Here is a 112448-nt window from a genome sequence, read left to right as displayed (position 1 = left end):
GCGCTGCAGCCGGCGCCTGCCGCCGCACCCGTGCCCTCGCAACTGGGGCAACGCCCGGTCGCGCCGAGCATCCCCACGCATGGGCCGGCACAGACGCCGGTCGCGCCTGCCGGCAGCCAGGTGGCGCCGACCAAGCCGATGGTCTACGACCGCAATGGCCGCTTGCTGCAGGGCATGCAGCCGGCCGGCGCCAACCGGGTGCTGGATACCAAGACCGGCCGCTACTACGACGCTGTACCGGCAGGCGATGGCATGCGCGTGGTGCGCTGACAGCAGCGCTCGCGCTGCGCACACACCGCCCATAGCGACCGTCTTGCCACCCAGTCCCCGCGCTTTTGAAATTGTCTGCTACGCAGCAGGCGATATGCAGCCCGCACACCCGCGTACCTGCACACCCGCCCATTCCCGATTCCCGAATCCCGAATCCCCACTCAATCGGCGATCGGCAAGGCCAGCGTCTCCTTGACCTCTTCCATCACGATGTAGCTCTTGGATTCGCGCACATGCGGCATGGTCAGCAGGGTGCTGCCGAGCAACTTGCGGTAGGACGCCATCTCGCTGATGCGCGCCTTGAGCAGGTAGTCGAAATCGCCGGAGACCAGATGGCATTCCAGCACGTTGGGCAGCTTCAACGCGGCGCGGCGGAATTCTTCGAAGATGTCGCCGGACTTGTAGGCCAGGCTGATCTCCACGAACACCAGCAGGCTGGCCTTGAGGTAGTGCGGGTCCAGTCGCGCGTAGTAGCCGGTGATGGCGCCGTCGCGCTCCAGCCGGCGCACGCGCTCGGTGCAGGGCGTGGTCGACAGGCCTACCCGTTCGCCCAGTTCGGTGAACGAAATCCGCCCCTCCTGCTGCAGGATGCGCAGGATCTTGCGGTCGATCTTGTCCAGCTCGCGGGCGCGGGTGCTCATGGGGTTTGTGTCGGCAGGGTTTGGCAGGAAGTTTCACTGCAAAGCTGTGCCGATTCCAGAAATGGCACTGCCTGGCTCGCAATATACTGCGTCTAACTATCCCCCTCCGCGCATGGTTGTGGGGGAATGCCCTTTTCAGGAGAACGACATGCGTGTGCTCATTCTCGGTAGCGGCGTCATCGGCGTGACCAGTGCGTGGTACCTGGCGCAGGCCGGTTGCGAGGTGACCGTGGTCGATCGCCAGCCGGCGGCGGCGCTGGAGACCAGCTACGCCAACGCCGGCCAGCTGTCGTTCGGCTACACCTCCCCCTGGGCCGCGCCCGGCGTGCCCGGCAAGGCGGTCAAGTGGCTGTTCGAGCAGCACGCGCCGCTGTCGATCCGCCCCACCCGCGACCTGCGCCAGCTGGCGTGGCTGAGCCAGATGCTGCGCAACTGCACCGCCGAGCGCTATGCGGTGAACAAGGCGCGCATGGTGCGCATGTCCGACTACAGCCGCGATTGCCTCAACGCCTTGCGCGCCGAGACCGGCATCGAATTCGAAGGCCGCCAGCTTGGCACCACGCAGTTGTTCCGCACCCAGCAGCAGCTCGATGCCGCCGCGCAGGATATCGAGGTGCTGGCCCAGTACGGCGTGCCGTACGAGCTGCTGAGCCCGGCGCAGATTGCGCAGTTCGAACCCGGCCTGGCCGGCGGTGGCGCACAGATGGCCGGCGCGCTGCGCCTGCCCGAAGACCAGACTGGCGACTGCCGCCTGTTTACCCAGCGGCTGGCCGAACTGGCCGTGCAGGCGGGTGTCACGTTCCGCTACGGGCAGCAGATCGAGCGGCTGGAGCATGCCGGCGGCCAGGTCAGCGGCGTGCAGATCGATGGCCGCATGGAAACTGCCGACCGCTACGTGCTGGCGCTGGGCAGCTATTCGGCCGATTTGCTGCTCTCGCTCGGCCTGCATCTGCCGGTGTACCCGCTCAAGGGCTATTCGTTGACCATCCCGATCGTCGATGCGCAGCGCGCGCCGACCTCCACCGTGCTGGACGAGAGCTACAAGATCGCGCTGACCCGCTTCGACGACCGTATTCGCGTCGGCGGCATGGCCGAGGTGGCCGGCTTCGATCTGTCGCTGAATCCGCGTCGTCGCGCCACCCTGGAAATGGTCGTCAACGACCTGTTCCCCGGCGGCGGCGATCTGGCCCAGGCCGAGTTCTGGACCGGCCTGCGCCCGGCCACCCCGGATGGCACCCCGGTGGTGGGCGCCACCCCGTACGCCAACCTGTTCCTCAATACCGGGCATGGCACGTTGGGCTGGACCATGGCCTGCGGTTCGGGGCGCTACCTGGCCGACCTCATGCAGGGCCGCACGCCCGAGATCGATACCGAAGGCCTGGATGTGTTCCGCTACCTGTCGCCGCGCAGCGCGCGCCCGCAGCGGGAGGCCGCGTAGTGCGTCCTGCGCAAGCGTCGATCGATCTGGAGGCATTGCGCCACAACTACCGCCTGGCCAAGCGCCTGGGCGGCAGCAAGGCGCTGGCGGTAGTCAAGGCCGACGCGTACGGGCACGGTGCAGTACGCTGCGCGCAGGCACTGGAGCCGGAAGCCGATGGCTTCGCAGTGGCCTGCATCGAAGAAGCGCTGGAACTGCGCCAGGCCGGCATCCGCGCGCCGATCCTGTTGCTGGAAGGGTTTTTCGAACACGACGAGCTGCGCCTGATCGCCGAGCACGATCTGTGGACGGTGGCGGCCACGCCGCAGCAGGTGCGCGCGCTGGCCGAGTTCCAGAGCCCGCGGCCGTTGCGCGTGTGGTTGAAGATGGACAGCGGCATGCATCGGCTGGGCCTGTCGCCGGAGGACTTCCGCGCCGCCTGGCTGCGCCTGCGCGGACTGCCGCAGATCGCCTCGCTGGTGCTGATGACCCACCTGGCACGTGCCGACGAGCTGGACTGCAGCCGCACCGACGAGCAGGCGGTGGCCTTCGCGCTCACCGCTGGCGGCATGCGTGCGGAAACCAGCATTCGCAATTCGCCCGGCCTGCTCGGCTGGCCAGCGCTGCGCAACGACTGGTCGCGTCCCGGGTTGATGCTGTATGGCGCCAATCCCTTTCCGCAGCACACCGAGCACACCGCGCAACTGCGTCCGGTCATGACGCTGCGCTCGCGCATCATTTCGGTCCGCGATCTGCCGGCCGGCGAGCCGGTGGGCTACGGCGCCCGCTTCGTTGCGCAGCGGCCGACGCGCGTGGGCGTGGTGGCGATGGGCTATGCCGACGGCTACCCGCAGTTCGCGCCCAACGGCACCCCGGTCTTGGTGGACGGGCAGATCTGCCCGCTGATCGGTCGCGTTTCGATGGACATGCTCACCGTGGACCTCACCGACCACCCGCAGGCCGACATCGGCACGCCTGTGCAGCTATGGGGCGATGTGCCGCAGGTCAGCGCGCTGGCGGCGCAATGCAACGTCAGCGCGTATCAGTTGCTGTGCGGGCTCAAGCGGGTGCCGCGGATCTATGTGGGTGAGGCGGCAGTGGGCAAGATTTCAGCATAGCGGCATCCCTTCTCCCATCGCGGGAAGGTGGCGCGTAGTGCCGAATGAGGGGCGAGCGAAGCTGCGTGCAGTTTGAATGCCACGTGTGCTGCGCCCCCGTACCCTCATCCCAATCCCTCTCCCACAGGGAGAGGGGCTTTAGCGGCGGCTCACACCTTCGCGCCATACCCTCACCCAACCGCTCCCTCGACCGGAGAGGATTTTCAGCGGTAACTCACAACCCGGCGGTACTGCGATCGCCGCGGAACTGCTTGCGCACCCAGTCGTCGATCATCGCCTTCTCGAAGCGCAGCGGGTCGCTGTCGGTCAGGCGCGGTCCGCTCATCAGGAAGGCCGAATCCACCAGCTTGCGTTCGCCCTGGTCGATCACGCGGCCATCGGCGCCGGTGAGCGTGTAGGTGAAGCTCAGGCGCGGCGGGTAGATGTCCTTGACCACGCGCACGTCCTGCAGGCGCGGTCCGTGCCAGGGCTCGTACTGGCCGGCGCGGCGGATATCGGTGATGGTCACGCTCAGGTGCTGGCCATCGGGCAACTGGCGCGCTGCGCTCTGCTGGAAGTGGGTTGCCAGCTGGGTCACCCAATCGCCGCGCTGCGCCTCCCAGCGGTTGCCGCTGAAGCGCATCTCGGAGAACTGCGCAGGGTCGGTCCAGCGCACGTCCACCTTGCCATCGCTGCTGAGCGCGCGCGGTGCATCGGGGTCGGTGACGTTGCGCACCCCCGCCTGCACACCCGTCGCGGCAAGCAAGCCAGCCAGCAGCAGGCTGGCGACGGAGAGATTGGAAAGTTTCATCGAAAGCCTCCAAGCGGAAGGTACGTTGTGTACCGGCTGTTCCCGCAGTGTGGGGGTGCCTCGCAGCGCCCGCAACGCGCTGCACGCCTGGACTCGCGACCACGTTGCCGCGCGGTTAATCCGGCTGCCAAACGCCATGACGGTGGGTTCACTGCGCCTGCGCCCGCGCTTCACGGCACAGCCAGGAAGATCGCCAGCATGGACACCCACTCTTACCGCACAAAATCAGCGTCTTCGGCGCCGGCACACATGCCGTCGGACGTGCGACTGCAATTCATCGACTGGGCCAAGCAGCACGGTCACAACCCCGCTTCCGGTGCGGCCGCCTTCGTGGCACTGCAGAGCGAGGTCGACCTGGACCTGGCCACGCGCGCGCTGCAGCTGGAGCCGAATGACGACCCGCGCGCGGCGCTGCGCGAGCATCTGGCCGCGTTGGCGCGCCAGGTGGATGTGGCCGTGCAGTTCCCCCCGGTCTACACCTACACCGCGGCCAATGGCCTGGAGTACCGCTACTCGCTGATGCTGGTCATTGCCGAAGATTGCGTGGAGTGGACCGGCCGGGTCTGGCACGACCTGGACTACCAGGGAATGCTCACCGGCCGTGGACAGGGTCCGCGTGCCAACTACACCCAACTGGCGCGCATGGCGCTGGAACATGAGCTTGATCAGGAGCGTCCCCGTTATGTCCAGGCATGAACTCGAGTTGCAATTGCCGGTCGGCGCGGAGATTGCCAGCGGGGAAGATGGCTTCACCCAGCGCTGCCGCGAGGAATGCGCGAAATTGGGAGTGGCGCGGGTGCGCCTGTTGCTGCTGGACTCCGATTACGCACGGTCCACCGCCTGGCGCGAGGAAGCGCAACGCTGGATGGACGCACAGCTCCGTCGCGAGGGCGAATGGGTGTTCCGCGGCGTGATCGCCGGCATCGTGGTGCTGGCAGCCTGCATCGGATTCGCTGCCACCACCTTGTGGTGAACCGGGGGCTGCGCAACGAAAGCGTGAACTTGCCCGGCCGGGCGTGCACCCGCTGACGACATCGGGCATGGTTTCATCTGCCCGTCATCCGCTCCGGCAGCATCCGTGGTTTCCGATTTGAGCACTCCTCCTTCCAACCCAACGCTTGCTGCCGCCCTGCCGGCCGCCATCGCCGAGCCGTTTCTGGACCCGGCGATGTATCACGAGATTTTCCACAACATCGATGCTGGCTTTTGCGTCATCGACATGGTGTTCGACGGCGAGCAGGCGGTGGACTATGTGATCCGCACCACCAATGGCGCCTTCGAGCGCTACACCGGTTTGTCCAACGCGCTCAACGTCTCCGTCCGCGGCATGCTCCCGGAGCACGAGCAGGAATGGTTCGACCGCTACGGCCATGTTGCGCGCACCGGCAATCGTATCCACTTCGAAATGCAGGCCAAGGCGCTCAAGCGCTGGTATTCGGTGGATGCGTTCCGGGTCGGGCAGCCGGAGCAGGCGCGGGTGGCGGTCCTGTTCATGGACATCACAGAGCGCAAACGCGTCGAGCGCGAACTGGCCGAGAGCGAGGCGCGCTTCAGTGCCCTGGCCGACGGCTTGCCGATGCCGGTCTGGGTGCTGGACGCGCAGGGCGTCGTGCGCTTCGTCAACAGTGCGTACGGCGAATTTTTTGGCCTGGATATTTCCAGCGGGACGGTGTCGGCGTGGATCGAACTGCTGCACCCGGACGATTTGCCGACCTTCCAGTTCGAGCTGGCGGCATCGCTGCAGGAACAGCGTGGCCTGCGCGCGCTGGTGCGTGCGCGCCGCCATGATGGGCAGTGGCGCTGGATCGAAATGACCGCCACGCCGCGCTATTCGGCCGATGGCCGTTTCATCGGGCTTGCCGGCAGCAGCCCGGACGTGACCGAGCAGCGCGAGATCGAGCTGGCGCGCGAACAATTGCTGGAATCCGAGCGCAGCGCGCGCAACGAGGCCGAAAGCATGGCGCGGCTGAAGGACGAGTTCCTGGCCACGCTGTCGCACGAACTGCGTACCCCGCTGACCACCATCCTGGGCTGGAGCGAGTTGCTGTTGCAGCGGGTCGAAGAAGGCCAGCCGTTTTACAAGGGCCTGTCGGTGATCGCCAGCAGCGCACGTGCGCAGAAGCGGCTGATTTCCGACATGCTCGATCTCAGCAGCATGTTGCTGGGCAAGGTGCAGCTGGAAGTCGAATCGCTGGATCTGGTCGAGCAGGTGCGCGAAGCCTTGAACACCCAGGAACTGGCTGCCGAAGGCAAGGATCAGGTACTGGAGCTGCACGTGCCGCCCACGCCCTGCCTGGTGCTTGGCGATGCCACGCGCCTGCAGCAGGTGTTGTGGAACCTGCTGTCCAACGCGATCAAGTTCACCCCGGCACATGGCCGTATCGACGTCAAAATCGAGCGCGACGACGGGCATCTGGTGGTATCGGTCTGCGACTCCGGCGATGGCATCGCAGCCGAATTCCTGCCGCATCTGTTCGGCCGGTTCCGCCAGGCCGACGGCACCACCACGCGCCAGCATGGCGGCCTGGGCCTGGGCCTGGCCATCGTGCAACAGCTGGTGGAAATGCACGGCGGCCAGGTTGGTGCCACCAGTGGCGGCCGTGGCCAGGGCGCGACCTTCACCGTGCGGCTGCCGGAACACATTCCCGACCAGGCCAAGCGCCCACGCCGCGAATTGCGGCGGCGTCTGTTGTCCGAACAGATCGTCGAAGCGCGCGCGCTCAACGGCCTGCGCCTGCTGGCGGTCGAAGACCAACCGGACATGCTCGATTATCTGCGGCGTCTGCTGGAAGAGCAGGGCGCCGAAGTGGTCACTGCCGGCAGCGCCACCGATGCGCTGGCATTGATCGATCATCGTGGCCACGCACGCTTCGATCTGATGCTGACCGATATCGGCATGCCGGGCATGGACGGTTACGGCTTGATCCGCACGGTCCGCGAAAACCTCGGGCTGGACGCCACCGCATTGCCGGCGGTGGCGGTCACCGCCCTGGCCCGCGAAGACGACCGCAAGCGCGCGCTGGAGTCCGGGTTCCAGGAACATCTGGCCAAGCCATACAGTGTGGCGCAACTGGTCACGGCCGTGCGTGCCGCGCGCCAGGCGCTGGAGTAACCGGCGCGCGGTGGCACCGCCGCGCATCGGGTCACCGCAAGCTGTTGAGGCGATGCGTTGGCGACGCAGCGGCGTGTGTGTGGTTAGCTACCCGGCGTCTTTCCATGAGCCGCTGATCTGCCCAAGACGCCCGATCCTCCTGCAACCAACACGATGGTGTGGTGGATGAGCCGTTCACCACGGGCGCAGCATGGTCGCAGTAGAAGACCGATGTGTACGCATACGTGGCGACACTGCCGCGCCGATGCCGATAACCGGTACGCGGCGCGCTTTCTGCCTCTTTCACGCATGCTGGCCTAGCGTGGTGCGCTCAGCTCATGGAGATTGCGCAATGCCCAAGTACGCCCCGCACGTCTATTCCGAACAGGTCCAGATCGCCACACTCGAACATTGGGTGTCCCTGCTCGATGGTCAGGAGCGTGTGCGGATCGAGCTCGACGACGGCAGCATGATCAGCGGCATGGTTGCCGTGCGCCCAAGCCTGCAAACCTATCTGGACGAACACGACAACGAAGGATTGAACGGTCAGCTGCGGCTGGACCAGCTGGATGCATCGCAGGAGCCGCAGTGGATCTGGATGGACCGGATCGTGGCGGTGCACCCGTTGTTGCTGGGCGCCGATCCGCAAGTCATGCCGTGACGGCGGCGTGTTGACGGTGTGTTTACTTCTCACGCTCGCGTTGGCGGCATGATCGCTGGCTGACGCAACCGTCCAGGAGTTGGCCGCAATGAATGCATCCCGATTGAAGTTCGCCCGCTGGCCGCTGTCGTTGACGGCGCTGGCCGTTCTCGCCGCGTGCGGCGATACGGCAACGTTGGCGATCGAACAGGGGACCGGGCCGGACCCGCAATTGCCCGAGCCGGTGAAGCGCCTGATTCCCACCGTCAAGGTGGCGCCGGTCAAACGCTGGGCAGCCAATGCCAAGCCCATCGCGGCCGACGATCTGCAGGTTGCCGCGTTTGCGCGCGATCTGGATCACCCGCGCTGGATCTACGTGCTGCCCAACGGCGATGTGCTGGTGGCCGAGACCGCCGAGCCGCCCAAGCCCGAGGATGCCGAAGCGGGCGGCGGACTGCGCAAGAAAGTGCAGGGCGCGATGATGAAAAAGGCCGGCGCGGCGGTGGCGAGCGCCAACCGCATCACCTTGTTGCGCGATGCCGATGGCGACGGCGTGGCAGAGGTGCGCACGCAATTCGTCAGCGGCCTGTTTTCGCCGTTCGGCATGGCGCTGATCGGCGACCGCTTCTATGTCGCCAATGCCGATGCGCTGGTGAGTTTTCCGTACAAGCCCGGCGACACGCATCTCACCGCCAAGCCGACCTTTGTGGCCAATCTGCCCGGTGGAATCAACCATCATTGGACCAAGTCGCTGCTGGCCAGCCCGGACGGCAGCAAGCTCTATGTCGGCGTCGGTTCCAACAGCAACGTGGCCGAAAATGGCATGGAAGCCGAGCTCAATCGTGCGGCGATCCTGGAGATCGACCCGGCCACCGGCAGCAGCCGCGTCTTCGCCGGCGGCTTGCGCAATCCGGTGGGCACCGCGTGGGAGCCGCAGAGCAAATCGCTGTGGGTGGTGGTCAACGAGCGCGACGAAATCGGCAGCGACCTGGTACCGGACTACCTCACCTCGGTGCGCGACGGCGGTTTCTACGGCTGGCCGTACAGCTACTACGGCCAGCATGTGGACGAGCGGGTCAAACCGCAGAACGCCGAACTGGTGGCCAAGGCGATCAAGCCCGACTACGCGCTCGGCCCGCACACCGCATCACTTGGCCTGAGCTTTGCCAGCGGCAGCTTGCTGCCCGAGCGTTTCCGCCAGGGCGCCTTCATCGGCCAGCACGGCTCGTGGAATCGCGACCCGCCCAGCGGCTACAAGGTGCTGTTTGTCCCGTTCGCCGACGGCAAGCCCAACGGCCCGCCGATCACGGTGCTGGACGGATTCCTGGATGCCGAAGGCAATGCACAGGGCCGCCCGGTGGGCGTGGCGCCGGACAGTCGCGGCGCACTGTTGGTGGCCGATGATGTGGGCAATGTGATCTGGCGGGTGACGCCGAAGGCGCGTTGAACCCGCATGCCGACCGCTTGCGCAGGACAGCAGGCAATCCCAGTTGCGATGGGAGACACACCTCTCCCACGCATTCTCCTGGGTGTCTTGTGGAGGTGCCCCGGAAGTAGCTGACGGTGATGTGCGCAGCCTGCGTTCACCGTGCTGAAAACCGCGCAACTGCCCTGTATTGCAGGGCTGCAATTCGAAACACGCAGCGTCCGAAGTGCACCATCGGCGTATTGTTGGAAAGTACGGCTGCCTCCCAGGCGAAGCAGGCGAACCTAGAAGCGAGCGTGTGCAGAATTTTGTGTAACCGTGGTTTGGGTTACCGCTGAGGAAGTCGCCCCTCGAACTGGATCGTAAAGCGGTTCAGCGCAGCCTTCCAGTCGCGGATCGGCAGCGTCCATTTCTTGGTGATGTTGCGCAGAGCCAGGTAGAACAGTTTCATCAAGGCTTCGTCGCTGGGGAACGCGCCGCGGTTCTTGGTCAGCTTGCGCAGGCTCATGTTGACCGACTCGATGGCGTTGGTCGTATAGATCACCTTGCGGATCTCCGGTGGGTAGTCGAAGAACGGGATCAGTCGTGACCAATTGCGCCGCCATGACTGGCTGATGGGCGGGTACTGGGCGTCCCACTTGGCCTCGAACTCGGTCAGTGCCTGCTCGGCCTCCTCGACGGTGGCGCAGGCGTAAATGCGCTTGAGATCGGCGGCAACCTCGGCGCGGCGTTTCCACGAGACGTAGTTCAGGCTGTGCCGCACCATGTGCACGATGCACAGCTGCACGGTGGTCTGCGGGAACACCGCCTCGATCGCCTCGGGAAACCCCTTCAGGCCATCGACGCAGGCAATGAAGATGTCCTGCACCCCGCGGTTGCGTAGCTCCGTCACGACTTGCAGCCAAAACTTGGCACCCTCGGCCTGCGCCAGCCATAGGCCCAGCACTTCCTTCTCGCCGCCCATGGTGATGCCGATGGCCAGGTACACCGCCTTGACCCGCACCGCGCCCTCGCGCACTTTGACGTGGATGCAGTCCAGATAGACGATCGGATAGACCGGATCCAGTGGCCGCGCCTGCCACGCCTTGACCTCCTCGACGACCGCATCGGTGACTGAGGAAATCAGACTCGGCGACACCTCGGTGCCGTACATCTCCTCCAGGTGCGACTGGATCTCGCGCACGGTCATGCCGCGCGCGTACAACGACAAGATCTTGTCATCGAAGCCGGCCCAGCGGGTCTGGTGCGGTAATCCCCCCGCCCATTAGCAGACGCCAGAAGTGGAATTTTCTCGTATCCTTTCTCGAGGAGGTTCCATGAAGAAGTCCCGCTTTACCGACAGCCAGATCATCGCCGTGCTCAAGCAGGCCCAGGCCGGTGCGCCCGTGCCGGAGCTGTGCCGCGAGCACGGCATCAGCTCGGCCACGTTCTACAAGTGGCGCAGCAAGTTCGGCGGCATGGACGTGTCCATGGTCGCGCGCATGAAGGAGCTGGAGGAGGAGAACCGCCGGCTCAAGAAGATGTACGCCGAGGCGCAGCTCAGTACCGACCTGCTGAAGGAAGCGCTCGCAAAAAAATGGTGAGGCCATCTCAGCGACGCGAGATGGCCCAATCGGCAGTCACGAGCGGGCGTACGAACATCCGCCACGCCTGCCAGGCCTTCGCGGGAGCGTGTGCAGAATTTTGTGTAACCGTGGTTTGGGTTACCGCTGAGGAAGTCGCCCCTCGAACTGGATCGTAAAGCGGTTCAGCGCAGCCTTCCAGTCGCGGATCGGCAGCGTCCATTTCTTGGTGATGTTGCGCAGAGCCAGGTAGAACAGTTTCATCAAGGCTTCGTCGCTGGGGAACGCGCCGCGGTTCTTGGTCAGCTTGCGCAGGCTCATGTTGACCGACTCGATGGCGTTGGTCGTATAGATCACCTTGCGGATCTCCGGTGGGTAGTCGAAGAACGGGATCAGTCGTGACCAATTGCGCCGCCATGACTGGCTGATGGGCGGGTACTGGGCGTCCCACTTGGCCTCGAACTCGGTCAGTGCCTGCTCGGCCTCCTCGACGGTGGCGCAGGCGTAAATGCGCTTGAGATCGGCGGCAACCTCGGCGCGGCGTTTCCACGAGACGTAGTTCAGGCTGTGCCGCACCATGTGCACGATGCACAGCTGCACGGTGGTCTGCGGGAACACCGCCTCGATCGCCTCGGGAAACCCCTTCAGGCCATCGACGCAGGCAATGAAGATGTCCTGCACCCCGCGGTTGCGTAGCTCCGTCACGACTTGCAGCCAAAACTTGGCACCCTCGGCCTGCGCCAGCCATAGGCCCAGCACTTCCTTCTCGCCGCCCATGGTGATGCCGATGGCCAGGTACACCGCCTTGACCCGCACCGCGCCCTCGCGCACTTTGACGTGGATGCAGTCCAGATAGACGATCGGATAGACCGGATCCAGTGGCCGCGCCTGCCACGCCTTGACCTCCTCGACGACCGCATCGGTGACTGAGGAAATCAGACTCGGCGACACCTCGGTGCCGTACATCTCCTCCAGGTGCGACTGGATCTCGCGCACGGTCATGCCGCGCGCGTACAACGACAAGATCTTGTCATCGAAGCCGGCCCAGCGGGTCTGGTGCTTGGGGATCAGCTGTGGCGCGAAGCTGCCGTGGCGATCACGCGGAATCTCGATCGGCAGCTCGCCGAACTCGCCCTTGAGCGTCTTGCGGCTGCGTCCGTTGCGCGTGTTGCCGGCCGCGTTGGCGACCGGCTCATGCTTGTCATGACCGAGGTGTTCGGTCATCTCCGCGTCCAGCGCCCGCTCCACCAACCGCTTGGTCAGCTGCTTGAGCAGGCCGTTCTCGCCGATCAGATCCTCGGGTTTGGTGTAGTTGACCAACAGGCTGCTAAGCAGCTCGTCGGGTACCTCATGTGTGCGTGGGCTCATGGTGTCTCCGGGTTAGGTGGCAGTCTCCTGCCTGTGGCCCGGTTACACAAAATCTAGGACACGCCCCTTCGCGGTGAGCCAGACCTGCTTCCGCTACCAGGCCAAGGCCAGCGAGCAGAACGCCCGGATCGCCGACTGGCTGGTCCGCCTGACGACCGCCCATCGCGACTGGGGCTTTGGCCTGTGCTACCTGTACCTGCGCAACGTGAAGGGCTTTGGCTGGAATCACAAGCGGGTCTACCGGATCTACCGCGAGCTGGAGTTGAACCTGCGGATCAAGCCGAGGAAGCGGCTGGTGCGTGAGCGGCCCGAGCCTCTGGCGGTGCCGGAGGCTATCAACCAGGTCTGGTCGATGGACTTCATGCACGACCAGTTGGCCGACGGCCGCAGCTTCCGGCTGTTCAATGTGCTCGACGACTTCAATCGCGAGGGGCTGGGGATCGAGGTGGATCTGTCGCTGCCGTCAGCCCGTGTGATCCGATCGCTGGAGCAGATCATCGAGTGGCGCGGCAAGCCCGCCGTGATCCGCTGCGACAACGGCCCTGAATACATCAGTGGCGCGTTGCTGTCCTGGGCGCAGCGGCATGGTATCCGGGTCGAGCACATCCAGCCGGGCAAGCCACAGCAGAACGCCTACGTTGAACGCTACAACCGCACCATCCGCTACGCCTGGCTCGCCCAAACCCTGTTCGACACCATCGACCAGGTGCAGGACAAAGCCACCCGCTGGCTATGGACGTACAACCACGAGCGTCCGAATATGGCGCTCGGCGGCATCACGCCTGCCATGAAGTTGGCGATGGCCGCTTAGCTCCACTTCTGGCGACCGCTAAAAGTGGGGGGATTACCGTGCTTGGGGATCAGCTGTGGCGCGAAGCTGCCGTGGCGATCACGCGGAATCTCGATCGGCAGCTCGCCGAACTCGCCCTTGAGCGTCTTGCGGCTGCGTCCGTTGCGCGTGTTGCCGGCCGCGTTGGCGACCGGCTCATGCTTGTCATGACCGAGGTGTTCGGTCATCTCCGCGTCCAGCGCCCGCTCCACCAACCGCTTGGTCAGCTGCTTGAGCAGGCCGTTCTCGCCGATCAGATCCTCGGGTTTGGTGTAGTTGACCAACAGGCTGCTAAGCAGCTCGTCGGGTACCTCATGTGTGCGTGGGCTCATGGTGTCTCCGGGTTAGGTGGCAGTCTCCTGCCTGTGGCCCGGTTACACAAAATCTAGGACACGCCCCTAGAAGCAGGCGAACCTATATGATTTGGTCGGGCTGACTGCGTCCGATGGACGCAAGGCCGGTCAAGAGTCTGGCCAAACCACATGCAGCGTGTCGTACGTGCAGCGTGTCTGCAGGATCTATACGCGCTCTGGATCGAGGGCGCCTGACGCATGCTCCATCGCGTGCGGCAGAGCAGGTTCCAGGCGCCCGCATCGAGTACCTCGCCCTTAAGGATGGTCTGATCAATGCGGCCAGAGGATGCGTCGACCCGCATCGGTAGCGCTGACTACGCTCACACCTTCGGTTTTTCGCTGTTTCCAGCGCATTCTCGGGGCGTTCTCCCCATTACAGGCACAACTTCCCAACGGCAGGCATCAACTGCTTCCGCTTCAGCCACAGGTTCGACAGCGCAAAGAGCGTCAGCACCTGCGCGGTGTTTTTGACCAGGCCGCGATAGCGCACCTTGGCATAGCCAAACTGGCGCTTGATCACCCGAAACGGATGTTCCACCTTCGCACGCAGGCTGGCCTTGGTGTGCTCCCAGCGCTTGGCCAACTTCAGTTCGCGCTTGTTCTTGATCTGCTTCAGCTTCGAGGGCTTCTCCGCGATCAGGTAGCGTAGCTTGCGCTTGCCCTTGATCTCATCGCGCTTCTCAAGCCCGGTGTAGCCGCTGTCCCCACACACCGTGTCTTCCTTGCCATGCAGCAGCTTGTGCGCTTGCGTGATGTCCGCCACGTTGGCTGCCGTGCATTCCACGTGGTGCACTAGGCCGGATTCATCATCCACTCCAATGTGCGCCTTCATCCCGAAGAAGTATTGGTTGCCCTTCTTGGTCTGGCGCATCTCCGGATCGCGCTCACCGTCCTTGTTCTTGGTCGAACTGGGCGCAGAGATAATCGTGGCATCCACAATCGTCCCGCCGCGCAGGCTCTGACCCTTGCGCGACAGATGCGCGTTCACCCGATTGAACAGCTTGCGCGCCAAATCGTGCTGCTCCAGCAGATGGCGAAAGTTGAGAATCGTCGTCTCGTCCGGCACCTCATCCAGCCCGCCGATCTTGGCGAAACGGCGCATCGACACCGTGTCGTACAAGGCTTCTTCCGCCGATGGATCGCTCAATGCATACCACTGCTGCAAAAAGTGGATGCGCAGCATCGTCTCCAGCCGATACGGCTGTCGTCCCGGTTGCCCCGACTTCGGATAGTGCGGCTCGATCAGCCCCAGCAGCTCCTTCCACGGCACGACCTGCTCCATCTCGGCCAAAAACACCTCACGCCGCGTCCGCTTGCGCTTGCCGTCGTACTCCGCGTCGCCGAAGGTCAGCTGCATCGAAATCGTCTACTCGGGTCGATGATCGATTGTGGCAGATCAGGACGGATTGTTCAGAGTTTCCTTAACGGGGTGCCTCCGGCGAGGCACTGAAGCGCCGCGCATAGCCGCGCTCTTCGGTAATGCGAGTAATATCCTCATCGGCCATTTCCGGGGCGCCATACACTGCGTAGGCCACCGTGCCATCGCCACGTTCGCCAATCTGGTGCAGGCGGTAGCGGGGTCTGCCGGCGCCAGTGTTTTCGGGGTAGTGCATCGGTGGCGGGGTGTCGTCCAGATCCATTTCGCTGTTGTCGACAACTCCTCCTACGAACAAGGCTCGCATCGCGTCTCTCCGCTGTGGGCTTGGATCCCAGCCTAGGCGGGCGAATGTTGCGTGCGCATCAATAACCTGTGTAGACGCGGCGACCAGCGGGCGGTACAACCGCGGCGCTCCCTTGAAATGGCCGGCCCGCAAGACGGTCTATTGCCAAGTACTGCGCAAAGTTGACTGAAAGCGCTGACTCTGGCGCGATGCTCGGCCTCGCAGGAACTTCTGCAAATATCCCAAGCTCCTCTTCCCAAACAAGCGAGAGGAGCTGGCCGACAATTATGCGGAGGAGAAGAAATCAGAAAGGCTGACGCGGGTTGTCGTTGTCGCCTTTACTTGTCGGGGCACTGAATTGATAGCCTGTCAGTTGCCATGATCCACCTGACTGACCAGCCCATTCGTAATCCCATTGTTCAAATGCCCCGCCAGGAAATTCGTTACGGATTGTAATCTTCTCGCCAGGGACGCCGCTGGTGGGTAAAGGAACCGGTGGACCATCCGGCCCGGACTGAATACTAATCAATCCGGTCGAGACTATGCTGCGAGAGACACTCAGGCTACTCGTCGGCAACAGCGGCGGATACTTTGGTGAGTGCTGCTTGATCCAAGCGACGATGGATTGCGATTCGTTAGATCCGGCGCGATATAAACTTTTCTGCGTTGTTACCAGCGAGCTGGATGGCGCCGTCGCCGTACGATAATTCTGACCATATGCGGACGTCGCCAAAAATAGTGTTACGGAAAACAGTCCGAAATATTTCCTATATCTCATATCCAGTATTCCTATTGATGATCGGCAGGCCTTCCTGCGAGCTCAAGCGTGGGCCTTTGCTCTGACGCTGTCAACGCACTCATTAAAGAAGCCATCAAGCGTCGGTAAGCCATTCCAAGTCAGCCTGTGGATGAGATTGAGTCACGTGATCGCTATCGCATTATCGCTTCGCGCTCAACACCGTATTTTGTTACTTATCAGTCAAGTTGAATTATATGGATGCCACGCAAGCCTCCTCTTCTGCTTCGGACAGTCAGTATGCAACCGCAGCGGGCGGCACACCGCCGCCGCTCCCTTACAATGGCCGCCCATTTCTGCTCCGACGACCAATGGCTGGCCTGCACGACGCCCCGCTTCAAGCGCTGTTTCTGCCCTTTGCTCAGGGCGCGCTGCCATGGCCGGAAGGACCGGTCTTGTTCCTGCGCGCGCGCGACGGTTTCCCGCTGCGCGAGCGGGCAACCACCCAGACGCTGACCTGCGAGCAGAGCTTCCGTCCGTTTGCCGAAGCGCTGGAGCGCAACGGGTGGACGGTGCGCGAAGAAAGCGAGATCGAGGCCGACAGCACGCGCTATGCCCTGGTGCTGGTGCTGCCCCCGCGGCAGCGCGAAGAGGCACGTGCGCTGTTCGCACGTGCGGTGGCGCTGACTGCACCCGGTGGCCGCGTGGTCGCCTGCCAGTCCAACAACGAAGGCGCACGCTCGGGGGAAGCGGATCTGCGCCAGCTCACCGGGCTGGCCGGTAGCCTGACCAAGTACCACTGCCGCACCTATTGGAGCGCGCCGCTGCCGGCTGGCACCGATGCCGCGCTGCAGGCCCGCTGGGCCGCGTTGGATGCGCCACGCAAGATTCTGGACGGCCGCTTCGTCAGCCGTCCCGGCGTCTTTGCCTGGGATCGCATCGACCCCGCTTCTGCGTTGCTGGTCGAGCATCTGCCCACCACGCTGGCCGGCCATGGCGCCGATCTGGGCGCGGGTTTCGGGTATCTGTCGGCCGAAGTGCTGGCGCGTTGTCCCAAGGTCACCGCGCTGGATCTGTACGAAGCCGAGGCGCGCGCGTTGACACTGGCGCGGCGCAATCTGCAGGACATCGCGCATCCGGCGCAGCTGCACTACCACTGGCGCGATATCACGGCCGGGCTGGTGGGGCAATACGATTTCATCGTCAGCAACCCGCCGTTCCATACGCCGTCGCGTGCCGACCGCCCGGACATCGGGCAGCGCTTCATTGCAGTGGCCGCGCAGGCGCTGCGCCCGGGCGGGCAAGTGCTGCTGGTCGCCAACCGGCATCTACCCTACGAACAGGTGCTCAACGACAGTTTCGGGCAGGTGCGCGTGGCTGCCGAACGCGATGGATTCAAGCTGATCGCGGCGACCCGCGGCCGCGGGGCGCGCCCATGAAGCTGGTCAAACACATCGCCAATCTCGGCTACGGCAGCCGCAAGCAAGTCACCCAGCTGTTCCGGCAGGGCGCGATCACCGATGCGCAAGGCGAGGTGCTGTATGCCGACGACCAGGTGGAGCACGACGCCATCCGCATCGATGGCGAACCGCTCGATCCGCCGGCGGGCTTGAGCCTGTTGCTGCATAAACCCGGCGGCTACACCTGCTCGACCAAGGACACCGGCCGGCTGATCTACGAATTGCTGCCGCCACGTTTCCGCCTGCGTGCGCCGGTGTTGGCGCCGGTGGGGCGGCTGGACCGCGAGACCAGCGGCCTGTTGTTGATGACCGACGACGGCGCGCTGCTGCATCGGATCATTTCGCCCAAATCCGCGCTGGACAAGGTGTACGACATCACCCTGGCCGAGGACCTGCGTGGCGAGGAGGCCGCGCTGTTCGCCAGCGGCAGCCTGCTGCTGGAGGGCGAAACCAAGCCGCTGCTGCCGGCCGAACTGGAGGTGCTTGGCCCACGCCAGGCGCGGCTGACCCTGCACGAAGGTCGCTATCACCAGGTGCGGCGCATGTTCGCTGCTGCCGGCAACCATGTGGTCGCGCTGCACCGCAGCCGCATCGGTGGCCTGTCGCTGGAGGGTTTGCCGTCGGGGCAATGGCGTGCGCTGGAAGTCAGCGATCTTGAGGTGTTGTTCGGCCGTGGCGGCCCGGCATGACGCACGCTGCAGCGTTGCCGTTTCGCCCGCAGGCGGTGATCTTCGACATGGATGGCTTGATGCTCGACAGCGAGCGCGCCATCACCGCCTGCCTGGCGCAGGCCGCCGACGACCAGGGTCTGCAGATCGAACCGGTCTTCTGGTTACGCATGGTGGGCACCGGCGATGCGGCCTGCCGCCGGTTGCTCGGCGAGCGGATCGGCGAGGCCGCGGCCGACACCATGCTGGCGCATGCGCAACGGCTGTATGCCGCTGCGGTCGAGTGCGGCATCCCGCATCGGCCCGGCATCATTGCGCTGTTGGACTATCTGGCAGCCCAGCGCATGCCGCGTGCGGTGGCCACCTCCACCCAGCGCCCGCTGGCGCTGCGCAAGCTGGAAGCGGCCGATCTGTTGTGGCGCTTCGATGCGGTCTGCACGGCCAGCGATGTGGTCCATCCGAAACCTGCGCCGGATATCTATCTGCTGGCGGCGCGCACCCTGGCGGTGGACCCCGCGCAGTGCCTGGTGCTGGAAGACTCGCCCACCGGCGTGCGTGCAGCATTGGCGGCGGGCATGACACCGATCCAGATTCCGGACCTGCTCGAACCCGATGCCAGCGTGCGCGCGCTCGGCCACCGCATCCTGCCTTCGCTAGGCGATGCGCAACGCTTGCTGGAAGCCCGCTTGTCGCAGTGATGGGGTCGGGTGGATGCGTCCCGGGTCCAGCGCACGCGCCAGTCGAGCTGTGAGTGCGCAGGTGTTGTAGGCCGGCTCGCTGCGCGGCTCTTAAGAGTGGCTAACAAAACGTAGCGAGCGGTCGTCAGGTGGGCGTGGACGGCGCACAGGAACCGAGTGGCACAGGAGCCGAGTGTATGAGTTGTACATGCCGATTCCGGGCACCGGCCGCGGCCGCCTGGCCGCTGCGTAGTAGTTTTTCATCGCTGCTCTTAGGCGTATTGCATCTTGCGCGACATGCCCCCGTCGACGATGAAATCCTGCCCGGTGACGAAACCGGAGAGCTGCGGCGCGAGCAGATAGACCGCCAGCTGCGCGATGTCTTCGGGCGTGCCCACGCGCCCGGCCGGATGCTGCGCATGGTCCCGACGCGACAATTTCGGGGCCCGCCGGCGCTGCGGCGCGCGCCACGCCTCGGTGCTGATCCACCCCGGGCTGATGCTGTTGACGCGCACATGCGGCCCCTCGCTCAGCGCCAGCGCGTGGGTAAAAGCCACCAGGCCGCCCTTGGCTGCGGCGTACGCTTCGCTGTGCGGCTCCGATTGCAAGGCGCGGGTGGAGGCGATGTTGACGATCGCGCCGCCTTCTGGCGCCTGCCTGAGCGCGGGCAGCGCCTGCTTGCTGCACAGGAAGGCGCCGTGCAGGCTGGACAGCCGGCTGTTCCACGTGTCCCAGTCCAGTTGCGGCAGTGCTGCGATATGCGGATCGGGCACGCCGGCATTGTTGACCAGGCCATCGATGCGCCCGAAGCGCTTGAGCGCCGCCTCGACCAGGCGCGTGGCCTGCGCTTGGCGCGCGGCATCGCAGCGGACGAAAGCGCTGCGGCGAGGCAGCGCCCATTCCTGCAGGCAGGCCTTGCCGGCATCGGCATCCAGATCGCCAATCACCACGCTGCCGCCCGCGCCCAGCACCGCCTGCGCAATGCCGCGGCCGATGCCTTGCGCGCCACCGGTGATCACCACCACGCGGTCCTGCAGCGGCGACGGGTTCCATGCGGAAATTGCGGGGATCAAGGCCATGGCATGCGGCACGTGGGTGAGAGTGGCGGCACTGTAGCGTGCGGGCTGTCGTCGTCGCAGCAAAAGGGCGCGCATGTGAGCACTCAGCGCATGTGCCGACGCACGCGCTCGATGTCATCCACCTTGAACGTGACGGATGCGGGTTGATCTGAGCAGGTGCACGGGCAATAGGCGTTGCGCAAGGTCCCGGTGCCGCCAGTGCTGCCGTGCGGGCCCTCGATCACACGATCACATGATTGCCCGATGCCACGCGTGTGCAGGGCGGCCGGCGGCGTGCGTCACTCGACTAGGTCGACGCCGAGCACGTGATCCGCACGCAGCTGAAGAGCTTCTATGGCGTTTTGTGCCGACGCGCTAGGAGCGCAGATGAGCGAGAGCCGCGCTCGCCTTGCCGTCCCGCGCGCTTGGGGCAGCACTCAGTGCTCTGCACCGTTGAGCACACGCGCGAAGCCATCGCTGCCCAGGCGTTCGAGCGTCTGGATATTGCGTTCGACGATCACATCCGGATCCGGGAACGCTGCCACTGCACGCTCCACGCTGTCTTCGCGCAACAGGTGCAAGGTGGGGAAGGGCGAGCGGTTGGTAAAGTTGGCCACATCGTCCGGCGCCGCGCCTGCGAACTGGTAATCCGGATGGAAGCTGGCCACCTGCAACACGCCTTGCAGGTCCAGCGCCTCCACCGCCGCATCGGCGTTGTCGAGAAAGTCGTTGTAGTCCAGGAAATCGGTGAGCACGTCCGGGTGCACGATCAGCGTGGTGTCGATCTGTTCGGCCGGTGTATCGCGCAGCAGCACCAGTTCCTCGGCCAGCTGTTCCAGCAAGGCTTCGGGCGTGCTGGCATCGCTGAGCACCAGCCGCACCTGCTCCTTGACGTACACCGCCTTGGCGAACGGGCACAGGTTCAATCCGATCACCGCACGTTCGATCCACTTGCGGGTGTCGGCGATCGGATCGGATGGCGTGGGCGTGGTGGTCATCGTGGCGGCAGCAAGATGGCGCGCCAGTGTATGCGATCGCCAAGTAGCGAGCCGCGCGCCAGGTGGCGGGCAGTAGCGGGCGCTAGCGGGCAACATCACGACGCTGCCAGCAAGGCGGCAGGGTTTTTCGACCCTGCGCGCGCACCCGCTTGCGCTCACCCATCCCGGCCGTGCGGCGCAGCACGGAGTTGCGCCTGCAAGAACGCGATGGACGCCTGCGCGACGGCGTCGGCCATCGGCGTCTTGTGCGGCGACCCGATCGCATGCGCGCCGGTGTCGAATGCCAGCGCCTGCCTGTGTGCCGGCGCAGTGCCCAGCGCTGCGAACATCTGCAGCATCGCCGGCACCGAGGCGATGCCGTCTTCGCGGCCATCGGCAGCGCGGTAGTAGCCTAGAAACACCGGGCAGCGCACGCGCGGCCACGGCGGGTCGGCGGCGATGCGCTCGAACAGGCCACGCAAGGCGCGAAATCCGTCCGGATGGATCGTCTCCGACCAGAACGCGCGCGCGGCAGGCGTGCCCGTGCGCGGGTCGATCAACGGCGCCTGCGCGGCGCAGATCTGCTCAAGCAGTGCCGGGTCGGCAGGCCGGATGCCCGGCGACCAGGCAACCACAGCGGCCACCGCGTCCGGGTACTGCGCGGCCAGCCACAAACCCAGCGTGGCGCCCATCGACGAGCCGACAATCGCAACCCGCTCGCCCAGGCGTTGCGCCTGGGCCAGTGCCTCCAGCGCCGAGGCCTGCAATACCGCCGGGCTGAGCCCCTGCATTGCATCGGCGGCGGCGAGCCCGTGCCCGGGCCAGCGATGCACATAGCCGTTGGCCGCCAGCGCATCGGCCATCTGTTCGGGTAGCGCGCCTGCTTCGCCCGGGCTGGCGCTGAAGCCGTGCAGGTACAGCACCACCAGCGGCGTGCCGGCGTGTGCGCCCTGCTGCCAATAGATGCGTGCGGCGTTGCCCGGCTTGAGCTCAGGGGCGTGCATGGCTGGCGTGCTGGGTGAGCAATGCCAGCAATTCGTGCGCATTGATCGGCTTGGGCAGATAGCCGGCCACGCCCGCCGCGCTGGCGTCGCGCATCGAATCGGTCCGCGTGTCGGTGGTCAGCACGATGATCGGCGGCAGCGCCGACATCGCATCGCGCGCTTCGCGCAGCGCATCCCAGCCGGAGGTACCGGGCATGTGCAGATCCAGGAACACCAGGTCCGGCGCTGCCTCGCGGATACGCTGCACCGCATCGGTGCCATCGACCTGGAAACTCACCCGATGCCCGGCGCGGGTCAGCAGGTTGCCGATCACCAGGCGATTGGTATCCATGTCTTCAAAGACCAGGCAATGCAGGGAGGGCACGTTCTGCGCGTGCTGGGCCAACGCATCGCGCAGCGCGAGCGTATTGCTGCCGGCCGCGGCGCCGGGCAGTTCGAAAATCCAGCGGAAGATGCTGCCGCCAGCGGGGTTGTCGCTCACGGTCAGGCTGCCGCCCATCGCATCGGAAACCGACAGCGCGATGTACAGCCCCAGGCCCACGCCGCCTTCGACGCGACTGAAGCCGGTACTGAGCTGGGTGAACGGAGTGAAGATGTAGGCCTTCTGATCGTCCGGTACGCCAATACCGGTGTCGGTGACGGTCACCGCGATGCTCCAGCGCTCCTGCACCTGGGTCGCATCGATCAGCAGATCCACCGTGCCGCCGGCCGGGGTGAACTTGATCGCGTTGATCACCAAATTGCTGATCACCTGCTCGATGCGGCCTTCGTCGCCCATCACATGCGGTGCCTGCGGGCTATCGACACGCACATCGAGCGTGACGCCCTTGCTGGACGCCGCAGTGGCGCAGACCGCTTTCACCGTGGCGACCACGTCCAGCAGGTTCAACGGCTTGCGATGCAGCTGCAGGCGTCCGCCATCGATGCTGGCCACATCCAGCACCTCGTTGACACGATGGCGCAGCGCGGTCGCATTGACGGTCACCGATTGCAGCAACTCGCGTTGCTGCGCCGGCATTTGCTCGGTTTCGATCAACTGGGCGCAGTTGATCACCGCATTGAGCGGCGTACGTAATTCGTGACTCATGGTGCTGATGAAACGGCTTTGCGCATCGCGCGAGGCCAGCGCCTGCAGCGCCACTTCCTGCATCGCAAGCACGATCCGCGCCACCAGCAACGGCAGCACGATGATCAGCGCCACGGCATAGACGAAATACGCCGGGCGCGACAGCCAATAGCCCGACGGTGCGGTCAATAGCATCAGCACGAAGGTGCTGAGCAACACCGGAAATATCGCGCGTTGCCCATAACGCGCCACCGCAGCGATGGTGATGAACGGCAGAAATGCGTTCAACGACATCAACAGGATGAAGGCCAGGTAGGTCTGGATGCCGATGAACAGCAGGTTCATCGCAAAGCCCATCGCATCGAGCCATTCGCTGGGCGCAATGACACGGCGGCGTACCAGCAGCATCCACACCACCGACAGCACCCACAGGCCGACCGCGGTGGGAAAGACATGGTGCGCGTCGGCCACCAGCACCGGTTGCGGCCCGTACAGCCAGCCCAGGCACCAGGCGGTGACGATGCTCTGCACGATCACGCGGCCGACGCAGGCGCGATATTCCAGGAACGACTCGAACAGCCGCACCAGTCTGTCGTTACGCAATTGCCTGGCGGCCAGGATCAGGCCGGGCGCTGCGCGATTGGGAGTGCTACGCATGAGGGTCCGCATCGTCGGAAGGGAGGGTACGCCGGTACTGCTTGACCAGCAGGCCAGCCGCGTTCGCCACCGCAGTGAAGCGCTGCGCCAGCGTTTCGCCCAGCGCGCCGTGGCTTGCGGCGTCGCGCAACTGGTCGCAGGCCTTGAGCAACTGCTGCGAGCCGGTCAGCGAAATGGTGTTTTTCAACGAGTGGATCTGTTGCAGCGCCTGCGCCTGCGGTGTGCCGGCATCGTCGAGCGTACAGGTGGCGATGGCATGTTCGATCTCCACCAGGAACGCATCGGCGAACGCCGCTGCCGCTACCGGGTCCAGGCCGGCCATGGTGTGCAGCGTCGAGCCGGCCTCGATGCGTGGTTGCGCATGGGCGGCGGCGTGCCTGGCCTGTTCGCCCGCGGCGTTCGCCGGCCCGTGCATGCGCAGGCGTTGCAACACGCTGGCGAACAGGTCGCGCATGCTCGCAGGCTAGGCCAGTGCGGCCAGGTAACGGGCGCAACCGCCCGGCGTGCGCCGCGCAGGCCGCAGGCGCCAGTCCGGCTCACCCGGCGGCACTGCACGCACCGGCAGTGCCGTCCCGATCGTTGCGATCACCCAGCCGCACTCAATCGCGGAAGTTGTCGAACTGCAACGGCAGTTCGAAGTCGGCCTTTTTCAGCAGCGCGATCGCGTCCTGCAGATCGTCGCGCTTCTTCCCGGTGACGCGCAGCTTGTCGCCATTGATCTGCGCTTCGACCTTGAGCTTGGCTTCCTTCAACCTGGCCACCAGCTGCTTGGCCTGCTTCTGCTCGATGCCTTGCTTGACGGTCACTTTCTGCCGCGCGCCGGCCAGATTGGTTTCCACATCGCCAAATTCCAGGCAGCGGATGTCGATGCCGCGCGCCAGCAGCCGAGCGCGCAGGATGTCGGTCATCTGCTTGATCTGGAAATCGCTGGGCGCGGACTGGTTGATCACCTTGCCGTCTTCCAGCTCGAACCTGGCCACGACACCTTTGAAGTCGAAACGTGTGTCCAGTTCGCGGTTGGCCTGATCCACCGCATTGGTCAGTTCGTGCTTGTCTACTTCGGACACAACGTCGAAGGAAGGCATGCAAAGCTCCTGCAATTGAAAAACAGCCGCCATTCTAGGCCATCGTGCCGCGCCGGCCGTCATGCGGGCCTTGGCGGGCGTGCCAGTGCCGCGGCGATAATGCGCGCATGCCCACCACCCGCTCCCCGCTTCCCGCCATCGCCTGGATGGTGGCCGCCGTGGCCTGTTTCTCGCTGATGGATGCGGGAATGAAGCTGCTCTCGGCGCATTACCCGCCGCTGCAGGTCACCCTGTTGCGCGGGGCCGCCTCGTTGCCGTTCGTGCTGGTGTGGGTGTTCGCCACTGCCGGGCCGCGCGCGATCGTGCCGGTACGCTGGGGCCTGCATCTGCTGCGCGGGGTGCTGGGCATGGCGATGATCGGCTGCTTCGTCTTTGGCATCAAACGGATGCCCTTGTCCACCGCCTACACGTTGTATTTCGTGGCGCCGCTGCTGGTGGCCGCGCTGTCGGTGCCGCTGCTGGGCGAGCATGTCGGCCCGCGCCGCTGGACCGCCATTGGCATTGGCCTGGTCGGGGTGATCGTGGTGCTGCGCCCGGGCGTGGACGGGCTGATCTCGCTGCACGGGCTGATGGTGTTGCTGGCCGCCACTGCCTATGCCGTCGCGGCGGTCACCGTGAGCCTGCTGACCCGCACCGACACCCCGCAGGCAATGGTGGTGTGGTTCTTGCTGTTCATGGCCATCGGCGCCGGGTTGCTGGCGATCCCCGACTGGGTGCCGCTACAGGCCGGGCACGCCGGGCTGATCGCCGGCATGGGCCTGGCCGGCGCGCTGGGCCAGGTTGCGCTGACCCAGGCCTTCATGCGCGGCGAGGCCTCGATGATCGCCCCGCTGGAATACACCGGCCTGGTCTGGGTGATCGGCTGGGACTGGCTGCTGTGGCAGACCCTGCCCGACAACTGGACCTGGACCGGCGCCGGCATCATCATCGCCAGCGGGCTGTATTTGTTGCGCCGGGAGCGGATACGGCAGGCTGACCGTCCGCCGTCGCTGGATAGGCCGTGATTGGGGATTCGGGATTGGGGATTCGTCAAAGCAGGGCGCGCGCTGACGAATTCCGGGTCTACCATTTGCTAGCGACGGGAGACCAGACGCTCGGGATTCGCAAAAGAGAGGGCATCCGCCCTTGCGAATCCCCAATCCCGACTCCCGACTCCCAGCCGTTAGAACCGAATGGAATGACGGCCCCAAACATTGACTGGTAGGCTTCACGACCCCCCAATCGGCCACGCGCGGTGATCCAGTTTCAGCGCCTGCACAAGTCCTATTCCGTCGACGGTCGCCAGATCGTGGCGCTGCATCCGCTCGATCTGCGGATCGGCCCCGGCGAAGTATTCGGCATCATCGGCAATTCCGGCGCGGGGAAATCCACCCTGATCCGGCTGATCAACCGGCTGGAAGAGCCCAGCGGCGGCCGCCTGCTGATCGGCGAGGAGGACGTCACCGCGCTGGACAGCCAGGGCCTGCGCGCCTTGCGTCGCCGCATCGGCATGATTTTCCAGCACTTCAACCTACTGTCCTCGCGCACCGTGGCCGGCAATGTCGCCTTCCCGCTGGAACTGGCCGGCACACCGCGTGCCGAGATCGATGCGCGCGTGGCCGAACTGCTGGCCCGGGTCGGGCTGCAGGAGCACGCCAACAAGTATCCGGCGCAACTCTCGGGCGGGCAGAAGCAGCGGGTGGGCATTGCGCGTGCGCTGGCCACCCGGCCGCAGATCCTGCTGTGCGACGAGGCCACCAGCGCGCTGGACCCGCAGACCACCGCCTCGGTGCTGCAGCTGCTGGCGCAGATCAACCGCGAGCTGGGCCTGACCATCGTGCTGATCACCCATGAGATGGATGTGATCCGCCGTGTCTGCGACCGCGTCGCGGTGCTGGACGCCGGCAAGCTGGTGGAAACCGGCCCGGTCACCGAGGTGTTCCTGCATCCCAAACACGTCACTACCCGGCGCTTCGTGTCCGAAGCCGAGCATGTGGACGAAGCGGAGCTGCATCGCGATTTCGCCGCAGTCGGCGGGCGCATCGTGCGGCTGACCTTCCTGGGCAACGGCACCTACGAACCTGTCCTGGGCCGTATCGCCCGCGAAACCGGGGTGGACTACAACATCCTGTCCGGGCGGGTGGATCGCATCAAGGACACGCCCTACGGCCAGCTCATCGTCGCCCTGACCGGCGGCGACCAGAACGCAGCACGCGCCGGTTTCGTCGCCGCCGGCGTGCAGGTTGAGGATCTGCGCGTATGACCCCGATCGTTGCCGCCGCCGGCGGTTTCTTCCGCAATCTTGATGCCGCCAAGTGGGGCGATATCGGCCAGGCCACCCTCGACACCTTGCTGATGCTGGCCGGCGCGTTGCCACTGACATTGCTGATCGGGCTGCCGCTGGGCGTTGCGCTGTTCCTGTGCGGGGCGCCGCAGTTGCGCCGCCGCCCGGTGCTGTACGGCGCGCTCGCGGCGCTGATCAACCTGTTGCGCTCGGTGCCCTTCATCATTTTGATGATCGCAATGATCCCGCTCACGCTGATGCTGATGGGCACCTCGCTCGGCGTGCGCGGCGCAATCCTGCCGCTGGTGGTTGGCGCCGCGCCGTTCTACGCACGCCTGGTGGAAACCGCGCTGCGCGAGGTCGACCGCGGCATCATCGAGGCCAGCCAGGCAATGGGCGCCACCACCCGACAGCTGGTGCTGCGGGTGCTGTTGCCCGAAGCGCGCCCCGGCCTGATCGCCGGCGCCACCGTGACCACCATCGCGCTGATCGGCTTCACCGCGATGGGCGGTGCGATCGGTTCCGGCGGCCTGGGCGATGTGGCCTACCGCGAGGGCTACCTGCGCTCGCACTCGGACGTGGCACTGATCACGGTCATCGCCTTGCTGGTGCTGGTGCAGGTGCTGCAGATGCTGGGCGACCGCCTGGTGGCGCATTACAGCCGGCGCTGAGTCGGTGCGCGGCCGTTGGGCGGGTCGGGCGCCCGACAGCCGCATCGCGCCGCCCGCATCGCGCCGCGCCGATGCATCGCCGTCGCACGCAGGCTCTGCTAGGTTGAGTGCCTGCGGCAGGTCCGCATTCCTCCTCCCACGGATTTCTCCATGAGCACATTCGCGTTTCGTTCCTTCCTGGCAGCCGCCACACTGGCGTTGGCCTCCTGTGGCGGCGGCACTGGCAGCAGCGGCGGCGACACCCTGACCGTGGCCGCCACGGCGGTGCCGCATGCCGAAATCCTGGAGGTGGTCGAACCGCTGCTGGCCAAGCAGGGCGTCAAGCTCGATGTGCGGGTGTTCAACGACTACGTGCAGCCCAACGACCAGGTGGTGCAGAAGCAGATCGACGTCAACTACTTCCAGACCGAGCCCTATCTGGATGCGTACAACCGCGACCGCAAGAGCCAGCTGGTCACCGTCGTCGGCGTGCATATCGAGCCGTTCGGTGCCTATTCGCGCCGCTTCAAGGCGCTGTCCGAACTGCCCACCGGTGCCGACGTGGTGATCCCCAACGACCCGAGCAACAACAGCCGCGCGTTGATCCTGCTCGACAAGGCCGGGGTGATCAAACTCAAGGACCCGAGCAACGCGCTGTCCAGCCAGCGCGACATCGTCGAGAACCCCAAGCACCTCAAATTCCGTGAACTCGATTCGGCCATGCTGCCGCGCGTACTGGACCAGGTCGATCTGGCGCTGATCAACACCAACTACGCGCTCGACGCCGGGCTCAATCCCACCCGCGATGCGCTGGCGATCGAAAGCAAGGAGTCGCCGTACGTCAACTTCCTGGTGGCCCGCGCCGACAACAAGGACGATGCGCGCGTGCAGAAACTGGCCAAAGCACTGACCAGCCCGGAAGTGAAAGCCTTCATCGAGCAGAAGTACAAGGGCGCGGTGCTGCCGGCGTTTTGAGCGCAGGCGGCGCCTTGGCATCGAGGCGTCCTCACCACGACTTGTAGTAGAAGATGCCATTGGCCGTCATGACCAGGTTGATGGCATTTTCCTCGCCATTGCGATCGCTCATACTGGGGTGAAGCTTGGCGCCCACGATATTGAAGGAGGGCTGCAGCGCCAGCAGATCTCTCTCTATTTCGAAGCTGCCCAGCTCGTCTTGGTTGGAGATCATGCCCCCTACCAGGAATATTTCGGGTTCTTGCACGCCTTCTTCCTGCATATCGTCCCGGATTTCGGAAAGCGCATCCTGTATTCCGGAATAATGCAGCAGGCCCAGGATGTCGTGGCCGCGAGGATTCTTTCCTTTCGCACAAATGCAGACGCATGAAGACAAGCCGTGCGTGCCGATCGAATCAAATCCATCGTGCGCGAGATTGATGAGGGCACATTCGTCCATCTCCACATCCATTGTCCGGCTGGCTTGGATATCGCCTGCGGACCGGACTGCGCAGACATGGGGTGTTTGGAACAGCGTGGCGTATTGTCGTTCCAGATCGTGAAATGGCTGGATCTGCTCCCGCGTAAAGCCGTCCGGGATGGCGAATGCGTCGCTGCGACATGGGCGTGCATGGCTGCCGGCCCGTGCGCCATCGCAATCGCCCGCGGTGTCGGCAACACGCTTTCTGGGTCGTTGGCGTGACAACCCCTGGCAGTCGGGATGGGGCGCAGGCCATGCCGTAATCCCGTCGGCTGGATCGGCCGAAGGCGGCGGCTCCGCAGTGTAGGCGGTGCTGGTGGATGTGTCGGGTCTGATGGAAGCCGGCTTCATGGAATCAGGACCGTCGGCGATACACGTATCGATCCTCGCATCGTCCCTGCATGAAGGCGCGCCCGCTGCCGAACCGATGGGTCTGGAAAACGAAGTGTTCTGCATCGAAGAAAACCGATCCGCAGGACCTTTTTTCGAGCATGGGATTTTGATCGTTTGGAGGCGCGCGCCGGTACCGAGGTCAACAGTCCCACCCATCCAGTTTCAGCTCGCCAGGCGGGGGTTCCGTCCTTGCTAAACGGCGTGCAGATCGCCGCTCTGCGTTAACGTGGCAACGATGTCTGTATGGTCGTTGCAGATTTTCGGCAGGATGCGCTCGATCCTTTCAGCGCTTCTCGAGCTGCCACGCCCCCCAGTCGAGCGCGTGCGCTGCGCCGCAGATGGGAATCGATGGGCCGAACACGCGCCGCTGCACCTCCGCGTAGTAGCGTCATCGGCCATCTTTCTCTGGCACTCACTCAATGCCTTTGCTGCTCGCCATCCCGCTGGCCGTCATCATTGCCCTGGCGGTGTTCGTGGTGGTGTTCCCGTTGTCGCTGCTGCAGCGGTTTCGCATGGGGACTTCACGTCGTCAGGCGCGTGGCTGGCTGCTGATGATCAACCTGGTGTCGGCGGGTATCTCCAGCGTGCTGTTTGCGATCTTCAGCTTGATCGCCGCGGCGTTCTGGCCCGGCGCGATCAGCCACGCCGCATTCGGCTGGGCCTGCGGGTTGGCGCTCGGGGCGTTGGCGCTGCGCCTGACCCGCTTCGAACGCACCACGCAAGGGCTGTTTTACCGGCCCAACCTGTGGCTGGTGTTGACCTTGACCGCGTTGGTCGTGGTGCGGGTGATCGCCGGGTTGGTGCAGGGCTGGCGTAGCGCCTGGCAGGGTGTCGCCTGGCCAACCGAAGGGTGGCTCAGTCATGCCAGCCTGCTCGGCGCTGCCGGCGTCTTGCTCGGTTACGCGCTCGCCTATGCCACCTTGCTGTGGTGGCGCTGGCGCAGCGCCCGTCTGCGCGGCAGCGTGTATTGGCGGTGAGTGCGTTTGAGAGTGCACCAGGTGATCGTGTTCGACGCATGCAAACCGCTGCATCGACGCATGCAGGTGCATGGAGTCACAGATGCATGAGACGCGCTGAAGCAAAGCCGGTACACCTGGGCACGTCACTATGCGCATGCGCACGTGGAGGGCTGGCACAGCACCTCAGAGTTCGGTCTTAACGGATCGCACTTTCCGCATCTGGCACTACGCACAAAAAACGGGCCTTTCGGCCCGTTTTTGTTCAACCAAAGCCCTGACGGACAGCGGTGTGTTTAGAAGCGCGCACCGATGCCGAAGCCAACGGTCCACGGATCCAGTTCCAGCTCGCTGCCGGTGCCCTGGCCACCCACGCGCAGTTCCGGACGCGAACGCATGTAGCGGGCGTCGGCACGTGCGAACCAGGTGGAGTTGATGTTCATGTCCACACCAACGGTGCCGATGACGCCCTTGGCGGTGCTCAGGCCCACGTGATCGCCGGTGGTCGACGCTGCGTCGATCTTCTCGTTGCTGAAGTTCGACTCGTAGTAGCCCACGCCCACGAACGGACGGAACACGTTGTCGGCTTCGCCGAAGTGGTACTGACCGCTGATGGCGATCGGCTGCTGCTCGACGGTACCGACCTTGCCCACGCCATCGGCGTTGACACGGTGATTGAACTTGTCGGCTGCACCCCACAGTTCGACGGCCCAGTTGTCGTTGATGTAGTAGCTGGCGCTCAGCGTCGGTGCCGGGCCGCCATCGACGTCAAGGCCCGGAGCCGGGTTGTTCTTGGGGTTCAGCAGCGCCACGCCACCGACCACGGCCCAATGCTTGCCGGAGGCGGTATCGCCGCCGGTGGACAGCGTGCTGGAAGAAGTCGAGGAGGTGTCGCCGGTATAGGTGGTGTCCTGCGCGAACGCGGACGGTGCAATCGCAAGTGCAGATACAGCAGCCAGGCTCAGGATGGAAATGGAACGCATGAGGGTCTCCTCGTCTTGTTGTTAGGCCCGTGGAGTGGGCCGCGCCAAAACTATTCCTAAAAATCTGAATCCACGCCCACCTAGGGCCCGCTAAAATTTCGTTTGTTCAGGAATTGCCCCAAGAAGGCCGCCGTTACGTCATGCAGTCTGAAAAAGACATTCACGCAGATGCGATTGCCGTGACGGAAAAACACGTCAGCCGAGGCTTGCCAGCGCACATTCGCAGCGATTGCAGGGTGTTGCTGCTTGGTTCGATGCCCGGTGTCGCATCACTGGAAGCCGCGCGTTACTACGCGCATCCACGCAATCGTTTCTGGCCGCTGATGCATGCCCTGTTGGGCATTGATACGGCCGCAAGCTATGCACTGCGCTTGCAAGCATTGCTCGACCATCGCGTGGGCCTGTGGGATGTCATCGGCCAATGCGAGCGGCGCGGCAGTCTGGATACGTCCATTGTGGCGGCGAGCATCGTGGTCAATCCGCTGCCCGCGTTGCTGGCTACGCTGCCGCAGCTGCGCATGGTGGCCTGCAATGGCACTGCGGCAGCACAGGCCTGGCGCCGGCACGTCCAGCCGCTGCTATCGGCGCAGCTGTGCGCGCTGCCAGTCGTCGCGTTGCCATCCACCAGCCCGGCCAATGCCGCCTGGTCGCTGCCGCGGCTGGCGGCAGCCTGGCAACCCCTGTGCGATGCGGTGCGCTAGCCGAGGTAAGACGGGGGGTCGGTATGGAATGCGAGCCTCTCGGCGGACCACGCCGCTGTCGCGGTGCCGCGCACTGATGGTTGATGCATGCTGCCCGCCTGCTGTCGACACCTGCGCTGCGCGCGTGGCGGCCAGTGGCCAGAAGTCATGCCAGCCTCCGGCACAGGCCTGTGTGCCAGAGGTACGGGCATGCTGCAGCCAGCCCACAACGGAGTGGCCAGATGGCAATCAAACACGCAATCACGATGGCAGCAACTGCGCTGTTCGGGCTGTTGAGCGGCGCAGGGGTGGCCGCCGCCAAGGACCAGGACCTGCACTGCGAGGTCAACAGCGATTACGACCTCACGCTCAACGCACGCAGCCTGATTCTGATCCGCGAATCAGGCACGCCGCAGCGGCTGGTGATGCGCCAGGGCGCTCTGTTCGTCGACGACCGCTGGGTGGCATTGAGCGCAGACGATCGCGCCCGCCTGATCCAGTTCGAGCGCCAGACCCGCGATGTGGTTCCACTGGCGCAGGCAGTCGGGCGCGAAGCGGCCGATATCGCAATCACCGCATTGGGTGAGGTGGCCGCCGGCTTCAGTCGCAGCCCGGACGCCACGCGCGCGCAGCTGGCAAACGTGCGCGAGAAGATCGATGTGCGCTTGAAGCAGAGTTTCAGCAAAAGCCAGCTGACCCCGATCGATATCGACGACGACATCGGCGCGCTGGTCGCCGAGCTGCTGCCGCAGCTGATCGGCGATGTGGTGGCCGGTGCGGTGCAGTCCGCAATCACCGGAAATGACGTGCAGCTGCGTTCGCTCGATTGCATGGAGGCGCGCGGCGAGCGCCTGGTCGAGCCACAGGCGCGTGCATTGCGGCCGCGCGCGCAGCAGTTGTGCCAGCGCCTGGAAGCGCTCGATGGGCTGGACAATGCGCTGGCGTATCGTTTGCCGTCGGGCGAGCCACTGCAACTGTTGCGGGTCGATCGACGCGCAGCAAAATGATCGGCGTGCACATGCATGCGGACGCTGCATCCTGCCTGGCGCGCGATTTTTTGCACGGCAATGGTTGGCGCTGCGGCCCGCAGCCGGCCACAATAGGGGTTTCCCCATTCTGTTGCCGGAGTTCCCCGTATGGCCGAAATCAAGGAAGCACTTGTCCCCGATATCGGTGACTACAGCGACGTCCCGGTAATCGAGGTGCTGGTGTCCGTCGGCGATACGGTCAGCAAGGACCAGAGCCTGGTCACGCTGGAATCGGACAAGGCCACCATGGAAGTGCCTTCGTCGGTGGCTGGTGTGGTCAAGGAGATCAAGGTCAAGGTCGGCGATTCGCTCTCGCAGGGCGCGCTGGTGGCGTTGATCGAAGTGGCTGATGCCGGCGCCGATGCCGCCAAGCCCGCCGCTGCCGCCGCGCCCGCCGCACCGGCCAAGGCTGCGCCCGCCGCCGCCCCGGCACCGGCTGCCAAGGCCGAATCTGCTGCGCCTGCGGCCTCCTCGGACGGCGGCGGCCTGATCGAAGCGCGTGTGCCCGATATCGGCGATTACACCGACATCCCGGTGATCGAAGTGCTGGTGGCCGTGGGCGATACCGTCGCCAAGGATCAGAGCCTGGTCACGCTGGAATCGGACAAGGCCACGATGGAAGTCCCGTCCTCGGCCGCCGGCGTGGTCAAGGAACTCAAGGTCAAGGTCGGCGACACGCTCTCGCAGGGCAATGTGGTGGCGATCATTGCAGCCGCCGACGGCGGCGCCGGTGCGGCGCAGTCGCCGGCCAAGCCCACCACCGACACCGCCGAAACCGCGGGCAAGGTCGAGCCGGTTGCCGTCCCGGCCGAGCCGGACAAGCTGGCCCAGCGCGAAATCGCGCAGGTGCAGGGTGCGCGTTCCGGTGCAGGTGCGCAGGCAGCGCAGGGTGGACAGCCCTCGGCCGGCAACCCGAGCAGCCCGCCGGTGACCTTCGATGCGGACAGCGTGCTGCCGTCCAAGGTGCCGTATGCCAGCCCGGTGGTGCGCGTGTTCGCACGCGAACTGGGCGTGGACCTGAACCAGCTCAAGGGCAGCGAAAAGGGCGGCCGCATCACCCGTGAAGACGTGCAGCGCTTCGTCAAGGCCGCACTCAGCGGTGGCGTACCCGCCGCAGCCGGCGCGGCGCCGGCCGGTGGCGGCAACGGTCTGAACCTGCTGGCCTGGCCGAAGGTGGACTTCAGCAAGTTCGGCGAGACCGAGACCCAGCCGCTGTCGCGCATCAAGAAGATTTCCGGTGCCAACCTGGCGCGCAACTGGGCCATGATTCCGCACGTCACCCAGTTCGAGTCGGCCGACATCACCGACCTGGAAGCCCTGCGTGTGGCGCTCAACAAGGAGAACGAGAAGGCCGGCATCAAGCTGACCATGCTCGCGTTCCTGATCAAGGCCAGCGCCGCGGCACTGAAGAAGTTCCCTGAGTTCAACGCCTCGCTGGATGCGGCCGGCGAAAACCTCACCCTGAAGAAGTACTTCCACATCGGGTTTGCGGCCGATACGCCCAACGGCCTGGTCGTGCCGGTGATCCGCGATGTCGACAAGAAGGGCGTGCTGCAGATCGCGCAGGAAAGCGGCGAGCTGGCCAAGAAGGCCCGCGACGGCAAGCTGGGTCCGGCCGATATGAGCGGCGGTTGTTTCTCGATCAGCTCGCTCGGCGGTATCGGCGGCACCGCGTTCACGCCGATCATCAATGCGCCGGAAGTGGCGATCCTGGGCGTGTCCAAATCGGCGATGCAGCCGGTCTGGAACGGCAAGGACTTCGCGCCCAAGCTGATGCTGCCGTTGTCGCTGAGCTACGACCACCGCGTCATCGACGGCGCCTTGGCGGCCCGTTTCACCACCTACCTCAGCCAGGTGCTGGCCGACATGCGTCGCGTCCTGCTGTGAGGGCCGCGCTGCTGACCATCGCCGCGCTCGGCCTGCTGCCATGGACAAACGTGGCCGCACGCGAATGCGAGAGCACGCTCGGCCGCGGCTGGCCGCCGGCCGTGGGCAACTACGGCACTGCGGTCACCACGTTGCTGGATGGCGGCACCAAGCCGGCCTTGTCGTTGCTGACCCTGCCCACGCGGGGCGTGGAGAGCGCGGTGTCGCTGGTGCCGGGCAAGGAGGGCGCCGACTGGACCCTGCGGCATAGCCGCGCCGACGAGCGCGTCTACAGCTGGGTCAGCCAGACCGACCGCGGCAGCGTGCAGTTCCGCACCGAGCAGACCCCGGAAACGGTCGAGATCCCGATACCGGCGCCGCTTGCCAAGCGCCTGGTCAGCAACTGGACCAATACGCTGACCCAGCTCGCGCCGAACGGACGCACCGCGCCGGTGAGCGAAGGCGAAGTGCTCTCGTTCCAGGTCGATGGCGTGCGCTACAGCGGCGCTCGCCCCAGCTGTGGTGCCGGCGAGTTGCTGCTGAAACAGGCCGCGCTGCTGATCGAAGCCAGCGAAGGCAAGGAAAAGAAGCGCGACAAGCGCTGGACCCAAATCGAATCGTCGCTGGATGAACTCCAGCAGACGCTTGCCGGCACGGCCGGTTGAGCTACAGGAGAAGCAAATGGCGGTCATTGAAATCAAGGTTCCCGACATCGGCGATTACAGCGATGTCCCCGTCATCGAAGTGCTGGTCGCCGTTGGCGACAGCGTGGCCAAGGACCAGGGCCTGGTCACGCTGGAATCGGACAAGGCCACGCTGGAAGTGCCGTCCTCGGCCGCCGGTGTGGTCAAGGAACTCAAGGTCAAGGTCGGCGACCCCCTCTCCGAAGGCGCGCTCGTACTGCTGCTCGAAACCGAAGGCGAGGCCGCTGCGCCAGCCAAGGCCGAGACCAAAGCCGCCCCGGCCGCTGCAGCGCCTACCGCCGCCCCGGGCAGCAAGCCGCCAGTGACGCCGTCGCACCGCGCCCCGGCCGAACCGGCGCCGTCCAAGCCGGCACTGGCCAGCGGCAAGCCGGCCGACATCGAATGCAAGATGGTGGTGCTCGGCGCCGGCCCCGGCGGCTACACGGCAGCGTTCCGCGCGGCCGATCTGGGCCTGGACACGGTGCTGATCGAGCGCTACGCCAGCCTGGGCGGTGTCTGCCTCAACGTCGGCTGCATCCCGTCCAAGGCGCTGCTGCATGCCGCCGCGGTGATCGATGAAGTGGCCCATGCCGGCGACTTCGGCGTGGACTTCGGTCAGCCCAGGATCACCCTGGACAAGCTGCGCGAGTACAAGGAAAAAGTGGTCGGCAAGCTTACCGGCGGCCTGGCCAGCATGGCCAAGCAGCGCAAGGTGCGCACCGTGACCGGCGTGGCCAGCTTCGTCTCGCCCAACGAGCTGGAAATCGTCGGCGACGACGGCAAGCCCCAGCTGCTGCGCTTCGAGCACTGCATCATCGCCGCCGGCTCGCAGGCGGTGAAGCTGCCCAACTTCCCGTGGGACGACAAGCGCGTGATGGACTCCACCGACGCGCTGGAGCTGCACGACATTCCCAAGACCCTGCTGGTGGTCGGCGGCGGCATCATCGGCCTGGAAATGGCCACCGTGTACAGCGCGCTCGGCAGCAAGGTCACCGTGGTCGAGTTCATGGACCAGCTGATGCCGGGCGCCGACAAGGACCTGGTCAAGCCGCTGGCCGACCGCCTGAAAAAGCAGGGCGTCGAGGTTCATCTCAAGACCAAGGCCACCGACGTCAAGGCCGACAAGAGCGGCATCACGGTGTCCTTCGAGGCGGCTGTCGAAGGCGAAAAGCCCGGTCTGCAGGCCACCGCGTACGACCGCGTGCTGGTCGCCGTGGGCCGCAGCCCCAACGGCAAGAAGATCGGCGCGGACAAGGCCGGCGTCACCATCACCGAGCGCGGCTTCATTCCGGTCGACCGGCAGATGCGCACCAACGTGCCGCACATCTTCGCCATCGGCGACATCGTCGGTAACCCGATGCTGGCCCACAAGGCCACCCACGAAGGCAAGCTGGCCGCCGAAGTGGCTGCCGGCGAGAAGAAGGAATGGGTGGCGCGGGTGATCCCGTCGGTGGCCTACACCAACCCGGAAATCGCCTGGGTCGGCGTCACCGAAACCGAAGCCAAGGCCAAGGGCCTGAAGGTTGGCGTTGCCAAGTTCCCGTGGGCCGCCAGCGGCCGCGCGATCGGCATCGGCCGTACCGAAGGCTTCACCAAGCTGATCTTCGACGAAGAGACCCATCGCGTGATCGGTGGTGCCATCGTCGGCGTGCATGCTGGCGACCTGCTGGCCGAGATCGGCCTGGCGATCGAGATGGGTGCCGAGGCCGAAGACATCGGCCACACCATCCACGCGCATCCGACCCTGAGCGAGTCGGTCGGCATGGCCGCCGAGGTCTACGACGGCACCATCACCGATCTGTACATCCCCAAGAAGAAGTGATGCCGCTCCGCACGACCGTGCTACATGTGGCACGGTCGCCGCGGTAGTGACGCGACGCATGGAGGTCGCCGTGGGGCAGGGCAATCTGTGTCCCGAACTGCAGGCGCTGCTGCAGCGCGAACTGGCCAGCGGCAACCGCATCGCCGAGCCGCCGCAGCGGACCGACTGGCCACATCCGGGCTCGGTGTTCGTCTCGTTGAAGCGCGACTTGCGCAGCGACGTGGCGTCGCTGCCGGCAACGGTGCAGCATGCCATCTGCACCGATCCGCACTACGGTTGGCATGACGAGTGCTACTGCACCACGCACCAGCATCTGTTGGTGGCCGGTGCGACCAAGCCGCCGTGAGCGTGTGCACCCAGCTGCCAGGTGGCTGCTGCCGGGTCGGTTACCTGCCACGCACCGGTTAAACGACAGAACCCCGCATCGCTGCGGGGTTCTGCATGAAGCTGCTTTTCGGATCCCGGCTCCCGGGGCCGGAAAGAATCAGAACGCGAGCGTCACGCCTGCCACCGGGCCCTTGAACTCCTGCTTCAGGCCGACCAGGCCGTCGCTGCCCTCGCGGTCCACGTCCAGCTTGAACCAGTCGTAGCCGGCGAAAATGCCGAAGTTCTTGGTGAAGCGGTATTCGGCAATGGCGTTGGCGCGGCTCAGGTCGCCGTCGTAGTCGCCGAAGTCGCCCCAACTGGTGTTGAGGTACTGGCCCTGCACGTTGAACAGCCAATGTTCGCTGGGACGCGCGGTGAAGCGGATGCCGACGACCGGCGCAACGCCGTCTTCGCTTTCATCCAGGACATCGCCACTGAACAACGTACCCAGATCGGCGTAGGCATTGGCCTCGACCTTGGCGTACTCGGCGCCGATCTGCAGGCCCAGGCTGAATTCCGGAGAATCGATCACCGAGTAGTCGTAGACGAAAGTGGCGACCTGGTACTTCAGCTCGCCTTTGATGAAGCTGCCGGACGGCACGGTCACGCCACCGGCGCTCAGGTCCTGGCTCAGGGTCTCGCGACGATCTTTGTCGTACTTGAAGTAGTCGAAGATCAGGCGCTGGCGGGTGCTGATGCGGAACACGCCATCCACGCGCGGCTCCCATTCCTTGCCGCCCAGCTTGAAGTCTTCGTTGACCGAGGCATTGTTGCCGGCCAGCAGCGTGTTGCCGCGGATGGTGTTGTCGTTGTCGACATTCATCGCGCCGAGGCGGAGCTGGAAGCGATCATCGGTGTCTTCGGCGTGTGCGGGCGCGACATAGGCGACGGCCAGGACGCACGGGATCGCCAGTGCGAGGAGGTGTTTCATGGAAGCTCCGAATTCTTGGAATGGTCAGGCGGTTCGGCCTGTGCAGCGCATAGTCGATAAGCGCGCGTCTTTCAAAAGTGAAGGGGCCGTCCAATCAGCGTGAAGGCGGCCGTAGCAATCGGACAAAACGGTCCGCTTCGCCAGTCCTTTGGTCGAGTCACGGAGCGCGTGCAACGTCACTGCCACCGTCGTCCAGTGCCAGTAAGACCAAGCGTTCGATTGGACCGCCGATGGGAAGGTCGCAGGGTGCGACAAAATGCTTACAAAAGCAGGAGCCCCGGTCTCCCAGGGCTCCTAGACGCGGCCTGCGGCGGTACCTTTCGACGAGGATGTGCAGGCCTCGCAAGTTATGACCGCCGGTTTGTGGCAAAGTTCCCACCCGCTGCGGTGGCCGCCGTGTGGTGCATCGCAGCAAGCGATGACCTCTGCCGGTTGTCTCGCAATTTGTCCCATTGCTATACTTTCGCGGCTCGACGAGGCGCAACTGCGCTTCCCACTCATTCACACGTAAGGTAACCGTAGTGCTGAACTCCGTTGACGCGGGTCGGCGGTTGATGCTGCGCGCTGCGGTATATCCGCTTGCCGCCGTAGCTATAACCAGTCTGGGGTTGCTGTTGGTCGGTCCCCGTTACGCTGCCGGTCTGGCATTGACCGGATTTGCGACGGTGCTGGGCGGTTGGGTTGCGGCACGTACCGCGCTAGGCGGCGGTATCCAGGCAGCGGGCATCGCCATGGTGCGGCTGATCCTGGCGATGGTGCTGAAGTGGGTGTTGGTTTTCGTGGCGCTGGCGCTGGGCTTCGGCCTGTGGCGGCTGCCTCCTCTGGCTTTGCTGGCGGGTATCGCCATCGGGCTGATTTTTCAGGTTCTGGCTCTGGCCAGGCGTTGATTCGAACTTAAAAGGGCTCCGGACACATGGCGGGCGAGGCAGCAACACCTACCTCCTATATCCAGCATCACTTGCAGAACCTGATCGTTCCGGTTCGTGATGGTGGCGGCACGTTTTGGACCATCCACCTCGACACCCTGATCATGGCGGTGTTGATGGGTCTGGTCATGGTCCTGGCGTTCTGGACGGCGACCCGCAATGCCACAGCCGGCGTCCCGGGCAAGTGGCAGGCATTCGTTGAGATCTGCCTGGAGTTCGTCGATCGCCAGGCCAAGGACACCTACCACGGCAGCAGCAAGCTGGTGACCCCGATCGCGATCACCATCTTCTTCTGGATCCTGTTGATGAACCTCATCAAGATGATCCCGGCCGATTTCATCGCCATCCCGCTGGGCTGGGCCGGCGTGCACGCCTGGAAGCCGGTGCCGACCGCCGACGTCAACGCCACCTTGGGCATGTCGATCAGCGTGTTCTTCCTGATGATCGTGTTCTCGCTGCGCTCCAAGGGCGTGGGCGGCATGACCAAGGAATTCCTGACGGCGCCGTTCGGCAAGTGGATGATGCCGTTCAACCTGCTCTTGAACATCGTCGAATGGCTGAGCAAGCCGATTTCGTTGGCGATGCGACTGTTCGGCAACATGTTCGGCGGCGAGATCGTCTTCCTGCTGATCTGGGTGCTGGGCGGTGCAGGCATCGCCGGCATGGTCGCTGGCGGCGCATTCGGCCTGGGCTGGATGCTGTTCCACCTGCTGGTGATTCCGCTGCAGGCCTTCATTTTCATGATGCTGTCGATCGTGTATCTGAGCCTGGCTGAAGACAGTCACTGAGTTTGCGTCACCCTTCATCTGCTTTATCCCGCTTCATCCATCACCCTTAGAAACTTTCGTTCGGAGATCACCATGTACCTCGCCGTCCTGACCAACCTCGCTCAAGTCCAGAGCTCCACCGTCCTCGCCGTCGGCATCATGATCGGCCTGGCCGCGCTGGGTGCCGGCCTCGGTCTGGCCATCATGGCTGGCAAGTTCCTGGAATCGGCTGCGCGCCAGCCGGAACTGATCCCGGTGCTGCAGGTGCGTATGTTCATCACCGCCGGCCTGATCGACGCCGCGTTCATCATCAGCGTCGCTGTCGGCCTGCTGTTCGCCTTCGCCAATCCGCTGGCCCAGGTGTTCATCGAGCGTCTGTCGCAGGCTGCCGGCTGATCCAGCGGTAGCAGGATGTGGATGCAGCCCTTGGCGGTTGCATCCGCGGATGAAGGTCGGAAAGCGCCGCCGTGCGGTGGCGCTTTCACCCCTAAACAGCGATTGAGCGACCCATGGATATCACCCTTACCATCTTTGCCCAGGCGCTGGCCTTCGCCGGTCTGATCTGGATCGTCGCGACCAAAATCTGGCCGCCGCTGCTGCAGGCGATCGAAGAGCGTCAGCAAAAGATCGCTGAAGGTCTGGCTGCGGCCGACCGTAGTCAGAAGGATCTGGCGCAGGCGCAGGAAAAGGTCAACGAAGCACTGAAGGACGCACGCACCAAGGCCAACGAGATCATCGATCAGGCCCATGCGCGCGCCAACCAGATCATCGAAGCGGCCAAGCTGGAGGCAATTGCCGAAGCCAACCGTCAGAAGGATCTGGCGCAGGCCGAAATCGACGCATCCGCCACGCGTGCCCGCGAGGAGCTGCGCAAGCAGGTCTCGGTACTGGCCGTCAGCGGTGCAGAAAAGCTGCTCAAGCGCGAAATCGATGCCAACGCCCACAAGGCGCTGCTCGACGAGCTGGCGGCGGAGATTTAAGCGATGAGTCAGGCCCTCACCCTTGCCCGTCCCTACGGCCGTGCCGCGTTTGCAATCGCGCGTGAGGGCGGCAACTTCGCGCCCTGGTCCGATGCGCTGGCGTTTTCGGCGCAGGTGGCCGGCGACCCGCGCGTGGCCGCATTGCTGCTCAACCCGGCCCTGGGCCAGGAACAGGCAGTGACGCTGCTGGCCCCGCCGCAGGCGGGCGAGGACTACCTGCGTTTCCTCGGCGTGCTTGCCGATGCGCAGCGGCTGTCGCTGCTGCCGGAAGTGGCAGGCTTGTACGAACAACTGCGTGCCCAGGCCGAACATGTCGTCAAGGCGACGGTGACCTCGGCCGCGGCAATGAGCCAGACCGAACTCGACACGATCGCAGCTGCGCTGAAGAAGCGCTTCGGCCGCGACGTGGACATCACCACCGCAGTCGATGCGTCGCTGATCGGCGGCGCGGTGATCGACACCGGCGACGTGGTCATCGACGGCTCGCTGAAAGGCAAGCTTGCGCGTCTGCAAAGCTCGCTCGCCCACTGAATTCACATAAACGCACGGCCCTTGCGGCCGGCACCTAGGACTGAACGATGGCAACCACGCTCAACCCCTCCGAAATCAGCGACCTGATCAAGACCCGCATCGAGGCGGTCAAGCTGTCCGCAGAGTCGCGCAACGAAGGCTCCGTGACCAGCGTGTCCGACGGCATCGTGCGCATCTTCGGCCTGGCCGACGTGATGCAGGGCGAAATGATCGAACTGCCGAACAACACCTTCGCGCTGGCACTGAACCTGGAGCGCGATTCGGTCGGCGCCGTGGTGTTGGGCGATTACGAGAGCCTGCGCGAAGGCGACGTGGCCAAGACCACCGGCCGCATCCTGGAAGTGCCGGTCGGCCCGGAACTGCTGGGTCGCGTGGTCAACGCACTGGGCGAGCCGATCGACGGCAAGGGCCCGCTGGGTGCGACCCAGACCGCGCCGGTGGAGCGCGTTGCGCCCGGCGTGATCTGGCGTAAGTCGGTCGACCAGCCGGTGCAGACCGGCTACAAGTCGGTCGATGCGATGATCCCGATCGGCCGTGGCCAGCGTGAGCTGGTCATCGGCGACCGTCAGACCGGCAAGACCGCGCTGGCGATCGACGCGGTGATCAACCAGAAGGGCACCGGCATCAAGTGCGTGTACGTGGCGATCGGCCAGAAGGCCTCGACCGTTGCCAACATCGTGCGCAAGCTGGAAGAAAACGGCGCGCTGGCGCACACCGTGGTGGTGGCTGCGACCGCGTCCGAATCGGCGGCGATGCAGTACATCAGCCCCTACGCCGGCTGCACGATGGGCGAGTACTTCATGGACCGCGGCGAAGACGCGCTGATCGTGTACGACGATCTGTCCAAGCAGGCCGTGGCCTACCGCCAGATCTCGCTGCTGCTCAAGCGCCCGCCGGGCCGCGAAGCCTACCCGGGCGACGTGTTCTACCTGCACTCCCGCCTGCTGGAGCGCGCCGCGCGCGTGTCCGAGGAGTACGTGGAGAAGTTCACCAATGGTGCGGTGACCGGCAAGACCGGTTCGCTGACCGCGCTGCCGATCATCGAAACGCAGGCCGGCGACGTGTCTGCGTTCGTGCCGACCAACGTGATCTCGATCACCGACGGCCAGATCTTCCTGGAAACCGACCTGTTCAACGCCGGTATCCGTCCTGCCGTGAACGCCGGTATCTCGGTGTCGCGCGTCGGTGGCGCCGCCCAGACCAAGATCATCAAGAAGCTGTCCGGCGGCATCCGTATCTCGCTGGCCCAGTACCGCGAGCTGGCGGCGTTTGCGCAGTTCGCCTCGGACCTGGACGAAGCCACCCGCAAGCAGCTCGAGCGCGGTCAGCGCGTCACCGAGCTGATGAAGCAGAAGCAGTACGCGCCGATGTCCATCGCCAACCAGGCGCTGTCGATCTACGCCGTCAACGAGGGCTACCTGGACGACGTGCCGGTCAACAAGCTGCTGGCGTTCGAAGAAGGCCTGCACGCGCACTTCGCCAACACCCAGGGCGAGCTGGTCTCCAAGATCAACAGCACCGGCGGTTGGGACAACGACATCGAAGCCAGCTTCAAGAAGGGCATCGAAGAGTTCAAGACCACGGGCACCTGGTAAAGGCGCCGGGATTTGGGATTGGGCATTCGGGATTTGCAGAAGCGGTGGTTCGGGGCGTTGGCTGATGCCCAGCCCCGCTTCTGTTTCCCAGACGTTAGGCATCCGGGGTTCTCGGAAGCGGTGAGGTAGGGAGGCTTTGCCAATCCCGAATCCCGATTCCCGAATCCCACTAAGCGAGCGAAGCGAGCGAGTATGGCAGGCGGACGCGAAATCAAAACCAAGATCAAGAGCGTGCAGAACACCCGCAAGGTGACGCGCGCGCTCGAAATGGTCTCGGCCTCCAAGATCCGCAAGGCGCAAGAGCGCATGAAGACCTCGCGTCCGTATGCGCAGGCGATGAAGCAGGTGATCGGGCATCTGGCGCAGGCCAGCACCGATTTCCAGCATCCGTTCCTGATCGAGCGCGAGCAGGTCAAGCGGGTCGGCTACATCGTGATCTCGTCCGACCGCGGCCTGGCCGGCGGTCTGAACAACAACCTGTTCCGCAAGATGCTGGCGGAGGTGCGTCCCTTGCAGGACACCGGTGCCGAGATCGACGTGGTGACCATCGGTCAGAAAGCCTCGGCGTTTTTCCGGCGCATCAAGGTCAACATGGTCGGCAGCGTGACCCACCTGGGCGACAGCCCGCAGGTGGAGCAGCTGATCGGTGTGATCAAGGTGATGATCGATGCCTTTATCGAAGGCAAGGTGGACCGCGTGTACCTGGTCTACAACCGCTTCGTGAACACCATGACGCAGAAGGCCAGCTTCGATCAGCTGCTGCCGCTGCCCGCCGCCGAGCACAAGGTGGCGCACCACGATTGGGATTACCTGTACGAACCCGATGCCGCCACCGTGCTGGAGCACGTGATGACGCGTTACATCGAGTCGCTGGTGTACCAGGCGGTGCTGGAAAACGTGGCCTCCGAACACGCCGCGCGCATGGTGGCGATGAAGGCCGCCAGCGACAACGCCAACAAGATGATCGGCACCTTGCAATTGGTCTACAACAAGGCACGCCAGGCGGCGATCACCCAGGAAATTTCGGAAATCGTCAGCGGCGCAGCGGCCGTGTAAGTACCGCCGGGATTGGGGATTCGGGATTGGTTGGAGCGCAGCGGACTGCGCCCTTGCAAATCCCCAATCACGAATCCCAAATCACAAAATTCCACGAGATGGCATCGGCCACTCGGACAGAACAAAGCTAACCGGAGCAGCAAAATGAGTCAGGGCAAGATCGTTCAGATCATCGGCGCGGTCGTCGACGTCGAATTCCCGCGCAATGAAGTGCCGAAGGTGTATCACGCGCTGAAGGTCGACGGCACCGACATCACCCTGGAAGTGCAGCAGCAGCTCGGCGACGGCGTCGTGCGCACGATTGCGCTCGGCTCCACCGATGGCCTGAAGCGCAACCTGGTCGCCACCAACACCGAACGCGCCATTTCGGTGCCGGTCGGTGCCGGTACGCTGGGTCGCATCATGGACGTGCTGGGCCGCCCGATCGACGAAGCCGGCGACGTGCAGGCCTCGGACCATTGGGAAATCCATCGCGGCGCACCGTCGTATGAAGACCAGTCCTCCAGCACCGAATTGCTGGAAACCGGCATCAAGGTCATCGACCTGATGTGCCCGTTCGCCAAGGGCGGCAAGGTCGGCCTGTTCGGCGGCGCCGGCGTGGGCAAGACCGTCAACATGATGGAACTGATCAACAACATCGCCAAGGCGCACTCGGGTCTGTCCGTGTTCGCCGGCGTGGGCGAGCGTACCCGCGAGGGCAACGACTTCTACCACGAGATGAAGGACTCCAACGTCCTGGACAAGGTCGCGATGGTGTACGGCCAGATGAACGAGCCGCCGGGCAACCGTCTGCGCGTGGCGCTGACCGGCCTGACCATGGCCGAGTACTTCCGCGACGAGAAGGACGCCAGCGGCAAGGGCAAGGACGTGCTGCTGTTCGTGGACAACATCTACCGCTACACGCTGGCCGGTACCGAAGTGTCCGCGCTGCTCGGCCGTATGCCGTCGGCGGTGGGTTACCAGCCGACCCTGGCCGAGGAAATGGGCGTGCTGCAGGAGCGCATCACCTCGACCAAGAGCGGTTCGATCACCTCGATCCAGGCCGTGTACGTGCCTGCGGACGACCTGACCGACCCGTCGCCGGCGACCACCTTCGCCCACCTGGACTCGACCGTCACGCTGAGCCGTAACATCGCCTCGCTGGGTATCTACCCGGCCGTGGATCCGCTGGACTCCACCAGCCGCCAGATGGATCCGCTGGTGATCGGCCACGAGCATTACGACACCGCGCAGCGCGTCCAGCAGACCTTGCAGAAGTACAAGGAACTGAAGGACATCATCGCCATCCTGGGCATGGACGAGCTGAGCGAAGAAGACAAGCAGTCGGTGTCGCGCGCGCGCAAGATCGAGCGCTTCTTCAGCCAGCCCTTCCACGTGGCCGAAGTGTTCACCGGCTCGCCGGGCAAGTACGTCTCGCTGAAGGACACCATCCGCGGCTTCAAAGCGATCTGCGACGGCGAATACGACCACCTGCCGGAGCAGGCGTTCTACATGGTCGGCAGCATCGAAGAAGCCGTCGAGAAAGCCAACAAGATGAGCGCCAAGGCCTGATGCGATTCCAGCCGCTACGCGGCTGGAATCGGGAATCGGGAATCGGGAATCGGGAATCGTAAAGGCGGGTCATCGGTGGATTGGAATTGAACGGAATCGGAAAAGCGCGCAGCCAGCTGCTCTTCCCATTCCCAATTCCCGACTCCCGATTCCCCGCCTCACTACAGTGAGGCACCATGAGCACTATCCGTTGCGACATCGTCAGCGCCGAGAAGGAAATCTTCCACGGTGAGGCGACGCTGGTCGTGGCCACCGGCGAGTTGGGCGAGCTGGGCATTGCGCCCAAGCACGCGCCGCTGATCACCCGCTTGAAGCCGGGCAAGGTGGTGGTGACCACCGCCAATGGCGAACAGCTGGATTTCGCCATTTCCGGCGGCATCCTGGAAGTGCAGCCGCAGGTGGTGACCATCCTGGTCGACACCGCAGTGCGTGCGCAGGACATCGACGAAGCGGCCGTGCGCAAGGTCAAGGAAGAGGCCGAGCGGCTGCTGGCCAACCGTGGCAACACGGTGGACGTGGCCGAGGCGCAGCGTCAGCTGGCCGAGGCGACAGTGCAGTTGCAGGCGCTGGAGCGCTTGCGTCGCAACCTCAAGCACTAAGCGGTGGTCTACCCGCCTCCAGGGTGGGCGCGCACGTCAGGCAGCTGCGCCTTCGTCTGCAGCTCAGAAGTTCGAAACGCCGACCGTCGTGTCGGCGTTTTCGTTTTTGGAGCCCCGCGTGCGGCTGCGTGAATCCGCCGCAGCGCGCGGCAGGCACACTGCGTTGCTTGGCGCACCGCTGCACCGCAGCGGTGCATGGCAACGTTATTCCGGCACGTTGAGGAAGATGGCATGACCCGTTCGATCGATGGCATTCGCGCTTACATGGTGAGCGGCCTGTTGGCCGCCGGACTGCTGGGATGCGCATTGCCGGCGCGCAGCCAGCCGCCGCTGGATCCGTTGATGGACCGGATCGTGCAGCGCAATGCCATTGGCGACGCGGTAGCGCTAAGCAAGTGGGACAGCGGCAAGCCGGTGCTCGATCAGGCGCGCGAGGCGGCGGTGCTGCAAAGCGTGCGCGATCAGGCGCCCGCGCATGGGCTGGATGCCGACGATGCGGCACGCTTCTTTGGCGCGCAAATCGAGGCCAACAAGTCGGTGCAGTATGCGCTGTTGAACCGTTGGCACGAGCGCGGACGCGCGCCGAACACCGCACGTCCGGATCTCGCGGCGCTGCGCACTCGCCTGGATCAACTGCAGGGCGAACTGCTCGATGCGCTGGCCGATGTGGCGTCGGCACGCAGCGCGCCCGACTGCCCGGCCAGCACCGCGCGCGCTGCGGCGCATTACGCAGAGCAGTGGCAGCTAGATGCGCTGCATCGCGCGGCACTGGTGCGTGGCCTGGGCGATTTCTGCCACTGATCCACAACGCTCACGTGTCTGCGAGACCAACGCGCTGTCATGCGGTAAGAGCGGTCGACAAAACGTTTGCGCGTTCGCCTGGTGGTGACGGCCGCGGTTTCGTCGCCGCATCTTGGTGGATGCAGTCAGACGTCCAGATCGAACGCTGAGCGTGTCCAAGGCGCGGTGGCCTCGGTGCTAGCGGGACGCGCCGTCATCCCGTGCCGTGGAAGCGATGGCGCAGCATCCGTCCCGTCAACGGCCATGCAACCGGCGAGGTTGCCGCACCCGAAAGGTCGCTGGCAGCCCGTTGAAGGCCACGTACGCTGGCCAACGCGACTGCTGCATGCCCGCCGACCGGCGCGGACCCGGCGCGGCATGGATGCCGCGCAAGAGCCATAAGGATGTCCGCGCGATCGATCAGCACGGGAGAAGAGGCCGTGACTGTGCTGCGCATGTCTGCACGCAAGCGGTGTCTTTCTGCGTCATATCGTCATACGACCGAGCAATCACTCGGCGCCTGCGCATGCATCGATCAGCGATACACCACGTGCCGGCCCAGGAAGAACGACACGATCGCCAGGCCGCCTTCGACCATCGGTTTTGCCAGCCATGCCCAACACAGGCCGAACACGACCGAGCAATCGCTCGGCGCCTGCGCATGCATCGATCAGCGATACACCACGTGCCGGCCCAGGAAGAACGACACGATCGCCAGGCCGCCTTCGACCAGCGGTTTTGCCAGCCATGCCCGACGCAGGCCGAACACGACCGAGCAATCGCTCGGCGTCTGCGCATGCATCGATCAGCGATACACCGCGTGCCGGCCCAGGAAGAACGACACGATCGCCAGGCCGCCTTCGACCAGCGGTTTCGCCAGCCATGCCTGACGCAGGCCGAGTAGGTCGACCGTGGTCGCGAGCAGCCAGGTGCTGATCAGCGTGAGCGTCAGCCACATCACCGCGAAGCGGCGGAAGCGTCGCCAACCCAGCCGCGCATCGCCTTGCTGGGCGAAGGTATAGCGGCCGTTGAGCCAGAAGCCGAGCATGGCGCCGCCGATGCGCCCAAGCAGATTGGCGGGCACTGCAGGCATGCCTGCGGCGGTGGCGGCGATGAAGATGCCGCAGTCCACGGCCAGCTGCAGCGCGCCAATGATCATGAACTGGCTGCCTTGGCGGAACAGACTCATGCGTGCAGGGGACGGGAACGGGGCGCCCATCCTAGCGGCTGCCAGGGGCAAACGTCGTTAGCGCGGGCGAACGCTGCATCCGGACAACGACGCGACGCTGGCGCAGCGACTAGAATTTGGACATCTCTCTGCCTGGAATGTCTTGATGCCCCTGCCCCTGCACGTTGTGATCCTGGCCGCGGGCGAAGGCAAGCGCATGCGCTCGTCCCTGCCCAAGGTGCTGCAGCCGCTGGCGGGCCAGCCGATGCTGGCGCATGTGATCGCCACTGCACGGCAGCTGCAGCCGGCGGCGATCCATGTCGTGTACGGGCATGGCGGCGATCAGGTGCAGGCAGCCTTCGCCGATCAAGACGATCTGCAGTGGGCCGAACAGCGCGAGCAGTTGGGCACCGGACACGCCGTGCAGCAGGCCATGCCTGCGATTCCCGATGCGGCAACGGTACTGGTGTTGTATGGCGATGTGCCGCTGATCCGCAGCGAGAGCCTGTTGCAGTTGCTGCATGCACCGGGCCGCATGGCGGTGCTGGTCGCCGAACTGGCCAATCCCACCGGCTATGGGCGCATCCTGCGCGATGCGGAAGGCAAGGTGGCCGCGATCGTCGAGCAGAAGGATGCCAATGACGAGCAGCGCCGCATTCGCACCATCAATACCGGCATCCTCACCGCTGAATCCACCGCACTGCGCCGTTGGCTGGCTGGCTTGTCCAACGACAATGCGCAGGGCGAGTTCTATCTCACCGACGTGTTCGCCAGCGCCGCAGCCGATTTCACGCCGGCCGACATGGTGCACGTGGCCGACCCGCAGGAGGTGGAAGGTGCCAACGACCCGTGGCAACTCGCCCAGCTCGAACGTGCCTGGCAGCTGCGCGCCGCGCGCACGCTTTGCCTGCAAGGCGTGCGCATCGCCGACCCGGCGCGTGTGGAGCAGCGTGGCAGCGTGCAGGTGGGCCGCGATGTGCAGCTGGATATCGACGTGATCCTGGAGGGCGAGGTCACCTTGGGCGATGACGTGGTGATCGGGCCGTTCGTGCGCTTGCGCGACGTGACGCTCGGTGCCGGCACGCATGTGCGTGCGCACAGCGATCTGGAAGGCGTGGTCACCGAAGGCGCGGTGCAGATCGGTCCGTTCGCGCGTCTGCGCCCCGGCACCGTGTTGGCCGATGGCGTGCATATCGGCAATTTCGTGGAGACCAAAAAGGTCACCATGGGCGTTGGCAGCAAGGCCAACCATCTGACCTATCTGGGCGATGCGGTGATCGGCAGCAAGGTCAACATCGGCGCCGGCACCATCACCTGCAACTACGACGGGGTGAACAAGTCGCAGACCACCATCGGCGATGGTGCGTTTGTCGGCTCCAACAGCGCACTAGTGGCGCCGATCGAGATTGGCGCCAATTCCACCATCGGCGCCGGGTCGGTGGTCACCAGCGATGCGCCCGCGGGCCAACTCACCGTGACGCGTGCGCGTCAGACCGTGATCGAAGGCTGGAAGCGGCCGACCAAGAAGTCGCCGTAGTGCCGCAGGGTGTGCTGCGTGGTGCAATCTGGCGCGCGTGCGCAGCATTTGCCCACCCGCCGGATGTCACGCACCCTTGAAGGAAGGCGCCGGTCCCGCCGTGTTCACGCCGCCAGCGGCAACAGCAAGGTCACGCACAGTCCGCCGTGTTCGCGGTTGTGCAGCGAGATGCGGCCGCCGTGCGCTTCGGCGATTTCGCGCGTGAGGGCAAGGCCAAGACCTGTGCCATTGCGCTTGGTCGAATAGAACGGCATCAGCGCATTGTGCAGTACCGCTTCGTTCATGCCGTTGCCGCGGTCGAGCACTTCGATGCGTAGCCATTGCGGCAGGCGCGTGACGCGCACGGCGACATCGCTGTTGGGTGGCTGCGCTTCGCTGCAGGCTTCGTGGGCGTTTTTCAGCAGATTCAGCAGCGCCTGCTCGATCTGCGCTGCATCGATCCTGCTGGAGACATCGGTGAGCATGCCCTGCACCTGGAATGGAATCTGTTGCTGCAAGCGCTGCAGAAATGGCGCCCATTCGATGGTCTGCAGCTGCGGTTGCGGCAATTTGGCAAAGCGCGCATAGCCGCGGATAAAGCCTTCCAGGTGACGCGCGCGTTCTTCGATGGTTTCGAACACCGTCCCCAGGCGATCGGTGCGTTCGCGGCGCAGCAGCTCGGCACCCGAATGCGCCAGGGAAGCGATCGGTGCCAGCGAATTGTTCAATTCATGGCTGATCACGCGGATGACTTTTTTCCAGGTCTGCACTTCCTGGCGGCGTAATTCGGTGGTCAAGGTGCGGATCAACAACAGCTCGTGCCCGCGTCCGTTGATGTGAAAGCTACGCCGCGACAGGTGATAGATCTGCTCGTCTTCTTCGTCGTCGCCATCTTCGCGTACCGCGAACAGGCAGTCCCCGCCACGCGCCAGGGCGTCGCGCAATTCGGCCGGCATGCGGTCGAGCACATCGTCCAGGTGCTGGCCTTCCAGCTTGCGTCCGTCGTACAGCAGTTTGCGTGCGGCATTGTTGGAAAACCCGATCCGCCGCAGGCCATCGCCGCCAGCAACCACCAGCAGCATGGCCACCGGCGTGTTCTGCAGCATGGTGTCGAGCATCAGCTCGCGCTGTACCAAATGGCTACGCTGGGCACGCAGCACATCGCCAAGTTCGGCATGCGCCTGCACCAGTTGCGCCAGTTCGTCATTGCCGCGCCAATACACGCCGAAGTTGTATTCGCCATCGCGGTAGCTGCTGGTGGTGCCGGCCAGGGCGCGAAACAGCGAGCGCATCGGCGCAGTGGCGCGGGTGAGGCTGAACCACATCGCTGCCAGCAGGACGAGGACCGAAATCGCCGCCACCTGCCAGCCGCGGTCCAGCCAGTACGCCATGAACCATGGGAATGCAGCGGCCAGCGCAAGCACCGGCAGCAAGCGTAGAAACAGCGAAAACGTGAAAGAGCGGTTCCGCATACGAAGGTTCATTCCGAGCTGATGCCGTAGCGGTCCATGCGCCGATACAGCGCCTGGCGGCTCAATCCCAGCTCGGCGGCCGCTTGCGCGATCACGCCTTGCGCGCGTGCCAGCGCCTGTTCGATACGCGCGCGATCCGGCTCGCCTGCCGCCGGCGCCGCCAGCCGTGGCGCGGGTGCACGTGGCAGATTCAGATCGCCCGCTTCGATACGCGCGCCCTGCGCAAGCAAGGCGGCGCGCTGCAGCACATTGCGTAGCTCGCGCACGTTGCCGGGCCAGGCATGCCGTTGCAATGCATCGCGCGCCTGCGGCGACAGCGGCTTTTCACCGGCAAGGAAGTGCTCGGCCAGCGGGCCGATGTCGCCAGGGCGTTCGGCCAGTGCGGGCAGTGCGATTTCCACCGTGTTGAGCCGGTAATACAGATCCTCGCGAAAACTGCCGTCGCGGATCATCGCCGGCAGATCGGCATTGGTGGCGCTGATCACGCGCACCTTGGCATGGCGTTCGCGGTTGGAACCCAGCCGCTCGTAACGGCCGGTTTCCAGCACGCGCAGCAACTTCATTTGCCCTGCCAGGGGCAGGTTGCCGATCTCGTCAAGAAATAGGGTGCCGCCATCGGCCGCTTCGAACTTGCCTTCGCGCGCCTTGTTGGCGCCGGTGTAGGCGCCGGCTTCGGCACCGAATAATTCGGCTTCGATCAATTCGCCTGGCAAGGCGCCGCAGTTGAGTGCAATGAACGGGCCATGTTTGGTGGTCGAATTGGCCTGGATGATCTCGGCAATCTTTTCCTTGCCGCTGCCATTGGGGCCGGTGATCAGTACCGGCAAGTCCGAGCGTGCGACCTGACAGGCGAGGGCGATCGCGCGCTCGCTGGCCGGATCGGCGAACACCGCGCCACGCAGGTCGTAGCGCTGGGTCAGCTGCTCGCGGCCGCGCCATTCGCGTTCGCGACGACGTTCCAGCTCGCGCCGCGCCTCGGACAGTTCCAGCAGGTTGTTGACCGTGGTCAGCAGCTTGGTGTCGTCCCAGGGCTTGGCGATGTAATCGGCCGCACCGGCCTTGACCAGGCCCACCGCGCTGCCCAGATGCGTCCAGGCGGTGAGCAGGATCACCGGCAGGTCCGGGTGACGCTGACGCAGTTGGGTAAACAGCGCCTCGCCTTCTTCGCCGGAGGTGGTGTCGGCGGTAAAGTTCATGTCCTGGATCACCAGATCGAACGCCTGCTCGTCCAGCAGCGCCAGCCCGGCCTGCGGCGAATGCGCGTGCCGCGCCTCGATGTCGTGCAGCGAAAACAGCACCTCCAACGCAGTGGCAACGGCCGTGTTGTCGTCGATGATCAGGATGTGCGGCATCGCATTGCTCAAGAGGGCGCGGGAGGGATCGGCACAGAATACTGGCAACACGCAGCGACAATGCGCCGCTAGGCAGGGGCGCGGCCAGATCGTCGGGCGGCAACGGCGGCGGACTCAAGCGCCCGATGCAGGGTGAGCCGGCTGTGTGCCGGCATGGCGCCTGGTTATGGAGCCGTGGGCGGCAACAGTGGTGTGTACATGGCCGCGGTCCAGATCAGATGCACCTGCACACCATCGCGCATGACATCCACGGCGATGGGGTTGCCTGTCGCAGCGTGCAGCGCCGCCAGCAGTGTTGCGACTGCGGTGATCGGGGTCCGGCCCGCCGTGCGCACGCGGTCGCCGCGTTGCAACTGCAGGCGTAGCGACGCGCTGGCCTGGGTCACCAGCAATCCGTCGCTGCTGGCGACGAGCTCCAGGATCTGGTCGTTATGGCGCCAGTTCAGCCGGGTGTCGTCGATGGCGAGCGCCTCTTGCACCGAAGCGCTGGACGAGGCCGACGCCGCGTGCGCCTGCGTTGTCGCATGGGCCTGGCCGGGGTGAAAGAGACAGCAGGCCGTCAGGGCGATCAGCGCGGATGTCGCAAGAGAGCAAGGCATGAGGGAATCCGGTTCGTAACGATGGTGGAAACGCACGGTGGATGGCGAGCCTGGCTGCTTCCCCGCCGCCGAGTGACAAGGAAGGCGGCCATCATGCACTGCGGGTGGCAACAGCCGGTGGCACTGCGGCTGCGCGCCGGGCCGGCCAGAACACCGCCAGCTGTCCGAGCATCCACAGCAGCAGCGCGCCGATCGGCAGGTAGATTGCCGGCAGTCGCGGCAATTCATAGCGTGCCATCAGCCAGACGTTGATCGAGTAGGCCATCAGCATGCCGAGCACGATGCCGATCGAGGCGAGCAGGAAATTCTCGATCTGGAAGTAGCGCAGGATCTGGCTGCGCGTTGCACCCAGCGCACGGCGGATACCGATCTGCTTGGTGCGTTGCTGCACCCAGAAGCTGGCGAGCCCAACGATGCCTAGCGCAGTGACGATCAACAGGGCGATGCACACCGCTCCAAGCAGCCAGATCATGGCGCGGTCATTACGGAAATACTTTTCGCGGATTTCGGTGTAGGTCTGTTGTTTCAGCACCAGCCGGCTGTTGTCCACTTTCATCAAGGCCGCCACTGCCGCCTTCAGCACTTCCGCCCGACGCAACGGATCGGTGACACGTACGACGTATTGCCCATCGGTATACGGTGGACGGATAGGCAGCAGCATCGAATAGTCTTTTGCCGACAGTCCATTGACATTGTTCGGCCGCGCCAGGGTGCGCACGATTCCGACGATACGCAACGGGACATCGCCGGAGTAGATGGTCTTGCCGAGCGCACCGTGGTCGGGGAACAGCTTGTCGGCAGCGGCCTGCGTCAGAATGACCGCCGCACCCTTCTTGCGGACCTCATCGTCGTTATCTGCTTTTTCCTGGCTGATGTATTCGTCGGGGCTGAAGTCGCGACCGGCATTCAATTGCAGGCCAAGTGCGTCCAGGCTGCCTTCGCTGACCAGATACTGCGCGGCATTGAGCGTGGGGCGTTCCTGCTCCGGGGTCAGGGTCAGCCCGGTGTTGGACGAGTAATCGACGAAGGGGATCTGATTGGTGATGACCGCATTGCGTACGCCGGGTACCGCGCGTAGCGCTGCCAGATCCTCCCGAGTACGTGCGTCGGCATTGGCCTGCGGGCCGATGCCGTCCAGCTGGATGCTGAGCAGCTCCTGTTCGGCGATGCCGCTGGGAGTCTGGAGCGTGTCCAGGCGATTGCCGATCAGGAACAGCGAATTGCAGATGATGGCGCAAGCCAGTGCGATCTCGAGCACGATCAGTGCGGCGGCCGTCTTATGGCGGCGCAAGGTGGAGATGATGGGTCGGATGTCCATGGGCTGACCTTGAAGATAGGAAGCGTGGCTCACCGCGGTGCGGCGGGCAGGAGGTTCAGGACGACTTCAACTGCAGCGCCGGTGCGACCTGGATGGCGCGCCAGGAAGGCAGGATGCCGGCGAGCAGGCTCGCGGCGATCGCAATGGCGAACGTCAGCAGCAGCATCGTGAGATCCAGGTGCGCCAGCGCGGCGTAATCCACCGGTTGCTGACGCACGGCCCACAGCCCCAGCCATGCCAGCACAAGTCCGCCGATGCCGCCGGCCAGGCCGATGGTCCCTGCCTCCACCAGACACTGCGCAAAGATTGCGCCGCGCGAGGCTCCAAGCGCGCGCCGCACACCAATCTCTCCGCTGCGGCGCAGGAATTTCGCCAGCAACAGGCCGACCGTGTTGAGCAGGCACACCAGCAGAAAGCCCATGGCCAGCCACAGCTGCAGGCGGACGTCGCTGGGAACCACCTTGTTGTAGTCCAGCCACTGCATCACGTTGCGCAGGCGCACATTGTTGGGCCGCGTAAAGCGCCCGGCGGCACGTTGTTGATCGGAATAATTTTCGAGGTAGGCCTTGTAATCGCTTGCCTGCTTGGCGCTCTCCAACTCCACCCAGTACTGCACCCAGTTGCAGGGTGCATTCAGCGCGGTGGTGTCGCCTGCTTCGACCTTGCCGGAACAGTTGGTTCCGCCGTAGTGGCTCAATTTCAGATCCATCGCCGTACTGAACGGCACATACAGCTGTTCGTTCGAGCCGTAGGTGTCTGTGATGTCGTAGAAGCGTGGGTTGATCTTCCAGGTATCCAGGACGCCGACGATACGGAAGGTGTTCTTGTCGACACGCACGTCGCGCCCGACGCTGTTGCCACCGTCGAACAGCTTTTCGTTCAGCGACTTGCTGATCACCGCGACACGTTCGTGCCGCTCGTCGCTGGTGCTGGACCACGCTTGGCCGTAGAGCAAGGGCACATCGAACATCGCAAAGAAATCGGCCGAAGTGAAACGAGCGTTCAGCTTGAAAGGACTCAATCCGCTGCGCTGTGGCTCGATCGCGACACTGCCGCCTGACATCATCGCCTGACGCATGGCGCGCGTCCCACGCAGCAGCGCCTCGGCGTCGAAGCGGGTGGACTGGTAATCGGGCTCGTCTCCCGGTTGATAGCCGGACTTCGGTTGCGCATCGACCTGCACATAGAACAACCGATCGCTCTTCTGCGGAATCGGGTCGCCCGACAACACATGGAACACCGTCAACGTGGTCATGCTGGCGCCGATGCCCAGCGCAATGGCCAGCACCATCAATGCGGTGAGGACCTTGTTGCGACGGAAGCTGCGCACCGCAAGATTGAAGTAGTAGCCGAACATGGGTGAGCTCCTTAGTCGGCCAGGGTTGCAACGGCGGCAGGAGCGCGCAGCAGGCTGGGATTGCGTTCCAGGTCGGTGGCCTGGCCGTCGACGATATGCACGTTGCGCTGCGCGCGCGCGGCCAGTTCCGGGTCGTGGGTGACCATGACGATGGTGGTGCCCTGGCTGTTGATCTCTTCCAGCAGTTCCATCACCCCGCGCGCCATTTGCGAATCGAGGTTGCCGGTGGGTTCGTCGGCCAGCAGCAGGCGTGGACTACCGGCCAGCGCGCGCGCAATCGCAGCGCGCTGCTGTTGCCCACCGGAGAGTTCGGTGGGGTAGTGACGCAGGCGCGAACCCAGGCCGACCTTGGTCAGCGCCTCTTCGATGCGCTGCTTGCGCTCGGCTGCCGCCATGCCGCGATAACGCAGCGGAACATCGACGTTGTCGAACAGGTTGAGGTCGGGAATCAGATTGAAGCCCTGGAAGATGAAGCCGATCTTCCGGTTGCGCAGACGCGAACGCGCGTCGTCGGAGAGATGGCTGACGTCTTCACCATCGAGCAAATACTGCCCGCTGGTGAAGGTTTCCAGCAGCCCGGCCAGGTTGAGGAAGGTGGTCTTGCCCGAACCGGAGGGGCCGGTGACCGCGACGAACTCGCCTTCGCGCACATGCAGGTCCAGCGACCGCAGCGCATGCGTTTCCACCTGTTCGGTGCGGAAGACCTTGGAGACCGCTTGCATCTTGAGCATTGCCGATTCCTTTGCGAAGAGAGTGTGCGACGGGTGGGAATGAGTGAATCAGTGCACGGTGACGCGCGGTGCGTCGCCAAAGTTGTCTGCGCCGGAGACCACCACGCGGTCGCCGACCTGCAGCCCGGACAGCACCTGCACTTCGCCCAGGCTGCTGACACCGAGCGTGACCGGGCGCCGCGCGGCGGTGTTGCCATCCATTACGTAGGCATAGCTGCCGCCGGATTGTTCGACGAAGGGGCCGCGTTCGACCTTGAGCACGTTGCGGCGCGTGTCCATCAGCACGCGTGCGCTCATGCGCTGGCTCTGGCGCAGGCCCGGCGGCTGCTGGTCGGTGAAGCGGATGCGCGCGGTGACTTCGCCGTTGACCACTTCCGGCGACACCGCCGAGACGGCGCCCGCGAACGGTTCGCCGCTGCCGCTGGTGAGCTGGGCCGGCATGCCGATCGCCAGATCGCGCGCGAAACTCTCCGGCACCTTGATCTCCACTTCGAACTTGGACAGATCCACCACGCCCAGAATCGGCGCGTTCGCAGCGACCTGGGTGTGCTGCACGGCCTGCACCTGGCCGACCTGGCCATCGAAGGGCGAACGCAGCGTGAGCGCGTCCACCTGGCGCTGCACTTCGGCCACCACTGCGCGTTGGCGGTCCGCGAGCAGGCGCTTGTTGCGCGAATCCAGGTCCGCGCCCTGACTCTTCAACGCGGCATCGCGCTGGGCATGCTGGAGGTCGATATCGGTCTTCTTCAAGGTGTCCTGCGCCTTGGCCAGTTCCACCTGCGGCACCGCGCCACCATCGAAGCCGCGCTGGTAGCGCTCCAGGTCGCGCGCGGCGGCCTGCTTGTCGATCCGGGCCTGGTCGGTGAGCTTGCTGGCGTTGGCACGCGCCAGGGTGGCATCCAGGGCGGCGCGGCTGGACTCGGCTTCCAGCCCGGCCAGGGTGGCCTGTTCCTGCGCCAGCTTGCTGCGCAACTCGGGGCTGTCGATGCGCGCCAGTTCCTGGCCCTGCTTGACCACGTCGCCGGCCACCACGCTCAGCGTCACCGTGCCGGCCGAGATGGCGTACAGCACCGGGCTGTTGGCAGCGATCACGCGGCCGTCGGCGGCGATGTCGCGCACCAGGTCGCCCTGGGTGACGGTGGCGATGCGCACCCGGCTGGCGTCGAACGAGCGGCTGCCGGCGCTCCACGCAGTCACGGCCCAGCCGATGCCGGCCAGCACTGCCACCGTGGCGAGGCCGGGCCACAGCCAACGGCGCCACGGCGCGCGCTGGGAGGGTGTACGGAGAACCTGGTCCTGGGCAGAAGTGTCGCGAATCATGATCGGCTGGCTCGGTGGCGTCACTGCGATAAAGCAGGACCTGTGCCAACGTTCAAGTCGTTGAAAGAGATGGGTTTTATGGCGTGATGACCAGTGTCCGCAGTGTCCGCGGACACTGGTGGCGGACACGCTGTCCGGGCACGGTCATGCAGCGGACAAGAGCGGACACGCTAAAATGTCCGACTTCTTTTGCGAGAGCTGTCCTATGTGCGGCATTGTCGGAGCGATCGCCGGGCGCGACGTGGTCCCGGTCCTGATCGAAGGACTCAAGCGGCTGGAATATCGCGGCTATGACTCTTCCGGCATTGCAGTGCTCGACGGCGCGCAGGTGCGCCGGGTGCGTCGCACCGGGCGGGTGGCCGAGATGGCGCAGGCCGCGCAGGCCGAACAGCTGGGCGCCACGCTGGGCATCGGCCACACTCGCTGGGCTACCCATGGCGGCGTCACCGAAGCCAACGCGCACCCGCACATCAGCGCCGGCGTGGCGCTGGTGCATAACGGCATCATCGAAAACCACGAGGAGCAGCGCGAAAAATTGCGCGCGCTGGGCTACACCTTCGAGTCGCAGACCGACACCGAAGTCATCGCGCATCTGATCCATTACCATCTGGGCAGCGCCGGCGACCTGCTCACCGCGCTGCAGCGCACCGTCAAGGAACTCACCGGTGCCTACGCGCTGGCGGTGATGAGCCAGGCCGAGCCGCAACGCTTCGTTTGCGCGCGGATGGGCTGTCCGTTGCTGATCGGGGTAGGCGAGGGCGAGAACTTCGTCGCCTCCGACGTGTCGGCCATCGTGCAGGCCACCCGACAGGTGATCTTCCTCGAAGAAGGCGACACCGCCGAATTGCACCGCGATGGCGTGCGCATCTTCGATGGCAACGATGCGCCGGTGGAGCGCCCGTTGCACCTGTCGGACGTGTCGCTGGCCTCGCTGGAACTGGGCCCGTTCCGGCATTTCATGCAGAAGGAAATCCACGAGCAGCCGCGCGCCTTGGCCGACACCATCGAAGCGGCGATCGATGCCAAGGGATTCCCGGCATCGCTGTTCGGCGACAACGCAGAAGCGGTGCTGCGCGACATCGAAGGCGTGCAGATCCTGGCCTGCGGTACCAGCTACTACGCCGGCATGACCGCACGTTACTGGATCGAAGCCATTGCCGGGCTGCCGTGCAGCGTGGAGATCGCCAGCGAATACCGCTACCGCGCCGCGTATGCCAACCCGAAGCATCTGATCGTGACCATCTCTCAGTCGGGCGAAACGCTGGACACGATGGAAGCGCTGAAATACGCCAAATCGCTGGGGCATTTGCACACGCTGTCGATCTGCAATGTGCCGGAAAGTGCGATCCCGCGCGCCAGCGAGCTGGTCTGCTACACACGTGCCGGTGCCGAGATCGGCGTGGCCTCGACCAAGGCCTTCACCACCCAGCTGGCGGTGTTGTTCCAGCTCACCATGGTGCTGGGCAGGTTGCAGGGCCGCATCAGTGACGCCGAAGAAGCGCAGTACCTGGAGCAGCTGCGCTTCTTGCCCGGCAGCGTGCAGCATGCATTGAATCTTGAACCGCAGATCATGGCCTGGGCCGAACGATTCTCGCCCAAGCAGAATGCGCTGTTCCTCGGTCGCGGCCTGCATTATCCGATTGCATTGGAAGGCGCGCTCAAGCTCAAGGAAATCTCCTATATCCACGCCGAAGCGTATCCGGCCGGCGAGTTGAAGCATGGGCCGTTGGCATTGGTGGATGCGGCGATGCCAGTGGTGGTGATCGCACCGAACGACCGCCTGCTGGAGAAGGTCAAATCCAACATGCAGGAAGTGCGCGCACGTGGCGGCGAGCTGTTCGTGTTCGCCGACCAGGACAGCCACTTCAGCGACTCCGAAGGCGTGCATGTCATTCGCACCCCACGCCATGCCGGCGTGCTGTCGCCGGTGATCCACACCATCCCGGTGCAGTTGCTGGCCTACCACACCGCCCTGGCACGCGGCACAGATGTGGACAAGCCGCGCAATCTGGCCAAGTCGGTGACGGTGGAATAAGCGCAGCCGCACTGCCAGCCGCACGCATCGCCAGCGGCGTGCAGTCGGTGCACGCACGCAGTGCAAATTCCACTCTGTCGCGGTCATGTTCCAGGATGGCGATTGCTGGCGACGTCGTGCTGGCCGCGCCGGTGCGCAATGCGCGAGGTTCAGTTCCTCGCCAAGCGGTTGCCGGCAGCCTGCCCTTACACGTAGCGATGCCGCTTCCAGGAAGTGGTCGTATCCCTCCGGCAAAGGTGCGACAGCACTGCCAGCGGCCGCTCCTTGGCGCTCCACCACAGCCTCTGCCAACGCAGTGGCCCAAGTTATGCATAAGCTCCTGGCGAGGGTCCACACCACGCAGGAGGACGTATGCACGAGTCTTTCAAACAGGGGGCGCCGGCCGAGTTGTGGCAGGCGTTGGTGCGCGAGGCGGGGCAGCGGATTGCGCGTCCGCTGGACGAATCGCGCGAGCACTATCTGGTGTTCGTGTTGCTGCGCTTCCAGCGCGATGCGCATCTGCTTTCGCGCACGCAGGCGCTGGCATGGCTGCATGCGCAGGACCAGATCGGTAGCGTGCGGGCCGACGCATTGCGTGACGTGGGCGACGGCTGCCTGCTGATTGCGGGCCTGTTTCCCGGCGTGGCGCAACGCCGGCGCCTGAGTGTGGATTACTTCATCGACCTGGGCAGGGGCGCGTATTCCGAAGTGGCCGACACCCGCTGCAGCGATGCAGGCCTGTTCGCGCAACTGGCCCAGAGCTATCGCGAGCTGGTGCGGATATTGGCCGCTTTGCGCACACCACGCGACTGGCAACCAGGCCCAGGCGGAATCCTGCATGCCTAAGCAGTGAGCATCTGAGGGGCGGTCCCCACACATGCGTGGGGACCGCCCCGACTGCGACGGCTGTCGTGTGCGGGCACACTATCCCTGCAGGACGATCGGCCGGGTGTGTTGTGCCATTACCCGTCGATCAGCGCCCTGCATGCTGGAAGCCGTCGTGTGCGAGCGGTGGCGCATCGGTCGCGCTGCATGGGGGACATGCAGCGCGTCGTACTTATCCATAGGGACAGGGATTCATGAAGACGTGTATCGCGGCGGTGCTATTGGCACTGCCGGGGCTTGCTGTTGCGCAAGACGTGCCGCTGGGCTATGCCGGCCAGGGCGGAATGACGCTGCAGGAGATTGACCCTGCCATTTATGCGTATCACTACGACCACGGATTCGTGGGCGAAGATGCGATGGGCTGGGATCCTGCGCTGCAATTCGCCTGGTCGCGCATCGCCGCCGCCAAGGTCTGCGCACAGCAATCGCCGTCCGATGCATTGATCGGCAAGCTGGTCGAGCAGTACGGCAAGGATGCCGTAGTGCACCAGGTCAACGGCATTGGCTTCCATGAGGCGCAGATGCGGGCTGCTGGTACGTTCTGTACCGCTGCGCGCGTGAGCGAAGCCACTGCGGTGGTGCCTGCGTTTGCAGGCGGAGATTTCTCCACGGCAACTGCGTATGCGGCTGCTGCAGTTGCAGGTACTGTGGCGGTCGCCGCAACAGATGCGCAACCAAGCACGCAGTCCGATGCAGGCGTTGTCGTGGCGCCCTCGGCGGATTGGGCTCTGCAGCTCCCATTGCATTCCAGCATGCGCGTGGGCTCGAACGGCCTGCCAAACGGTGATGAGATGCTGCGTGTGGTGCGCCGCGGACATACCGGGATGGTCGTCGGCTTGCAGATTGCCACCAGCCTGTTCGCGCGCGGTGTTGCGGTCTCTGCCTTCGGAAAAGATCAGCTGAAAGGCGAAAAGATGCAGGCCTTGGGAAATCCTGGCTATCAATTGCAGCGCGATGCGGTCAACGCGCATTTGAAGACCTACTTCACCGGGCATCCGCGGGCCGTACCGGCAGAACCGTTCCCCTTGCAGGTGCTGATGTCGGACTGGCTGCTGGTGTATCAGAGCCTGGCCGATACCAAGTCGCCTTACGAACTGCGCTACGCAGTGACCATCGGTGGGGAGCGCAGCGGCTTTTTGAAGCGCAAGGCGAGCCCGGTCAGCATGGACTGTGCGCCGACACCGCGCACCGCCTCGCTGGAAGAATGGGAGGCCAACGACTACGCACTGGTCAAGCAAGCCGCGCAAGCCTACAGCGACGAATGCGCAGCGAAATTCGCCGAGCAATTGCCGCAGTGGTTCCCTGACAGAGAAGCTGTTGCGACGTCCAACTGACGGATCAGCCCTTAAGTGCCGGAGATCCGTCACCTGAGGTGATCCGAGAAAATCGAGTCATACGGCGTAAACCAGAAGGGGCACCGATCCATCGATCGGTGCCCCTTCTGTGTTTCTATTGCACCAAGATCAACCGACGCTGCGTGCCTGGCTGCGTTGTTGCTCGTGCTGATCTTGAACCTGGGTTTGCGTTTGCGCTTCATGGCGCACCGCATTGCTGCTCTGCTCCAGCGGCCGTTCCGCAGCAGTTGCCTTTTCGGTATAGATCCGCTGATGCGCCGGGTCGGTTGGCTGACCCTGCACGGCAAACAATCCGTTGCCATCCTTGCTCTGCGCCACCATGTCGATGCGTTGCATGCCGCTGACCTTGGCTTCGAAGGTCATGTGGCCGGCCGCATTTACCAACTGCTGCCGATTGGCGAAGGCATTGGGACCGAGCTGCTCCAGCTTGTTGACGGCCTGATTGAACAGCGGGTGGTCGGGGTTGGTTTTCTCCGACAGCAGTGGCGCCTTTTCCGCCTGCTTCAACGCAGCCTGCGTATCGCGGCCCACCACGCCATCGTCCTGCAAGCCATGCGCTCGCTGGAATGCCTTGACCGCGTCGCTGGTCCGTTGGCCATAGGCGCCGTCAGCCTTGAGTTCGTTACCGCCTGCGTCCTTGTACCCCAGCTGCTGCAGCGTCTGCTGCAACGTGCGCACTTCTGCGCCACGCGCATTTTCGCGCAGGACACTTGGCGCATCCGCGGCGGCGTGTGCCTGGCTGGGTTTGTGCTCGGTCGCTGCATGGGATTGCTGCTTGTCCTGGCTGCGCTCCTGCAGCAGGTCGCGCGCCTCGGACAGCGGGTCGCTCGCATACAGCTTGACGCCCTTGGCGTGCTTGCGCTCGAGGTAGGAATCCAGCGAACTGAGCTCAACACCCTCGCCGCCACGGGATTGGCTGATTTTGAGCTGACCATCCTTGGGGTCGCGCACCACCATCGTGATGTGGTCGATGCCCTTGTAGCGCCCCTTGTCCCAACTCTGCGGGCCATTATCCTCGCCGATGATCATGCCTTCTTTGAGGCTCTGGGCAGTGACGTCCTTGCCTTGGATCAGCACGCCGGAGCGCAGCTCGGCCTTGCGCAGCAGTTCGGATGCGCTGTCGAAACCGGGGCTGAACTTTTCGTCCTTGGTGAAGATGGCCTTGCCGGCGCCCTTGTTGATCTCGTCCATGGTCGCGTTTTGCATCTCGACCACCCAACCGGAACAATCGACCCTGCCTTTATCCGGGTCTTTCGCGCCCAGGCCGTATTTGACGTGATCGTATTTATTGGTGAGGTCATACGCCGCGTGGAGCGCGATGCCTTGCGCCGCGGGCTTTTCCTGCTGGGCAGGTGCAGAATGCGTCGGAGCAGCGTGCGAGGGTGCCTGCTGCGCGGCCGAAATCGGCTCGATGCCTTTTTCAGGAATACGGATACGGTCCATCTTCGTATCCCAGTACTGCACGAAGGTCTGTGCCATGTCCTTGTCGGACATGCGCCGGAACGTCGCCGCATCGACGCCGGTCAAGGACTTCAGCTCTTTCTCGCCGACATTGTTGAGAATGTTGGCGCGCGTGCTGTCCAGGCCAAAAGATCCCGTGGCGATCGCGGTCTGCAGAGAGCGGTAGCCACCGGCGCCCTGCTGATGGGCCAGGTACATATCCAGGCCATCGGGTTCCGGCTTGCCCGAAAGATACGGCCGCCCATCGCGTTCATGTCGATTGACCAGGCTCGTCCGGTTATCCAGATACAGCCGTGCTGCTGCATCGGTGTTGACCACCGCGTCCAGCTCGCGTCCGGCAATACCGTACTGCTGGGCGGTTGGCGGCGTGAACTGGAACAGTCCTTTCGCACCACCGGGGCCGCGGTTTGCCAACTCGTCGAAGGCGCCGCCAGTCTCTACGTGGGCAAAACGCAGGAAGTCGTCGCGCGGAATATTCCGCTCGGCCGCTTCGCGTTCAATGATGTCGAGCACTTGGGCTCGTGAGTAGTTCGTCGGCATCGCTCAAGGTCCTTGATTGAGTGCTGCAGCCACGCGGCTGCAGCGGTACGCCGCCCGAACCAATTCCTTTGGTCCTGTATTAAGGGGTCGGCAAATACGATTTGCTGGCCGCATCGTAGCGATATTCGACCGTCGCGTCACCCCCGCTGGTCGGCGGATCGGCAGAGACGGTGACCCGCAGCGCGGGCAGGCCCGGCTGCTTGACGAACGCAAGCGTGCTGCTGTTCTTGACGCAGGCAATCTTCCCGGGTGCATCTTCGCCACAGTTGGCGCTGTTGTCCTCACCCGCGGAAATGTTGCCGATATAGGTCCAATGCTTGTCGTTGACGTTCTCGGTTTCCTTGGGGTTGAACACGAGTACGTCGTAGGAAAGGATGCGTACGCCCGACTGCAGGCTCCAGGTCGGCACGGTCAGCACCAGCCGGCTGTCGTCGGTGACAAAGGTCTGCGGTTGACGTGTCGTGTCGACCGTGTTGCCCTGTTCCATGCCACCGAATTCGCCGATGTAGGGCTCTGCGCCGAGCAGCTTCCACGGCGTTTTGCTCCCCGGTTCGCTGGTCACGAAAGTGGCATGCGCCAACGTCACCTTGGTACCGGGCGCGGGAGAGTGGTCCTCGCTTTCTGTGCCGAAGCGCTCGGGCGTTTCCCAGGCGAAGCCGGTGTAATACCGCGTACCGCCGAGTTCGAACTGAAAGCCGTACCAATAATGGATCCAGCTGCCGTTGGCGACCTCGTAGGAGGTTGCGCCATCGCCGTCCACGTTGCTGATGAAATACAACACGCTGTCGGTCCGCGGCGGTTGCAATTGCTGGGTCGTTCCCTGGGTTGCGTCCTGCATGGGAGATGCATCCTTTTGTGACGGTTTTTGAGGAGTGCCGGCCGCAGCCGCGGCGGTCTTCGGAGCGGTGGCGTCCGGTGGCGCCTGCGTGCAGGCGGCGATCGTTGCTAGCGCAAGGACCAGTGAAATCTTCCTGACGAGCATTGGGGTGCATCCATTGCGGAGGGCGGCGAAAGTCTACTCCAGCCCGCCGTTGTGTCCAGTCGTTGCGCCGGGACTGGCGGTTTCCCGCACGCCGTTGTGACGCGGGGGCTTTGACGTCGCGGATGCGCTGCGTTCGGCCTGCGCATCCGCCGGTTGCCATTGCCGTGCCCGTCGACGGCCAGCTTGCCGCTGGGCGGCGAACTTACGCCAGCGGCGTGTTGGAAATGATCTCCACCCAGTAGCCGTCCGGGTCCTTGATGAAGGCCAGGTGCTTCATGCGGCCGTCTTCCAGTCGTTTTTGATATGGCACGTTGAGGCTGTCGAAGCGTACGCAGGCAGCATGGATATCCGGCACCGAAATGCAGATATGGCCGAAGCCGCGCGGGTCGCTGTTGCCGTCGTGGTAGACCGGGCCGTCCTGGGTTTCGGTGCCGTGGTTGTGGGTGAGTTCGAGCACGCCGGGGATGCCGGCCATCCACAGGCGACGCTGTGCGTCGTCATCGGGAATGGCCGTGCCTTCGGGCAGCAGCGCGAGAAAATACAGGCTGAATTTTGCGTCGGCAAAATCGCGTGCGTCGAGCAGGCGGAAGCCCAGGACGCGCGTATAGAAATCCAGCGAACGTGCTGCGTCCTTGACGCGCAACATGGTGTGGTTGAACACGAAGCCGTGCGTGTCGGCGGGCGCTGCATTGGCGCCTGGTACGTGTTGCAGATCGTTCAAAGGCATGGCGGTCTCCTGAGTGTGAATTGCGGATGCGGCGTGTTGCGCGAATGGGCGATGTTAGCCAGGGCAGGGTTGTCGGCGTGTCATGGGCCAATGGCAGCGGCTTGAATGCGCCGGCGTTGACGGAGGGCGCCACCTGCAGCTGCCCGTGCACGATGCCACTGTCTCAAAACCACACGCGTACACCGGCAACGAAGCGGCTGTCGCGTGCGGGGGTAGCGTCCATCGCGGCGCGCTGTGCGCTATCGCCAAAGCTGCGGCTGTGTACCCAGCCGATGTACGGCGCGAAGCGGCGGGTGATCTCGTAGCGCAGGCGCAAGCCAAGTTCCACCTCTTCCAGGCCGCTGCCAATGCCGCGGCGGTTGTCGTCGGTGAGCGCGATGTCGGCTTCCACACGCGGCTGCAGGATCAGGCGGTTGGTCAGCAGGACCTCGTATTCGCCTTCCAGCCGCAACGCCGCGCGGCTGCCAGTGCCTACATACAGCGTTGCTTCGGTTTCGAACTTGTAGGGCGCCAGGCCTTGCACGCCGAAAGCCGCCCAGCTGCGATGTGCGCCTGCGCCGATGTCCTGGCGCGCGCCCACAAGCAGATCCCACCATGGCGACATGGCGTGGCCATAGAACGCTTCCAGCGAGCCGGATTCGGTGCGTCCGTCGTGTCGTTCGCCCTCGCTGCGCAGCCAGAGCCGGTCGATGTCGCCGCCGATCCATGCACGTGACTCCCAGGCCTGGCCGCTACCGCGATCGGTGTTGTAAGCCTCCAGCCGATCGAGCAGGACATAGTGGTTGATCCCTGCCGAGTGCATCGCATGCGTGTGCAATGGTGCGAATGCAGCGGCGATGTCGTCCGCCGTGGGTGGGGGAATGGGGTCGCGTGGAAGTGGGTGATTGGGTGTCCCGGTGGGTGATGCAGGAGGTTGTGCAGGGTGTGTGGGCTGTGTGTGGTGCATCTTCGAGTGATCCATCGAAGCGTGATCCACCGCTTGGTGGTGCGTGGCCGCAGCGTCCATGGATCCATCGCCCATGGACCCATGCTTCATCGATTCATCGTCCATGGCGCCAGTGCCCATGTCAGCGTGCGACATGTAAGCGTGGTCCATGTGGGCGGCCTGAGATGACGCAGGGCTCGTATGCGCGCCATCGGTCATTTGCATCGCCTGGTCCTGCATGTCCTGCGGTGCGTCCTCCATTGCAACGTGCTGATGCTCCTGTGCAACCGCAGATGCGCTCGCCAGGAACGCAGCAGCCAACCAGGCTGTTGTGCGAAAGCGGCTCATGCCTCCACCCGCACTTCGCGCATCATCCCCGCTTCCATGTGGTACAGCAGATGACAGTGATACGCCCAGCGGCCGAGCGCATCGGCACGCACGCGGTAGGTGCGGCGGGTGCCCGGCGGCATGTCGATGGTGTGCTTGCGTACCTGGAAGTTGCCGCGCGCATCTTCCAGGTCGCTCCACATGCCATGCAGGTGGATGGGGTGCTGCATCATGGTGTCGTTGACCAGCACGATGCGCAGCCGCTCGCTGTATTGCAGCCGCAAGGGCTGTGCGGAAGCGAACGCGATGCCATCGAAGGACCAGGCGAACTTTTCCATGTGCCCGGTCAGATGCAACTCGATGTCGCGCGCGGGTTCGCGCCCATCCGGATCCTCGAACAGGCTATGCAGATCGGCGTAGCACAGCACGCGGCGGCCGTTGTCGCGCAGGCCCACGCCGGGGTCGTCCAGGCGCGGTGCGGTAGCATTGCTGCGCATGTCGATCAGCGGGTTGCCGGTTTCGCTGGCCGGATGATGCGGCGCCTTGTCGGGCGCCTGGGCATCGTCGTGCGAGTGCATGGTGTGCATCCCATGCGCCGCCAGCATCCCGGGCACGCCGTGCATTGCGGGCAGCGCGTGGTGCATCCCCTCGCCATGCCCCATGTCCTGCATGGTCAGGATGGCGCGCCGATCCAGTGCGGGAATCGGCGCCTGCAAGCCGGGTTGCACTGCCAGCGTGCCGCAGGCAAAGCCGGTGCGGCCCATGTCCTGCGCGAACAACGTAAACGCATCCTGGCCGAGCGGTTCGACAATCACGTCGAAGGTCTCGGCCGCGGCGATGCGCAGTTCGTCCACGCTGACCGGATGCACGTACTGCCCGTCGGCGGCCACCACGGTCATGCGCAGGCCAGGAATACGGATGTCGAAGTAGGTCATCGACGCGCCGTTGATGAAGCGCAGCAACACCTTTTCGCCTGGCTTGAACAACCCGGTCCAGTTGCCGGCCGGGGCGACGCCGTTGAGCAGGTAGGTATAGGTGTTGGCGTTGACGTCGGACAGGTCGGTCGGGGTCATGCGCATGCGCCCCCACATGCCGCGGTCGGCCAGGGTGGCGCGCAGGCCGTCTTCTCGCGCATCGCGTAGAAAATCGCCGACGGTGCGCTGTGCGTAGTTGTCGTGGCTGGGCATCTGCTTGAGCCGGCGGAACAGGGCGGCCGGGTCCAGATCGGTCCAGTCCGAGAGCAGCACCACATGTTCGCGATCGTGCCGGTACGGTGGCGGCGTCAGCGGGTCGATGACGATGGCGCCATACAGCCCGGACTGCTCCTGAAACATCGAATGGCTGTGGTACCAGTAGGTGCCGGACTGGCGCAGCGCAAAGCGGTAGTGATACTCCTGGCCCGGCGCGATGCCGTCGAAACTCATGCCCGGCACACCGTCCATATTGGCCGGCAGCAACAGGCCATGCCAATGCACCGACGTGGGTTGGTCGGTCAGCGCGTTACGTACGCGCACGCTTACCGTGTCGCCCTCGCGCCAGCGCAGGGTGGGCGCCGGCAGGCTCTGGTTGACCGTGATTGCGGAGCGGGGGCGGCCGGTGAAGTTCACCGGCAGGCGGCCGATCTGCAGCGACTGGCTGCTTCCGCGCAGCACCGGCGGGTTGGCCTGGGCGGCGGCGCGCGCATCGTTGCGCCACAGGCCGCTGGCGGCAGCGACGCCGCCCAGGGCCAGTCCCTGAACGAAACGGCGCCGGCTCAGGCCGCTGGCGGTTGAGCCGTGGGAAAACGAGGGAGCGAAAGACATGACATCTCCTGTGCGCTCCATCGGCAAGAGATGGGCGCAGCGCACAACGTAAGAGATCCCGCGCAAGCACGCGCAGGGCCGAGGACGGCCAAGGCAGGGCCGTCGGCGCTCAGGCGATGGGAGGTCGTACCGGTTGGTCGGGCAGCGGGCTGCCGCGCCCCTCGGTCAAGGTGTCCGGCAACGCCGGGTGGCCGGGCAGGCCCGCGGCGACGCCGGGCAAGGTCAACAAGGCGAGGCTGGCGTGCTGCAGGCAATCGCAGCTGCCCAGCTTGCAGCAGTCGGGCGCGTGCGCATGCGTGGCCTTGTCGTGCAACTGCATGGCAGTGGGCGGAGGCATGGCCTGATGGCATGGCAGCGCTGCCGGTGACTCGCTGTGCGTGGTGGTGGCGGTGCCTGCTGCCATGGCCGCGGCAGGCATCGCGCCCGTCGTTATTGCCGGCATGGCCATGCCCACCGACGCCCACGCGCCGGTGGCCGTATTGGCAACCAGGCACAGGCACAGCAGCAGGCGGAGCAGGCGATGCAGCACGGACAGTCGAGGCAGTGACAGGTGCAGCGAGCATAGCATCGGCCCCCGGCTGTCCGCCGGATGCACGGGCTGCGTAGGCGGGCAGGCGAGGGCGGTAGAATCAAGGCTACTTTTGCAGCCAAGTCCTGCCATGTCGCAGCGCCAGTGGGTGGCCGCCGCCATCCAGAAGATCGAGGCCGATTTCAATCGTTCGGCCGACACCCATCTGATTCCGATGGAACTGCCGGGCTATCCGGGTATCGACCTGTACTTCAAGGACGAGTCCAGCCACCCGACCGGTAGCCTCAAGCACCGCCTGGCGCGCTCGCTGTTTCTGTACGCGCTGACCAATGGCTGGCTGCGCGCCGGGCGCCCGGTGATCGAGGCGTCCAGTGGCTCCACGGCCATCTCCGAAGCGTATTTCGCGCGTTTGCTCGGCGTGCCCTTCATCGCGGTGATGCCGGCCTCGACCTCGCCGGAGAAGATCGCCGCGATCGAATTCCAGGGCGGCCGCTGCCACCTGGTCGAGCGCGCCTGCGATCTGGACAGCGCCTCGCACCAGCTCGCACGCGAGACCGGCGGGCACTTCATGGACCAGTTCACCTACGCCGAGCGTGCCACCGACTGGCGCGCCAACAACAACATCGCCGAATCGATCTTCAAGCAACTGGCCGAAGAGCCGCACCCGATCCCGGACTGGATCGTGTGCAGCCCCGGCACCGGCGGTACCAGCGCCACCTTGGGCCGCTATGTGCGCTATCGGCGCCATGCCACCCGCATCCTGTGCGCCGACCCGGAAGTGTCGGTGTTCTTCGACGGCTATTGCCGCGCGGTGGACGGCCAATGCCCCAAGGAGCTGGCCATCACCGGCGGCTCGCGCATCGAAGGCATCGGCCGCCCGCGGGTGGAATCGAGCTTCATCGCCAGCTGCGTGGATGTGATGATCAAGGTGCCCGATGCGCTGAGCCTGGCGGCGATGCGCCACGTCAGCGCCACGCTGGGCCGCCGCGTCGGCGGCTCCACCGGCACCAACTTCGTCGGCGTGCTGCAGGCTGCCCGGCGCATGCGCGACGAAGGCCGGCAGGGCTCCATCGTCACCATCCTGTGCGATGCCGGCGAACGCTACGCGCACAGTTATTACGACCCGGGCTGGTACGAGGCGCGCGCGATCGATGTCAGCGACAGCGATGCCGCCATTGCGCTGGCCGTGAACGGCGGCGATCTGCCTGCCCTGCCTTGTGCGGCGCTGGAATGATCGCCATATCCAGGACGTAGGCACCAAGGCGCTGCGCCCACCGCCACGCCGGTGCGTTCGGTGTCCGCAGTCGGCAGGTACAGGCGGGCACCGTGCCTCGGTGGCGGGCTCACCCTGCTGACGGTTGCGCGCCACGGTGTGCCTGCCACGTTTGCCGATCTTTGAATCCACTCATCCAGTCCATTGCCGGAGCGCTCCATGACCAACCCGCTGCTCGATCTGTCCGGACTGCCGTCCTTCGATGCGATCCGCCCCGACCACGTGGGCCCGGCGATCGACCAGTTGCTCGCCGAGGCCGAGGCGGCGGTGAAGGCAGCCGAGCAGGTCAGCCCGGTGCGCTGGGACAGCTTCGTCACGCCGCTGGACGATGCCACCGAGCGGCTATGGCGTGCCTGGGGGCAGGTGGGGCATCTGCAGGCGGTGGTCAACACGCCCGAGCTGCGCGAGGCCTACAACAGCAATCTGCCCAAGGTGAGCCGCTTCGGCAGCGCGCTGGCGCAGAATCTGGCGTTGTATGCGCAATACAAGGCACTGGCGCAATCGCCGGAAGCTGCACACTTCGATGAGGCGCGTCGCAAGGTGCTGGACAATGCGCTACGCGATTTCCGCTTGGGCGGTGCCGAACTCGATGATGCCGCCAAGGCGCGGTTTGCGCAGATCCAGGAAGAACTCTCGGCGTTGGCAGCCAGGTTTTCTCAGAACGTGCTCGACGCCACCGATGCGTGGTCGTACCTGACCGAAGACCACACCCAGCTGTCGGGGCTGCCGGCCGAAGTGATTGCCGCCGCGCGCGCGGCGGCCGAAAAGGATGGCGTGCCGGGCTGGAAATTCACCTTGCAGATGCCGTGCTATCTGCCGGTGCAGAGCGATGCCGACAGCCGCGACCTGCGCGCGCGGCTGTATCGCGCCAATGCCGAGCGCGCGTCCGAATTCGGCGATGCCGCGCTGGACAACAGCGCCAACATCGATCGCATCCTGGCCCTGCGCGCCGAGTTGGCACAGCTGCTCGGCTTTGCCAGTTACGCCGACTATTCGGTTGCCACCAAGATGGCGCAGAGCCCCGACGAGGTGATGGGCTTCCTGCGCGACCTGGCCGCGCGTGCCAGGCCGCATGCACAGCGTGACCGCGCCGAACTGGAAGCCTTTGCGCGCGACGCGTTGGGTCTGGATGAACTGCAGGCCTGGGATCTGGCCTATGCCTCGGAAAAACTCAAGCAGGCGCGTTACAGCTTTTCCGAGCAGGAGGTGAAGCAGTATTTCACCGAGCCGAAGGTGCTGGCCGGCCTGTTCGATGTGATCCATCGCTTGTACGGGCTCACCGTCAAACCCGACAGCGCGCCGGTGTGGCACCCGGATGTGCGGTTTTACCGGTTGGAAGATGCGCAAGGCGCCCTGGTTGGCCAGTTCTATCTGGACTTGTACGCGCGCGAAGGCAAACGCGGCGGCGCGTGGATGGACGATTGCCGCAATCGCCGCAACACCGCCAACGGCGTGCAGACGCCGCTGGTGTATCTGGTGTGCAACTTCGGCCGCGGCAGCGGCGATGCACCGGCCACCTTCCGCCACGGCGAAGTCACCACGCTGTTCCATGAAATGGGCCACGGCCTGCATCAGTTGCTCACGCGCGTTGGCGAGCTGGGCGTGGCCGGCATCAATGGCGTGGAATGGGACGCGGTGGAGCTGCCCAGCCAGTTCATGGAAAACTTCTGCTGGGAATGGGAGCGGGTGCAGGCGATGACCGCGCACGTGCAGACCGGCGAACCGTTGCCGCGTAACCTGTTCGACCGCCTGCTGGCGGCGCGCAATTTCCAGAGCGGCATGTTCACCGTGCGTCAGCTGGAATTTGCCTTGTTCGACATGCAACTGCACAGCACCTACGACCCGTCACAGGACAGCGTGCTGCACGTGATCGAGCGCGTGCGCGACGAAGTGGCGGTCAATCGGCCGCCGGCATGGAATCGCTTCCCGCATCAGTTCAGCCATATTTTTGCCGGCGGCTATGCGGCCGGCTATTACAGCTACAAGTGGGCCGAAGTGCTCAGCGCCGATGCTTACGCCGCATTCGAAGAAGCGCCGGACCAACTGGAGCAGACCGGCGCACGCTTCCGCGCCGAGGTGCTTGCGCGTGGCGGCAGTCGTCCGGCGGCGGAGAACTTCCGCGCTTTTCGCGGTCGCGCCCCGACCATCGATGCGCTGCTGCGACATAACGGCATGGCCGGATAAGGCGCAGTCTATCTGCCAGCAGCCGCATGGAAACGGGCGCTGCTTTTGCAATGCATTCAGCCGGGCTGTCTTATCAAGGAATCCGGCGCGCGCGTTGCTGGGAGGCGATCGCGCGACTGGATCGTCACTCGGAAGGAGCAGGCAATGCGGCGAGTTCGTGCATGGAAGGTGGCGTGGTTGCTGATGGTGGTGGCCGCGCCGCTTGCGGCGCAGCAAGCCGGTCACGTCAACAGCCTTGCCCGTCTGCGTGCCGGGCCGGGTGATGAATACCGGCTGGTGGGCGAAGCCCATGCCGGCAATCCGGTCACCGTGTATGGCTGCCTGGAGAACGGCAGTTGGTGCGATGTGCGCGGGTCCGATGGACGCGGCTGGATGCGTGCACAGGCAATCGGGTCCGGTCGTGGCGGCGTGACGACACTGGTCCCGAAGGTCACGTTTGCTCTGGATGCGTACTGGGACGCCCATTATCGTGGCCGCGAATGGACTGCCGAAAGCGAACGTGCGCTCTGGCGCGCGCATGTGCCCGGCGAATCCCTGAGCCTGGACCTGATGGCACCTGGTAATGGCCCGTCGGTGGGCGAGCCCACCATCGCCAAGCGTCTGAAGGACGACACACGTTCAGAGAACGAACGCACCGAACGGCAATGGCGCGAGAAAACAAGTTTCGAGCTGAGTCGGCTGGACCGCAACACGCGGGACGATAGGATCAACGGGTGCAAACGCGCAGGAGGCGGAGGCGATGCCGTACAGGATTGCGTCCTCAGTGCAAAACGGGATTACTACGACTCGGTTCGGAGCAGGTGCAATAGCGCACAAAGCCAGGACAGTAGCGCTACGAGTTGTCTCTCCGGCGCGCAGCGAGAGTACGACGCCGCGATTCGGGAGCGAGAGTCTCGTGCCCGTGACGATCGCTAGCCGGCCGCTCCTCGGTGGTAGTGCAGCCAGCATCGACGGATTGCGGTGGCATAGCGGCGCCGCGTTCGCCGCGCAGTGAGGCAGGCCGACTCAAGTTCCAAGCGCAGCAGTGCGATCACTGCAGCGGCCGGCTGCGCAGGGAGTCGGCACGTCAAGGAGAGTGCAATGCCGGCAATTCAGTCACTGAGCTTGATGGTGTTGATCGCAATGGCCACGCCGGTCGCGGCGCAGCAAACCGGGCACGTCGACAGCCTGGCCCGTCTGCGCGCCGGCCCGGGCGATGAATACCGGCTGGTGGGCGAGGTCAAGGCCGGCAATCCGGTCACCGTCTATGGCTGCCTGGAGGGCGGCAGGTGGTGCGATGTGCGCGGGCCCGATGCGCGCTGCTGGATACCGGCGCAGGCAATCGTGTCCGGTCGTGGTGCAGTGACAAGGTTGGTCCCGAAGGTCACGTTCGCGCTGGATGCGTATTGGGACGCGCATTATCGGGGCCGGGAATGGACCGTCGAAAGCGAACGTGTGCTCTGGCGCCAGCATTCGCCCGGCGATTCCCTGAGCCGGGAGATGATGGAGCCCCGTCGCAACGAGCACATACGTTTAGAGAACGAGCGCATCAAACGTGAGACGGCCGAGATTGATCGCGCCGCGTTCAATCGGCTAGACCGCGACAGGCGGGACGATAAGATAAAAAGATGCGAACGTTCTGGACGTCAGTCCAGTGATGTGCAGAGTTGTATCTCCGGCGCACAGAGGGATTACGACGCAGCGATTCGGGAGCGAGAGTCTCGTGCCGAATACGAACACAGGATGCGCGGCCGATAGTCTCGTGCCCGGGACGACCGCTAGGCTGCCGGAACACATACGCCTGGGACACGGCATGTGCCGGGCGTCCATCGCGCACCATGTGCGTGCCGCAGTGGCCCACCGTCCGAGCAGCCTGAACACCAGGCCATGGCTGTCATTGCGCCAGTTGGTACTGCGTTGTCGTCATCGCCGCCACACGCCGTGCGGTGGCGATGACGGGCCGCCGTCACACCCGGCCGAACACCAGTGCCGCGTTGGTGCCACCAAAGCCGAAGCTGTTGGACATCACCGTGTTCAAGGTCGCGTCCTGTGTCTGCCGCAGGATGGGAAAGCCTTCGGCACGCGGGTCGAGTTCGTCGATATGCGCCGAGCCGGCCATGAAGCCATCGCGCAGCATCAGCAGGCTGTAGATCGCCTCGTGCACGCTGGCCGCACCCAGCGAGTGCCCGGAGAGCCCCTTGGTCGACGACAGCGACGGCACGTTGTCGCCGAAGACCTCGCGCACCGCGCCCAGTTCGGTGACATCGCCCAACGGCGTGGAGGTGCCATGCGTGTTGAGGTAATCGATCGGGCGATCCAGCCCCTGCATGGCAATGTGCATGCAGCGCACGGCGCCTTCGCCGCTGGGCGCGACCATGTCGGCACCGTCGGAGGTCACGCCATAGCCGAGCAGTTCGGCATGGATGCGCGCACCGCGTGCGATGGCGTGGTCGTAGTCTTCCAGCACCAGCATGCCGCCGCCGCTGCCGATGACGAAGCCATCGCGCTGCGCATCGTACGGGCGCGAGGCCACGGCGGGGCGATCATTGAAACCGGTGGACAGCGCACCCATCGCATCGAACATCACGCTCATGGTCCAGTGCAGTTCTTCGCCGCCACCGGCGAACATCACGTCCTGCGCGCCATGCCGGATCAGATCTGCCGCCGCACCGATGCAGTGCGCAGAAGTCGCGCACGCGGCCGACAGCGAGTAGCTCAGCCCGCGCATCTTGAACGCGGTGGCCAGTGATGCGGACACCGACGAACACATCGTGCGCGGCACCATGTACGGGCCCACCTTGCGCACGCCACGATTGCGCAGCAGATCGGCGGTTTCCACCTGCCATTGGCTGGAGCCGCCACCGGAGCCGGCAATCACGCCGGTACGCAGGCCGCTGACCTGCTCGGCATCCAGGCCCGCATCGACGATCGCCTCGCGCATTGCCAGGTATGCATAGGCCGAGGCATCGCCCATGAAGCGCTTGAGCTTGCGGTCGATCAGGCTGTCCAGATCCAGCGCTACCGCGCCGCCGACCTGGCTACGCAGGCCTGCTTCGGCGTGATCGGGTAGCGCGGTGATACCGGAGCGGCTCTCGCGCAGTGCGCTGGAAACGGTGTCCAGATCGTTGCCCAGGCATGAGGTGATGCCCATGCCGGTAATGACGACGCGACGCATCAGAAATTCTCCGTTGAAGTGAACATGCCCACACGCAGATCCTTGGCGGTGTAGATCTCGCGCCCATCCACCAGCATGCGTGCATCGGTCTGCGCCATCACCAGCTTGCGGTTGATGACGCGGCTGACATCGATCTCGTAGCGCACCAGCGTGGCGCTGGGCAGCACCTGGCCGGTGAACTTGACCTCGCCGCAGCCCAACGCGCGACCACGGCCCGGCGCGCCGATCCAGGTCAGGAAAAAGCCGGTCAGCTGCCACATCGCATCCAGGCCCAGGCAGCCTGGCATCACCGGGTCGCCGATGAAGTGGCAGCCGAAAAACCACAAGTCCGGGCGAATATCCAGTTCGGCACGAATCAGCCCCTTGCCATGTGCACCGCCGGCGTCGCTGATCTCGGTGATGCGGTCGAACATCAGCATCGGATCGTTGGGCAGACGGCCGCTGTCGGGCGCAAACAATTCCCCACGCGCGCTGGCCAGCAACTGGTCGCGCGAGTACGTACTTTGACGAATCATGACGAACGTTTCCTGCAAGGAGCGAGAGGCGAGGCGGGCAAGGGTGCATGAGGTCGCGCGGTTCAATCAAACGTTTTATCCGTACGCATGCGTGCTGTGTTTCGCTGATTGCGCAGTGCGCAGATGCGCTGCTGCATGTGAAATCACGCCGCTCAGGCCTGCCGTCGGCACGTGCGTGGCAGGCCTGCGTGGTCGGCCTTGCAGGCGCTGTCGTCGGCTGCGTGACCTTGGTATTCAGTGCGCGCTCGTGCTCGCTTCGCCGATGCGCGGTGATGTCTCTGGACGCAAGGTGTGAGACGGCGCTGGCTTATCATGAGCATCAGCCTGCGACAGAGAACCCCGCTTGATGCGCAAGATCGTGCACGTGGACATGGACGCGTTCTACGCGTCCGTGGAACAGCGTGACGACCCTGGCCTGCGCGGCAAGCCGGTGGTGGTGGCCTGGCGCGGCGCGCGCTCGGTGGTGTGCGCGGCCTCCTACGAAGCGCGGACCTTCGGTATTCGCTCGGCGATGCCGGCCGTGCGGGCCGAGCGCCTGTGCCCGGACGCGATCTTCGTGCCGCCGGATTTTGCACGCTACAAGGCGGTGTCGCGGCAAGTGCGCGAGATTTTCCATCGTCATACCGACTTGGTGGAGCCGTTGTCGCTGGACGAGGCATATCTGGACGTCACGCACGCCAAAACCGGCATGCAGCTGGCGACAGAGGTCGCGCAGTTGATCCGTACGCAGATCCGCGAAGAAACCCAGCTCACCGCATCGGCCGGCATCGCGCCGAACAAGTTCCTGGCCAAGATCGCGTCGGATTGGCGCAAGCCCGATGGCCAGTTCGTGATTGCGCCCAGTCGCGTGGACGCTTTTCTGCTGCCGCTCAAGGTCAATCGCATTCCCGGCGTAGGCAAGGTGATGGATGGCAAGTTGGCGGCACTGGGCATTGTCACCGTGGCCGATCTGCGCCAGCGGCCTTTGGAAGAATTGCAGGCGCATTTCGGCAGTTTCGGTCAGAGCCTGTATCGCCGCGCGCGCGGTATCGACGAGCGCCCGGTCGAGCCGGATCAGGAAGTGCAATCGGTGTCCTCGGAAGACACCTTCAGCGAAGATCTGGCGCTTGATGCACTGGATCCGCACATCCTGCGGCTGGCCGAAAAAACCTGGCTCGCCACGCGCCGCACCGAACGCATCGGGCGCACGGTGGTGCTGAAATTGAAGACCTCGAATTTTCGCATCCTGACGCGGTCCTACACGCCCGAGCAGCCGCCTACCTCGCAGGAGGCGCTTGCGCAGATCGCCCTGGCATTGACCCGCCGCGTGGAGCTGCCCGCGCAGACGCGCTATCGCCTGGTCGGCGTGGGTTTGAGCGGTTTCAGCGATATCGAGGAGGGCGCGGTGCAGGGGCAGTTGTTCGGCCAGATGCCGCCGTTGGAGTAAGCGTTCCATGCTGCATTGCGTGTGGGCATGCGGCTGCATCTAGCGCCGGCAGCGAGCAATGCACGGCGCTTGGCAGTGACGTGCGCTGAATCTTGCACTGCGTACACTGCGGCTCTCCCATCCACGAGGCCGTCCGAATGTTTCCGTATCCGCTGGTGATCTTCGACCTGGATGGCACGCTGGTGGACAGCGCACCCAATATTGCCGAAGCGCTCAACGGTACCTTGCAGGAGCTGGGACTACAGCAGTTCAGCGAAGCCAAGATCCGCAGCTGGATCGGCGAAGGCGTCAAGGTGTTGCTTGCCACCGCATTGCGCGAAGCCGGCAGCACGCGCGATGCCGATGCGGAAATGCCGGTGATGATGCGCCATTACCAGGCGAGCCTGCTGCACGACCCGCAGTTGTACCCAGGTGTTGCCGAGGCGCTGGTCGGCTTGCGCGATGCGGGCGCCACGCTGGCCTTGTGCACCAACAAACCTGCGCGTTTTATCGCGCCGCTGCTGGAGCATCTGGGCATCGCCGCGCATTTCAGCCGTGTGCTCGGGGGCGATTCGTTGCCGCAGCGCAAGCCAGACCCGGCACCGCTGCTGCAGCTTGCCAGTCACTTCCAGCGCAGCCCGCAACAGTGTTTGATGGTCGGCGATTCGGCCACCGATGCCGCCGCCGCAAACGCCGCCAACATGCCGCTGGCGATGGTGCGTTACGGCTACCTGCGCGGTTTCGATGTGCAACGCGCCGGTGCCGTGGCCATCGTCGACGACATGCGTGAACTGCTCGCGTTGCGGTGACTTGCGAGCGCACGATGGCTCAACCGATGCGGCGGCAGCGTGCGTGACGGCCGCATGCTCAGGCGTCGGCGCTGAAGCTGATAACTGTTCACCGCCACCTGTTCCGCTGGCAGCCAGCACCGGCGACACCGTGCTGAGCCGCGTCTGCCGACCGGTGCGTGTCTTGTCGCAGGATCTTACGCGTCAGGCTCTGAAACGGGCCACGCATTTTGCGACGTAAAGCTGCATGCATGAGTGCGCGCATGCGCCAGCTGCATCGATCCGCCGATTGCCGAGCGCTGCCGGCCGACTCACTCGTCGCGTACTCGCTCTGCATCCGCAGCGTCGTAGAGGTCGGCCGCCGTATCCGAATCGCCATGCGTGTCGTCATTGTCGGCGCGCGCATAGTGCACGGTTTCCACCGGCCCGCCGACGGCGCGGCCGCGCACCGGCAGCAGCGCGCTGGCCGCTTCGTATTCGGCGAGCAAGGCATGCCGACGCGCTTCGGGTATGTCCTGCCAATGGCAATCGGCCAACGCGCCTTCCAATGAATACAGCAGATTGAGGCTGGGCTTGAAGCCAGCGCGGCGCACCTTGACGAAAGCGACCACCGCACCCACCGCTTGCAGGTCCTGCTGCGTGCGCAGCCCGACCTGACGCAGCCAAGCCGCGCTTTTGGGCCCGATGTTGCGCATTCGCTCGGTGGTCACGCCAGCGCGTCTACGAATAGTTGCGCAATGGCTTCCAGGCCACGTTGGTCGTCGGCATCGAAGCGGTCCAGCTCCGGGCTGTCCAGGTCCAGCACGCCGACCAGCGCATCGTCTTTGACCAGTGGAATCACCAGCTCCGAGCGCGATGCCGAATCGCAGGCAATATGACCTGGGAACGCGTCCACATCGGCAATGCGCTGGCTCTGCCGGGTACTGGCAGCCGCACCGCACACGCCCTTGTCCAGCGGAATGCGCACGCACGCCGGCAGGCCCTGGAACGGCCCCACCACCAGCTCGCGGCCGTCGTAGAAGTAGAAGCCGGCCCAGTTGAGCGATGGCAACGAATGGAAGATCAGTGCGGCCAGGTTGGCGGCATTGGCGATCCGGTCCGGCTCGCCGTGCACCAGTGCCTGGGCCTGGGCGGTGAGCTGGGCATATTGTTCCGGCTTGCTGCCGGTCAGCGAAGAGGTGGCGAACATCGGCAAAGTTTAGCAGTGGCCGTCTTGCAGCGTCGTTGCGATCGGGAAGGGAAGGCGCAAGCGCTGCCAGCCGCAGAGCCGCCGGCATCACACACCTGCAGAATTCGCCGTAAGCGGTACGGCATGTCCGACACCGCGCGAATCGCGCGCGCCCGACCGCGCACATCGGCACCTGCTCTGACCGACTCCACCGCTGAATCGCCATCATCGGCCCAGGCAACCAGGACCGCGCACATCGGCAGCGTAGCCTGGCTGACAAACGACTACCAATCAACCGGCCTCAGCCGCACGCGCAGCGCGCACGCTATGCTGCGCGCCCTCACGGCAATGGCGGCGCAGCCGCAGGATCAGGCGTATGCAGCATCCAGCTTTTTATGTCACCGGCACCGATACCGGCATCGGCAAGACCATGGGCAGCACCGCGCTGTTGCACGCCTTGCGCGCACGCGGCCATCGCGCCATCGGCATGAAGCCGGTGGCCAGCGGCTGCGAGCACACACCGCAGGGCTGGCGTAACGAAGACGCGCTGGCGCTGCAGGCGGCCAGCGATCCTCGGCCCGATTACGCCACGCTCAATCCCTACGCCTTGCCGGCGCCGCTGGCACCGGAGCTGGCGGCAGCCGATGTTGGCGTGACGCTGGCGCTGGAGCCCATCGCGCACGCATTCGCGCAATTGCGCGCGCAGGCCGAGATGGTGGTGGTGGAGGGCGTGGGCGGGTGGGCCGCGCCGCTGAGCGCGACCCTGGATCAAGCCGATCTGGTGCGCGCGTTGCAGCTGCCGGTGGTGCTGGTGGTGGGCGTGCGGCTGGGCTGCATCAACCACGCGCGGCTCACTGCCGCGGCCATCGCTGCCGATGGGCTGCAATGCATCGGGTGGATCGCCAATGAAATCGATCCGCAGATGGAGCGCATCGAAGAAAACATCGGCATGCTGCGCCAGCGTCTGGCCATGCCGTGCTGGGGCCGGATCCCATGGCGACCGGGCGCCGACGCTGCCGCCCGGGCACACGGGCTGCAGGTGCCGCGCTAGCTCGCACGGCGCGCCTGCGCAGGCAATAAAAAAGCCCGACAGAGGGAGGGATCTGTCGGACCGGATTGCACGGGGGGAGGGACCCATGCAAAGACGCTGAATTTGATTGGCGGTCTTACTTGCGCCGGGGCTTGCCTGAGGCGCCGGCCTGATCGCTGCCGTTTTCGAACTGCTGTTTGGCAAACTGCCCAAGCTCGCTGGACATCTTCAGTCCCAGCCCGACTACTTCCTGGTTGACCGAGGCCAGACGTTCCAGGTTGTCGCGCGCTACCTGCAGGCCTTTCGGCCAGAGCGTCTGGTAGGCGCCCAGGTCGCGCGCCTGCGCAAACTCGCCGAAGAAGCTGCTGGTCGCGTTGACGTTGCGTTCCAGCGTCTCCAACGCCAGCTGGTTGGCACGTGCTGCAGCAGACGCGAACTGACTGGTGAAGCTGTTTTCGAACTGCGCCGACATTGCGAACCCCCTCGGGGAAAGCCGTGACCGTTTGTTGCGTTGCAGCATACGTCGATGTTGCTGCGATGCAACACGTTTCCTGAAGATTTTCCAAATGACCGGAAAAGCGCTTTTCTATCAATAGATTAGCCAGCCCCCCAAAACGACAGAAGCCGCCAGCTGGCGGCTTCAGGTCACTCCGCTGCGCCACCGCTCAGCCGCGATAGCGGCAGCCGGAAGTGCAGGTCTCATGCACCACGATCTCGCTCAGCTGCGGCAGCGCCGGCTTGAGCTGCTGCCAGATCCAGATCGCCAGGCGTTCGCTGGTGGGGTTTTCCAACCCTTCGATGTCGTTGAGGTAATGGTGGTCCAGGCGGTCGTAGATCGGCTGGAAGGCGGCCTTGATGTCGCCGAAATCCATGATCCAGCCGGTCTCGGCGCCGGGTTCGCCGCTGACATGCAGCTCGACGCGAAACGAATGGCCGTGCAGGCGCGCGCATTTATGCCCAGGCGGCACGTTGGGAAGCCGGTGGGCGGCTTCCAGGGTGAAGACCTTGAAGATGTCCATGATGGTGATTCGGCAAGCAGGAAGAGGGAAGGATGCGGGACTGCGCAGTGCAGGATCCCGCAAGAGCCCGGGCAGGCCGGGACGGACAGAACAAGGGCCGCATCGCGGCCCTTGTTCTCAGCGCAAACCCAGCGCTCAGGCGCCGCGGTTGGCCGGACGGCCATTGCCGCCACGTCCACCATCGCGGCGGCCTGCACCCGCGCCAGCGTTGGCCTGACGCGGCCCGCCACTGCGCTGGCTGCCCGGCTTCTTCGGGCCGGCATGCGCATGCGCCTGACGCGGTGCATCGCCGTGCGGACGACGGGCGTGGCTCTTGCGCGGGGCGCGCTCGCCACCCGGCTGCTCGGCACGACCCGGCGCGCTGTTGCCCCAGCGGATCGGGGTCTGCGGCTCGTAGCCCGGCACGTCGCGGATTTCCACATCGCGGCCCAGCATGCGCACGATCTGGCGCAGCAGCTTGGCTTCGTCCTGCGCCACCAGCGAGATCGCCTCGCCGGTGGAGCCGTTACGGCCGGTGCGGCCGATGCGGTGCACGTAGTCTTCGGCCACCATCGGCAGGTCGTAGTTGATGACCTTCGGCAGCTGATCGATATCGATCCCGCGCGCGGCGATATCGGTGGCCACCAGCACGGTCACGCGGCCGGCCTTGAAGTCGCTCAGCGCGCGCATGCGCTGGCCCTGGCTCTTGTTGCCATGGATCGCCGCGGTCTTGATGCCGGACTTCTCCAAAAACAGTGCCAGCTTGTCGCTGCCGTGCTTGGTACGCGCAAACACCAGGGTCTGCTCGCGGCTGTCCTGCGCCAGCAGGTGCAGCAGCAGATCGCGCTTGCGCGCGCCGTCGACCGGGTGCACGCGGTGGGTGATGCTCTCGGCCACGGTGTTGCTCGGGGTGACCTGGATCTGCATCGGGTTGCGCATGAACTCCAGCGCCAGCTGCTTGATGTTCTCTTCGAAGGTTGCCGAGAACAGCAGGGTCTGGCGGTCCTGGCGCGGCAGCTTGGTCAGGATGCGCTTGATCGACGGCAAGAAGCCCATGTCGAGCATGCGATCGGCTTCGTCCAGGATCAGCACCTCGATGCCGGACAGGTCCACGCTGCGACGCTCGATATGGTCGATCAGGCGGCCCGGGCAGGCGATCAGCAGGTCCACGCCACGACGCAGCGCATCGAGCTGGTTGCCCATGCCCACGCCGCCATAGATCACCGCGCTGGGGATGCGCAGGTACTTGCTGTAGCCGCGCAGGCTGTCGTGTACCTGGGTGGCCAGTTCGCGGGTGGGGGTCAGGATCAGCGCGCGCGGCTTGCGCGGGCCGTTGACGGTCTGCGGCGCGGTGCCCAGGTGCTGCAGCAGCGGCAGGCCGAAGGCGGCGGTCTTGCCGGTGCCGGTCTGCGCGCCGGCCAGCAGGTCGTGACCGGCCAGCACCAACGGGATCGCCTGCTGCTGGATCGGGGTGGGGGTTTCGTAGCCCTGCTCGGCCAACGCGCGCAGCAGGAAGGGCGCAAGGCCCAGGGATTCAAACGACATCAGGAAGCTCCAAGTAAAGCGTCGCCGCCAAGCCAAGCCCGGAGCGCAAACGCATTGCAGATGCAAGAAGGTGAGGCTCGGAGCGTTCCCGTGAACCGCGCTGCGAGATGGTGGATCAACCCGATCAAGAAGCGATGGGTTTGTCGGCACCACGAAAGGCGTCGGGTGGGGCGGGCGAGCGGATCGATCGATCCTGGCCTCGCCGGCTGTCCCTAAGGGAAACGGACGGCCGAATGCAGACCCGGCAAGTGTACTCGCGTTTGGCGCGCTGCACAAAATCGCCGTTTCGCGGTTGTGGTCACGGTCAGTTGTTTCAGGTGCAACCACTGTTGCGGCAGGCCGTACAATCGCCCGATCAGCCACAGCACAGGATGGTCATGAAGCTAGGTTCCCTGAAGGAAGGCGGCCGCGACGGCAGCCTGGTCGTGGTCTCGCGCGACCTGCGCACCGCCGTGCGCGCCACCGGCATTGCGCCGACCCTGCAGCGCGCGCTGGAGGACTGGAGCAATGTGGCGCCGCGCCTGAATGCCTTGTCGGCCTCGCTCAACGATGGCAGTGCCGATGGCGTGTTCGATCTGGATATGCACGCCTTGGCCGCGCCGTTGCCACGCGCCTATGAGTTCGTCGACGGCAGCGCTTACCTGCCGCACGTAGAACGGGTGCGCCGCGCCCGCAATGCCGACGTGCCGGAAAGCTTCTACACCGACCCGCTGATGTACCAGGCCACCAGTGCCGGCTTCTATGGCCCGCGCGATGCCATCAAGGTGATCAGCGAGGACTACGGCATCGACCTGGAAGCGGAGATTGTGGTCATCACCGACGATGTGCCGATGGGCGCCTCGCCCGAGCAGGCAGCTGCGCACATCCAGTTGGTGGGGCTGGTCAACGATGTCTCGCTGCGCAACCTGATCCCGGCCGAGCTCGCCAAGGGCTTTGGCTTCGTGCAATCCAAGCCGCGTTCGGCGCTGTCGCCGGTGTTCGTCACCCTCGACGAGCTGGACGATGCCTGGCGCGACAACAAGCTGCATCTGCCGCTGGTCACGCACGTCAACGGCGCCTGGTTCGGTGCTCCCGAAGCCGGCAACGACATGCAGTTCGACTTCGCCCAACTGATCGCCCACGCCGCCAAGACCCGTCCGCTGTCGGCCGGCACCATCGTCGGCTCGGGCACCATCGCCAACCAGGACACCAGCTTGGGTGCCTCGTGTTTTGCCGAGCAACGCGTGGTCGAGACCCTGCGCGACGGCAAGCCGAGCTCGCCGTTCATGGCCTTCGGCGACGTGGTGCGGATCGAGATGTTCGATGCCAGTGGCGCCAGCATCTTCGGTGCGATCGAGCAGCGCGTCGAGCGGCAGCCGCTGTCATGACGTGCGGCGCAGCGACGGCGGGCGGTTGCGTATGAACGCGGCCCTGGCGCTGTTTTCGTACTGGCGCTCCAGCGCGGCCTATCGCGTGCGCATCGGTCTTGGGTTGAAGGCGCTGGATTACATCGCCCACCCGGTGCATCTGGTGCGTGATGGCGGCGAGCAGCACGCGCCGGCCTACGCGCAACTCAATCCGCAGGAACTGGTGCCGACGTTGCGGCATGGCGATGTGGTGATCGCGCAGTCGCTGGCGATTCTGGAGTACCTGGAAGAGGCATTCGCCGATAGCACGGCGTTGCTGCCGCGCGCGCCTGCCGAACGCGCCCGGGTGCGCGCACTGGCGCAGCTCATCGCCTGCGATGTGCACCCGCTCAACAACCTGCGCGTCATGCAGGTGCTGGAGCGCGAGTTCGCACTGGAGGCTCCGCAACGCCAGCAGTGGACACGGCTCTGGATGGAACGTGGCTTTGCGGCACTGGAAACACAGCTGGCGCGCGATGCGCAGACCGGGCGCTTCTGCCACGGCGATGCGCCGGGCCTGGCCGATTGCGTGCTGATCCCCCAGCTCTACAACGCGCACCGGTTCGAGGTGGATCTGGCGCCGTATCCGACCCTGCGGCGCATCGAGCAGGCCTGCCTGCAGTTGCCGGCCTTCGATGCGGCACGGCCGGAAATGCAGGTGGATGCGGTGGCGTGAGGGCAAAAGATTGCGGCCCTCATCCGCCCTTCGGGGACCCTTCTCCCGTAGGCACGGGAGAAGGTCAATCAACCGCTCGGCGGCACTTGGGCATCTTCTCCCGCGGCGCGAGAGAAGGGCAGGCAGGCAGTTACCTGATCCGGCAGATGGCGCCACGCAAGGCGACATCGGAACGTAAGTTTGAGAGCGTCGGCACCGGCACCTAAAAGCACCGTGCGAGCGCCGATCGCTCCCTTCTCAGCAAGCGGGAGGCCGCTGATCTCTCCCTTCTCCCGCAAGCGGGGCCACCGATCTTCCTTCTCCCGCAAGCGGGAGAAGGTGGCGCGCAGCGCCGGATGAGGGCGCGGGTCGCATCGAGGAGCGCGCCGCAGAGCCCGCCCTGAAAGACCAGGATCCAGCAGCCCCCGGCGCCGCAAGGTCGCCGGTCGTCGCCGCCCAACCGATCAGATGAACCCGTGACTGATCTTCGGTGCCGCGGCCGCTTCGTAGTCCGCGTATGGGTCGTGTTCGCCGGAGCCGCCTTCGGACAGGCGGAACTTCAGCGCCAGGCCGTCACGCGAATCGGCCGCGCGCAACGCTTCTTCCTGCTCGATCTCGCCGGTCTTGACCATCCGGAACAGGCATTGGTCGAAGGTCTGCATGCCTTCTTCCAGCGATTCTTCCATCGCTGCCTTGACCTCGTGCACCTGGCCGCGGCGCAGCAGGTCGCGGATCATCGGCGTGTTGAGCAGCACTTCGGTGGCCGGTCGGCGACGGCCGTCCACGCCCTTGACCAGACGTTGGGAAATGACCGCGCGCAGGTTCAGCGCCAGGTTCATCAGCACGTTCTTGTGCGCGCTTTCCGGGAAGAAGTTGAGGATGCGCTCGATGGTCTGGTCGGCATTGTTGGAGTGCAGCGTCGCCAGGCACAGGTGGCCGGTTTCGGCGAACGCAATGGCGGCCTCCATGGTTTCGGCATCCAGGATCTCGCCGATCAGGATCACGTCCGGCGCCTCGCGCATGGCGTTCTTCAGCGCGCTCTGGAAGGCGTGGGTGTCCAGGCCGACCTCGCGCTGGTTCACGATCGACATCTTGTGCTTGTGCAGGTATTCGATCGGGTCCTCGATGGTGAGGATGTGCCCGGTGGTGGTGCTGTTGCGGTGGTCGATCATCGAGGCCAGTGAGGTCGACTTGCCCGAACCGGTCGAACCCACCACCAGCACCAGCCCGCGCGGGGTCATGATGACGTCCTTGAGCACCTGCGGCAGGTTGAGCTCTTCGATGCTCGGGATCCGGCTGCGAATGGCGCGAATCACCATGCCCACTTCGCCGCGCTGCTTGAACACGTTCACGCGGAAGCGGCCGGCGTCTGGCAGGGCGATGGCCATGTTGAGCTCGAGCTCGCGCTCGAACTGCGGCACCTGGCCTTCGTCCATCAATGAGTAGGCGATTTTCTTGACCATCCCCGGCGGCAACCCCGTATTGCCGAGCGGGTAAAGCTTGCCCTCGATCTTGATGTACACCGGCGCGCCGGTGGTCAAGAACATGTCCGAGGCATTCTTTTCGGTCATCAGCTTCAGGAAGTAGCCGATATCCATGCGCAATGGTTCCCCAACAAACAGCAGCGTCTCGTTGCAAGTCCGCCGCAGGCTTCCGACAATGGCCGTGCTCGAGACTTCTCGCTACGGCTCCCCTAATGACGGCTAGCTTCGCATACTTGCGGCGATCCCTGTATGGCATCGCCTGTTTCATGATTCTTTCCTCTCCGGCCGCCGCCCAGGTGGCACCGGAGCTCACCGCCGCCGAACAGGCCGTGCAACGCGCGACCCAGGCCGATGCCGACCAATACGCACCGGATTTGGTCAACCTGGCTCGCCAGGAATTGATGCAGGCCCAACAGGCGCAACTGGACAAGCGCCAGCGCAAGCAGGTGCCCCAGATCGCCTTGCGCGCAGCCGCGGACGCCGACCTGGCCAAGGCCCGCAGCGAAGAAGCGGTGGTCACTGCTCAGTTGGAACAGCGCAGGAAGGAAGTGGCGCAGTTGCAGAACACCCTCAATACCTGGGAGGGCGGCCGATGAACCTGCGCCCCTTGCTGTATCTCGGTGCGTTGAGCCTGGCGACGTTGCCGCCGCTGGCGATGGCGGCCAAGGACGACCCGCAGGCCGACGCGCTCAACCGGCGCCTGGCCGCGCTACAGAACGACCCGCAGACCAACGATCTGGCGCGCTTTGAGCGGTTGCAGGCGCAGCAAAGCGTGGCTGCGCTGGCCGAGGCCAAGCGCCGCGACCGCGACGAGCTGGTGTTCCTGGCCGGCCGCCGGGTCGAAATCGCCGAGCTCACCGCCCGCACCGCGCTGGCGCGGCGCGAATTGGACCGCCTGGAAGGCACGCGCAACGAGTTGCTGATCGAAGTCAGCCGCCGCGACGCGGCACGGGCGCGCCAGGAGGCCGAGCGCCTGCGCGTGCAGGCGCAGATCCAGGCCGAGGCTGCCGAGCAGGCACGCCAGGCTGCCGAACAGGAAGCGCTCGCCCGCCAGGACGCCGAGCTGGCGTTGACCAGCGTGGCCGGCAAGCAGACCGCCAAGCTCAACGCGGCCCAGCAGAAGGCCGTGCAGCTGGCGCATGAAGAGGCCGAGCTGGTGGCCGGGGCCAAGCTGCCGCCCGCCAAGTTCGACAGCCGCGGCGAAGTGTTTTCCCTGAGCAGTGGCGCCTTCGGTGGCAAGGCGGCGTTGTCCGGGGATGCCGCCGGGCAGGCCAAGGCATTGGCCGAGTACCTGAATATCGGCAAGAAGGGCCGGGTCAGCATCGTCGGCTTCGACACCGATGCCGCCATTGCCAAGAAGCGTGCCGAAGCGCTGCGCGATGCCTTGGTGGCCGGTGGGGTGTCTGCCTCGCGGCTGCAGGTCACCGGCACCAAGGGCGCGGCCAGCAAGACCCGCGCGGCCGAGGTCGTTGTCGCCCCCTGATGGCATTGTTGCAAGTGATTGGAAGTTAAGGTCTTTTAACCCGTGCATGACGCCTGGTTGAACCGCGGTCACTGATTGGGGCAGGGAACGGCAAATGCGGCCGTTTCGGTCTTGAACCCCCTTCGCGACCGGCGTAGGGTCGTACCTCCGGGCAGCAACTCCGCGGCCCGGGAAGTACGGAGGGCCGGGCCAGTGATGCAGAGGCACGCAACGAGACACATTGGTGGAGCGGTTGTTGGTGGTTCCGCTGGTGTGTCGGCCTTTGCAACGCGTTGGTCTTCCATCCCCAAGCTGCGCCCCGTGCCTTCGCTGGCCGGGGCGTTCTTGTTTTAAGTGAAGGAGGTAACGCCATGTTCGAAGGGCAACCGCAGACCGAAATCGACGCATTGATGAAGTCCGATCCCCAGTTCAAGCAGCTCTACCAACGCCACAAGCTATTGAACAAGAAATGCATGGATGCCGAACTCGGGGTGCTCCCGATCGACGACGTGACCTTGGGCCAGATGAAGCGCGAGAAGTTGCAGGCAAAAGAAAAGCTCACCCGCATGTACGACCAGCTCACCCACTGATCCTTCCCCACTGCTAGAACAAGTTCACCGCCGCGGGCGGTGGCGGCCTCCTCGTCGGCTTGCCACCGTCCGCGTCTTTATTTGGCGCCACGGTTCCTGGCGGAGGGCAGATCGGCTGCCGGTTGAGCCTGTTTGTTCACCGGCCTGTGCAATCGGTTCAATGCTGAATGAGCATTCCCCGGCGGTTCGTCGGATAATGACCGGTCTAGCCCGCGTGGCGCAGCGACGATATCCCGATGGCGATTCATTCCTCCGTACTCGAACTGATTGGCAACACGCCGATCGTCAAGGCCCAGCGCCTGGACACCGGCGTCTGCGAGCTGTTCCTCAAGCTGGAGGCGAATAATCCTGGCGGATCGATCAAGGACCGCATCGGCCTGTCGATGATCGAAGCGGCCGAGCAGCGCGGCGACCTGAAGCCCGGCGCCACCCTGGTGGAAGGCACTGCCGGCAATACCGGCCTGGGTCTGGCCCTGGTGGCGCAGCAGAAGGGCTACCAGCTGATCCTGGTGGTTCCGGACAAGATGAGTCGCGAGAAGATCTTCAATCTCAAGGCCATGGGTGCCAATGTGGTGCTGACCCGCTCGGACGTGGCCAAGGGCCACCCCGAGTACTACCAAGACCTAGCCGCCAGGATCGCAGCCGAGACCCCCGGCGCCTACTTCATCAACCAGTTCGGCAACCCGGACAATCCGGGCGCCCACGAATTCGGTACCGGCCCGGAAATCCTGGCGCAGATGGATGGCCAACTGGACGCCATCGTGTTCGGCTGCGGCAGCTCCGGCACCATGACCGGCCTGTCGCGCGCTTTCGCCAGCGCCTCGCCGCATACCGAATTGGTGCTGGCCGACCCGGTCGGCTCGATCCTGACCCAGTACATCGAAGAGGGCACGGTCAGCGAAAAGTCCGGCAGTTGGTTGGTCGAAGGCATCGGCGAGGATTTCCTGCCGGATATCTCCGACTTTTCGCGGGTCAAGAAGGCCTATTCCATCAGCGACGCGGAAAGCTTCCATACCGCGCGCGAGCTGCTGGCCAAGGAGGGCATTCTCGGCGGCTCGTCCACCGGCACCCTGCTGGCCGCGGCGCTGAAGTATTGCCGCGAGCAGACCACGCCCAAGCGCGTGCTGGTGTTCGTCTGCGATACCGGCAACAAGTATTTGTCGAAGATGTACAACGACTACTGGATGCTCGACAACGGCTTTTTGGAGCGCCCGCAACACGGCGATCTGCGCGACCTGATCCTGCGCCCGTACAACAAGCGCGACACCGTGGTGGTGGGTCCGAAGGATCTGCTGACCACCGCCTACCAGCGCATGAAGCTGTACGACGTGTCGCAGTTGCCGGTGATCGACGACGGCGAGCTGGTGGGCATCGTGGACGAAAGCGACGTGCTGCTGCATGTCTATGGCGACGAAGCCCGTTTCCGCGACCCGATTTCCACTGCCATGGTCAGCAAGCTGGATCGTCTAGACGTCGCGTCGCCGATCGAAGCGCTGCTGCCGGTGTTCGACCGTGGCCAGGTCGCCATCGTCATGGACGGCACGCAATTCCTTGGTTTGATCACCCGCATCGACCTGCTCAACTACCTGCGCCGTCGCGTGCAGTGATCGTGCAGTCATCCGGCACCGCCGCGCGCTCGGATGAGACGCGCGGCACGGGCCATTCAGACCTGCTTGTTACAATCGCCCACTTTTTCGGGAACCTCCATGTCCAATCGCACCACTCATAGCCATGACGGCGAGCGCGCGCTGTCGCTCGCAACGCTGGCGATCCATGGAGGGCAGTCGCCAGATCCGAGCACCGGCGCGGTGATGCCGCCGATCTATGCGACGTCCACCTATGCGCAGTCCAGCCCCGGCGAGCACCAGGGTTTCGAGTATTCGCGCACCCACAACCCCACGCGCTTTGCCTACGAGCGTTGCGTTGCCGCGCTGGAAGGCGGGACGCGCGCCTTCGCATTCGCTTCCGGCATGGCTGCCACCTCGACGGTGATGGAGTTGCTGGATGCCGGCAGCCACGTGGTGGCGATGGACGACCTGTACGGCGGCACGTTCCGCCTGTTCGAGCGCGTGCGTCGCCGCACCGCCGGCCTGGATTTCAGCTTCGTGGACCTGACCGACCCGGCCGCGTTCGAGGCGGCGATCCGCCCCGACACCAAGATGGTGTGGATCGAGACGCCAACCAACCCGATGCTCAAGCTGGTCGATATCGCGGCCATTGCCGCGATCGCGCGCAAGCACGGCCTGCTGATCGTGGTCGACAACACCTTTGCTTCCCCGATGCTGCAGCGCCCGCTCAGCCTGGGTGCCGATATCGTCGTGCATTCGGCTACCAAGTATCTCAACGGCCACTCGGACATGGTCGGTGGCATCGCCGTGGTCGGCGACAACGCCGAGCTCGCCGAGCAGATGGCGTTCCTGCAGAACTCCATCGGTGGCGTGCAAGGCCCGTTCGATAGTTTCCTCGCGCTACGCGGATTGAAAACCTTGCCGCTGCGCATGCGCGCCCACTGCGAAAACGCATTGGCGCTTGCGCAATGGCTGGAAACCCACCCTGCGATCGAAAAGGTCATTTACCCCGGCCTTGCCTCGCACCCGCAGCATGCGCTCGCGCAGAGCCAGATGTCCGGCTTCGGTGGCATCGTCTCCATCGTCCTCAAGGGCGGCTTCGACGCAGCCAAGCGCTTCTGCGAAAGGACCGAATTGTTCACCCTGGCCGAATCGCTCGGCGGCGTTGAAAGCCTGGTGAACCATCCCGCCGTCATGACCCACGCCTCCATTCCCGTGGCCCGCCGCGAGCAGCTCGGCATCAGCGATGCGCTGGTGCGGTTGAGCGTGGGAATTGAGGATTTAGGGGATTTGCGGGCGGATTTGGAGCGGGCGCTTGCGCGCTGAGCAGCACATCGAGATGTCACTAGGCTGCGACTCGTTGCGCTTTCCGATGTCAGGCAAATGAAGGTAGCTACGCTTCGAATTTCGCCACGCACTGGGATCTTGCGTTCGGTATTGGCTCGGGCAATCCGCTACGTCTTGGTACGACCGTTGCTGAAACGTAGTCTGATGCGCGCATTGTCATCAACGCCGGGCTTGCTCATGGCTGTCAAACGCCTCGGGGTTCGTTTTGGGATGGCGAGCCTAATGGGGCCGGGGCACTTAGCGATCAATGGAAGGGCAAGCAGTCTGGCGTTGCAAGGGCGCATGACTGCGCGTGCCGCCCGAATCTACGAAGATCTACGTTGTGCGATGGTTGCGAGGGATCGTTGAGTCGTGCGCATTGCCATTGACCTCCAGGGAACTCAGACCGCCAGCAGGCATAGAGGAATCGGACGCTATTCGCTTGCGCTGGCTGAGGCGATGTTGCGTGCGCCGCGCGCCCACGAATTTTGGTTGGTCATCAATGGAGACATCGCCAGCGACGCCATCGAATCGCTGACTGCGTTGCTACCGCGGGAGCGGGTCGTGGCATTCCGGACGGCGCAACCCGTGCATTGGCGCGATCCTGCAAACGCATGGCGGCGAGTGGCTTCGGAGCGAATGCGTGAGTCGTTCCTGCAAACATTGCAGCCTGATATCGTGCACGTCACCAGCCTGATCGAAGGTGCCAACGACGGGGCAGTGACCTCCATTGGTCGCAGGGGAGGTGGAGGCGCTACTGCTGCGACCTTGTACGACCTGATTCCGCTCCACGATTCACGTTACATCGCCACTCAATGGGCTGCTGAATGGTATGCAGACAAAGTTGCTTCGCTGCAGCGGGCTGATGTGTTGCTCTCGATCTCCGATTACGTTCGGAACGATGCGATCGAGCGACTGTCGTTTTCGCCAGAACGTGTGGTCAATATCTCCTCTGCGGCCTCGGAAATCTTTAGACCCGTCCATGTTGATAGCGTAATGCGTGCGCGGTTTGTGCATGAATATGGAATCTTCGGTAACTATCTGATGTACAGCGGGGCAATGGATCCTCGCAAGAATTTGGAGACACTGGTCGCGGCATATGCGCTGCTGGATCAGCAAATACTGAGAGACCATCAGTTGGTGATAACAGGTCACCTGGACGAGTTGGAGCGTGAGCGGCTTGCACTGATCACGCGTCGATTGCAATTGTCTCAGGATCGGGTTGTCTGTACTGGACGTGTCACTGACCAAGCTCTGGTCGAACTGTATTGCGGGGCTGAATTGTTCGTCCTGCCCTCACTACTTGAGGGATTTGGCCTGCCAGTGCTGGAGGCGATGGCATGCGGAGCTGCCGTGATTGGTGCCCACACCAGTAGCATTCCAGAGGTGCTTGGGCGCGCAGATGCCTTGTTCGATCCGACCAATCCTGCGGCTATTGCCGAGGCTATACAACGTGTCCTTGTAAACGCTGATTTTGCGCGCGACCTCCGGAATTACGGGCCACAACGTGCCCGTGCGTTCTCATGGGAAAGCAGCGCATCGCGTGCCTTGGATGCGTTTGAGGCCTGCAGTCAGTCCCATCAGGCCACTCAGTGGGGCTGGCGTGAAGCTAGCGAGGAGCTGGAGAAAATGCGTGCTGCGCTCGTTACGGAATTGGCGCACGCTTGCGGTGATCGCAAGTTGGTTACGGATGCGGACCTCATGCAGGCGGCAGTCGCCATGGATGCGAACGAAAATTTGGCGCGCGAAGTGTTGCGGCAACGGCATCCGCTTCCTCGGCTTCCCTTGTGGCGCGTCGAAGGGCCGTTCGACAGCAGCTACAGCCTTGCTCTGGTGAACCGGGAACTGGCTCGTGCGCTTGATGCGCAAGGGATTGATGTACTGTTGCATTCGACCGACGGCTCGGGAGACTTTGACGCCAGGCCACAGTTTCTTGTGTCCGATCCGCAGGTTGCGCTGCTTCATTCGCGCGCTTCGGGAAGTGCACCGGTTGCGGCCGATGTGTGTAGTCGTCTGCTTTATCCTCCTCGTGTTGCAGACATGGCATCGCGGTTTAACCTGTTGCATGCGTATGCCTGGGAGGAGTCTGCAATTCCTGATGCATGGGTCGCTGACTTCAATGAGTTCGTCCAGGGTATCTCCGCGCTATCAACTCATGTCGTTAAGGCATTGGTTGACAGTGGCGTAGCCATACCAGTCGGAGTGTGTGGCGCCGGAGTGGACCACTGGGAGCGGATTCCTGCTGCAGGTGCCCCTTCATTGCAGCGGCGTGGTTTCAGCTTTCTCCACGTGTCTTCCTGCCTTCCTCGCAAGGGTGTGGATGTCCTGCTGCAGGCCTATGGCGATGCTTTTAGCGATAGCGATGACGTCTCGCTGATCATAAAAACTTTTGCCAACCCTCAGAACGATGTGCGTCGCTTGCTGGATCTGGCGCGTCGTGAACGGGTCGACTTTCCTCACGTAATTCTGATTGAGGAGGATATCGAAAGTACCAGTTTGAAGCATCTTTACACCCAATGCGACGTTATGGTTGCTCCCAGCCGAGCCGAGGGCTTCGGACTACCGTTGGCAGAGGCGATGTTGTCCGGTTTGGCTGTCATTACCACTGCGTGGGGCGGTCAATGCGAATTTTGCAATGATCAGACAGCCTGGCTGATTGATTACCAATTCGCGCCTGCCGAAACGGTGTTCGGTCTCCCTCATTCGGTTTGGGCTGAACCATCTCGGACGAATCTTTCTCAGCTCCTGCGCGAAGTGCATTGCCTTCCGGCCGAGCAGCGAAACGAAAGAACCCTTCGTGGTCAACGGCTGCTGCAGCAACACTTTCGGTGGGCGGATGTGGCGGAGCGGCTATTGGCATTTGTCCGCGATCTAGCGGCTCGACCGATCCGTACTGTTACGCCCCGCGTCGTCTGGGTTGCCCCGGTGTCGCTAGCTTCTAGCACAGCTAGCGCCTTTGCTGAGCTTAGTTGTAGCCTGGACGGCGAGCTGGCCGTATTCGAGATCGATGCCCCGGCCGTATCTTTAGCTGCAACGGGAGAGGCAAAGTTGGGCGCTCTGGCAGAACCACGCCAGGGCGCAAGCCAATCCTTTCCCAGAATTGGGCATCAGCGGAGCAATGCGGTGGTGGTCGATTGTCCTGAAATTCTGCATCATCAACAGTGGTTCGCTGGTCTCTTGGAGAACCAGCTTAATCTTGACCGAATCGTCATTGTGCTGCTGCCTCAGATTACCGTGCTCGATCCCTGGGATCCTGCGCTGACTCGGGCGCTCAGGCGATGTGATCGCGTCTTGGTCACAGACGTTGCCGATCTCAACCTGCTCAAGAGCCAGGGAGTTATTGCAACCGCCGCAATTTTGCCGACGCTTCAGAGTCGCGCAGGTGTCCAATACTCTGCACAGCGTCTATGTAGCATGGTCCGATCACTACTCTGGCAACGGCGTGCTGCTCCATCGCTTTTAGCGCTAGAGTGTGAAGAGGCTGGTTTCCCTCAATGATCATCCATAACGGCCTACCTATTCTGTTTCCTGAGATTTTTGCCATTCTTATTCTGCCCTCTTCGGTAAGCGTGACCTCATGAAAGACTTGCTGCGACCATTATGGGTATATAGATACTTCGTCTTCTCTTCGATCAAGAACGAGTTGAGGATGCGTTTCATCCAGAGCAAGCTCGGTGCGATGTGGATGATCATCCATCCATTGATGCAGGTGCTGATCTTTGCGACGATCCTTTCAGAGGTTTTGTCGGCAAAGCTGCCTGGGATCGACAATAAATATGCTTATGCGTTGTACCTCATGGCTGGAACGCTATGCTGGAGTATGTTCAACGAGACAATTAATAAATGTGTCTCGTTGTTTGTGGAAAATGGTAATTTGATGAAAAAAATGGCTTTTCCAAGGATTTGTCTTCCCTTCATCGCTGGCGGTGCGATGCTTGTGAATAATCTTCTGCTGTTGCTGGCCATATTTACTGTATTTGCTGCTCTGGGGCATTTTCCTGGGGAGCAGGTCCTCTGGTTACCATTCTTGCTGTTGTTGACGTTGACCTTTGCAATGTCGCTCGGTTTGTTGCTAGGTGTATTCAATGTATTTATGCGCGATATCGCACAAGTTGTACCAGTAGTGTTGCAAGCGCTCTTCTGGCTAACGCCTATCGTCTACAACATTAGTATTCTTCCAGAGAATGTTGCCAAAATTTTCAGGCTGAATCCCTTGTTCCCACTGGTAACGGCGTATCAGCAGGTTCTGCTTTACGACAAAATGCCAGACTGGCAGTCGTTGGTGCCCCTATGTGCGGCAACCGTCATATTAGGCATGATGTCGTTAGTAGTGTTCCGGCGTGCGAGTCAGGAAATGGTGGATGCGCTATGAGTGATGTCGTCATGCGAGTCGAGGCCGTCGGCAAGGCGTATCGGGTTTGGAGCAGTCAGTGGCTGCGCGCGGCCAGTTGGTTCGGTGCTCCGGTGCAGGCACGTGAAGAGCATTGGGTTTTGCGCAATGTTTCGTTCTCAATCAAAGCCGGCGAATCCGTTGGTGTGGTGGGGCGCAACGGCGCTGGAAAAAGTACATTGCTGAAACTGATCACCGGCACTGTACAGCCTACCGAAGGGGCGATAGTCCGGTCGGGGAGAATTGCTGCAATCTTGGAATTGGGCATGGGATTCAATCCGGATCTGACGGGCCGACAGAATGCTTACCATTCTGCTGGTTTGATGGGGTACTCCCAACAGCAAATCGATGCGGCCATGCCCGGGATCGAGGAGTTCGCTGAGGTCGGCGAGTACTTCGATGCGCCAGTGCAAACTTACTCCAGCGGAATGCAAGTGCGGGTAGCGTTCGCTGTGGCGACGGCGTTCCGTCCCGACGTGCTGATCGTCGATGAAGCGCTTTCTGTAGGAGACGCCTATTTTCAGGCGAAGTGTTTCAAGCGCGTGCAGGAATTCAAGGAGCAGGGGACCACATTGATCCTGGTGAGCCACGCAGTAGGTGACATCGTCAAGCACTGCGAGCGCGTGCTATTCATCAGAGATGGTGGCGTCTACGCTGATGGCCCAGCGCGCGAAGTTTCCAATTTGTATCTGGACGAACTTTTTGGGCGGAAGCGCAGCTCTAACTCTGCTGGTGCGGCCGCTCCGATCGAAGCGATCCCGGGCGAAAGCATCGATGACGTATTCCATACCCGCCCTGGATATAACCGCAATGAGCACCGCTGGGGTCAGGGCGGAGCGAAGATCGTCGACTATGCGGTGACGAGTAGTGGTGAGCGTTTTCCCGCAAGAGTCGACAGCGGCGCGGTCACGAAGTTTCACATGAAGATTGTTTTCGAGCGCGACTTCGACAACGTTGTCCCGGGCCTGTTGTTGAAGACGCTCGAAGGGCTGTTCCTCTATGGGACAAACTCATTTTTGGCAAGCGACGGACGGAAGACGCTTTCTCCGCGCGCAGGCGATGTGATTACCTGCTATTTCGCATTGCCGCTGAGCGTGAATGAAGGGCACTACATGGTGTCGTTGGGGGTGTCGAGCGGCGATCCGCTCGGCGAGTTGGTGCCCCTGGACAGACGCTATGATGCCATCTTGCTGGATGTCAGTCGTCCCATGCAGTTTTGGGGCATCGTTGACTTGAAAGCCGAATTTTCCGCCGACGTTCCTTGACCGCCGTCTCTGTCCGCGCCATCGGCGTGCCGCTAATTCCAGGTTTCCATCGATGACGCATTCCGTTTCCCCGGGCAACAGTTCTATCGCCGATCTCGTTGCTGCATTACCCGAGAAGTATCAGCCGATTTTTGGCCATCCAGAAATCTCTGACGGTAGCTCCCGTGGGTGCGAGGACCGCCTGGAGGTCATCCTCGATGTGGTCGCCCACCTTCGGACGGCATTGGGGCGTCCGATTCGGGTGCTCGATCTTGGATGCGCACAAGGCTATTTCTCCCTCAACCTGGCGGCGCGGGGTTCTATCGTCCATGGTGCGGATTTTCTCGATCGCAACGTGGCGGTATGCCGGGCGCTGGCGGAAGAGCAGGGCTTTGTGGCGGCCACTTTCGAATGTGCCCGGATCGAGGACATCGTCGGGGGGCTGCAGGTTGGCAGATATGATCTCGTCCTCGGGCTGAGCGTCTTTCATCATCTTATCCATGAGCATGGCCTGGAGCCTGTTGTCGGGTTGATCGGGCAGATCGACGCTTGTATTGCAGTTGGCATATACGAGCTTGCTGTGCGGGAAGAACCGCTGTATTGGGGGGCATCGCAGCCGGGTGACCCGGCGCAATTGCTGCAGCGCTATGCGTTTCTCCGGGTGCTGGCCCACCAGGGAACGCATCTGTCAGGTATCGCCAGGCCCCTGTATTTCGCAAGCAGCCGTTACTGGATGCTTGGCGATGATTTCCGCGAATTTCTTTCGTGGCGCACGGAATCACACGCTCATGCCATGAACAGTCACGCAGGGACGCGACGCTACTACTTTGCCGATGGCGTGATTCTCAAGCAGATGTCCTTGGTTGAGGCGTCGAGGAGGAAGATCAACCTCGCAGAATACGAAAATGAAGTGAGCTTCTTGCGTGATCCGCCTACTGGGGTGGTTGTTCCGGCTCTGATGCGCAACCTGCAGGACAGTCGCGACGTATGGATTCTGCGAGAACAGCTGCAAGGGCGCTTGCTTTCGGAGATGATCCAAGACAAAGCGCCGTATTCCTACGAGGAGATAGCCGATTCCATCATTACGCAACTTGTTGCGCTGGAGGCGGCCGGGCTTTACCACAACGATCTGCGTTGTTGGAACTTGCTTGTCAATGACAACGGCACTGCCACCTTTATCGACTATGGTGCCGTCTCGACTAGCGCGGTTGATTGCGTCTGGCCAGACGACCTACTTCTTTCGCTCTTGATAACGCTGCGGGAATTGGTGCAGGGGCAGATCGCGCCGCCATTGCCCGTTCGCCGCCCGCTCCTCGATATCTCCATGCTGCCGGCTCGCTATCGGGCCGCGTTCTATACGATATTCAATCGCCCACGTGGGGAATGGACGTTTCGCGCTTTGAGTGAGGCGATTGGCCAGAAAGATGATGAGGTAGAGCGAGCCGGCTGGGTATGGCTGCTGCGAAAGCAGGAGCACGCACTGCTCATCTATGAGCGCTCCATTCGGGCGGCCGAAGCACGCTCGGCCGAAGTCGAGACCAAGCTTGGTGAGTCGCTGAGTAACGCCCATCACTGGTATCTGCGCGCAAATGAGCGTGAAGAAGCCATCGACAAGCTCAACAGCGAGATCGGTGGGCTGAAAGATACTATAGGCGAGTTGCATCATCTTCAGCTGTCGGGCACCTCGAATATGCATGACCTTCGCCGGAGATTGGAGACTTCCGGCGCCAGCTTCACTGTCGCCCGTGAGCAGCTGGATGAACTCCGCCTGCAGCTCAATTCTTCACTTCAAAATGCCCACCATTGGTACCTGCGTGCCACCACTGCGGAGCAAAATCTCCACGATATCCAGGCTAGCGCGTCATGGCGTCTGACGCGTCCTTTACGAGGGATGGCGCGTTTGGTGAGGTGGCCTCGCGCATCGCTGAAGCGGATCCTGCTTGCCCTGGTTCGTCGTGTTCTCAAGCGCCCCGCGCTTGCCCGTGTTCTAAATAACTGGTTGCGTATGGTGCCTTCCGTCCATGCCAGGATCAGGGGCGCCGTCGCGGCGGATATGGGGATTGATAGCGTGATTCAGCCAGTGGTGGAGGATCGGCCGCGTCCCGGCCAAGTCGTGGATGTCACCGTGGTTGCCGAGCGGGTCGCGGCATCGAAGCTGTCTGCGCGTGGTCATAAGATCTATGAGCGCATGTTGGCCATACGCAATGGGGAGTCCGCTTGATGCGCATCGTGATGGATCTGCAGGGAGCGCAGTCGGAGAGTCGTTTCCGGGGTATCGGGCGCTATAGCCTGGCGTTGGCGCTTGCAGTAGCTCGCGACGCACGGGGGCACGATATCCATGTCGCATTGAACGGTGCTTTTCCGGAGGCCGTGAAGGATATTCGGGCTGCGTTCAAGGGGCTCATTCCGCAGAGCAATATCCACGTGTGGTATGTGCCTCTTCCCGTGCATGCCTGCGATACTGGGAATAGCACGCGGTGCAATCATGCCGAGATTGTGAGGGAGGCAGCGCTGGCTTCATTGAGTCCGGATATCGTGCATGTATCCAGTCTGTTTGAGGGCTATGGCGACAACGCGTTGACCAGCATCGGTCGTGCCTTCCAGATCCCGACCGTGGTGACGATGTATGACTTGATTCCGATGATGAACCCAGAGGTTTATCTCAATCATGATCCGGTCTATGCCAAAGCTTACGCGGAGAAGTTTTCTTTTTTGCAGAGGGCGGATGCGGTCTTAGCGATATCGGAAAGTTCAGCTGACGAGGCGCGTCGGGTTGGAAAATTTGCCAGCGATAAGGTCTTCAACATCTCTGCGGGATGCGATGCTGTGTTCGCACGGTTGGAAATCCAGCATCCGGCGCGTCGTTTGGTCCGCGCCAAATTCGGGATCGAAGGTGAGTTTTTTCTCTATATCGGTGGAGCGGATCGGCGTAAGAATCTGAACCGCTTGATCGATGCATATGCGGCACTACCCATTGCAACGCGTAGGATTGCCCGCCTGGTCATGGCCGGACGCATGCCTTCGCCGTTGGTGGACGATCTCAAACGCGTCGCGTCGGAGCGAGGGTTGCAAGCGGACGAGATCATCTTTACCGGTTATGTTTCAGACCAAGAGCTGGTTGCGCTCTATAACGAATGCCGCTTCTTCGTGTTTCCGTCCTGGCACGAGGGCTTTGGTTTGCCGGTGTTGGAAGCAATGGCATGTGGTGCAGCGGTCATTGCAGCCAACGCTTCAAGTGTTCCGGAGATTGCCACGGAGCCGGCCATGCTGTTTGATCCGTATGACACTGCCGAGATGTCCGAGCGGATCCGCTGGATGCTTGAGAATGATGCAGCCGTAGCGGGAGCTCGCGCTTTTTCGGAGCAGCGGGCTGCTGCGTTCTCTTGGGAGAGAAGCGCAACAGCGTTTCTCGACGCTTGCGAGAGCGTGCATATGCGATCCTTGCCGCGCACCGATGCTGGTCAGGCACTTAATGTAGCCATGGCCGCACTTGGCCGGAAAAGTACGCAAACGCTCGCACTGGTTGCAGCAGCAGATGCGTTGGACCGTAGCATAGCGCCAGAGGAGCGCATGCTCATGCTCGACGTTACCGAGCTGGCCGCGCACGATCGTGGCACGGGCATCCAGCGCGTGACGCGCGCCATCTCGAATGAGTGGCTGCGCCGGCCACCGCATGGCCACCGCATCCAGCTCGTCAGGTTGGATCGCGAGTCACGTCGCTATGTGTGCGCCAATGCCTACGCCGGCCACCTTCTAGGTCAGGATCTTGGTGAGGATGCGGCACTGGTGTGTCACGCTGGCGACGTCTTCGTCGGTCTGGATCTGGTGGGGCACGCCGTTGATCTGGCCTCCGATTGGTTCGATTACTTTCATGTTGCAGGGGTAGCAATCAGTTTTGTGGTCTATGACATCCTGCCCGTGCGGAATCCACAATGGTGGCCCGGGCCCGGCGGGCAGCACCACGAGCGCTGGCTGCGAGGGATCGTTTCCGTATCGGACCGCTTGATCTGTATTTCGCAGGCCGTTGCAGATGATGTGACCGGATGGATGCTGGAGAATGGAATCGGGATGCAGCCAGACGTCGCGTGGTTTCATCTTGGCGCTGACCTTGAAGGAAGTGCTCCCAGTCAGGGTATGCCGGATCATGCGGACGCGCTTCTCTCTCGCCTGCAGCAGGTGAGGAGTTTCTTGATGGTCGGCACGCTCGAACCTCGTAAGGGGTATGCCGGCGTATTGGCCGCATTCGAGCACCTATGGTCTGCAGGGCAGGAGATCGCCCTAGTGATCGTCGGCAAGAAGGGCTGGATGGTGGACGAGCTTTGCGAAAAGTTGGAAAAGCATCCCCAGCTTCATCGCAATCTGTTTTGGCTCAGCTCCGCCAGCGACGAGCTCTTGGAAAGACTCTACCAGTCCTGCACCTGCCTCATCGCCGCCTCTGAGGGTGAAGGTTTTGGCTTGCCACTGATCGAGGCGGGGCAGCGACGACTGCCAATTCTGATCCGCGATATCCCGGTGTTCCGCGAGGTTGCTGGCGAGCACGCCGCATACTTCGCAGGAAACACGTCGGCGGAGATAGCGAGCGCCATCGAAAAATGGCTAGAGCTGCATACGCAGAACGCGCATCCGCGGACTGACGAGCTGCCCTGGTTGACCTGGGCGCAGAGCGCCGATCAACTTGCCGCCGCACTTCTGAAGCCGGCCGCAAGTCTAGTATCCGATCCAGGGGGCTGATTGAGGTCAGGCAAGTTATGATGGCGCCGTTGCTTTCCTGTACGGCGATGCTCAGGACGCGTATGGGCGTGATCCAGAGCGGGGCTGTTTTCACCAATTTTCGAAGAGAATGTAGATGACTAACAAGATTGCAATCATTACCGGCGTCACTGGGCAGGACGGTGCCTACCTGACCGAGCTGTTGCTTGGCAAGGGTTACAAGGTGTATGGCACATACCGGCGGACCAGTTCGGTCAACTTCTGGCGTCTCGAGGAGGTTGGCGTCGCGAAGCATCCGAATTTGGAATTGGTGGAGTACGACCTCACGGATCTGGGGACGACGATCGCGATGGTCCAGAAGATCCAGCCCGACGAGATCTACAATCTCGCTGCCCAGAGCTTTGTCGGAGTCAGTTTCGATCAGCCGACCACGACAGCGCAGATCACGGGTATCGGCGCGCTGCACCTGCTTGAGGCGATTCGTCTGGTGAACCCGAAGATCCGGTTCTACCAGGCATCGACTTCAGAGATGTTCGGTAAGGTCCAGGCGGTTCCTCAAAAGGAAGACACGCCGTTTTGGCCACGTAGCCCATACGGCGTTGCCAAGCTTTACGCCCACTGGATCACGGTAAACTACCGGGAGAGCTACGATATATTCGGATCCAGCGGAATTCTATTCAACCACGAAAGTCCGCTGCGCGGCCGGGAATTCGTCACCCGAAAAATCACCGACTCGGTTGCCAAGATCAAGTTGGGCCAACTGGACGTGCTGCAGCTCGGAAATCTGGACGCCAAGCGCGACTGGGGCTTTGCCAAGGAATACGTAGAGGGCATGTGGCGAATGCTCCAGGCTGACGAGGCCGATACCTTCGTGCTTGCAACCAACCGAACCGAAACCGTGCGTGATTTCGTCCGCATGGCTTTCAAGGGAGCGGGGATCGACGTCGAGTTTCGGGGCAAGGATCTCGACGAGACCGCAGTCGATACAGCGACCGGAAAGCTTGTCCTGCAGATCAATCCGAAGTTCCATCGTCCAGCAGAAGTGGACTTACTCATCGGCGATCCGGAAAAGGCAGAGAGGGTGCTTGGCTGGAAGCCGCAGACCACGCTCGAACAACTTTGTCAGATGATGGTTGAGGCAGATCTGAAGAGAAATGAACGTGGCTTCTCATTCTAAGCTGGCGGGGAAGCGCATACTTGTTACCGGAGCGTCCGGTTTTACCGGACGCTACGTCGTTGAGGAACTGATCCGGTCAGGTTGCCAAGTCATCTCGCTTGGCACTTCGATGGTTAATGTCGCTAGGCCTCCGCTTGGAGGCGAGTCCTACTATCAAGCCGATTTGCGTGACTGCGAATCCTTGAAGAAAGTTGTCGAGGTGAGCGAGCCCGATATCGTGGTCCATCTGGCAGCGCTTGCTTTCGTAGGCCATGGGCGCGCAGAAGATTTTTATAACATCAATCTTCTTGGGACACGCAACCTGCTCCAAGCGCTTGAGTCACGCGCCTCGAAGATAGAGCGAGTTCTTCTTGCCAGTAGCGCGAATGTCTATGGGAATCTTTCGTCCGGACTGCTGGATGAAAGTGTTGCGCCACTGCCTGCTAATGAGTATGCGATTAGCAAGCTTGCGATGGAGCACCTGGCAAGGCTGAGAATGGATTCTTTGCCCATCACGATTGCGCGTCCATTCAACTATACTGGGGTGGGGCAGTCTGTTGATTTTCTTATTCCAAAGATCGTCTCGCACTATGCAGGCGGCTCAAATGATATTGAATTGGGAAATCTGGATGTCTCACGCGACTTCGGCGATGTCCGCGCCGTCGCTCAAGCTTATCGGCTGTTGTTAGAAACGCCAGAGGCTGAAGGGCGTACCGTCAATGTATGTACTGGTAAAGGACATACCCTAAGAGAAATTTTGCGACTTTGTGAGGAATTGAGTGGACGATCTCTTCAAGTGCGCGTCAATCCCGCGTTCGTAAGAGCCAACGAGGTCAAAGTATTACTAGGCAATAACAATCTGTTGCTCCGACTTGTGGGGCACTGGGACTCCCCCCCGTTGGACGATACGCTGCGATGGATGTTGGGGCGTGGAACAGGGCAAGGCCACGCGCTGGCTATGGACGTACAACCGTGAGCGCCATAACAGGGCGTTCGGCGGAATCACCCCATCAATGAAATTGGCTATAGCCGCGTAGCTCCAATTTTGGCGAACGCTCAAACCGAGAGAATTACTCCCCCACTTCGCGCGCCGACGTACAACGCGATGGTGGAAAGCTTCAACGGCCGGCTGCGACAGGTGCGTCTGAACGAGCGTTAGTTCTTGTCCCTGGCCGATGTACGGGGCAAATCGAAGCGTGGTGGCGCTTCTATTACGAGGAGCGGCCCCCCAGTGCAGTGGCATGGAAAACCGCTCCAGAATTCGCCCGAGAACACGGGTCCCAAGCGAATTCCCAGGGGCCCAAAGAGGTTGAAATCTTCACCGACTGACGGCTATCGGGGATGGGGCACTCACTGGCCTGGCTCGATAGTGAGTCGCTGCAGTGCAAAGCCCAGCTGTCGCCCATCCCCGCCAATTCCTGCAGAAATAGGGCTAAATGCATTTGGCGTTCTGATTTCGAGGGTGCACAAGTCGCAATCGAGCGTGGCTTCCACGGAAGAGGAGTCATTCAACGTAGCAGAGTATATGCGCTTCTTAGATAGCAGAACTTCGATCTGTTGTTTGTTGATACTTCCTCCAAGAAAGGGAGCCACTTGCAATGTCAGGCGATCGCCTCGATGCGCTTTGAACTGTAATACAGCTCCACTTGCCAAGGAATAAACAAAGTCGCCTGTCGGTTCCGTGGTCGAAAACGAAGCGAGAGAACAGTCCTTAAGAGCCTCGCCGATGGAGTGGCTTCCTACGTACATCTTTTTTGCTATTGCTGGTATACAAAATGCATCTAGATTTAACGGTGATTGCTTGGGGGGATTAGCGCCAGGACGGGGGCTGATCAATACGGGGTTGGAAACCGTGTTGAGTGATAGAACGTCGAGGGAATGCTGTTTTCCGAACATGAACTCCCAGTCTTTGTTAACGTAGGCCGATGCACCTTCACGTATCAGCTCAAGCACCAGTGCAGTAGAGATCGGCCACGACTCGATTGTCACCGAGACGAGTACGGGTTTCCCCTTTGCGGAGGGCATGATCTGAGCAGGAAGCGTATATGTTTCCCTGCTCGAGAATGCAGGGTGGGGCCGATAACTTAAGATGATGAACATGCCAGCCAGCAGAAACATCGCTGGCGCGAAGGGTTTTGCGAATTTCTGCATTAGTTTCGCGGCCGCTTCCATGATCAAGAAGAAGCTGATTGCCACCAATGCGTAGACATAAAACGAGTTGAATTCATAGAGAGGTCCTGTAATACGCGTGGCCCAGAATACGGACATGACCAACGCGATCGCAGCGGCGAGGGCCACATTTCTGTACCCGTGAGTTCGCAAACGCAGAGGGGCGAATAGAATCGATAGAGCGGAGAGGCACAGAAAAACTGCTGCAAGCCAGGCGCTTGCCAATGTGGCCTTGTTGCTTGCGGCGGCCTCTGGATACGCGTCAAAGAGCCAGAAGCCCAGGATATAGCGCAGGGCGGAATGAAATGAAGGGCGCGGATCTTGGTTGGCGTGTAGGTAGGCAAGAACTTCCTGAATATTGGATGGCCTTACAAAAATCGCATTTATGAGAATGGGGAGCGCAAAAATCAACGCCATCACAAGCAGCCAGGTCAGCGTCCGAGCATGCGGTCGCCAATTCCTACCTATGCTCAGGATCCAGCCGACGGTTCCATAAGCGGCGACGGGAGTGACCAGCGCCGCCTGCGCTATGTGTCCATGTACGCAGAATCCGAAGGCAAGCGCCAGCGCGATTAGACCCGAATCCTTTCCTCTAGCTGCTGCGGCTGCCGCAATCACCAGCAGAAGAAACGGTCCGAACAGAACGTGAGGCGGCCAGATGCTTGAAAGACTTCCGAAGGTCGTCAGGCCCAGGACGATGATGACTGCGAGTACCAAGGTGCTCGCAGCCCTTTTGGAGTCGCACACGAGCGCACAGAGGCTTGCCGAGAGCGCCACAAAAAAGCTCTGCAGGATTATGCCTGCCAGGACATGCGCTTGATGCGGACTGTTTACCAGGTGTAAAAGCTTGAAGAAGACCAGTTCGCCGAGCGCATAGACATAGAAGAATGCCGGGCCGGGATGATGGAAATGCCAGCGAGAATAATTTCCCAGTAACTCTTTCATTGCTCCTGCATTGGAAATCTGCAGTCCATTAGCCGCGAAGTCGCCGGATTCAAGGACTGCTGGACCAAAAAGGAAGTCAAATGTTCCGACGAACTGGGTGCAAAGAATCGCCACGAATGCCGTAAAAAAGATTATTCGCAGATCTGGCTTAGTCGGGCTGCTGGCGGTTGGTCCTTTGGGGAAAAGGAGATTATTGGTATACATCATAACCATCGTAGTTGTGATATCCGTGGAAAGCGAATTCAACGAGGCGCGTTCATCGCGGCGGGGTGATCTTGAAGCTCAGATGTTTATGCCCAATAAAGCTCGTGAAAATGGGGGTGGCCACGCCGACGGCGTGTGCAATGGCTTCGGGATAAAAATTTAATCCGATCAATGGAAAAAACCAACGTGCCAGCAGCAAGCTGATCGCGATGGTCTGCAAGATGGCAAGTATGTTCACGGTCACGAACCAGAACGCCTGCTCATGCAGCGCATTTCCCGCCTTTTTGAATACGAACCGGCGGTTAAGCACGAACGCGATGGTCATGCCAACCAGGTACGCCAGCGCGATAGCGGGGACATAAGCGAGCCAATGGCTCAGAAGGATTCGCGAGGAAAAGTTGGCCGCGGCGGCGATGCCTCCCACGACCACAAAGCCGATGAACTGACGACTGATCATGCGTGCGACAACGCCGTTCGCGCGAGTTCGCTCCCTACTGAAATACTCTCATTGATCGAACGATCCTCCGGGTAATAGTACGCCGTGTCCGCCATGTAGAATCCTTGCAGCGGCGTCTTCATCGGCGGAAGCATGTCCTGGAAGCCTGGCGGGCAGATGGTCTGCGCGTATTCGTAGCGGTGGCAATGGGTTGCGCGGATCCACTCAGGCTTGAAGTCCGGATTGATCATCGGCAGGTAACTGATGACTTCGTCGATCAGTTGCTGATTGCTCCACTGCCACTTCGGATGAGTCTTGGGCATGTAGTAGGGCGCGTACACGATATGTTCGCCCGGGCCCTTGCCGGGATTGAGGTTGCTGTATTCGATCAGGCCGGGAATAGAGATCCTGTCGTCACTGATGTTCATCCAGAAGTTCTCGCTGACCGGCTTGGACAGCTTGAGTATCACGCAGGCAACCGGGATGTTGTCGATCGCGGCGACCTGGTCAGCGAAGATCTTAGGAAGGCCAGGCACCATGCCAGGCACGTACTGGATCGGTGCCGTCGATACCACGCCGTCATAGGCATGATGGCCGTCGCGGGTGCGGATGCCGGTGACCTTGCCGTCGACGGAGGCGACTTCCTCGATCGGTTGCGACAGCAGGATGCGTCCACCGAGGCGCTTCACTTCCGCGGCCATACGTTCCAGTAGCACGGCCGAGCCACCTTCCAGATAGCCCATGCTTTCGTTGAACAGGTTGCGCCGTGACAGCGCTACGCGCTTGATGCGGGTGCCGATCCAGGAGGCGGACAGGGCGTTCTGGTACTCGAAGAACTTCAGCGCGAAGGCCTTCTCCCACATTACTTTGTAGGCTTTGGGGCCGATCCAGCGAGTGATCCAGTCACGCGCATTTTCCTTGTCCAGCGCAGTCCAGTCGCTGATGCCCTTGGTGTGCATGACGTGCAAGGCGTAGCGGATCTTGTCAACAAAACCCAGGTGCGGGAAGCCGAGCAGTGCGAACGGCGTTCCCCACTTGTGCAGCTTGCCCTGGTAGTAGTACCCCATCTTGGTGTCCGTCCAGTGCAGGCGGTCGGACAGCTCCAGGTTCTCGAGCAACTTGAAAAGGGGGAAATCGGTCTTGCAGATGAAGTGGTAGTAGCGCTCGATGCGCAGGCCGTCGAAATCGAAGTCCGCGGACATGCCGCCGATGCGGTCGTCGCGTTCGTACATGTCGACCTGGTGGCCCTTCTTCAACAGTTCCATGGCAGCCATCAGGCCCATGGGGCCGCTGCCGACGATCGCGAATGTACTCATGGTTCTGGTCTCGTATGACGGTTCAGCGCTTGAGCACGATGTGGCTATAGCGCGGGTCGGTATAGCTTTCGCGGATCGCTTCCTCGAACGGCGTTTGTCGCACGCCGAACACCGCTTCGGTATCGACGCCCTTGAAGTCGTCGCCCGCGCTGAGCGCCTTGAGCTGGTCGGCTGTGAACGGCGGCTTGGAACTGAAGAGCGAATACACCCGCAGCAGGAAGGCGAAGAAGCCGATCGGGATATGCACGATTACGGTGTGCAGTTTCTTGACCCGCTTGATCGTCTTGATGATGTCGACGTAGTCCACGCGCGTATCGCCAACGATATCGTAGACATCGCCGTCGGGCTCGCGTTCGATGCATTTGGCGATGCAACGGCAGAAGTCGCGCTCGTATAGCGGCTGACGCATGAAGCGGCCATCACCCGGAATTGGGAACACCGGCGTCCTGGCCATGAAGCGCGACAGCCAGCCGAGGTGCTTAGGATCGAACCAGCCGAACATCAGGGTTGGGCGTAGCACGCAGTGGCGCAGGCCACTGGCGACCACCATCTCTTCCTGCGCGCGCTTTGTGTTGGTGTAGTCGTCCTTGGCCACCGAGTTCACCACCGAGGAGCTGATGTGCACCAGATACGGCACCTTCGCCGCACGGCAGGCATCGAGCACGTGCGCGGTCGCGGTCAGGTTGTTGCGGGTGAACAGGTCGGTCGTCTTACCGGTGATCTGCGCGTGCAACTGGGCGACGCAGGCTGCACCCTCGAACTCGCGTGCCCAGTCGCCGGGCTCAGCAAGGTCCGCCTGCACCACGTGCACGGCCGGGTGCAGCTCGCGCAGGATCTGCAGGTTGTGCGCGTGTTTGTCGATCGCCACCAACTGGGTGTAGCCCTGCTGCTCGAGTTCGACGATTAGGTTCTGGCCGACCAGGCCCGCGGCGCCGGTGATGACGATCTTGGCGTGTTTGTCCGTCATGTCAAAGCTTGATCCTGCGAAAGATGAATTCCGGGATGTTCTTGATCACCAACATGATTGCCCACCAGAAACTGGGCAGGTAGGCCACAGCGCGACGCTTGTCCACTGCACTGAGGATCCCCTTGGCAATCTGGTCCGGCTTTGCCCACAGTGCGCCCTTCTTGAAGGCTGCAGTCATGGGGGTGTCGACGAAGCCCGGCTTGATCGTGAGCACGTTGATGCCTTGCGGGCGCAGGCGCTGTCCGAGGCCGCTCAAGTAGGCGGTCACGGCGGCCTTGGCGCTTCCATAGAGGTAATTACTGGCTCGGCCGCGATCTCCAGCCACCGAAGAAATGACTGCCAGCGTGGCGCCCGACGTCAGTCGCGGCACAAGCGCAGCGCACAGCGCGATCGTGGAGGTGCCGTTGGTGGCGAATTCGCGCAGCGACAGTTCGACCGATGCGTTACATGCAGCCTGATCCGGGAGCGTGCCATGCGCGATCAACACGACATCGACACCGCCCAATGCAGCCCACGCTGCATCCAGAACCTCGCCATGACGCGCATTGTCGTTGACATCCAGCACGCCGATGCTGGTTCGCGCGCTGCGGGTGGTGAGGTCGGCCGCAATTGTTTCCAGGCGTGGGGCCTGGCGGCCGAGCAGGTGGACGGCCGCACCGCGTGCGGCGTAGCGTCGGGCGGTTGCTTCGGCAATGGCCGAGGTGGCTCCGATAATAAGGACGCGTTGCATGTCTACTCCGTGACCCGGCGCCAGAAGCCGGAAGAAAAACGTGGATCGAGATAGCTGCCGAACTCGCGCCAGCGGCCATAGGCACGCTGAAACGACTGTGCTGTCATACGTGCGTCCTTGGCAGGGTACAGAGCACCGCCTGCTTCGTCGACGATGCGGTCCAGTCGCTCAAGCAGGCGGAAGACATCAGGACCGGTATTGGGAAAGTCCAATGCCAAGGTCGTGCCTGGCCTTGGGAAAGACAGCATGCCGATGGAAGGTGTGTTGCCGAATTCCTTCAACACAGCCAGGAACGAGCCGCTGCCGCTGCGCGCGATCTCTGCAAGCAGCGCGTCCACTGCGTCCCGCGCGGTTGCGGGCGGCAAGACACACTGGTACTGCAGAAAGCCGGAGGGGCCGTACATGCGGTTCCAGTCACGGATGCCGTCAAGCGGGTAAAAGAACGGCAAAAGATGGCTGACGAAGCGTTTGTGCGGAGCCGGCTGGCGCCAATAGTAGAGCGCGTTGAAAGGCCGCAGGGAAAACGTGTTCACCAACGAAATCGGTGGAGTGACAGGCATGGAAAAACCTGCGCCTGGCGGTTTCGGTCGCTCGTGCGCAAGCCCGGTGCAGTGATCTGCGCGGGTAAAGTGCCCGCGCCCGCGCGCCTTGCCGCTTGCCAGGCAGTCGATCCACGCCACACTGTACTCGTGGCTTTCGGCCGCGGCTGCCGATAACGCAAAGAACTCGTCAAGCGAGCCGAAGCGAATGTTTTCCGCTTCCAGCGCGGGGCTTGCGACGCGGCGCAGCTGAATTTCCGCCCAGGTGATCAGGCCGGTCAGCCCGAGTCCTCCCACTGTGGCTGCGAACCAGCGATCGGTGTGATCCGGAGTGCACACCCGCCGCTCGCCGTCGCTACGCAACAGCTCGAATGCGCGCACATGGTGACCAAAATTGCCGGTCCGATGGTGGTTCTTGCCATGCACGTCGTTGGCAATCGCGCCGGCAACGGTGACGTAGCGGGTGCCGGGCGTCACCGGCAGAAACCAGCCTTGCGGCAATACCAGCTCGATGATCTCGTTGAGAGTGACGCCAGCCTCGCAGCGCAGCACGCCACTGGCGGGATCAAAAGCGATGAATCGATCAAGCCCGCGCGCGCACAGCAGTACACCATCCGGATTCAGGCAACTATCGCCATAACTGCGCCCGTTACCACGCGGCAGCGCAAGGCCGTCGAATGCGGGCAGAGTCGCTGCACGATCGTTGATCGGTAGCAGCGTCTGCTGCGCGCTGGGATACCGCCCCCAGGATTGCCCTGCGGCCATCAGATGGCGCTCAGTGCGAATAACCCGCACAGCACCACAACAATCTGGCTGACACGGTCGGTGGCAGCGAACACGATCGGGTCGTCATGCATCTCTCCGCGATGCGCAATGATCCAGACCCTGCTCACCCAATACAGCAGCACCGGGCACACTAGCCAGAGCAGCTTGGGATTGCGGTACAGCTCCACACTCTCGGGGCTGTTGATGTACAGCGCCATCACCATGACCGCGATGTAGCCGGCGGCCGCGCCCATGGATTGCAGCAGCGAGAGATCCTCCACCGAATAGGCCCGGCCACTGGCCCTGGTCTTGCCGCTGCTCAACATGGCATGCAGTTCCGTGTAGCGCTTGAGCAGCGCGAGCGACAGGAACATGAACATTGAAAATGCCAACAACCAGAACGACAACTCGATGCCGATCGCCACCGCGCCGCCGATGATGCGTACGGTGTAGAGCGCTGCGAGCAGCACCACGTCGATCATCACAATGCGCTTCAAGCGCAGTGAGTACGCCAAGGTCATGATGTAGTAGGCAAGCAAGACCAGGGTGAATTCAATGTTGCATGCCAGCGA

General features: G+C 63.5%; 103 protein-coding genes, 1 other RNA gene and 5 pseudogenes (2 of these 109 only partly in view). 59 read left to right on the top strand and 50 right to left on the bottom strand.

What is annotated here, in order from left to right:
• A protein-coding gene (locus tag ACCQ00_RS17975) for a hypothetical protein (protein WP_039571583.1) crosses the window boundary here: on the top strand, nucleotides 1-270 show its 3' portion. 159 nt of this gene lie to the left of the window's left edge; the window shows 270 of its 429 coding nt (coding positions 160-429); its start codon lies off the left edge, out of view; the stop codon is at nucleotides 268-270.
• A gap of 161 nt (nucleotides 271-431) precedes the next feature.
• Here the strand turns inward: ACCQ00_RS17975 and ACCQ00_RS17970 are convergent, their stop codons facing one another.
• A complete protein-coding gene (locus tag ACCQ00_RS17970; protein WP_007963043.1) occupies nucleotides 432-911 on the bottom strand; it encodes an Lrp/AsnC ligand binding domain-containing protein in 480 nt (159 codons plus the stop codon).
• A gap of 148 nt (nucleotides 912-1059) precedes the next feature.
• Here ACCQ00_RS17970 and ACCQ00_RS17965 point away from each other — a divergent pair, with 148 nt between their 5' ends.
• Together ACCQ00_RS17965 and alr are read left to right on the top strand one after the other, a co-directional pair.
• A complete protein-coding gene (locus tag ACCQ00_RS17965) occupies nucleotides 1060-2349 on the top strand; it encodes a D-amino acid dehydrogenase (RefSeq protein ID WP_039571587.1) in 1290 nt (429 codons plus the stop codon).
• Nucleotides 2349-3446, top strand: a complete 1098-nt coding sequence (gene alr / locus ACCQ00_RS17960; RefSeq protein WP_039571590.1) for an alanine racemase — start codon at nucleotides 2349-2351, stop codon at nucleotides 3444-3446. Before ACCQ00_RS17965 ends, alr begins: the two co-directional genes overlap by 1 nt.
• Before the next feature lie 214 nt (nucleotides 3447-3660).
• Here the strand turns inward: alr and ACCQ00_RS17955 are convergent, their stop codons facing one another.
• The gene (locus ACCQ00_RS17955; RefSeq protein WP_039571593.1) at nucleotides 3661-4236 is read right to left on the bottom strand and encodes a DUF3016 domain-containing protein; all 576 of its coding nucleotides are present in this window, start codon (nucleotides 4234-4236) and stop codon (nucleotides 3661-3663) included.
• A 249-nt stretch (nucleotides 4237-4485) separates the two neighbouring features.
• Here ACCQ00_RS17955 and ACCQ00_RS17950 point away from each other — a divergent pair, with 249 nt between their 5' ends.
• The 5 genes from ACCQ00_RS17950 (at nucleotide 4486) to ACCQ00_RS17930 (ending at nucleotide 9414) form a co-directional block, all read left to right on the top strand.
• Nucleotides 4486-4932 carry a hypothetical protein gene (locus ACCQ00_RS17950; RefSeq protein ID WP_017157450.1) on the top strand — a complete coding sequence of 149 codons (447 nt, stop codon included), beginning with the start codon at nucleotides 4486-4488 and terminating at the stop codon, nucleotides 4930-4932.
• Nucleotides 4919-5209, top strand: coding sequence for a hypothetical protein (locus tag ACCQ00_RS17945; protein ID WP_039571596.1), 291 nt, complete (start codon nucleotides 4919-4921; stop codon nucleotides 5207-5209). Before ACCQ00_RS17950 ends, ACCQ00_RS17945 begins: the two co-directional genes overlap by 14 nt.
• 105 nt (nucleotides 5210-5314) lie before the next feature.
• Nucleotides 5315-7348, top strand: a complete 2034-nt coding sequence (locus ACCQ00_RS17940) for a PAS domain-containing hybrid sensor histidine kinase/response regulator (RefSeq protein WP_039571599.1) — start codon at nucleotides 5315-5317, stop codon at nucleotides 7346-7348.
• Nucleotides 7349-7679: 331 nt separating this feature from the next.
• On the top strand, nucleotides 7680-7988 hold the full coding sequence (locus ACCQ00_RS17935; RefSeq protein ID WP_039571602.1) for a DUF3247 family protein: 309 nt from the start codon (nucleotides 7680-7682) through the stop codon (nucleotides 7986-7988).
• Between the two features lie 88 nt (nucleotides 7989-8076).
• Nucleotides 8077-9414, top strand: coding sequence for a PQQ-dependent sugar dehydrogenase (locus ACCQ00_RS17930; protein ID WP_017157454.1), 1338 nt, complete (start codon nucleotides 8077-8079; stop codon nucleotides 9412-9414).
• Between the two features lie 307 nt (nucleotides 9415-9721).
• Here ACCQ00_RS17930 and ACCQ00_RS17925 read toward each other — a convergent pair.
• Nucleotides 9722-10639 (bottom strand): annotated as a pseudogene (locus ACCQ00_RS17925) (IS256-like element ISXax1 family transposase); the annotation flags it as partial.
• A 70-nt stretch (nucleotides 10640-10709) separates the two neighbouring features.
• Here ACCQ00_RS17925 and ACCQ00_RS17920 point away from each other — a divergent pair.
• Nucleotides 10710-11059, top strand: a pseudogene (locus ACCQ00_RS17920) (transposase); the annotation flags it as partial.
• Between the two features lie 37 nt (nucleotides 11060-11096).
• Here ACCQ00_RS17920 and ACCQ00_RS17915 read toward each other — a convergent pair.
• Nucleotides 11097-12323 (bottom strand): IS256-like element ISXax1 family transposase, encoded by a 1227-nt coding sequence (locus ACCQ00_RS17915; protein ID WP_011345585.1) that lies wholly within the window; start codon nucleotides 12321-12323, stop codon nucleotides 11097-11099.
• Between the two features lie 64 nt (nucleotides 12324-12387).
• Between ACCQ00_RS17915 and ACCQ00_RS17910 the strand changes: the two are divergent.
• Nucleotides 12388-13134 (top strand): annotated as a pseudogene (locus tag ACCQ00_RS17910) (IS3-like element ISXac2 family transposase); the annotation flags it as partial.
• 38 nt (nucleotides 13135-13172) lie between these two features.
• Here ACCQ00_RS17910 and ACCQ00_RS17905 read toward each other — a convergent pair.
• The 4 genes and pseudogenes from ACCQ00_RS17905 to ACCQ00_RS17890 all read right to left on the bottom strand — a co-directional run.
• Nucleotides 13173-13484 (bottom strand): annotated as a pseudogene (locus ACCQ00_RS17905) (transposase); the annotation flags it as partial.
• A 394-nt stretch (nucleotides 13485-13878) separates the two neighbouring features.
• Nucleotides 13879-14862, bottom strand: a complete 984-nt coding sequence (locus ACCQ00_RS17900) for an IS5-like element ISXfu1 family transposase (protein ID WP_022557821.1) — start codon at nucleotides 14860-14862, stop codon at nucleotides 13879-13881.
• A 64-nt stretch (nucleotides 14863-14926) separates the two neighbouring features.
• Nucleotides 14927-15187 carry a hypothetical protein gene (locus ACCQ00_RS17895; protein ID WP_074053337.1) on the bottom strand — a complete coding sequence of 87 codons (261 nt, stop codon included), beginning with the start codon at nucleotides 15185-15187 and terminating at the stop codon, nucleotides 14927-14929.
• Nucleotides 15188-15470: 283 nt separating this feature from the next.
• Entirely contained in the window at nucleotides 15471-15944 is a 474-nt protein-coding gene (locus tag ACCQ00_RS17890; RefSeq protein ID WP_080576076.1) for a hypothetical protein, read from the bottom strand.
• A gap of 329 nt (nucleotides 15945-16273) precedes the next feature.
• Here ACCQ00_RS17890 and ACCQ00_RS17885 point away from each other — a divergent pair, with 329 nt between their 5' ends.
• The 3 genes from ACCQ00_RS17885 to ACCQ00_RS17875 are packed head-to-tail and all read left to right on the top strand — an operon-like array spanning nucleotide 16274 to nucleotide 18728.
• Entirely contained in the window at nucleotides 16274-17341 is a 1068-nt protein-coding gene (locus ACCQ00_RS17885; RefSeq protein WP_372353999.1) for a class I SAM-dependent methyltransferase, read from the top strand.
• Nucleotides 17338-18051, top strand: coding sequence for a pseudouridine synthase (locus tag ACCQ00_RS17880; protein ID WP_039570911.1), 714 nt, complete (start codon nucleotides 17338-17340; stop codon nucleotides 18049-18051). The genes ACCQ00_RS17885 and ACCQ00_RS17880 overlap by 4 nt, the downstream gene beginning before the upstream one ends.
• A complete protein-coding gene (locus ACCQ00_RS17875) occupies nucleotides 18048-18728 on the top strand; it encodes an HAD family hydrolase (RefSeq protein WP_017157456.1) in 681 nt (226 codons plus the stop codon). Before ACCQ00_RS17880 ends, ACCQ00_RS17875 begins: the two co-directional genes overlap by 4 nt.
• 98 nt (nucleotides 18729-18826) lie before the next feature.
• Here ACCQ00_RS17875 and ACCQ00_RS17870 read toward each other — a convergent pair.
• From ACCQ00_RS17870 to ACCQ00_RS17840, 7 genes are all read right to left on the bottom strand, one after another.
• Nucleotides 18827-18917: non-coding RNA, sX9 sRNA (locus ACCQ00_RS17870), on the bottom strand.
• Between the two features lie 62 nt (nucleotides 18918-18979).
• Nucleotides 18980-19786: an SDR family oxidoreductase gene (locus ACCQ00_RS17865; protein ID WP_039570913.1), complete on the bottom strand. Its 807-nt coding sequence runs from the start codon at nucleotides 19784-19786 to the stop codon at nucleotides 18980-18982.
• A 416-nt stretch (nucleotides 19787-20202) separates the two neighbouring features.
• Complete coding sequence (locus tag ACCQ00_RS17860; protein ID WP_039570919.1) at nucleotides 20203-20763, bottom strand: DUF1415 domain-containing protein; 561 nt, start codon at nucleotides 20761-20763, stop codon at nucleotides 20203-20205.
• A 155-nt stretch (nucleotides 20764-20918) separates the two neighbouring features.
• Entirely contained in the window at nucleotides 20919-21746 is an 828-nt protein-coding gene (locus tag ACCQ00_RS17855) for an alpha/beta hydrolase (RefSeq protein WP_039570922.1), read from the bottom strand.
• The gene (locus ACCQ00_RS17850; RefSeq protein ID WP_039583909.1) at nucleotides 21733-23469 is read right to left on the bottom strand and encodes an ATP-binding response regulator; all 1737 of its coding nucleotides are present in this window, start codon (nucleotides 23467-23469) and stop codon (nucleotides 21733-21735) included. Before ACCQ00_RS17850 ends, ACCQ00_RS17855 begins: the two co-directional genes overlap by 14 nt.
• Nucleotides 23462-23923: a hypothetical protein gene (locus ACCQ00_RS17845; RefSeq protein ID WP_007962256.1), complete on the bottom strand. Its 462-nt coding sequence runs from the start codon at nucleotides 23921-23923 to the stop codon at nucleotides 23462-23464. Before ACCQ00_RS17845 ends, ACCQ00_RS17850 begins: the two co-directional genes overlap by 8 nt.
• 145 nt (nucleotides 23924-24068) lie before the next feature.
• Nucleotides 24069-24554, bottom strand: a complete 486-nt coding sequence (locus ACCQ00_RS17840) for a YajQ family cyclic di-GMP-binding protein (protein WP_022560033.1) — start codon at nucleotides 24552-24554, stop codon at nucleotides 24069-24071.
• A gap of 107 nt (nucleotides 24555-24661) precedes the next feature.
• Between ACCQ00_RS17840 and ACCQ00_RS17835 the strand changes: the two genes are divergently transcribed.
• From ACCQ00_RS17835 to ACCQ00_RS17820, 4 genes are all read left to right on the top strand, one after another.
• Entirely contained in the window at nucleotides 24662-25558 is an 897-nt protein-coding gene (locus tag ACCQ00_RS17835) for a DMT family transporter (protein ID WP_022560032.1), read from the top strand.
• A gap of 230 nt (nucleotides 25559-25788) precedes the next feature.
• On the top strand, nucleotides 25789-26796 hold the full coding sequence (locus ACCQ00_RS17830) for a methionine ABC transporter ATP-binding protein (protein WP_022560031.1): 1008 nt from the start codon (nucleotides 25789-25791) through the stop codon (nucleotides 26794-26796).
• A complete protein-coding gene (locus tag ACCQ00_RS17825) occupies nucleotides 26793-27488 on the top strand; it encodes a methionine ABC transporter permease (RefSeq protein WP_003489185.1) in 696 nt (231 codons plus the stop codon). The genes ACCQ00_RS17830 and ACCQ00_RS17825 overlap by 4 nt, the downstream gene beginning before the upstream one ends.
• A gap of 150 nt (nucleotides 27489-27638) precedes the next feature.
• Nucleotides 27639-28442 (top strand): MetQ/NlpA family ABC transporter substrate-binding protein, encoded by an 804-nt coding sequence (locus ACCQ00_RS17820; protein ID WP_022560030.1) that lies wholly within the window; start codon nucleotides 27639-27641, stop codon nucleotides 28440-28442.
• 31 nt (nucleotides 28443-28473) lie between these two features.
• On the opposite strand, the gene xopAK is transcribed toward ACCQ00_RS17820, so the two are convergent.
• Nucleotides 28474-29127: a XopAK family type III secretion system effector gene (gene xopAK / locus ACCQ00_RS17815; protein WP_306316043.1), complete on the bottom strand. Its 654-nt coding sequence runs from the start codon at nucleotides 29125-29127 to the stop codon at nucleotides 28474-28476.
• Nucleotides 29128-29714: 587 nt separating this feature from the next.
• On the opposite strand from xopAK, the gene ACCQ00_RS17810 reads away from it, so the two are divergent.
• Nucleotides 29715-30272: a CcdC protein domain-containing protein gene (locus ACCQ00_RS17810; protein ID WP_022560028.1), complete on the top strand. Its 558-nt coding sequence runs from the start codon at nucleotides 29715-29717 to the stop codon at nucleotides 30270-30272.
• A gap of 275 nt (nucleotides 30273-30547) precedes the next feature.
• On the opposite strand, the gene ACCQ00_RS17805 is transcribed toward ACCQ00_RS17810, so the two are convergent.
• Nucleotides 30548-31234, bottom strand: a complete 687-nt coding sequence (locus tag ACCQ00_RS17805) for an OmpW/AlkL family protein (RefSeq protein WP_022560027.1) — start codon at nucleotides 31232-31234, stop codon at nucleotides 30548-30550.
• Nucleotides 31235-31374: 140 nt separating this feature from the next.
• Between ACCQ00_RS17805 and ACCQ00_RS17800 the strand changes: the two genes are divergently transcribed.
• The 6 genes from ACCQ00_RS17800 (at nucleotide 31375) to ACCQ00_RS17775 (ending at nucleotide 37659) form a co-directional block, all read left to right on the top strand.
• Nucleotides 31375-31935, top strand: coding sequence for a DNA-deoxyinosine glycosylase (locus ACCQ00_RS17800; protein ID WP_022560026.1), 561 nt, complete (start codon nucleotides 31375-31377; stop codon nucleotides 31933-31935).
• 221 nt (nucleotides 31936-32156) lie between these two features.
• Nucleotides 32157-32921, top strand: a complete 765-nt coding sequence (locus ACCQ00_RS17795) for a DUF2884 family protein (protein ID WP_039570941.1) — start codon at nucleotides 32157-32159, stop codon at nucleotides 32919-32921.
• Between the two features lie 129 nt (nucleotides 32922-33050).
• Nucleotides 33051-34829, top strand: a complete 1779-nt coding sequence (locus tag ACCQ00_RS17790; RefSeq protein ID WP_039570944.1) for a dihydrolipoyllysine-residue acetyltransferase — start codon at nucleotides 33051-33053, stop codon at nucleotides 34827-34829.
• Nucleotides 34826-35473, top strand: coding sequence for a hypothetical protein (locus ACCQ00_RS17785; protein WP_039570947.1), 648 nt, complete (start codon nucleotides 34826-34828; stop codon nucleotides 35471-35473). The genes ACCQ00_RS17790 and ACCQ00_RS17785 overlap by 4 nt, the downstream gene beginning before the upstream one ends.
• A 16-nt stretch (nucleotides 35474-35489) precedes the next feature.
• Nucleotides 35490-37313 (top strand): dihydrolipoyl dehydrogenase, encoded by a 1824-nt coding sequence (gene lpdA, locus ACCQ00_RS17780; protein WP_039570949.1) that lies wholly within the window; start codon nucleotides 35490-35492, stop codon nucleotides 37311-37313.
• A 58-nt stretch (nucleotides 37314-37371) separates the two neighbouring features.
• Nucleotides 37372-37659 carry a hypothetical protein gene (locus ACCQ00_RS17775; protein WP_017155243.1) on the top strand — a complete coding sequence of 96 codons (288 nt, stop codon included), beginning with the start codon at nucleotides 37372-37374 and terminating at the stop codon, nucleotides 37657-37659.
• Nucleotides 37660-37797: 138 nt separating this feature from the next.
• Here ACCQ00_RS17775 and ACCQ00_RS17770 read toward each other — a convergent pair whose 3' ends face one another.
• The gene (locus ACCQ00_RS17770) at nucleotides 37798-38610 is read right to left on the bottom strand and encodes a hypothetical protein (RefSeq protein ID WP_039570951.1); all 813 of its coding nucleotides are present in this window, start codon (nucleotides 38608-38610) and stop codon (nucleotides 37798-37800) included.
• 521 nt (nucleotides 38611-39131) lie between these two features.
• Between ACCQ00_RS17770 and ACCQ00_RS17765 the strand changes: the two genes are divergently transcribed.
• The 10 genes from ACCQ00_RS17765 (at nucleotide 39132) to ACCQ00_RS17720 (ending at nucleotide 47416) form a co-directional block, all read left to right on the top strand.
• Nucleotides 39132-39497 (top strand): hypothetical protein, encoded by a 366-nt coding sequence (locus ACCQ00_RS17765; protein WP_005920882.1) that lies wholly within the window; start codon nucleotides 39132-39134, stop codon nucleotides 39495-39497.
• A 26-nt stretch (nucleotides 39498-39523) separates the two neighbouring features.
• Nucleotides 39524-40324, top strand: a complete 801-nt coding sequence (gene atpB, locus ACCQ00_RS17760; RefSeq protein ID WP_005914709.1) for a F0F1 ATP synthase subunit A — start codon at nucleotides 39524-39526, stop codon at nucleotides 40322-40324.
• A 72-nt stretch (nucleotides 40325-40396) separates the two neighbouring features.
• On the top strand, nucleotides 40397-40699 hold the full coding sequence (gene atpE / locus ACCQ00_RS17755) for a F0F1 ATP synthase subunit C (protein ID WP_002814105.1): 303 nt from the start codon (nucleotides 40397-40399) through the stop codon (nucleotides 40697-40699).
• A 113-nt stretch (nucleotides 40700-40812) separates the two neighbouring features.
• Entirely contained in the window at nucleotides 40813-41283 is a 471-nt protein-coding gene (locus tag ACCQ00_RS17750) for a F0F1 ATP synthase subunit B (protein WP_039570952.1), read from the top strand.
• Nucleotides 41284-41286: 3 nt separating this feature from the next.
• Nucleotides 41287-41814 (top strand): F0F1 ATP synthase subunit delta, encoded by a 528-nt coding sequence (locus ACCQ00_RS17745; protein WP_039570954.1) that lies wholly within the window; start codon nucleotides 41287-41289, stop codon nucleotides 41812-41814.
• A gap of 47 nt (nucleotides 41815-41861) precedes the next feature.
• A complete protein-coding gene (atpA, locus tag ACCQ00_RS17740; protein WP_017159730.1) occupies nucleotides 41862-43409 on the top strand; it encodes a F0F1 ATP synthase subunit alpha in 1548 nt (515 codons plus the stop codon).
• Between the two features lie 192 nt (nucleotides 43410-43601).
• Complete coding sequence (gene atpG, locus ACCQ00_RS17735; RefSeq protein WP_017155238.1) at nucleotides 43602-44465, top strand: F0F1 ATP synthase subunit gamma; 864 nt, start codon at nucleotides 43602-43604, stop codon at nucleotides 44463-44465.
• Nucleotides 44466-44609: 144 nt separating this feature from the next.
• On the top strand, nucleotides 44610-46016 hold the full coding sequence (atpD, locus tag ACCQ00_RS17730; protein WP_017155237.1) for a F0F1 ATP synthase subunit beta: 1407 nt from the start codon (nucleotides 44610-44612) through the stop codon (nucleotides 46014-46016).
• A gap of 176 nt (nucleotides 46017-46192) precedes the next feature.
• Nucleotides 46193-46615: a F0F1 ATP synthase subunit epsilon gene (locus ACCQ00_RS17725; protein ID WP_003484011.1), complete on the top strand. Its 423-nt coding sequence runs from the start codon at nucleotides 46193-46195 to the stop codon at nucleotides 46613-46615.
• Between the two features lie 231 nt (nucleotides 46616-46846).
• Nucleotides 46847-47416, top strand: a complete 570-nt coding sequence (locus ACCQ00_RS17720) for a chorismate mutase (RefSeq protein ID WP_017155235.1) — start codon at nucleotides 46847-46849, stop codon at nucleotides 47414-47416.
• 514 nt (nucleotides 47417-47930) lie between these two features.
• Here ACCQ00_RS17720 and ACCQ00_RS17715 read toward each other — a convergent pair.
• From ACCQ00_RS17715 to ACCQ00_RS17705, 3 genes are read right to left on the bottom strand one after another with little or no spacing between them, the layout of a single operon-like run.
• Nucleotides 47931-48062 (bottom strand): hypothetical protein, encoded by a 132-nt coding sequence (locus ACCQ00_RS17715; protein WP_369908127.1) that lies wholly within the window; start codon nucleotides 48060-48062, stop codon nucleotides 47931-47933.
• A gap of 3 nt (nucleotides 48063-48065) precedes the next feature.
• Nucleotides 48066-48197 (bottom strand): hypothetical protein, encoded by a 132-nt coding sequence (locus ACCQ00_RS17710; protein ID WP_372353998.1) that lies wholly within the window; start codon nucleotides 48195-48197, stop codon nucleotides 48066-48068.
• Between the two features lie 3 nt (nucleotides 48198-48200).
• Nucleotides 48201-48584 (bottom strand): GtrA family protein, encoded by a 384-nt coding sequence (locus ACCQ00_RS17705; protein WP_039570961.1) that lies wholly within the window; start codon nucleotides 48582-48584, stop codon nucleotides 48201-48203.
• 145 nt (nucleotides 48585-48729) lie between these two features.
• Here ACCQ00_RS17705 and glmU point away from each other — a divergent pair, with 145 nt between their 5' ends.
• Nucleotides 48730-50100, top strand: a complete 1371-nt coding sequence (gene glmU, locus ACCQ00_RS17700) for a bifunctional UDP-N-acetylglucosamine diphosphorylase/glucosamine-1-phosphate N-acetyltransferase GlmU (RefSeq protein WP_039588133.1) — start codon at nucleotides 48730-48732, stop codon at nucleotides 50098-50100.
• A gap of 104 nt (nucleotides 50101-50204) precedes the next feature.
• Here the strand turns inward: glmU and ACCQ00_RS17695 are convergent, their stop codons facing one another.
• The 7 genes from ACCQ00_RS17695 to ACCQ00_RS17665 form a co-directional block, all read right to left on the bottom strand.
• Entirely contained in the window at nucleotides 50205-51551 is a 1347-nt protein-coding gene (locus tag ACCQ00_RS17695) for a sensor histidine kinase (RefSeq protein ID WP_039571345.1), read from the bottom strand.
• An 8-nt stretch (nucleotides 51552-51559) separates the two neighbouring features.
• Nucleotides 51560-52903 carry a sigma-54-dependent transcriptional regulator gene (locus ACCQ00_RS17690; protein ID WP_033478207.1) on the bottom strand — a complete coding sequence of 448 codons (1344 nt, stop codon included), beginning with the start codon at nucleotides 52901-52903 and terminating at the stop codon, nucleotides 51560-51562.
• A gap of 164 nt (nucleotides 52904-53067) precedes the next feature.
• Entirely contained in the window at nucleotides 53068-53382 is a 315-nt protein-coding gene (locus tag ACCQ00_RS17685) for a hypothetical protein (protein ID WP_017155230.1), read from the bottom strand.
• 211 nt (nucleotides 53383-53593) lie between these two features.
• The gene (locus ACCQ00_RS17680; RefSeq protein WP_039571343.1) at nucleotides 53594-54820 is read right to left on the bottom strand and encodes an ABC transporter permease; all 1227 of its coding nucleotides are present in this window, start codon (nucleotides 54818-54820) and stop codon (nucleotides 53594-53596) included.
• 55 nt (nucleotides 54821-54875) lie between these two features.
• A complete protein-coding gene (locus ACCQ00_RS17675; RefSeq protein WP_039588134.1) occupies nucleotides 54876-56177 on the bottom strand; it encodes an ABC transporter permease in 1302 nt (433 codons plus the stop codon).
• 11 nt (nucleotides 56178-56188) lie between these two features.
• Nucleotides 56189-56908, bottom strand: coding sequence for an ABC transporter ATP-binding protein (locus tag ACCQ00_RS17670; RefSeq protein WP_017158784.1), 720 nt, complete (start codon nucleotides 56906-56908; stop codon nucleotides 56189-56191).
• Nucleotides 56909-56956: 48 nt separating this feature from the next.
• The gene (locus tag ACCQ00_RS17665) at nucleotides 56957-58228 is read right to left on the bottom strand and encodes an efflux RND transporter periplasmic adaptor subunit (protein ID WP_039571331.1); all 1272 of its coding nucleotides are present in this window, start codon (nucleotides 58226-58228) and stop codon (nucleotides 56957-56959) included.
• Between the two features lie 205 nt (nucleotides 58229-58433).
• Between ACCQ00_RS17665 and glmS the strand changes: the two genes are divergently transcribed.
• The 3 genes from glmS to ACCQ00_RS17650 all read left to right on the top strand — a co-directional run bounded on the left by glmS (nucleotide 58434) and on the right by ACCQ00_RS17650 (nucleotide 62461).
• Nucleotides 58434-60263: a glutamine--fructose-6-phosphate transaminase (isomerizing) gene (gene glmS, locus ACCQ00_RS17660; RefSeq protein ID WP_039571328.1), complete on the top strand. Its 1830-nt coding sequence runs from the start codon at nucleotides 58434-58436 to the stop codon at nucleotides 60261-60263.
• A 351-nt stretch (nucleotides 60264-60614) separates the two neighbouring features.
• Complete coding sequence (locus ACCQ00_RS17655; RefSeq protein ID WP_005914723.1) at nucleotides 60615-61088, top strand: hypothetical protein; 474 nt, start codon at nucleotides 60615-60617, stop codon at nucleotides 61086-61088.
• Between the two features lie 233 nt (nucleotides 61089-61321).
• Nucleotides 61322-62461: a hypothetical protein gene (locus ACCQ00_RS17650; RefSeq protein WP_039571327.1), complete on the top strand. Its 1140-nt coding sequence runs from the start codon at nucleotides 61322-61324 to the stop codon at nucleotides 62459-62461.
• A gap of 129 nt (nucleotides 62462-62590) precedes the next feature.
• Here ACCQ00_RS17650 and ACCQ00_RS17645 read toward each other — a convergent pair whose 3' ends face one another.
• The 6 genes from ACCQ00_RS17645 to ACCQ00_RS17620 all read right to left on the bottom strand — a co-directional run bounded on the left by ACCQ00_RS17645 (nucleotide 62591) and on the right by ACCQ00_RS17620 (nucleotide 69814).
• Complete coding sequence (locus ACCQ00_RS17645) at nucleotides 62591-64456, bottom strand: peptidoglycan-binding protein (protein ID WP_039571324.1); 1866 nt, start codon at nucleotides 64454-64456, stop codon at nucleotides 62591-62593.
• Nucleotides 64457-64562: 106 nt separating this feature from the next.
• The gene (locus ACCQ00_RS17640) at nucleotides 64563-65321 is read right to left on the bottom strand and encodes a hypothetical protein (RefSeq protein ID WP_372353997.1); all 759 of its coding nucleotides are present in this window, start codon (nucleotides 65319-65321) and stop codon (nucleotides 64563-64565) included.
• A 346-nt stretch (nucleotides 65322-65667) separates the two neighbouring features.
• Complete coding sequence (gene gloA / locus ACCQ00_RS17635) at nucleotides 65668-66192, bottom strand: lactoylglutathione lyase (RefSeq protein WP_017157232.1); 525 nt, start codon at nucleotides 66190-66192, stop codon at nucleotides 65668-65670.
• A gap of 163 nt (nucleotides 66193-66355) precedes the next feature.
• The gene (locus ACCQ00_RS17630; protein ID WP_039571322.1) at nucleotides 66356-67465 is read right to left on the bottom strand and encodes a copper resistance protein B; all 1110 of its coding nucleotides are present in this window, start codon (nucleotides 67463-67465) and stop codon (nucleotides 66356-66358) included.
• Nucleotides 67462-69267 carry a copper resistance system multicopper oxidase gene (locus ACCQ00_RS17625; RefSeq protein ID WP_039571320.1) on the bottom strand — a complete coding sequence of 602 codons (1806 nt, stop codon included), beginning with the start codon at nucleotides 69265-69267 and terminating at the stop codon, nucleotides 67462-67464. The genes ACCQ00_RS17630 and ACCQ00_RS17625 overlap by 4 nt, the downstream gene beginning before the upstream one ends.
• Nucleotides 69268-69355: 88 nt before the next feature.
• Entirely contained in the window at nucleotides 69356-69814 is a 459-nt protein-coding gene (locus ACCQ00_RS17620) for a CopL family metal-binding regulatory protein (protein WP_017157235.1), read from the bottom strand.
• A 91-nt stretch (nucleotides 69815-69905) separates the two neighbouring features.
• Between ACCQ00_RS17620 and ACCQ00_RS17615 the strand changes: the two genes are divergently transcribed.
• The 4 genes from ACCQ00_RS17615 (at nucleotide 69906) to ACCQ00_RS17600 (ending at nucleotide 74969) form a co-directional block, all read left to right on the top strand.
• Complete coding sequence (locus tag ACCQ00_RS17615) at nucleotides 69906-71009, top strand: PLP-dependent cysteine synthase family protein (protein WP_039571318.1); 1104 nt, start codon at nucleotides 69906-69908, stop codon at nucleotides 71007-71009.
• A gap of 198 nt (nucleotides 71010-71207) precedes the next feature.
• Nucleotides 71208-73232, top strand: coding sequence for a M3 family metallopeptidase (locus ACCQ00_RS17610; protein WP_039571315.1), 2025 nt, complete (start codon nucleotides 71208-71210; stop codon nucleotides 73230-73232).
• Nucleotides 73233-73400: 168 nt separating this feature from the next.
• On the top strand, nucleotides 73401-74147 hold the full coding sequence (locus tag ACCQ00_RS17605; RefSeq protein WP_017158780.1) for an SH3 domain-containing protein: 747 nt from the start codon (nucleotides 73401-73403) through the stop codon (nucleotides 74145-74147).
• 165 nt (nucleotides 74148-74312) lie between these two features.
• Nucleotides 74313-74969, top strand: coding sequence for an SH3 domain-containing protein (locus ACCQ00_RS17600; protein WP_039571309.1), 657 nt, complete (start codon nucleotides 74313-74315; stop codon nucleotides 74967-74969).
• Nucleotides 74970-75177: 208 nt separating this feature from the next.
• On the opposite strand, the gene fabB is transcribed toward ACCQ00_RS17600, so the two are convergent.
• Entirely contained in the window at nucleotides 75178-76386 is a 1209-nt protein-coding gene (fabB, locus tag ACCQ00_RS17595) for a beta-ketoacyl-ACP synthase I (protein ID WP_039571305.1), read from the bottom strand.
• Nucleotides 76386-76901 (bottom strand): 3-hydroxyacyl-[acyl-carrier-protein] dehydratase FabA, encoded by a 516-nt coding sequence (fabA, locus tag ACCQ00_RS17590; protein ID WP_017174020.1) that lies wholly within the window; start codon nucleotides 76899-76901, stop codon nucleotides 76386-76388. Before fabA ends, fabB begins: the two co-directional genes overlap by 1 nt.
• Before the next feature lie 346 nt (nucleotides 76902-77247).
• Here fabA and dinB point away from each other — a divergent pair, with 346 nt between their 5' ends.
• Nucleotides 77248-78327: a DNA polymerase IV gene (gene dinB / locus ACCQ00_RS17585; RefSeq protein WP_039571304.1), complete on the top strand. Its 1080-nt coding sequence runs from the start codon at nucleotides 77248-77250 to the stop codon at nucleotides 78325-78327.
• A 137-nt stretch (nucleotides 78328-78464) separates the two neighbouring features.
• Nucleotides 78465-79115: a phosphoglycolate phosphatase gene (gene gph / locus ACCQ00_RS17580; protein WP_039571302.1), complete on the top strand. Its 651-nt coding sequence runs from the start codon at nucleotides 78465-78467 to the stop codon at nucleotides 79113-79115.
• A gap of 290 nt (nucleotides 79116-79405) precedes the next feature.
• On the opposite strand, the gene ACCQ00_RS17575 is transcribed toward gph, so the two are convergent.
• The 3 genes and pseudogenes from ACCQ00_RS17575 to ACCQ00_RS17565 all read right to left on the bottom strand — a co-directional run bounded on the left by ACCQ00_RS17575 (nucleotide 79406) and on the right by ACCQ00_RS17565 (nucleotide 80519).
• Entirely contained in the window at nucleotides 79406-79804 is a 399-nt protein-coding gene (locus ACCQ00_RS17575) for a TfoX/Sxy family protein (RefSeq protein ID WP_039571299.1), read from the bottom strand.
• Nucleotides 79801-80283: a free L-methionine (R)-S-oxide reductase MsrC gene (gene msrC, locus ACCQ00_RS17570; protein ID WP_039571296.1), complete on the bottom strand. Its 483-nt coding sequence runs from the start codon at nucleotides 80281-80283 to the stop codon at nucleotides 79801-79803. Before msrC ends, ACCQ00_RS17575 begins: the two co-directional genes overlap by 4 nt.
• Nucleotides 80284-80292: 9 nt before the next feature.
• Nucleotides 80293-80519: pseudogene (locus ACCQ00_RS17565) on the bottom strand (hypothetical protein).
• Between the two features lie 119 nt (nucleotides 80520-80638).
• Here ACCQ00_RS17565 and bioD point away from each other — a divergent pair.
• Nucleotides 80639-81313 (top strand): dethiobiotin synthase, encoded by a 675-nt coding sequence (bioD, locus tag ACCQ00_RS17560; RefSeq protein ID WP_099770642.1) that lies wholly within the window; start codon nucleotides 80639-80641, stop codon nucleotides 81311-81313.
• 115 nt (nucleotides 81314-81428) lie between these two features.
• Here bioD and ACCQ00_RS17555 read toward each other — a convergent pair whose 3' ends face one another.
• The 3 genes from ACCQ00_RS17555 to ACCQ00_RS17545 form a co-directional block, all read right to left on the bottom strand.
• Nucleotides 81429-81764 (bottom strand): phasin family protein, encoded by a 336-nt coding sequence (locus tag ACCQ00_RS17555; RefSeq protein WP_017157246.1) that lies wholly within the window; start codon nucleotides 81762-81764, stop codon nucleotides 81429-81431.
• 193 nt (nucleotides 81765-81957) lie between these two features.
• Complete coding sequence (gene queD / locus ACCQ00_RS17550; protein WP_008576903.1) at nucleotides 81958-82311, bottom strand: 6-carboxytetrahydropterin synthase QueD; 354 nt, start codon at nucleotides 82309-82311, stop codon at nucleotides 81958-81960.
• 135 nt (nucleotides 82312-82446) lie between these two features.
• Entirely contained in the window at nucleotides 82447-83835 is a 1389-nt protein-coding gene (locus tag ACCQ00_RS17545) for a DEAD/DEAH box helicase (RefSeq protein WP_039571696.1), read from the bottom strand.
• A 308-nt stretch (nucleotides 83836-84143) separates the two neighbouring features.
• On the opposite strand from ACCQ00_RS17545, the gene ACCQ00_RS17540 reads away from it, so the two are divergent.
• The gene (locus ACCQ00_RS17540) at nucleotides 84144-85202 is read left to right on the top strand and encodes a fumarylacetoacetate hydrolase family protein (protein WP_180301647.1); all 1059 of its coding nucleotides are present in this window, start codon (nucleotides 84144-84146) and stop codon (nucleotides 85200-85202) included.
• 31 nt (nucleotides 85203-85233) lie between these two features.
• Nucleotides 85234-85896: a maleylacetoacetate isomerase gene (gene maiA, locus ACCQ00_RS17535; RefSeq protein WP_039571699.1), complete on the top strand. Its 663-nt coding sequence runs from the start codon at nucleotides 85234-85236 to the stop codon at nucleotides 85894-85896.
• A 443-nt stretch (nucleotides 85897-86339) separates the two neighbouring features.
• Here maiA and ACCQ00_RS17530 read toward each other — a convergent pair whose 3' ends face one another.
• On the bottom strand, nucleotides 86340-87473 hold the full coding sequence (locus ACCQ00_RS17530; RefSeq protein WP_017157249.1) for a PilT/PilU family type 4a pilus ATPase: 1134 nt from the start codon (nucleotides 87471-87473) through the stop codon (nucleotides 86340-86342).
• A gap of 98 nt (nucleotides 87474-87571) precedes the next feature.
• Between ACCQ00_RS17530 and ACCQ00_RS17525 the strand changes: the two genes are divergently transcribed.
• The 12 genes from ACCQ00_RS17525 (at nucleotide 87572) to ACCQ00_RS17470 (ending at nucleotide 104781) form a co-directional block, all read left to right on the top strand.
• Nucleotides 87572-87955, top strand: a complete 384-nt coding sequence (locus ACCQ00_RS17525; RefSeq protein WP_039571704.1) for a DUF4398 domain-containing protein — start codon at nucleotides 87572-87574, stop codon at nucleotides 87953-87955.
• On the top strand, nucleotides 87952-88842 hold the full coding sequence (locus ACCQ00_RS17520; RefSeq protein WP_039571709.1) for an OmpA family protein: 891 nt from the start codon (nucleotides 87952-87954) through the stop codon (nucleotides 88840-88842). Before ACCQ00_RS17525 ends, ACCQ00_RS17520 begins: the two co-directional genes overlap by 4 nt.
• A 350-nt stretch (nucleotides 88843-89192) precedes the next feature.
• Nucleotides 89193-89411, top strand: a complete 219-nt coding sequence (locus ACCQ00_RS17515; RefSeq protein ID WP_003484103.1) for an HP1242/YdcH family protein — start codon at nucleotides 89193-89195, stop codon at nucleotides 89409-89411.
• Between the two features lie 236 nt (nucleotides 89412-89647).
• On the top strand, nucleotides 89648-91018 hold the full coding sequence (locus tag ACCQ00_RS17510) for a pyridoxal-phosphate dependent enzyme (protein ID WP_039571712.1): 1371 nt from the start codon (nucleotides 89648-89650) through the stop codon (nucleotides 91016-91018).
• A 99-nt stretch (nucleotides 91019-91117) separates the two neighbouring features.
• On the top strand, nucleotides 91118-92305 hold the full coding sequence (locus ACCQ00_RS17505; protein ID WP_039571715.1) for a cystathionine gamma-synthase: 1188 nt from the start codon (nucleotides 91118-91120) through the stop codon (nucleotides 92303-92305).
• 372 nt (nucleotides 92306-92677) lie between these two features.
• A complete protein-coding gene (locus ACCQ00_RS17500) occupies nucleotides 92678-95803 on the top strand; it encodes a glycosyltransferase (protein WP_372353996.1) in 3126 nt (1041 codons plus the stop codon).
• Nucleotides 95804-95882: 79 nt separating this feature from the next.
• On the top strand, nucleotides 95883-96677 hold the full coding sequence (locus ACCQ00_RS17495; RefSeq protein WP_080948900.1) for an ABC transporter permease: 795 nt from the start codon (nucleotides 95883-95885) through the stop codon (nucleotides 96675-96677).
• The gene (locus ACCQ00_RS17490) at nucleotides 96674-97960 is read left to right on the top strand and encodes an ABC transporter ATP-binding protein (protein WP_039571729.1); all 1287 of its coding nucleotides are present in this window, start codon (nucleotides 96674-96676) and stop codon (nucleotides 97958-97960) included. The genes ACCQ00_RS17495 and ACCQ00_RS17490 overlap by 4 nt, the downstream gene beginning before the upstream one ends.
• A 52-nt stretch (nucleotides 97961-98012) precedes the next feature.
• On the top strand, nucleotides 98013-100160 hold the full coding sequence (locus tag ACCQ00_RS17485; RefSeq protein WP_039583364.1) for a methyltransferase domain-containing protein: 2148 nt from the start codon (nucleotides 98013-98015) through the stop codon (nucleotides 100158-100160).
• Nucleotides 100160-102670 (top strand): glycosyltransferase family 4 protein, encoded by a 2511-nt coding sequence (locus ACCQ00_RS17480; protein WP_372353995.1) that lies wholly within the window; start codon nucleotides 100160-100162, stop codon nucleotides 102668-102670. The genes ACCQ00_RS17485 and ACCQ00_RS17480 overlap by 1 nt, the downstream gene beginning before the upstream one ends.
• A gap of 115 nt (nucleotides 102671-102785) precedes the next feature.
• A complete protein-coding gene (gene gmd, locus ACCQ00_RS17475; RefSeq protein WP_039583365.1) occupies nucleotides 102786-103826 on the top strand; it encodes a GDP-mannose 4,6-dehydratase in 1041 nt (346 codons plus the stop codon).
• Nucleotides 103804-104781: an NAD-dependent epimerase/dehydratase family protein gene (locus ACCQ00_RS17470; RefSeq protein WP_080948899.1), complete on the top strand. Its 978-nt coding sequence runs from the start codon at nucleotides 103804-103806 to the stop codon at nucleotides 104779-104781. The genes gmd and ACCQ00_RS17470 overlap by 23 nt, the downstream gene beginning before the upstream one ends.
• Nucleotides 104782-105155: 374 nt before the next feature.
• Here ACCQ00_RS17470 and ACCQ00_RS17465 read toward each other — a convergent pair whose 3' ends face one another.
• The 7 genes in view from ACCQ00_RS17465 to ACCQ00_RS17435 are tightly spaced (at most 22 nt apart) and all read right to left on the bottom strand, a layout consistent with a single transcriptional unit that may run on beyond the window.
• Entirely contained in the window at nucleotides 105156-107165 is a 2010-nt protein-coding gene (locus tag ACCQ00_RS17465; protein WP_236493343.1) for a hypothetical protein, read from the bottom strand.
• 10 nt (nucleotides 107166-107175) lie between these two features.
• Complete coding sequence (locus tag ACCQ00_RS17460) at nucleotides 107176-107580, bottom strand: GtrA family protein (protein ID WP_039573094.1); 405 nt, start codon at nucleotides 107578-107580, stop codon at nucleotides 107176-107178.
• A complete protein-coding gene (locus tag ACCQ00_RS17455; RefSeq protein ID WP_039573097.1) occupies nucleotides 107577-108875 on the bottom strand; it encodes an NAD(P)/FAD-dependent oxidoreductase in 1299 nt (432 codons plus the stop codon). Before ACCQ00_RS17455 ends, ACCQ00_RS17460 begins: the two co-directional genes overlap by 4 nt.
• 22 nt (nucleotides 108876-108897) lie before the next feature.
• Nucleotides 108898-109842 carry an NAD-dependent epimerase/dehydratase family protein gene (locus ACCQ00_RS17450; protein ID WP_039573100.1) on the bottom strand — a complete coding sequence of 315 codons (945 nt, stop codon included), beginning with the start codon at nucleotides 109840-109842 and terminating at the stop codon, nucleotides 108898-108900.
• Nucleotide 109843: 1 nt separating this feature from the next.
• The gene (locus ACCQ00_RS17445) at nucleotides 109844-110572 is read right to left on the bottom strand and encodes an SDR family oxidoreductase (RefSeq protein ID WP_039573102.1); all 729 of its coding nucleotides are present in this window, start codon (nucleotides 110570-110572) and stop codon (nucleotides 109844-109846) included.
• A 2-nt stretch (nucleotides 110573-110574) separates the two neighbouring features.
• The gene (locus tag ACCQ00_RS17440) at nucleotides 110575-111876 is read right to left on the bottom strand and encodes an FAD-binding oxidoreductase (protein ID WP_039573104.1); all 1302 of its coding nucleotides are present in this window, start codon (nucleotides 111874-111876) and stop codon (nucleotides 110575-110577) included.
• Nucleotides 111876-112448: the end of a UbiA family prenyltransferase gene (locus ACCQ00_RS17435; protein ID WP_039573106.1), read on the bottom strand. 816 nt of this gene lie beyond the right edge of the window; 573 of the gene's 1389 nt are visible here — the last part of the coding sequence; its start codon lies beyond the right edge, outside the window; it ends in the stop codon at nucleotides 111876-111878. The genes ACCQ00_RS17440 and ACCQ00_RS17435 overlap by 1 nt, the downstream gene beginning before the upstream one ends.

The sequence above is a fragment of the Xanthomonas sp. NCPPB 3761 genome (genome assembly GCF_041475705.2).
GTDB lineage: Bacteria > Pseudomonadota > Gammaproteobacteria > Xanthomonadales > Xanthomonadaceae > Xanthomonas > Xanthomonas phaseoli.
This window is presented reverse-complemented; position numbering and strand designations above follow the sequence as displayed.

What these genes read in the sequence shown, in the direction of transcription:
- ACCQ00_RS17950 (WP_017157450.1), top strand. Translation starts at nt 4,486, where the DNA reads ATGCCGTCGGACGTGCGACTGCAATTCATCGACTGGGCCAAGCAGCAC.
- ACCQ00_RS17705 (WP_039570961.1), bottom strand. Translation starts at nt 48,584, where the DNA reads ATGAGTCTGTTCCGCCAAGGCAGCCAGTTCATGATCATTGGCGCGCTG.
- ACCQ00_RS17825 (WP_003489185.1), top strand. Translation starts at nt 26,793, where the DNA reads ATGACCCCGATCGTTGCCGCCGCCGGCGGTTTCTTCCGCAATCTTGAT.
- ACCQ00_RS17715 (WP_369908127.1), bottom strand. Translation starts at nt 48,062, where the DNA reads ATGCATGCGCAGGCGCCGAGCGATTGCTCGGTCGTGTTCGGCCTGTGT.
- ACCQ00_RS17555 (WP_017157246.1), bottom strand. Translation starts at nt 81,764, where the DNA reads ATGTCGGCGCAGTTCGAAAACAGCTTCACCAGTCAGTTCGCGTCTGCT.
- ACCQ00_RS17610 (WP_039571315.1), top strand. Translation starts at nt 71,208, where the DNA reads ATGACCAACCCGCTGCTCGATCTGTCCGGACTGCCGTCCTTCGATGCG.
- ACCQ00_RS17460 (WP_039573094.1), bottom strand. Translation starts at nt 107,580, where the DNA reads ATGATCAGTCGTCAGTTCATCGGCTTTGTGGTCGTGGGAGGCATCGCC.
- ACCQ00_RS17640 (WP_372353997.1), bottom strand. Translation starts at nt 65,321, where the DNA reads ATGCAGGACGCAACCCAGGGAACGACCCAGCAATTGCAACCGCCGCGG.
- ACCQ00_RS17725 (WP_003484011.1), top strand. Translation starts at nt 46,193, where the DNA reads ATGAGCACTATCCGTTGCGACATCGTCAGCGCCGAGAAGGAAATCTTC.
- ACCQ00_RS17690 (WP_033478207.1), bottom strand. Translation starts at nt 52,903, where the DNA reads ATGCCGCACATCCTGATCATCGACGACAACACGGCCGTTGCCACTGCG.
- ACCQ00_RS17720 (WP_017155235.1), top strand. Translation starts at nt 46,847, where the DNA reads ATGACCCGTTCGATCGATGGCATTCGCGCTTACATGGTGAGCGGCCTG.
- fabB (WP_039571305.1), bottom strand. Translation starts at nt 76,386, where the DNA reads ATGCGTCGCGTCGTCATTACCGGCATGGGCATCACCTCATGCCTGGGC.
- ACCQ00_RS17850 (WP_039583909.1), bottom strand. Translation starts at nt 23,469, where the DNA reads ATGCGTAGCACTCCCAATCGCGCAGCGCCCGGCCTGATCCTGGCCGCC.
- msrC (WP_039571296.1), bottom strand. Translation starts at nt 80,283, where the DNA reads ATGTTCGCCACCTCTTCGCTGACCGGCAGCAAGCCGGAACAATATGCC.
- ACCQ00_RS17485 (WP_039583364.1), top strand. Translation starts at nt 98,013, where the DNA reads ATGACGCATTCCGTTTCCCCGGGCAACAGTTCTATCGCCGATCTCGTT.
- ACCQ00_RS17710 (WP_372353998.1), bottom strand. Translation starts at nt 48,197, where the DNA reads ATGCATGCGCAGACGCCGAGCGATTGCTCGGTCGTGTTCGGCCTGCGT.
- gloA (WP_017157232.1), bottom strand. Translation starts at nt 66,192, where the DNA reads ATGCCTTTGAACGATCTGCAACACGTACCAGGCGCCAATGCAGCGCCC.
- ACCQ00_RS17625 (WP_039571320.1), bottom strand. Translation starts at nt 69,267, where the DNA reads ATGGAGCGCACAGGAGATGTCATGTCTTTCGCTCCCTCGTTTTCCCAC.
- ACCQ00_RS17840 (WP_022560033.1), bottom strand. Translation starts at nt 24,554, where the DNA reads ATGCCTTCCTTCGACGTTGTGTCCGAAGTAGACAAGCACGAACTGACC.
- ACCQ00_RS17915 (WP_011345585.1), bottom strand. Translation starts at nt 12,323, where the DNA reads ATGAGCCCACGCACACATGAGGTACCCGACGAGCTGCTTAGCAGCCTG.
- ACCQ00_RS17770 (WP_039570951.1), bottom strand. Translation starts at nt 38,610, where the DNA reads ATGAAACACCTCCTCGCACTGGCGATCCCGTGCGTCCTGGCCGTCGCC.
- ACCQ00_RS17505 (WP_039571715.1), top strand. Translation starts at nt 91,118, where the DNA reads ATGTCCAATCGCACCACTCATAGCCATGACGGCGAGCGCGCGCTGTCG.
- ACCQ00_RS17930 (WP_017157454.1), top strand. Translation starts at nt 8,077, where the DNA reads ATGAATGCATCCCGATTGAAGTTCGCCCGCTGGCCGCTGTCGTTGACG.
- ACCQ00_RS17670 (WP_017158784.1), bottom strand. Translation starts at nt 56,908, where the DNA reads ATGCTCAAGATGCAAGCGGTCTCCAAGGTCTTCCGCACCGAACAGGTG.
- ACCQ00_RS17820 (WP_022560030.1), top strand. Translation starts at nt 27,639, where the DNA reads ATGAGCACATTCGCGTTTCGTTCCTTCCTGGCAGCCGCCACACTGGCG.
- ACCQ00_RS17890 (WP_080576076.1), bottom strand. Translation starts at nt 15,944, where the DNA reads ATGAGATATAGGAAATATTTCGGACTGTTTTCCGTAACACTATTTTTG.
- maiA (WP_039571699.1), top strand. Translation starts at nt 85,234, where the DNA reads ATGAACGCGGCCCTGGCGCTGTTTTCGTACTGGCGCTCCAGCGCGGCC.
- ACCQ00_RS17750 (WP_039570952.1), top strand. Translation starts at nt 40,813, where the DNA reads ATGGATATCACCCTTACCATCTTTGCCCAGGCGCTGGCCTTCGCCGGT.
- ACCQ00_RS17515 (WP_003484103.1), top strand. Translation starts at nt 89,193, where the DNA reads ATGTTCGAAGGGCAACCGCAGACCGAAATCGACGCATTGATGAAGTCC.
- ACCQ00_RS17520 (WP_039571709.1), top strand. Translation starts at nt 87,952, where the DNA reads ATGAACCTGCGCCCCTTGCTGTATCTCGGTGCGTTGAGCCTGGCGACG.
- ACCQ00_RS17885 (WP_372353999.1), top strand. Translation starts at nt 16,274, where the DNA reads ATGGCTGGCCTGCACGACGCCCCGCTTCAAGCGCTGTTTCTGCCCTTT.
- ACCQ00_RS17795 (WP_039570941.1), top strand. Translation starts at nt 32,157, where the DNA reads ATGGCAATCAAACACGCAATCACGATGGCAGCAACTGCGCTGTTCGGG.
- ACCQ00_RS17620 (WP_017157235.1), bottom strand. Translation starts at nt 69,814, where the DNA reads ATGCTATGCTCGCTGCACCTGTCACTGCCTCGACTGTCCGTGCTGCAT.
- ACCQ00_RS17680 (WP_039571343.1), bottom strand. Translation starts at nt 54,820, where the DNA reads ATGGACATCCGACCCATCATCTCCACCTTGCGCCGCCATAAGACGGCC.
- glmS (WP_039571328.1), top strand. Translation starts at nt 58,434, where the DNA reads ATGTGCGGCATTGTCGGAGCGATCGCCGGGCGCGACGTGGTCCCGGTC.
- ACCQ00_RS17545 (WP_039571696.1), bottom strand. Translation starts at nt 83,835, where the DNA reads ATGTCGTTTGAATCCCTGGGCCTTGCGCCCTTCCTGCTGCGCGCGTTG.
- ACCQ00_RS17935 (WP_039571602.1), top strand. Translation starts at nt 7,680, where the DNA reads ATGCCCAAGTACGCCCCGCACGTCTATTCCGAACAGGTCCAGATCGCC.
- ACCQ00_RS17900 (WP_022557821.1), bottom strand. Translation starts at nt 14,862, where the DNA reads ATGCAGCTGACCTTCGGCGACGCGGAGTACGACGGCAAGCGCAAGCGG.
- ACCQ00_RS17675 (WP_039588134.1), bottom strand. Translation starts at nt 56,177, where the DNA reads ATGTTCGGCTACTACTTCAATCTTGCGGTGCGCAGCTTCCGTCGCAAC.
- queD (WP_008576903.1), bottom strand. Translation starts at nt 82,311, where the DNA reads ATGGACATCTTCAAGGTCTTCACCCTGGAAGCCGCCCACCGGCTTCCC.
- ACCQ00_RS17855 (WP_039570922.1), bottom strand. Translation starts at nt 21,746, where the DNA reads ATGCACGCCCCTGAGCTCAAGCCGGGCAACGCCGCACGCATCTATTGG.
- bioD (WP_099770642.1), top strand. Translation starts at nt 80,639, where the DNA reads ATGCAGCATCCAGCTTTTTATGTCACCGGCACCGATACCGGCATCGGC.
- ACCQ00_RS17880 (WP_039570911.1), top strand. Translation starts at nt 17,338, where the DNA reads ATGAAGCTGGTCAAACACATCGCCAATCTCGGCTACGGCAGCCGCAAG.
- ACCQ00_RS17650 (WP_039571327.1), top strand. Translation starts at nt 61,322, where the DNA reads ATGAAGACGTGTATCGCGGCGGTGCTATTGGCACTGCCGGGGCTTGCT.
- ACCQ00_RS17955 (WP_039571593.1), bottom strand. Translation starts at nt 4,236, where the DNA reads ATGAAACTTTCCAATCTCTCCGTCGCCAGCCTGCTGCTGGCTGGCTTG.
- ACCQ00_RS17630 (WP_039571322.1), bottom strand. Translation starts at nt 67,465, where the DNA reads ATGAGCCGCTTTCGCACAACAGCCTGGTTGGCTGCTGCGTTCCTGGCG.
- fabA (WP_017174020.1), bottom strand. Translation starts at nt 76,901, where the DNA reads ATGATTCGTCAAAGTACGTACTCGCGCGACCAGTTGCTGGCCAGCGCG.
- glmU (WP_039588133.1), top strand. Translation starts at nt 48,730, where the DNA reads ATGCCCCTGCCCCTGCACGTTGTGATCCTGGCCGCGGGCGAAGGCAAG.
- ACCQ00_RS17490 (WP_039571729.1), top strand. Translation starts at nt 96,674, where the DNA reads ATGAGTGATGTCGTCATGCGAGTCGAGGCCGTCGGCAAGGCGTATCGG.
- ACCQ00_RS17790 (WP_039570944.1), top strand. Translation starts at nt 33,051, where the DNA reads ATGGCCGAAATCAAGGAAGCACTTGTCCCCGATATCGGTGACTACAGC.
- ACCQ00_RS17875 (WP_017157456.1), top strand. Translation starts at nt 18,048, where the DNA reads ATGACGCACGCTGCAGCGTTGCCGTTTCGCCCGCAGGCGGTGATCTTC.
- ACCQ00_RS17600 (WP_039571309.1), top strand. Translation starts at nt 74,313, where the DNA reads ATGCCGGCAATTCAGTCACTGAGCTTGATGGTGTTGATCGCAATGGCC.
- ACCQ00_RS17775 (WP_017155243.1), top strand. Translation starts at nt 37,372, where the DNA reads ATGGAGGTCGCCGTGGGGCAGGGCAATCTGTGTCCCGAACTGCAGGCG.
- lpdA (WP_039570949.1), top strand. Translation starts at nt 35,490, where the DNA reads ATGGCGGTCATTGAAATCAAGGTTCCCGACATCGGCGATTACAGCGAT.
- ACCQ00_RS17665 (WP_039571331.1), bottom strand. Translation starts at nt 58,228, where the DNA reads ATGATTCGCGACACTTCTGCCCAGGACCAGGTTCTCCGTACACCCTCC.
- ACCQ00_RS17655 (WP_005914723.1), top strand. Translation starts at nt 60,615, where the DNA reads ATGCACGAGTCTTTCAAACAGGGGGCGCCGGCCGAGTTGTGGCAGGCG.
- atpB (WP_005914709.1), top strand. Translation starts at nt 39,524, where the DNA reads ATGGCGGGCGAGGCAGCAACACCTACCTCCTATATCCAGCATCACTTG.
- gmd (WP_039583365.1), top strand. Translation starts at nt 102,786, where the DNA reads ATGACTAACAAGATTGCAATCATTACCGGCGTCACTGGGCAGGACGGT.
- atpG (WP_017155238.1), top strand. Translation starts at nt 43,602, where the DNA reads ATGGCAGGCGGACGCGAAATCAAAACCAAGATCAAGAGCGTGCAGAAC.
- ACCQ00_RS17835 (WP_022560032.1), top strand. Translation starts at nt 24,662, where the DNA reads ATGCCCACCACCCGCTCCCCGCTTCCCGCCATCGCCTGGATGGTGGCC.
- dinB (WP_039571304.1), top strand. Translation starts at nt 77,248, where the DNA reads ATGCGCAAGATCGTGCACGTGGACATGGACGCGTTCTACGCGTCCGTG.
- atpA (WP_017159730.1), top strand. Translation starts at nt 41,862, where the DNA reads ATGGCAACCACGCTCAACCCCTCCGAAATCAGCGACCTGATCAAGACC.
- atpE (WP_002814105.1), top strand. Translation starts at nt 40,397, where the DNA reads ATGTACCTCGCCGTCCTGACCAACCTCGCTCAAGTCCAGAGCTCCACC.
- ACCQ00_RS17510 (WP_039571712.1), top strand. Translation starts at nt 89,648, where the DNA reads ATGGCGATTCATTCCTCCGTACTCGAACTGATTGGCAACACGCCGATC.
- ACCQ00_RS17525 (WP_039571704.1), top strand. Translation starts at nt 87,572, where the DNA reads ATGACGGCTAGCTTCGCATACTTGCGGCGATCCCTGTATGGCATCGCC.
- ACCQ00_RS17865 (WP_039570913.1), bottom strand. Translation starts at nt 19,786, where the DNA reads ATGGCCTTGATCCCCGCAATTTCCGCATGGAACCCGTCGCCGCTGCAG.
- ACCQ00_RS17695 (WP_039571345.1), bottom strand. Translation starts at nt 51,551, where the DNA reads ATGCGGAACCGCTCTTTCACGTTTTCGCTGTTTCTACGCTTGCTGCCG.
- ACCQ00_RS17455 (WP_039573097.1), bottom strand. Translation starts at nt 108,875, where the DNA reads ATGAGTACATTCGCGATCGTCGGCAGCGGCCCCATGGGCCTGATGGCT.
- ACCQ00_RS17480 (WP_372353995.1), top strand. Translation starts at nt 100,160, where the DNA reads ATGCGCATCGTGATGGATCTGCAGGGAGCGCAGTCGGAGAGTCGTTTC.
- ACCQ00_RS17895 (WP_074053337.1), bottom strand. Translation starts at nt 15,187, where the DNA reads ATGCGAGCCTTGTTCGTAGGAGGAGTTGTCGACAACAGCGAAATGGAT.
- ACCQ00_RS17470 (WP_080948899.1), top strand. Translation starts at nt 103,804, where the DNA reads ATGAACGTGGCTTCTCATTCTAAGCTGGCGGGGAAGCGCATACTTGTT.
- ACCQ00_RS17445 (WP_039573102.1), bottom strand. Translation starts at nt 110,572, where the DNA reads ATGCAACGCGTCCTTATTATCGGAGCCACCTCGGCCATTGCCGAAGCA.
- ACCQ00_RS17805 (WP_022560027.1), bottom strand. Translation starts at nt 31,234, where the DNA reads ATGCGTTCCATTTCCATCCTGAGCCTGGCTGCTGTATCTGCACTTGCG.
- ACCQ00_RS17945 (WP_039571596.1), top strand. Translation starts at nt 4,919, where the DNA reads ATGTCCAGGCATGAACTCGAGTTGCAATTGCCGGTCGGCGCGGAGATT.
- ACCQ00_RS17495 (WP_080948900.1), top strand. Translation starts at nt 95,883, where the DNA reads ATGAAAGACTTGCTGCGACCATTATGGGTATATAGATACTTCGTCTTC.
- ACCQ00_RS17745 (WP_039570954.1), top strand. Translation starts at nt 41,287, where the DNA reads ATGAGTCAGGCCCTCACCCTTGCCCGTCCCTACGGCCGTGCCGCGTTT.
- ACCQ00_RS17615 (WP_039571318.1), top strand. Translation starts at nt 69,906, where the DNA reads ATGTCGCAGCGCCAGTGGGTGGCCGCCGCCATCCAGAAGATCGAGGCC.
- ACCQ00_RS17860 (WP_039570919.1), bottom strand. Translation starts at nt 20,763, where the DNA reads ATGACCACCACGCCCACGCCATCCGATCCGATCGCCGACACCCGCAAG.
- ACCQ00_RS17845 (WP_007962256.1), bottom strand. Translation starts at nt 23,923, where the DNA reads ATGCGCGACCTGTTCGCCAGCGTGTTGCAACGCCTGCGCATGCACGGG.
- gph (WP_039571302.1), top strand. Translation starts at nt 78,465, where the DNA reads ATGTTTCCGTATCCGCTGGTGATCTTCGACCTGGATGGCACGCTGGTG.
- ACCQ00_RS17810 (WP_022560028.1), top strand. Translation starts at nt 29,715, where the DNA reads ATGCCTTTGCTGCTCGCCATCCCGCTGGCCGTCATCATTGCCCTGGCG.
- atpD (WP_017155237.1), top strand. Translation starts at nt 44,610, where the DNA reads ATGAGTCAGGGCAAGATCGTTCAGATCATCGGCGCGGTCGTCGACGTC.
- ACCQ00_RS17440 (WP_039573104.1), bottom strand. Translation starts at nt 111,876, where the DNA reads ATGGCCGCAGGGCAATCCTGGGGGCGGTATCCCAGCGCGCAGCAGACG.
- ACCQ00_RS17800 (WP_022560026.1), top strand. Translation starts at nt 31,375, where the DNA reads ATGCAGTCTGAAAAAGACATTCACGCAGATGCGATTGCCGTGACGGAA.
- ACCQ00_RS17530 (WP_017157249.1), bottom strand. Translation starts at nt 87,473, where the DNA reads ATGGATATCGGCTACTTCCTGAAGCTGATGACCGAAAAGAATGCCTCG.
- ACCQ00_RS17970 (WP_007963043.1), bottom strand. Translation starts at nt 911, where the DNA reads ATGAGCACCCGCGCCCGCGAGCTGGACAAGATCGACCGCAAGATCCTG.
- ACCQ00_RS17450 (WP_039573100.1), bottom strand. Translation starts at nt 109,842, where the DNA reads ATGACGGACAAACACGCCAAGATCGTCATCACCGGCGCCGCGGGCCTG.
- ACCQ00_RS17965 (WP_039571587.1), top strand. Translation starts at nt 1,060, where the DNA reads ATGCGTGTGCTCATTCTCGGTAGCGGCGTCATCGGCGTGACCAGTGCG.